Source organism: Nocardioides sp. SRI_004 (assembly GCF_057586415.1).
On the sequence record NZ_JBYCZV010000007.1, the window covers coordinates 1 to 113,086 of the forward strand.

The following is a 113,086-nucleotide window of genomic DNA, read 5'->3' on the forward strand; positions in this document are numbered from 1 at the left end:
GCCCTGGCCGCCCTGGCCGCCGGACTTCTTCGCGGCCGGCTTCTTCGCGCCGCCACCGCTGCGACGACGACCGCCGCCGCCACCGTTGCCGCCGCCCTGGGCGGGGGCCGGGGACAGGTCGATACCGCCGGGGCGGCTGCGCTCGCCAGGGGCGAGCTCGAGCAGCACCGGGTGGTGCGAGCCGGAGATCCGCGTGGTGGTCGGCTTGATGCCCGCCGCACGGGTCAGGTCGCTGACGTCGCGACGCTGGTCGCTGGTCATCAGGGTGACGACCGTGCCGGCGGCACCGGCGCGGGCCGTGCGACCGGAGCGGTGCAGGTACGCCTTGTGCTCGGCCGGCGGGTCGGCGTGGACGACGAGCGAGACGTCGTCGACGTGGATGCCGCGGGCGGCGATGTCGGTCGCGACGAGGGTGGTCGCCGTACCGCTGTGGAAGGCCTCCATGTTGCGGGTCCGGGCGCCCTGGCTGAGGTTGCCGTGCAGGTCGACCGCGGGCACGCCGTTCTTGTTGAGCTGGCGGGCCAGCGCCTTCGCGCCGTGCTTGGTGCGGGTGAAGACGACGGTGCGACCGGGCGCGCTGACCAGGTCGAGCAGCACGGGCAGGCGCTGCTCGCGCTCGACGTGCAGGACGTGGTGGTCCATCTTGGCGACCGGCGACTGCGCCGAGTCGGCCTCGTGGACCGCGGGCTTGTCGAGGAAGCGCTTGACCAGCACGTTGATCGCGCCGTCGAGCGTCGCGGAGAAGAGCATCCGCTGGCCGTCCTTCGGCGTCTGGTCAAGCAGGCGTCGTACGGCGGGCAGGAAGCCGAGGTCGGCCATGTGGTCGGCCTCGTCGAGGACCGTGACGCGGACGTCGGCGAGGCTGCAGTGACCCTGGCCGATGAGGTCCTCGAGCCGGCCGGGGCAGGCGATGAGGATGTCGACGCCGTTGCGCAGCGCGGTGACCTGCGGGCCCTGGCCGACGCCGCCGAAGACGGTGGTGGTGCTCAGGCCGACGGCCTTGGCCAGCGGGGTGATGGTCGCGGCGATCTGCGAGGCGAGCTCACGGGTCGGGGCGAGCACCAGCGCACGCGGCCGCTTGGGGGCCGGGCGACGGCGGTCGGCGTCGAGACGCGCGACCAACGGCAGGCCGAAGGCGTAGGTCTTGCCGGAGCCCGTGCGGCCGCGGCCGAGGACGTCGCGGCCCTTCAGCGAGTCCGGCAGGGTCGCGGCCTGGATCGGCGTCGGCACGGTGATGCCGTCCGCGGTCAGGACGTCGAGCAGGGCAGTGGGAACGCCGAGGGCGGCGAACGTGGTGGTACCAGTCGTGGGCACGGATGTTCTCTCCGGGGAGCACGACGCAAGGCGCGGCGATCCCCTGTGCTGGGCGTCTCGCCGTGCTGCCTGTCCGGTGACAGGCGTTGAAGCGGTGCCTCCTGCGAGGGGCGCGGCCGACGGTGGTGCTCGTGCGGTGCGCCGGGATCCGGGGCAAGACTGGCCGGATCGGTGACCCCAGCCTAGGGCCGCGGACCCCCCGAAGGAGAATCCGCGGCGTGGCGTCACTGCGTGATCTGCACCGCGGCGCCGCGCTCGAGCAGCCCGTCGACGTCCTTGACGCCCCAGGCCTCGAGGGCCTCGCGGGTGTGCGCGCCGGCGCCGGGGGCGGGCGGGTGCGACAGCGTCGCCTGCGTGCGGGAGAAGCGCGGCGCGGGCTGCGGCTGCACGATGCCCTCGTGCTCGACGAAGACCTCGCGGGCCTTGATGTGCGGGTGGTCCTTGGCCTCGCTGATCCGGAGGATCGGCGCCACGCAGGCGTCGGTGCCGTCGAAGATCGCGCACCACTCGTCGCGGGTCTTCGTCTTGAAGGTGGTGGCGATCAGCTCGCGCAGCTCGTCGGTCTTGGCGAGGTCCCAGCGGTCGGGGGCGGTGCCCTCGATGCCGAGCAGCTTCACGAAGAGGTCGTAGAACTGGGGCTCCAGCGCGCCCACCGACATGTGCTCGCCGTCGGCGGTCTCGTAGATGTCGTAGTACGGCGCGCCGCCGTCGAGCAGGTTGGCCGCCCGCTCCTCCTTGAACCCGCCCCCGGCGAGGAAGGCGGAGGTCATCGCGTTGAGGTTGGCGGTGCCGTCGACGATCGCCGCGTCGACGACCTGGCCCTTGCCGGACGCCTGCGCCTCGAAGATCGCGGCGAGGATCCCGATGACGAGGTACGTCGACCCGCCACCGAAGTCGCCCACGAGGTTGGTCGGGAACTGCGGCTTCTCCTTGACCTGGCCCAGGCCGCGGAGTGTGCCGGTGATGGCGATGTAGTTCATGTCGTGCCCGGCCGCCTGCGACCACGGGCCGTCCTGGCCCCAGCCGGTCATCCGGCCGTAGACCAGGCGCGGGTTGCGCTCGAGGCAGGCCTCCGGGCCGAAGCCGAGCCGCTCGGCCACGCCGGGGCGCATGCCCTCGACCAGCACGTCGGCCTGCTCGACCAGGTCGAGGACGGTGGCGACCGCCTCGGGGTCCTTGAGGTTGAGCGCGACGCTCGGGCGACCGCGGTTGAGCAGGTCGTGCGAGCCACCGGTCAGCATCTGGCCGCCGGGACGCTCCACGCGGATCACGTCGGCGCCCAGGTCGGCGAGGATCATGCAGGCGTGCGGGCTCGGCCCGATGCCGGCGATCTCGACGACCTTGAGGCCCTTGAGCGGACCGGTTCCCTGTCCCAGCGCGAACGTCATGGGCCGATCATGGCACGGATCGTGACAGTAGTGCTGTCACAGTTGGCTACTGTCCAGTAGCGGGCGTCTGGTGACGGTCGCTGCGCGACCTCCACGACGACCGGAAGGTCGATCAGCCGGGGTTGACGATCTTCGCGAGCTCGAAGTGCATCGGGTCGGTCCAGGCCCAGTCACCGCCCCAGGCAAAACCCCAGTACTTGAAGATCGCGACGACCTCGCGGTTCATCTCACCGACGGTGCCGCGCTGGTTGCCGGGGACGTTGAAGTCGAGGGCCAGCCCGAAGGAGTGGTTGGAGAGCGTGGTCGACCCGGCGATGAAGCGGGGGTAGTAGCAGCCGGCGTACTCGTTGGCGTGGATCTCCTTGGCCAGGCCGCGGTTGACCACCTCGATCAGCGCGGCGCGCAGCTGGGGGATCATGAACTTGTTGCACGTGACGCTGCCGAGGATCGGGACCTGCTCGGTCACGATGTGCGAGCGGACCCAGGCCGGGTCGGGCGCGATCCGGCCGCCGCCGATCGGGGTGTAGCGGAACACGCCGACCGCGTCACGGAAGGCACCGACCGGGATGACGTTCTGGAAGGTGCCGAGGTCGAGGCCCTCGGAGGCGACGATGTCGAGCGCCGTGATCGAGAACCGCTTCTTGCCGAAGGTCTTCTCGATCGCCTCGCGCACGGCCTGGGGCGACGCGATCCCGGTGTTGATCAGGATCGCGTTGTCCTTCTGGAGGCCGAGCTCCTCGCCCCACTTCGCGTTGACCATCGCGTCGACGCTGTCGACCTCGGACGGCGACCAGGCGCCGACGTGGATCCGCTCCTTGCCGACCTTCAGGTAGCCCTCGCCGTCGACCTGGAGCTCCTGCTGGAGGCCGTCGTCGACGGCGACCTCGCCTCCGGCGATCCGGTCCCACTGCTCCTGGAACTCCGCGCTGCGGCTGCCGGTGAAGGCGCGGTAGGCGGCGCCGTCGACGGCGGCGATGTTGTAGAAGCGGCCGTCGGCGGAGAAGTTGCCGTAGGAGAGCGTCGTGTACGCCGCCACGCCCTTGTTCTTCTTGACCTTCACCGCGAGCAGCTTGTCGAGGTCGTCGTCGGGGATGGTCTCCTGGCTCACGAGGAGCAGGTCGTCGCCGTACTGCGTGCCGTCGAACTTCCCGGGCGCCGCGACGGCGTGCGCGGGGTCGAGCGCGTTGTCGGGGATGGGCGCCGTCGACGCGGCGGCCGCGCTGGTGTCGCCCTCGGCGGACTCCTTGCCGTCCTTGCCCGAGTCGCCGCAGCCGGACAGCAGCGTGGCGACCAGCACTGCCGACACCCCTGTCGTCAGTGCAGCCGTCATCCTCGCGCGTCGCGCCAGCCCCATGGCCCCTTCCCCGCCACCGGCCCTCCCGGCAGTCCTCCCGCGACCGAGTGTATGACGCCGGGCGTCAGGCGAGGACGCGTTCGGCAATCCACGCGATGTCGTCGGCCGTGCGGGCCGGCGTCGCGCTGGGCTGCATCACGTGGCTGAGCACCAGGCGGACCACCATGTCGATGCTCGCCTCGAGCCGGCCCTCCGGCAGCTGGACGTCGTACGACGCCACCCGCTCCGCGACGACGAACTTGGCGCCCTCGAGGAGGTACTCGGAGTGGGTGGTCAGCAGCGGCAGGAGCTCGGTGTCGGCGCCATGGGTGGCGGAGACGACGGCGTGGAGGAGCGCGTTGTCCTCGGCGTACTTCAGCACGCGGCGCGCGGAGTCGCGGATCGCGCCGATCAGGTCGTCGGGGTTCTCGTCGAACGAGCGGGTCACCCCGGCGAGGAAGCGGTCGAGCTCGCGCATGACCATCGCCTCGGCGAGGTCGTTCTTGGTGCCGATCTCGTTGTAGACCGTCTGCCGGCTGACGCCCACGTCGTCGGCGAGGCGGGCCATGGTGACCCGGCCCCAGCCGGACGTGGTCATGATCCTGACGGCCGCCTCGAGGAGGCGGTCCCGCAGCGACGGGGGCGCGGACGCCATCGCGTCCGCCACCCCGTCACCGGCTCGTCCCGCCACGATGGACATCGTGCTCCCTCAGCCCTCGAGCGTCAGGGCCAGCACGGGGCAGGCCTGGACGGCGGCGAAGACGTGGGCGCGGTCGGACTCCTCGGGGGAGTCGTCGAGGACGTTGACCTTGTCCTCGTCCTCGTCCACCTCGAAGTAGTCGTTGGCCATCGCCTCGCACATGCCGAGGCCCTCGCACTTGTCGAGGTCGGCGACGATCTTCATGGACATCAGGCCTTCACCTTCTCAGGGTCGAACGGGATGAAGTCGATCTTCTCGCGAACCCCGCAGTCAGGACAGCACCAGTCGTCCGGGATGTCGCTCCACGCCGTACCGGCGGCGAAGCCCTCGTGCTCGTCGCCGGCGGCGACCTCGTAGACGTAGGAGCAGCCGGGGCACTTCGCGGCGAGCACCTCGCCCTCGAACCTCTGCGCGAAGAGGTCGTCGGTCTTCAGGTTGTGCTCGGCCGGCGGCGGGAACTTCGCGAGGTACTTCGCCTCCTTGCCGGGCGCGATGTTGGCCAGGGTGACGTCGCCGTCGAGGTGCTCGACCACGCGGTGGTCCATCACCTTGCGCCACAGCGGCGGGATCAGCGCGAGGTTGATCATGCCGGCGTAGCCGGTCGGCAGGGCCGGGGACTCCTTGAAGTCGCGCAGGGCCTGGTAGCGCCGGGTCGGGTTCGCGTGGTGGTCGCTGTGGCGCTGCAGGTGGTAGAGGAAGATGTTGGTGACGATGTTGTTGCTGTTCCAGCTGTGCATCGGCAGCACCCGCTCGTAGCGCTGCTTCTCGCCGACCCGCTGGCGCTTGAGGCCGTAGTGCTCCAGGTAGTTGACGACCTCGAGGAGCGAGAAGCCGAACACGACGGTGATCGGGATGTAGACCGCGACCTGCCAGCCGTTGAGCGCGATGACCGCGGCCCAGAGGGCGACCGACATGGCCCAGGCGTTGAGGACGTCGTTGCCGATGTGGAACGGGTGGGTGCCCTTGCGGCGGTAGCGCTTGGCCTCGACCTCCCACGAGCTCTTCAGCGAGCCCCAGACCGTGCGCGGCCAGAAGCGGTAGAGGCTCTCGCCGAGGCGGGAGGACGCGGGGTCCTCAGGGGTCGCGACGCGGACGTGGTGGCCCCGGTTGTGCTCGATGTAGAAGTGGCCGTAGAAGGTCGGCGCGAGGGTGATCTTCGCCAGCCAGCGCTCGACGGACTCCTTCTTGTGGCCGAGCTCGTGCGCGGTGTTGATGCCGATGCCGACGACGCCGGCGATGGAGAGCGCCCACAGCGCCTTCTCCCACCACGGCAGCTCGAGATGGTCGGCCATCAGGTTGGCGCTCAGGTGGGCGTCGCCCCAGTCGCCGAGGCCGACGTGGTTGAGCACCCAGGCGACCGGGTTGCCCTCACCGATGATGTAGTAGCCGGCGAAGACGAGGGCGAACATCATCGGGACGTAGGCGAAGACGACCCAGCGGTAGTACTTGTCGTTCTCGAGCTCCTCGATGACCTCGTCCGGCGGGTTGCTCTGGTCGGTGCCCATGGCCAGGTCGAGCAGCGGGATCAGGAAGTTCACCAGGAACGGCGCGACCAGGGTGAAGCCCCACCAGCCGCCGGTGGCGATGTAGGCCAGGGCGAACAGCACCCCGAAGCCGGGCACCATCAGGCCCCAGAGCCACAGGTACCGCTTCTTGTCCTTCCACTGCTCGGTGGAACCGTCCGGGACGGTCTGTCCGATCTCCATCGATCCGGTCATGCGCCTGCCTTCCGTTGCCGCGACGTTACGTATCGCTTGACAGAAAGGTACGACTTGTAAAGTCCGTTTGACAAGAGGGTCGTGCTTGTAAAGTGATGGGGACCACAGCCACCGTGGTCATCGGCGTTCACCCGGGCGCGCTCGGGGAAGAATGCGGCCATGGCCGGCTACCCGCGCGAGGGCGAGACCTTCGGCGACTACGAGATCGACGGCGTCCTCGGCCGCGGTGGCATGGGCGTCGTGTACGCCGCCACGCACACCCGGATCAGGCGGCGGGTGGCCCTCAAGGTCATCGCGCCCGAGCTGGCCGGCACCGACGAGTACCGCGTGCGCTTCCTCAACGAGGCCGCCACCCTCGTCCGCCTCGACAGCCCGCACATCATCCAGGTCCTCGACCACGGCGAGACCGACGGCTCGCTCTTCATCGCCACCCAGCTGGTCGCCGGGGGCGACCTCGCCGGGCGGCTCGAGTCCGGCCCGCTGCCCGTGGGGCCGGCGCTCGCCCTGGCCGTGCAGATCACCTCCGGCGTCGCCGACGCGCACCGGGCCGGGATCCTGCACCGCGACATCAAGCCCAGCAACGTGCTCGTGACCGGTCCGGCCGACGCCCCGTTCGCCTACCTCTGCGACTTCGGCATCGCCCGCGACACCGAGCCCGACCACGGCCTGACCGTCACCGGCGCGGTCATCGGCACCTTCCCCTATCTCGCCCCGGAGCGCTTCCAGGGAGCCCCCGCGACGACGGCCACCGACGTCTACGCGCTCGGCTGCCTGCTGTGGGCGATGCTCACCGGCGAGCCGCCCTACGGCGGCACCCAGTTCTCGATGGCCCGCGACCACATCGAGGCGCCGGTGCGCCAGCTCGCCGCCGGCGAGCCGTGGGTCGACGACCTCAACGCCGTGCTGGCCCAGTCGATGGCCAAGGAGCCCACCCGGCGGTTCTCGACGGTCGATGCGATGCGGGTCGCCCTCGACCACGTGCTCGCCGGGGTCCCGATGGGCCGGCGGGACTCGCTCGTGCGGGCCACCGCGGCCGACGCCACGGTGGCGGGCGTCGTACCCCCTGCGCCGGTGGTGCCGGCTCCACCCGCTCCGCGGCCGCCCACCCCCGTCGCCACCGGTCCCGTCCCGCCGACCGTCTCCGGGCCGCTGCCGCCGGCGCCCCCGGCCCCGCCCCGCCGGGCCGGGTGGATCGCCGCGGGCGCCGCGCTCGTCGCGCTCGCGATCGTGCTCGGCGTCGCCTTCGCCCTGCAGCCGTGGGCCGAGGACGACAACGGTGGACGAGCCACCGACGACCGTGTCGCCGCCGACTCGGCGGGCTCGGCGGGCTCGGCCGGCTCCCCGACGACCTCGGAGGAGGGGGAGGTCGGCGGCATCGAGACGTCCGCGAACCCGACGCCCCAGAGCCCCACCGGCGGCGCGGCGAGCGGCGGCGCGCGCGAGCCGATCCCCGTGACCGTGGTCGGCACGTGCGGCGACGGCAGCTGCTACCTCCAGGTCCGGGAGGGCCGGTCGACCAGCGCCGGCGAGCTCGTCCGCAACGGCAGGAGCGTGCGCTGGGACGACGGCAGCACGCACCAGGTCGTGTGCGAGGCGTACGGGGACGAGGTGTCCTCGCAGAGCGTCGGCGGGAGCTCGCGGGTGTGGGCCCGGACGACCAGCGGCGGGTGGGTGTCCGCGCTGCACCTGGACGGCATCGACTCCTACGAGGTCGAGGTGGCGTGCTGAGGCCCAGGCGGACGCTCGCCTGCCTCACGCTGCTCGCTGCCTCGGGCTGCTCCGGTGGTGACCCGGCGCCGCAGCCTGCACCGACGACCGCCGCCGCGCCCACGACGCCCGCGCCGACGCACGCGCCGACGCACGCAGACCCCAGCGCCGAGCCGACCGGGTACGCCGCCACCAGCCGACCGCTCACCCCTGCCGAGCAACGCCGGATGCGCGGCGTGACGTGGCACCCCGGCTGCCCGGTGCCCCTCGCCGACCTCCGCGTCGTGCGGCTGACCTACCGCGACTTCGGTGGCGGGCGTCGTACCGGACGGCTGGTGGTGCACCGCGACGTCGTCGCCGACGTGACCCGGATCTTCCGCCGACTGTGGGAGCTGGACTTCCCCATCCGCCGGATGGTCCCGATCGAGGCGTACGACGGCGACGACTTCGCCTCCATCGAGGCCGACAACACCTCGGCGTTCAACTGCCGCGCGAAGACCGGGTCGAGCAGCTGGTCGCACCACGCCTACGGCCGCGCGATCGACCTCAACCCGCTCGAGAACCCCTACGTGTACGACGGCCGCCGCACCAGCCACGAGCGGTCGATCCCCTACCTCGACCGCGCCCGCGACCGCCCCGGCGTGCTGCTGGCCGACGGCCCGGTGGTCGCCGTGTTCGAGCGGGCGGGGTGGTACTGGGCCGGCCGGTGGGAGGAGCCGACCGACTACCAGCACTTCTCGGCGATGCCGGACCCCGCGCACGGCGAGGGCACTACGCGCTGACGCGCGCCCCCCGTCGCGACCGGGAGCCGCTCGAACCCGCGCAGCACCCGGGTGGGCCGGCGCTCGGGCGTCCCGCTGACGTGGAGGTCGGGGAAGCGCTCGTAGAGGGCACGCAGGGCGGCGGCCGCCTCGAGCCGGGCGAGGCTCGCGCCGAGGCAGTAGTGGACGCCGGCGGAGAACGCGACGTGCTGGTCCGCGTTGGGGCGGGTGACGTCGAAGGTCGCAGGGTCCTCGAAGACCGCGGGGTCGCGGTTGGCGCCGCCGAGGTAGAGCAGGATCCCGTGCCCGGGCTCGAACCTCCTGCCGGCGACCTCGGTCTCGCGCAGCGCGATCCGCAGCGTGAGCTGGACCGGCGACTGGTGGCGCAGCACCTCGTCGACCGCGTTGCCCCAGCCGTCCGGGTTGTCCTGCAGCCAGCGCAGCTGGTCGGGGTGCGCGTCGAGCATCGCGACGGCGTTGCCGATCAGGTTGACCGTGGTCTCGAAGCCGGCCGCGAGGACCAGCAGGCCGACCTGGTGCAGCTCGACCCGGTCGAGCCGGTCGGGCCCGTCCAGCAGGGCGAGCTGGCTGATCAGGTCGTCGCCCGGCTGCTCGTCGGACTGGGCGACGAGCCGGTCGACGTGGCCGGCGAACCAGGCGTGCATCTCGCGCAGCGCCTGCTCGGCCCGCCGGAACTGGCCCCACGTCAGGCCCGGGTCGAGGGTCACGGCGGCCTCGTTGCCCAGCTCGAGCAACCGGCCGCGGTCCTGCTCACGCACGCCGAGGAGGTCGGCGATGACGGTCACCGGCAGCTGGGAGGCGTAGCGGTCGACGAGGTCGAAGGACTCCGCCCCGGCGAGGTCGTCGAGCAGGTCGGCGGCGACCTGCTCGACGCGGTCGCTCATCCGGCCGACCTTGCGCGCGGTGAACGCCCGCGCCACCTGCTTGCGGTAGCGGGTGTGGAGCGGCGGGTCGACCGCCAGCATCGACGGCGGGTCGACCGGGCCGAGGGTCTCGGGGTCGATCACCTTGTGGTGCAGCCACTGCAGCGGCTTCGGCAGCTCGCCCTGCCCACCGGCGGTCCCGAACGCGTCGCTGCGCAGGACCTCGTTGACGACGGCATGGTCGACGCTCGCCGAGATCAGGCCGTTGGCGCTGACCGCCCCGCGCCCGCGCAGCTCCTCGTACGCCGGGAACGGGTCGCGCCGCAGCGACGGGTCCATGACCATCCGGCTGATCAGGTCGCCGCGGCGGGCGCCCCGCTGGATCATGGCGCGCTGGAGGCCGTGCGCCAGGCCCCAGGCCGCGAACGAGCGCGGGGTGTCGAGCGCGGTCCGGAGCCGGCTGCGTCGCACGAGCGCGAGGTCAGGCGACGACACGGGTGGCGCCCTCGGCCTCCAGCACCCGGAGCACACCCCGCGCGCGGCGGGCCAGGCTGCGGCGCTGCTCCTCGAGCTCGCGCTCCGGGAGGTGCGTGTCGAGCTGCGCGTTGACCGTGAGCTGCCAGCGGTAGCGCAGCGCGGCCAGCAGGCCGGCCCGGTCGCCGAACAGCTCGGCGTACTCGGTGCGCCAGGGCAGGACGGGGGACTCGGTGCGTGCGAGCTCCTCCTCCACGGCCCGCAGCACCTGCCAGCGACGGTGTGTCTCGCTCCAGGTCATCGTCATCACGACCTCTCTGTCGTGGGACCCGGTGGTCCGGGTCGACCCGGGATCTCCGGGTGATGGGTCGACGGTACGCAGTCGCACGTGGCCCGGGCATCGGCCGACGGCAGTCATTCCGGCTCCTACCAGGGGAGGACGCGGCGCACCTCCCGCGGCGGGATGACCGCGGTCGCGGTGCTCCCTACGCTGTTGTCATGCTGCGCTGGTTGCGGGCCGGGATCGAGGCGAACCTCGACCGGCACCAGGTCCTCTACCCGTGGTGGGTCCCCCTGACCTCCCACCTCGGGCAGGTGGCGTGCGTGCTGGTGAGCCTCGCGCTGCGCGACGCGCTCTGGCCGCTCGACCCGCTGCTGGTCTGCCTGCCGCTGGTGATGGCCTCCGCGCTGATCCAGTTCACGACGACCCGCTGGCTCCCCTGGTACGTCGACATCCTCGGCACCGTCGTCGCCGCAGGCCTGCTGCTGGCCCGGCCCGCCGACGGCGTGGTCGACCTCGCCCCCGCGATGCTCGCCCTCGCGACCGCCGAGATCACCGCCCGCGACGGCATCGGCGAGGGCCTCGCCGTGGCCGGGATCGGCCAGCTGGTGCTGATCGGCGCCGCCCTCGGTCCCGGCCTCGACGGTGCACCGCTCTACACCTTCGTGCTCCTCCTCGGCTTCGTCATCGGCGCGATGCTGCTGTGGCAGATGCGCGCCCTCATCGCCGAGCGCAAGGCCCGCGAGCAGGCGTGGGACCAGGCGACCACCGCCGAGCGCGAGCGGATCGCGCGCGAGATCCACGACCTCGTGGCGCACTCGCTGAGCATCTCCCTGCTGCAGGTCACCGGCGCCCGCCGCGCGCTGCGGGACGTGACCGGCACCAGCGACCCCGCCGAGACCGCCGAGGCGGTGGCCGAGGTCGACGCGGCCCTGGCCGACGCCGAGCAGGTCGGCCGGCGCGCGATGGCCGACATCCGTCGTACCGTCAGCGCGATGGCCGACGGAGCCGCGGACCGCCACGCACTCCCCGGCGCGGGCGACATCGCCGCCCTCGTGCGGGAGATGAGCGGCGCCGGCCTCGAGGTCGAGTACGACGAGCAGGGCGACCCCGCCTCGCTGCCCGCCGCCACCGGGCTCGGCCTCTACCGGATCACGCAGGAGTCGCTCGCCAACGTGGCCCGCCACGGCGGCTCCGAGCCCCGCGCGCGGGTGCGCCTCCGGGTCAACGGCGCCGGCGTCCACCTGCGGATCAGCAACCCTCTCCCCTCCGGCCGTCCGCGCGACGACGGGCTCGGCTCCGGACTGGCCGGCATGCAGGCGCGGGCCCACCAGCTGGGTGCGACGCTCGAGGCCGGACCGACCTCCGAGGGGTGGGCGGTCGACGTCCTGCTGGGCACGGGCGCGCGGGGAGCGGGCGCGATGGACCTGCCGTGCGGGCGCACGCTGCGGAAGCCGGGGCTGGCATGAGCGGCGCCGTCGACCAGCTGGTGCGGGTCGTGCTCGTCGACGACCAGGAGCTGGTCCGCTCGGGGCTGCGCCGCATCCTGCGGCGCCGCGACGGCTTCGAGATCGTCGCCGAGTGCGGCGACGGCAGCGAGGTGCCCGGCACGCTCGACGAGCTCGCGGCCCCCGACGGCGAGGGGGGCGACCGGGGCGTCGACGTCGTCGTGATGGACCTGCGGATGCGCACCGTCGACGGCATCACCGCCACGGCCGGTGTCGTCGCCCGCCCCGGCGGGCCGCCGGTGCTGGTGCTGACGACCTTCGACGACGACGAGATGCTGTCCGGCGCGCTGCGCGCGGGCGCGGCCGGCTTCCTGCTCAAGGACTCCTCCGCCGACGACCTGATCCGGGCGGTGCGCACGGTCGCCGACGGCGGCCACTGGCTCGACCCGTCGGTGACCGGGCGCGTCCTGCAGCAGTTCCGCACGGGCTCGCCGGTCGCCGCGGCCCGGACCAGCGCCGCGACCGACCCGCTCACCGCCCGCGAGCTCGAGGTCCTGCAGGCCATCGCGCTGGGCCGCAGCAACGGCGAGATCGCCGACGAGCTGGTCATCTCCGAGCTGACCGTGAAGAGCCACGTGGGGCGGATCTTCACCAAGCTCGGCCTGCGCGACCGCCCGGCGGCGATCGTCTACGCCTACGACAACGGCCTGGTCTCGCCCGGCCGCTCCTGAGTCGCCACGCACCTACCGAATTCGTCCTCCCGGCGGTCGTTCCGCGACGAATCCGGTAGGTGCGTGACCCCCTCCGGCCGACCCGAAGGTGGTGACGGTCGTCACAGATTTGCACTCACGACCACTTTGGTGCAAAGATGCACTTATGTCCGAGCTGTGCACGAATCGTCGCGAGACCAAGCGGTACCAGACCGCGCTGCGCCTGCAGCAGTGCGCGGTGCAGCTGACGGTCGAGCGGGGCTTCGACGGCTGGACCATCGACGACCTCGCCGCCGCCGCCGACGTCTCGCGCCGGACCGTGTTCAACTACTTCGACGGCAAGGCCGAGGTCGTGCTCGGTCCCGAACCGGAGGTCGACGACGAGCTCATCCAGGAGTTCGTCGACGGTGGCCCCACGGGCCGGCTCTTCGACGACCTGATCGTGCTCGCCCATGAGGCGACCCGCGAGAAGGCCCACACCGACCACCACATGGCAGCCGTGCGCGAGGCCGTGATGAACGACCCGCGCCTGATCCAGCTCGTCCACGAGCGCTTCGAGGTGGCCGCCGCGCTGCTCGGCGACTGCATGCGCCAGCGCGAGGGCGACGACTTCCCGGTCACGCGCTCGCGCACCATCCTGCGCCTGCTCATCACCTGCTTCGACGACGCCCTGGAGCGCACCGGCACCGACGCCACGCGCACCTTCCACGAGCACTTCGACGCCTGCGTCGCGGACATCCGCGGCGCGCTCGCCTGACCCGTTCCGCCTGCGTCCCCCACCCACCCGGCACCCGGAGACCCCGGAGCCGTTCGAACCCAGGAGACCTCACCATGGCCCGCCTGCTCTACAAGCTCGGCTCCACCGCCCATCGGCGCTGGCCGTTCTTCATCGCCGGATGGTTGCTGCTCGTCGTGGTCGTCGGCGCCATCGCCGGCGTCGCGTCGAAGCCGTTCAACGACGAGTTCACGATCCCCGGCATCCCGTCCGAGAAGGCCGCGGACATCCAGAAGGAGCTGTTCCCGGACTCCGGTGACGCCTTCGACGACGCGACCGTCAACGTCGTCGTCGCGGCGCCGAAGGGCCACACGCTCGCCGAGAAGCCCTACGCCGACGCCATCGCCGACCTGGTCACGGAGATCCCCGGTCTCCCGCAGATGGACGCCGACGCCCCGCAGCCCGGCCTCGTCGACCCGACCACCGCGGCCGACGCGCTCGAGCAGCAGTACCTCGACGGCGCGAAGGCCGCCGGTGGCGACGTGGCCCAGGCGAAGGAGGACGCCGCGGCGATCTCACCGCTCTCGGCCGACGGCCGGATCGGCACGCTCTCCTTCGAGTGGGACGTCGACACGGTCGCCGACCTGAAGGCCACCTCCGTCGAGGCCCTCGAGGACCTCCTCCACGAGACCACCGCCGACACCGGCCTCGTCGCCGAGGCCAACGGTCAGGGCATGACCGTCCAGGAGGCGCCCGGCGGCACCGCCGAGCTGATCGGCCTCGGCATCGCGCTCGTCGTGCTGCTGCTGAGCTTCGGCTCCCTGGTCGCCGCCGGCATGCCGCTGGTCAACGCGGTCTTCGGGGTCGGCCTGAGCATGGCCGGCGTCAGCGCCATGACCGCCTTCATGGACCTCAGCTCCTCCACCACGGCCCTGTCCTCGATGATCGGCCTCGCGGTCGGCATCGACTACACGCTCTTCATCCTCGCCCGCTACCGCACCGAGCTGCACCACACCGACGACCGCAGGCACGCGGCCGGCATCGCCGTCGGCACCGCCGGCTCGGCCGTCGTCTTCGCCGGCCTCACCGTGCTCATCGCGCTGTCGGCGCTCTCCGTCGTGGGCATCCCGTTCCTCACCTCGATGGGCCTCGCCGCCGCCGCGACCGTCCTCATCGCGGTGCTGGTGGCGCTCACCCTGCTGCCCGCCCTGCTCGGCATGACGAAGTCGTGGACCTTCCGCGGCCGGCACGTCCCTGTGCCCGGCCTGCGCTGGATGCGGATCCGCCAGTACAGCCCGAAGCGGGACCAGGACGGCCTCGTCGTCAACAACGGCGTGCGCTGGGCGCGGGTCCTCGCCAAGGCGCCCGTCGCGTGGGTGCTCGGTGTCGTCGTCCTGCTGGGGGCGCTGGCCGTCCCGATCTCGCAGATGTACCTCGCGTTCCCGAGCGACAGCACCGCCGCGAGCGACACCACGCAGCGCAAGGCGGCGGACCTCGCCGAGGAGGCCTTCGGCCCGGGCCGCCAGGGTCCGTTCGTCGTGGTCGTCGACGGCCGCGGGATCACCGGTGACGAGCAGCGCACCGAGGCGTTCGACCGGGTCGTCGACTGGGCCGCCGGCCAGGACGACGTCGCCAACGCCCAGCTGGTCGCGACCAACGCGCCCCGCGACGACAAGGGCGTGCCGAACGGCCCGGCCACCGGCGCGATCATCCAGATCGTGCCCGCCTCCGGCCCGGACGACCCGAAGACCCTCGACCTGCTCGAGGCGCTGCGCGAGGGCCAGTCGGCGATCGAGGACGAGACGGGTACGACGGTCGGCGTCACCGGCCTGACCGCGATCACCACCGACGTGTCGGACCAGCTCAACGGCGCGCTGCCGGTCTACCTCGCCGTGGTCATCGGGCTCGCGTTCATCCTGCTGATGCTGGTGTTCCGCTCGATCCTGATCCCGCTCACCGCCACCCTGGGCTTCCTGCTCTCGGTGCTGGCGACGCTGGGCGCGACCGTGGCGATCTTCCAGGAGGGTGCCTTCGGGATCTTCGAGGGCCAGCCGATCGTGAGCTTCATCCCGATCTTCGTGATCGGCGTGGTGTTCGGCCTCGCGATGGACTACCAGGTCTTCCTGGTCACCCGGATGCGGGAGGCGCACGTCCACGGGCTCTCGACCCACGAGGCCGTCGTCGACGGCTTCCGCAACAGCGCCCGGGTGGTCACCGCCGCCGCGGCGATCATGATCGCGGTCTTCTCCGGCTTCATCCTCGAGGACGACGCGATCATCAAGTCGATGGGCTTCGCGCTGGCGCTGGCGATCGTGTTCGACGCGTTCATCGTGCGGATGGTCCTCATCCCGTCGCTGCTCTACATCCTCGGCGAGAAGGCCTGGTGGCTCCCGGGGTGGCTCGACCGGATCCTCCCGAACGTCGACGTCGAGGGTGCCTCGCTCGAGCGTGACTCGATCCCGGGTGCGGTCGCCCGCGCCGACGATGTCGACGACCTGGACGACGACCTCGACCAGGACCGCGAGCTCGCCGGCGTCTGACGCCGCCCGGGCAGCACGCACGAGGGGGCCGTCCCGATCGGGACGGCCCCCTCGTCGTACCTGTGCGTCAGCCGAGCGCCTTCTCGATGTCGCCGGTCAGCTTCTCCGGCTTGGTCGTCGGCGCGAAGCGGTCGATGACCCGGCCGTCGCGACCGATGAGGAACTTCGTGAAGTTCCACTTGATGCCGCCGCCGAGCAGGCCGCCCTCCTCCTTCTTCAGCCACTGGAAGAGCGGGTGCGCGTCGTCGCCGTTGACGTCGATCTTGGCGAACATCGGGAAGGTCACGCCGTAGTTGCGCTCGCAGAAGGTCGCGATCTCCTCCTCGTCGCCCGGCTCCTGGTGCCCGAACTGGTCACACGGGAAGCCGAGCACCTCGAAACCGCGGTCACCGTAGGTGTCCTGCAGCTCCTGCAGGCCCTTGTACTGCGGGGTGAAGCCACACTTCGAGGCCGTGTTGACGACGAGGACCACCTTGCCGTCGTACGACGACAGGTCGACCGGCTTGCCGTCGATCGAGGTCGCGGAGAAGTCGCTGAGGGAGGTCATGCGGGCAAGTGTGGCAGGGGCGTCATCGGCGACGCAGCGACCGCGCCTGCAGCAGCGCGAGATCGGCCACCACGACCGCCTGGGCGACGACCCACGCGCGACCGGGGCCGTCGAGGTCGAAGGCACCGGTGAGGGCGACCTCGAGGGAGGCGACGACCCAGACCAGGTTGCCGACGACGACGCCCCAGCCGACCCGGACGGACAGGGAGCTGCGGGCGTAGAGGCCGACGGCCACGGCGTAGGCGACCATGAACAGGCCGATGCCGCGGTAGGTGGCCGGGTCGCCACCGAGCAGGTCGGCGAGCGGGCCGGCAGCCGCGAGGTAGGCGAGCGCGTTGATGCCGGTGATCACGGCGTCGGCGGCGAACCAGAGGCGCGGGCGGCTCGTCGTGGCGGAGCTGGCGTGCGGTGCGGTGAGAGTGGTCATCGGTTCCTCCTCGGGGAGTCGGGTCGAGCGGATGACCCGACTCTCACCCCTCGGAGGTGTCCCCGGCGATGACGTCGGAGGTCATGCCGCCCCGGCGGACCCGCCACAGCAGCAGGCCGAGCAGCAGCACGACGACGTCCACGACGCCGATGACGATGTAGCCGAGCGGGCTGGCCCGCTCGCCGTCGACGTGCTGCGCGCCGGGGTTGTCGCGGAGCACCCGGACGCCGATCTCGCCGGACTCCTCGGCCCGCTGCCAGGTCGCCCGGTCGACCTCGGCCGGCCACGTCTGCCGGTCCGGGTCGATGTCCTCCGGCAGCCGCAGGCGGATGACGTAGTGCGGGTCCGTCTGCTCGCGCAGCACGTCGGTGTCGGTGACCTCGGCGGTCACCTCGACGCCGTCGCGACTGATGCGCCACTGCTGCCAGGAGTGGTGCAGGAACGGCAGGTTCACCAGCACGGCGACGAAGAGGAGGGCGGCGACGGCGCCGCGGCCGGGGCGCATCGGGCGGGTGGCCTAGCTGCGCTCGGTCGGGGCGGTGGCCGGCCCGGACGGCGCGAGCCCGGGCCAGGCGTGGCCCCACCGGTCGTCGTACACGGTGTCGGCGAGGGGGCGGCGGTCGCGGACCCGGTGGTCGCGCTCGGCGTCGCGCTCGGGGACGTCGGCGGGGTTGCCGCGGACGCCGACGGCGATGCCGGCGATGAGCCGGGCGTCGTCGGGCAGGCCGAGGCCGGCCGCGACCGCGGCGTGGTCGAATCCCCCGAACTGGTGGGCCTTGAGGCCCATCGCCTCCGCCTGGAGGGTCAGGTGCGCGGAGGCCTGGCCGACGTCGTGGGCCGGGATCAGCAGGTCCTTGAGCTCGTCGCCGTCGGTGCCCAGCACGGCGGCCGAGAGGAACACGACCGACGCGCGCGGCACCCAGCCGGAGTTGCCCCGGCTGAGGTGGGGCACCAGCACCGCGTGGGCGGCGCTGCCGCGGGGCGCCACGACATAGCGCCACGGCTGGCGGTTGCCCGAGCTCGGGGCCCACTGGGCCGCCTCGAGCAGGCGGGTGATCTCGGCGTCGGTCAGCTGGTGGGCGTCGTCGAACACACTCGGGCTCCAGCGGGAGTGCATCGGCTCGGCGATGTCGACCGGGTTCATGGGACGAGTATCGCGGGACCCCGAGCGCCCCGGGGGGACCAGGGCGCCCGGGGAGACGGCGGTCAGGCCGCGGCGGCCTGGTCCTTGCGGAGCCTGCGGCCGGCGTACACCGAACCGCCGAGGACCGCGACGGTGGCCGCAGCAGTCGCGATGCCGCCCGGGGTCAGCGGCAGGCCCGGCACGTCGGCCGTCAGCGCGTTGTCGCCGCACACGCTCCTGCCGATGTCGATCGACGCGATCGAGCTGTTCGGGCCGAGGCCGATGTGCAGGGCCGTGGCCGACGTCTGCGGGCCGGTGGTGTCGACCTTGTTGACGTCGAGGCTGATCACCGACGAGAACGGCGCCGGGATCGAGAACGAGCCGTTGGCGTTGACCGGGATCCTCACCTCGGGGCCGGGGATGCCCAGGATGACGGTCTGCGCGATCAACGTGACGTTCGCCAGGGTCGAGCCCGCGGAGAACCCGCTCGTCCCGTCGGCCGGGCCGGCCGTGCAGTACGAGTAGAGCGAGCTCGCCTCGAGGCGGAACCGGAACCCGGTGCCCGCGACGGCGAAGCTCGGCAGGTTGACCAGGGCCGGGCCCGAGGTGGTCGCGGAGCAGGTGCCGTCGTCGCCGACCGAGAGCGCGCCGCCGTTGCCGACGATGCCGGCGCAGGCGGCCGACGTGCCGTCGTCCCCGGCGACCGCCGTCTGGCTGTAGACGCCCGTGTTGGTCAGCGTGACGCCCGGGAAGAGCGGGATCGCGCCGTCGAGGGAGTCGGTCACCGTCGGGACGGAGCCGTCGTTGGTGGCGTCGGAGGACGGGATGAGCGGGGTCGACAGGGCGGCGATCTGGATCGCCGACGCCTCGGCCTGGCTGACGGTCGCGGCCTGGGCCGACCCGGCGGTCAGCAGGGTCAGGGCAGCCGCGGCCGCGACGACCCGCAGCCCATGGGAGAGGCTGCGGAGTCCGGTGGGACGGGACATGTTTCGTTCCTTCTTCTACGGGGTGGCCGGCGCCCTGGTGGCGTCGGACAGGCGGGGGTGGCGGCGGGCGCGACGTCGGCCGCGACGGGCTCCGCCAGGACGCGGCTGGTCTTCGCCCAGCTGTCGTGCGAGCGCAGGACGCGGTGGAAGCCGGTCCACACGGACGCGAGCATCAGGTAGGTGTAGCCCCAGTAGGCGAGGCCGAGGCCGACCGCCGCCCGGCGCGAGAGCTGCGGCTCGCAGCGCAGCCGGTAGACCAGGCCCCAGACGACGAGCGGCCCCACACCGAAGACGGCGACCAGCGGGACCAGGCCCCAGGCGCCCTCGAGGAACCAGCCGGTCACGCCGGTCGGGTGGACCGTCGCCCAGTAGCCGAGGATCACGGTCGCCGCGGTGTAGACGACCGTGCCGAGGAGCTGGGTCCACGGGATCATCAGGAAGTACGAGATCTCCAGGGCCGACGGCGTCGAGATCTCGCGGCTCAGCAGCACCCGCTTGAAGTACTTCGCGCACTGCATGCCGCCCTGCGCCCAGCGCGCCCGCTGCCGGATCAGCGGCCGGACCCGCGGCAGGCCCTCCTGGGCGACCCACGTGTCGTCGCAGTACCGGTTGCCCCAGCCGGCGAGCAGCACGTGCAGGCCGAGCTCGAAGTCCTCGAGCAGGGCGCCGTGCCAGGGCGTCTGGTTCTCGTCCGCGATGGCGTCGAGCACCACGAGCCGGGTGAACTGGCCGTTGCCCCCCATGCCGGCCGAGCCGATCCGGTGGCGCAGGTGCTGCATCGCCGCGATGACGGTGCGGAACTCGAGGTCCTGCAGCAGCACGAGCAGCCGTCCGAGGCGGGTGTCCGCCGCGGGGTCGTCGGCGTCCGGGCGCCCCGCGATGCCGCGGTTCATCATCCGCACCTGCACCTGGACGGCCCCGATCGACGGGTCGCCGAAGCCGGCCGGGCCGGCGATGACATCGAGCGCATCGGGCGCCAACCGGCCGTCGGCGTCGACCACGCCGACGACCACCCGCGAGGCGTCGTACGACGGCTGCTCGGTCGCGAGCCACGCCTTGATCCGCCGCCAGGCGGCGTTGAGCGCGGCACCCTTGCCCTGCCGCGCCTCGGGTGCGCGGCGGCTCACGAGGTGCACGTGGTCGTCGGTCGCGGCGAGGCGCGCGAGGATCTCGCCGGTCCCGTCGGACGAGTCGTCGTCGACGCACCACAGGTGGGCGGTCGGGTGGTCGGAGCGCAGCCGGGCGACGGTCCGCGCGATCACCACCTCCTCGTCCAGGCAGGGGAGGATCAGGTGGACGTCGAGGTCGCGGGCGTCGCCGGCCGGGTCGGGCCTCCGGCGCAGGAAGGGCACCAGGATCGCGGCGACATAGGCCAGGAAGAGGATGCAGAGCAGGAGCGCGGCCAGGTCGACCGCGGCGGATCCGAGGATCATCGCAGCGTCGCCTCGGGCCGCGAGACGAAGAGCCGGACGAAGAGCACGGCGCCCAGCACGAAGCCGACGGTGGTGATCGCACTGCCCAGGAACACGTGCGAGAAGTCGTAGCCGCGCTCGAAGCCCCACTCACGCATCGACAGGATGATCGCCGCGATCCGGACCTCGTTGGCCAGCACGAGGACGGCGGCGAGCTGGGCGACCGACAGCGCGACCCGGGCCACCGACAGGGTGCGGAACCAGACGAACGGGGCGCAGCACACGAGCATCACCGCGAGCAGCGGCCCGATGCTGCAGCCGGCGGCCAGGCTGATCCCGGCGAGCCGGCCCTGGACGTCGACGAGCACGGCGGTGCCGATCTGCTGGGCATGGATGCCGCCGAGCTCGAGGAGCCGGGTCTGCGTCCACGCCTCCGCCAGCCGCACCGGCCGGGCGAACACGAGGAGCGCGACCGCGGCGGCCACCAGCGCCAGCGCCACCAGGCGGCGGCGCGGACCCGCCGCCCGCGACGGTACGACGTCGGCGCGACGCCGGCCGCGGGTCCGGCCCGGCAGGGGGTTCAGCACGGCCCAGCGGGACCGCTCGGCCGCGCGTTTCCCGGGGGCCACGTCAGCGGGTCCGGCGGGCGAGGTCGACCGCGGCGTAGCGCAGGAGCACCGCTCCGGCCATCGCTGCCGCGAGGCCGAGGAGCAGGAACCCGACACCCTCGAAACCGGTCGCCGCCAGAACTCCACCCGTGGCCCCGGTGACCGTGGTGCCGCCGTTGTACATCGCTGCCTCGCTTCGCGCTCTTCCTCGACGTCGTGTCATCGACCCGACAATCGAGCGCGGCTCCGCTTACGCGGATCGGCCGAGCTTTCTCGCGGCGGGCGCGGTCAGCCGGGCAGGAGCGGGGCGAGCGTGCAGACCACGGTGCGGACGCCGGGCCGCGGCTGCTGGCCGGCCTCGTGGTCCTCGAGGTGCGCCAGGGCGTCGTACCCCGTGCCGTAGGGGCCGGTGTACGTCGTCGTGCCGGTCTCGGAGTCGGTGCACACCAGGATGTGCGGACCGTCCATGAGCGCGACGTCGGCACGGGCCGACCCGTCGAGGACACCGAGGGCGGCCGCGAGCACGGCGTCGGCGGCCGTCTCCTCCGCACGCGGCTCCACGACGGGAACCAGCCGACCGCTGAACCCCACCACGTCGCTCACGACAGGATCGGGACCGTCACGGAGTCGTTGCCGGCGACCGGGTCCACGACGCCCGGCACCTGGCTGACCGTGGCGGTGACCTCCGAGGCGCCCGACGTGAGCAGCGCGAACGTCAGCAGCCCGGAGGCCTGCTCCTCGCCCGTGCGGGTGCAGGTGATGGTCGTCTCGGTGCGGATCACGTCGCCGGGGAGGCCGCCCACGGCGCCCGGGCAGCGCCACCCGGTGTTGCCCCAGGCGAGCGGGAAGCCCACGAGGTTGGTGACCACGACGGTCACGGTGGTGCCGGTGCGCACGTTGGTCAGCGGGAAGGTGACGGAGCTGAGGGCCTGCCCGAGCAGGGAGACCTGGCCGAGTGTCGGGTCGCCGATGCCGACGTCCGGGGACAGCGCGGAACCGGGCGTCGACGGCTCGCTCGGACTCTCCGTCGGCGGTGGCTCCACCGGGAGCGCGGGCGTCTCCACCTGCCGGTCCGGCCCGGGGGAGGGCGCGGCGCCGTCCCCGGACGGGGCGTCGACGACTCCTGGCGACGGCGTCTCCGCGGTGTCCTCGTCGGCAGGGCCGGCACCGCGACCCGGACCCGGCGCCGGAGGCCGGCCGCTCGGTCCCGCCTCCGGCCCGACGAAGGGCGTGGCGCTGTCGACCGCGCGACTGCTGAGGTCCTCCGCACGCGGGCGGCCGGCATCGGGACGGAGGCTGTCGAGGAGGACGGGGACCGCCACCGCCGCCCCGACGATGCTCGCGGCGACCGTGACCGCCAGCCCGGTCTTCCCGGCGAGGAGGGCCCCGCCGGCCTTGCCGGTGGTGACGGTGCCCGCCGCCGTGCCCGTGGCCGTGCCCGTGGCCGACGTACCGCCGGCGATGCCCGCCCACAGCTGGTCGAGACCGACCAGGCCGGGCCCGAGCACGATCGGCAGCAGCAGCGCCCCCAGCCGGTTGTTGACCTCCTCGAGGTCGGCCAGCGCGAGGGTGCAGGTGACGCAGGAGTCGAGGTGCGCCCGCATCCCCGGCTGCTTGCGCTTGTCGAGGTTGCCGCGCGCGTACGCCGCCAGCAGGGGCGCCCACGTCGCACAGGCCGTGTCGGCGGTGGCGCGCAGGTGCGCGGACAGATAGGCCTGGCGCAGACCCTCCCGCGCCCGGAAGCTGAGCGCGGCGACCGCGTTGGGCTTGATGCCGAGGTGCAGCGCGACCTCGCCGTGCGGGAGCCCCTCCACGGCGGTGTACCAGAGGACGGCCTGCCAGCGCTCCGGCAGGCTGCGGTAGGCCTCCGCGATCGCGTCGTTGTCGAAGCGCTGGTCGTGGTCGTCGGTCGTCATCAGCGCCTCCGACGGCGGCAACGTCTCGTAGTCGTCGACCAGGTCGTAGCGGCGCTCGCGCCGGACGGTGTTGTTGAAGATGCTGCGGATGGAGGTGAGCAGGTAGGAGCGGAACGACACGGTGGGACCGAGGTCGCGCTGGAGCGCGTCGAGGACCTTGGTGAACGCCTCGGCGACGAGGTCCTCGGCCTGGCCGTGGCCGGCCAGGCCGCCGGCGAACGCCGTCGCGGCCGCACGGTGGCGCTCGAAGAGGAGCGCGTAGGCCTCGGCGTCCCCCGCCCGGACCCTGCTGAGCAGGACGGGGTCGCCGTCGTGCAGCGGATCGACCAGCTGTGCCGTCATGCGTCAGCCCTCGTCACGGCCACCGGTGGTTCCCTTCGGTCGATCAGGTGCGGCGCGGACCCCACGGTCGCGCCGTTGCGCTCCAGCAGCGTGCTCACGGCGGGGAAGACCCACACGAAGCACACGAGCACGACGAGCAGGAGCGCGAGGCAGGCCTGGGCCGTGCGGGCGCGCCGGCCACCGGGCAGGTGGCGCCAGAGCCAGGCGTACATCTCACGCCACCTCCGCGCGCAGCTCGTCGGGCACACCGTCGGAGGCGGGCGCGGACGCGAGCAGGGACGCGTGGACGACATACCGCTCGCTGCTGCCGTAGAGCGGGTGGCACGACGTCAGGGTCATGACCGGCTCCGTCGGGGCGGCTCCCGGTGCGTCCGGGACGGGGGCGATGACCTGGACGTCGCCCGGCGCGACGATCTCGCTGCTCGTCACCCGGTAGACGAACCAGGTCGTGGCGGTCCGCACCCCGACGACGTCGCCCACCTCCAGCTCGGCGATGCGGGTGAAGGCGCTGCCGTGGGTGAGCCGGTGACCGGCCACCGAGAAGTTGCCGACCTGGCCGGGCAACGCCGTACCGGCGTAGTGGCCGACCCCCTCGTCGAGCTGGGCGGTCGAGGTCCCCTCGATGACGGGCCGCAGCCAGTCGTCGCCGAAGCGGGGGACCCGGATCACGGCGAACCGGTCGCCGACCTCGACGTCCGACGGCGCGCTCGGGCTCTCCGGCGCGCGGGGACCGGACGCCGGGAGGGCGTCCCACTCCCGCAGCATCCGGGTCGCCGCCGCGTGCTGGTCGGCGGCGACGGCGTGGTCGTCCACGACGAGGTACCAGCCGAGGTAGAGCAGCAGCAGCGCGCTGGCGGTGAGCACCAGCTCCGCGACCACCATCAGGCCCAGGCGGTGGCGCTCGGCGCGGGACCGGCCGGCCGGGGCGCGGTGCCGCCCACCGTCCAAAGGCGCGCCGGGCAGGGACGCGGGCTCCCGCGGCGACGGGATCGTCGCTGGGTGGTGCTGGCTCACGTGGTCCCCGGGTGGTGCTGGTCCTGATCCTCCCCGCGGGCGCGCGAGAAGGGCCGGCGGCGCCGACGCAGTACCAGACACCCGTGCAGCCGTTTCCTTACGCGATTCCGGATTTCTTTACCTTCCGGCCGCCGGCGGCGGCACGGGCCGAGTCGCGTAAGGGAGTGGCGGGGGCGGTGTCAGGAGGGGTGTGGGCGGCTGGAGGGAGGCCGCCCGCACCCAGCTTCCGGAGGAAAAGTGCAGCACCCAGAGACCCATCGCAAGACCGTTGCCATCGTCTACGGCACCCGTCCCGAGGCGGTGAAGGTCGCGCCCCTGTGGCGGGCGCTGCGTGACCACCCGCGACTGCGGCCCGTGCTCGTCTCGACCGGCCAGCACCGGGACCTGCTCACCGGCCTCCACGCCTGGTTCGGCATGGAGCCCGACGTCGACCTCGCCGTGATGACCGAGGGCCAGGGGCTGGCGGGGCTGACCAGCCGGGTCGTCGTCGCCCTGACGGCCGAGCTCGAGAGGCTCCAGCCGTCCGCGGTGGTGGTGCACGGGGACACGACCACCTCGATGGCCGGGGCGCTGTCGGCGCGGTACGCCGGCGTACCGGTCGTCCACCTCGAGGCGGGCCTGCGCACCCACGACCTGCTCTCGCCCTTCCCCGAGGAGCTGAACCGCCGGCTCACGGGGGTGATGGCCGACCTGCACCTCGCGCCGACCGCGCTGTCCCGCGCCAACCTGCTCGCCGAGGGCGTGCGCGAGGAGGCGATCGTCGTCACCGGCAACACGGTGATCGACGCCCTGCTCGAGACGAGCGCACGGGCGCACCCGATCGAGGACCCGCTGGTCCGCGCCACGATCGATGCGGCCGAGCGCCTGGTGGTCGCCACCCTGCACCGGCGCGAGTCGCACGGTGCTCCCCTGCGCCGGGTCGCCGAGGCGCTCGAGGAGCTGACCCGCCGCAGCCCGGGGCTCAAGGTCGTCGTCCCCCTGCACCCGAACCCGCTCGTGCGCGCCAGCGTCGGCGAGGTCGTCGACCGCTGCCCGGACATCACCGTGTGCTCGCCGATGCCCTACCCCGAGTTCGTCACCCTGCTCACCGCCGCCGACCTGCTGGTCACCGACTCAGGTGGGATCCAGGAGGAGGCGCCGAGCCTCGACAAGCCGGTGCTCGTCGTCCGCGAGAGCACCGAGCGCCCCGAGGCCGTCGAGGCGGGTACGGCGAGGCTCGTCGGGACCGACCCCGCGCTGCTCGTCGCCGAGGCCGAGCGCCTGCTCCACGACCCGGTCGCCTACCGCGCCATGGCACAGCTCCGGAACCCCTTCGGGGACGGGCGCGCCGGAGCGCGCTGCGCGGACGCGATCGCGGAGCTGCTCGGCGCGGGCGCACGCACCGCGCCGGGCAGTGCGGTCGCGTGATGGCTCGCTGGCGCCGGCTGCGCGGCCGGGCCGCGCAGCGGGGGGTGTGGCCGACCGCCGTGGTCCCCCGCGGCGGACGCGACCTGGCCGACGCCCTGGTCCACGACCTCGACCTGGAGGACGCGGCGCGCGCCTTCGGGTCGTCGTACGCGCTGAACGGCGAGGGGCTCGACGTGTGCCTGGGTGACCTCGACGACACCGTGGCCGCCGTACGCGGCGAGGCGCCCGGCGCGCGGCTCACCCGGCTGGTGGCCCTGGCCTGGGGTGACGCGACCCAGGAGCGCTACAACGGGCTGAGCTGCGCCGACCCGCTCACCGGGCTGGCCAGCATCCAGCACGTCCAGTCGCAGGTCGCAGCGTTGTACCGGATCGCGGGCGACGGCTGGCTGGCCGACGACGACATCGCCAGCACCCACGCGATGATGGTCGTCGAGCTGCCCGTCGTGCGCGACGACGTCCAGGCCGGCTTCGCCCGGCTCGAGGCGTCTCTGCGCCGGGCCAGCGCCGCCGACCTGATCACCGGCGTCGTGCCGGAGTGCGCGATGGTCGCCGAGCTGAACCCGCGCCGGCTCGGCGGCGTGGTCCGTCGCGCCCCCGACCTGGACCGGCGCCTCACCGGGGTCGTCACCGACCTCGACTGCCGGATGGCGCTCTCCCCCAGCCAGGGCCGGTGCCGCGCCTGGTGGGAGCGCCTCCCGGGCAGTGCCGTCGCGGCCCGTGCGCTGATCGACGAGCTGGCGCGCTGAGCCGCGCGCCTCAGACCCCCAGATAGGCCAGCACCGCCCGCACCCGACGGTGGTCGTCGGTGTCGGCGGGCAGGTCGAGCTTCGCGAAGATGCTGTTGATGTGCTTGGCGACGGCCTTCTCGGTGACGACCAGCGACTGCGCGATGCCCGCGTTGGCGCGGCCCTCGGCCATCAGCGCCAGCACCTCGCGCTCGCGCTCGGTGAGCCGCTCGAGGGGCGAGTCGCGGCGCCGCTCGAGCACCGCCGCGACGACCGACGGGTCGAGCACCGTGGCGCCGGCGGCGACCCGGCGCAGCGCGTCGACGAACTCGGCGACGTCGGCGACCCGGTCCTTGAGGAGGTAGCCGACGGCGCCCTCGCCGCTGGCCAGCAGCTCGCGGGCGTAGAGCTGCTCGACGTACTGCGACAGCACGAGGACCGGGAAGCCCGGCCGGCTGGCGCGGGCGGCGATGGCCGCCCGCAGACCCTCGTCGGTGAACGTCGGCGGCATCCGTACGTCGACGACGGCCGCGTCCGCGTCGGGATCCTCGAGCGCCCGCTCCAGCTCGGGCAGGTTGTCGACGGCGTGCAGCACGTCGAAGCCCTTCGCCTCCAGCAGCTGCGTCAGGCCGGCCCTCAGGAGGGCGTGGTCTTCGGCGAGGACGATGCGCACGGGACCTCCCAGCTCACGACGGTCGGCCCGCCCACCGGGCTCGACACGGACATCGTGCCGTCGAAGGCCGCCAGCCGCGCGGCAATTCCCTGCAGGCCGGTGCCCGAGCGGGGGTTCGCGCCGCCCCGGCCGTCGTCGCGGACCTCGCCGCGCAGCAGGCCGTCCGCGTGGTGCAGCCGGATCGCCACCTGTCCGGCGCCGGCGTGCTTCGCGGTGTTCGCGAGCGACTCGGCGACGGTGAAGTAGACCGCGGACTCGACGGGCGCCGGCAGCCGCTCGGGCAGCTCGAGGTCGAGGTCGACGGGGACGGGCATGTCGATGGCGAGGGCCGCGACCGCACCCCCGAGACCCCGGTCGGCGAGCACCGGCGGATGGATGCCGCGGACGACGTCGCGCAGCTCCCCCAGCGCGCTGGACGACGTCGTCCTGGCTTCGTTGATGAGCCTGCGCGCGGCGTCGGGATCGGTCTCGAACAGGTCGTCGGCGAGGCCGAGGCTCAGCGACACGGCCGCCAGTCGCGCCTGCGGCCCGTCGTGCAGGTCGCGCTCGATCCGGCGCAGCTCGGCGGCGGAGTGGTCGACGACGACGGCCCGCGACTCCGTCAACGCCTGCACGCGCTGCTCCAGGCGCTCGGTGCGGCCGATGGTCAGGATCGCCCGGTCGACGACTGCGCGGGCGCGCATCAGCGGGCCGACGCCGTACCACCAGATCGGCCAGGTGACGACGCCGAGGAAGAGCGCCAGCGCCAGGAGCGAGATGGCGAAGCCGAAGGTCATCGCCCACAGCATCCAGAGGATCTCGCGCCAGGTCAGGGGGTCGGTCGCGCGCGTGTTCAGGTCGCGCAGGAGCCCTCCGGGCAGCGGTCGGTACGGCGCCGGGAGCGGCGCCCCGAGGAGGCGCGACGCGATCCAGCGGTGGATGCCGACCAGCCCACGCATCGCCGGGAGCACGCCGGCCAGCAGGACGACGCCCAGCCACACGACCACCAGCACCGCGCTGACCGTGACGAGCACGAAGGTGAGCACGACCGGCACGAAGAGCAGGACGTGCAGGACCGCGAAGCCCGTGGCCGCCCAGCGTCCGGCACGCGCGTCGACGGCGCTGTCGACGACGGCTTCCGGGCGGGTGCTCACCGCCCCATCCTCCCGCGCGATCGCGGAAACGGCAGTGGTGCAGGCACCACCACGGGTCGGGTCGCACCACCCCTGACCCCGGGCGCCGCCGACGGTTCGCTGGGAGCACCGCCTCCGGGCACCCCCTCCCAGCCCCCAAGGAGCACCTCATGTCCAACCCCCTCACCGCGTTGCCCACCCGGGCCGCGCGCTGGAGCGCGACCCACCCGTGGCGCGCGATCGGCGCGTGGCTGCTCCTCGTCGTCGTGGCCGTCGGCCTCGCCGGGGCCGTCCCCACCAACGAGGTCGAGGACGCCGACTACCGCGTGGGCGAGTCCGGTCGCGCCGAGGCCCTGATGGAGTCCGCCGGCCTGGACAGCCCGCCGACCGAGAACGTCCTCATCACCTCCCGCTCCGGCCGCCTGGACGGCGCCGAGGCGCGGGACGCGGCTACCGAGGTGGCCGACCGGATGCGCGGCGTCGAGGGCGTCTCCGGCGTCGGCGACGTCGTACCGAGCGAGGACGGCAGCGCCCTCCTCGTGCCGGTCGAGCTCACCTCCGACGACATCGACGCCGATCCCCTGCTCGACGCCACCGCAGCCGTCCAGGCGGACCACCCGCAGCTCGTCGTCGAGCAGGCCGGCGACGTCACCATCGACGAGGCGATCGACGAGCGGGTCGGCGAGGACCTCCACTCCGCGGAGCTGTTCAGCCTGCCGATCACGCTGGCGCTGATGCTGCTCGCCTTCGGCGCCCTCATCGCGGCCGGACTGCCGGTGCTGCTCGCGGCGACCAGCGTCGCGGCCACGATCGGGATCTGCGCGCCGGTCTCCCACCTCGTCCCGGCGGAGCCGACGATCTACAGCATGGTGGTGCTGATCGGCATGGCCGTCGGCGTCGACTACTCGCTCTTCTACCTCAAGCGCGAGCGCCAGGAGCGGGCCGCCGGCCGGACGACGCTCGACGCCGTCGCCATCGCCGCCGAGACCTCCGGGCACGCCATCCTCGTCTCCGGAGGAGCGGTGATCGCCTCGCTGGCCGGGCTGTTCGTCCTCACCGACGTCACCTTCAACTCGCTGGCCACCGGCTCGATCATCGTCGTCGCCGTGGCCGTGCTCGGCTCGATCACCGTCCTCCCGGCGCTGTTGGCCAAGCTGGGTCGCTGGGTCGACCGCCCCCGGGTCCCGCTGCTGTGGCGCCTGACCCGTCGTACGACGACCGGCGCGATCAGCGGTCGCCTGCTCGGCCCGGTGGTGCGCCGGCCAGTGGCCGCCCTGGCCGTCGCCGGCATCGGGGTGGTCGCGCTCGCCGTACCGGCGCTGTCGATGAAGACCCACCAGGCCAGCGCCGAGACCCTGCCCGCCGACATCCCGGTCGTACAGACCTTCCGGGCGATCACGAAGGCCTTCCCGAGCGAGGGCACCTCGGCGCAGGTCGTCGTCACGGGCGCCGACGCGGGGGCGGCCGAGAGTGCGCTCGAGGAGCTGGCCGCGGCAGCCGGACGGACGGGCGACTTCGTCGCGGCGGGTGCCACCGTCCAGACGTCGGAGGACGGCGGCACGTCCGTCCTGCACCTGCCGATCCCCTACGACGAGTCCGACGACCGCGCCACCGCCGCGGTGGAGCGACTCCGGTCGGAACTCGTCCCGGACGCCCTCGGCGACGACCTGGCCGGGGCGGAGCACGCCGTCGGCGGCGGTGCGGCCGAATCGCTGGACTACGCCGACAAGCAGGGCGAGCGGATGCCCCTCCTGCTCGGGCTCGTGCTCCTGCTGACGATGGTGATGATGATCGTGGCGTTCCGCAGCGTGGTGCTCGGCGTGCTCTCGACGGTGCTCAACCTGGCGTCCGTCGGCGTCGCCTTCGGCATCCTGTCGATCGTCTTCCAGCACGGCGTCGGCGAGTCCCTGCTCGACTTCACCAGCCCCGGCTTCGTGATCGACTGGATCCCGGTCTTCGTGCTGGTGGTGCTGGTCGGGCTCTCCATGGACTACCACGTGTTCGTGCTCAGCCGGATCCGCGAGCTGGTCGACGGCGGGATGCCGGTGCGCGACGCCGTGCACCGCGGGATCGCCGACACGGCCGGCGTGATCACCAGTGCGGCCGCGGTGATGGTGTCGGTGTTCGCCATCTTCGCGACGCTGTCGATGATGGAGATGAAGATGATGGGCGTCGGGCTCTCGGCCGCGATCCTCGTCGACGCGACCGTCATCCGGCTGGTCGTGCTGCCGGCCGCGCTGGTCCTCCTCGGCGACCGGGCCTGGCCGCGGCGCCGCCCGCCCGTCCCGCCGGCGCCGGCTGGTCCGCCGGCCCCGCCCGCACCGCCGACCGAGTGGGTCTCGAAGGACGGGGAGCTGGTGCCGGTGCGCTGAGCGGAGCCGTCAGACCCTGACGACGACGGGGCCGAGCGCGTGATAGCGCTCGGCCTCGTCCTTGTCCAGCTCGGTGCCGGTGACGATCGTCTCGAAGTCGGCGACGTCCGCGAACCGGCAGAAGCTGCTGATCCCGAACTTGCTGTGGGCCGCGATCAGCACGCGACGCCGCGATCGTCGTACGGCCTCGCCCTTGATCGCCGCGACGGCCGGGTCGGGGGTGGTGAGGCCGTCCTCGACCGACACCGCGTTGGTCCCGAGGAAGGCCAGGTCGATGGTCAGGCCACGCAGCACGCTGGCGTTCCACTCCCCGACCGTCGCCAGGGTGCGTCCGCGCATCCGGCCGCCCAGCAGCATCACCGTCACGGAGTCGCTGTCGGCCAGCGCCTCGGCCGCCAGGAGCGAGGAGGTGACCACGGTCAGCTCCTTGTCCGCCAGCTTCTCCGCGACCAGCCGCGGGCTGTAGCCCTCGTCGATGTAGACCGTCTCGGCACCGTGGAGGAGCTCGGCGGCCGCGGCGGCGATCCGGCGCTTCTGGGCGAGGTCCACGCGGCTGCGGTACTCGATCCCGGACTCGAACGTCGCGCTCTCGAGCGGGATGGCACCGCCGTGGGTCCGCTTCACCAGCCGCCGGTCGGCGAGCACCCGGAGGTCGCGGCGGATCGTCTCCGTCGCGACCCCGAGCTCGTCCGCCATGGCGATCACCTCGACCCGGCCGCGCGTGCGCGCGTGCTCGAGGATCTGCGCCTGCCTGGTCTCGGAGTCCACGGCGCCATTGTGCTGCACCCTCAGACGTGCACCCCGTCGAGGACCGCGCGGACGTCGTCCTCGGTCCTGGCGGCCCGGAGCCGGGCGACCTGGTCCTTGTCGAGGAAGACGTGCGCGATCTGGCCGAGCAGCCCGAGGTGCTCGTTGCCGGTGCCCGCGATGCCGATGACGAACTCCGCCGGCTTGCCGTTCCAGTCGACCGGCTCGGCGTAGCGGACGAACGAGATGCCGGTGCGCCGCACCGCCGCCTTGGCCTCGTTGGTGCCGTGCGGGATCGCCAGGCCGTTGCCCATGTGGGTCGAGACCGACTTCTCACGCTCGTGCATGGCCGTGACGTACGACGGGTCGACCACCCCGGCCGCGACGAGCAGCTCGCCCGCCTCGGTGATCGCCTCGTCGCGGGTGCGGGCGGTTCCGGACAGCACGATCGAGGAAGTTGACAGGACCCCGCCGCTGCCCGGGACCTCGGCGTCCGCCGGCGCGGGGGCCTCAGGAGCGGTGGCGGTGGACCCGCTCTCCGCAAGCAGCTCGACGATCTCGTCGTACCGCGGCGTGCTCATGAAGTCCTCGACCGAGACGTGCAGGGCCGACGGCGTCTTCTGCCGGGCGCGGTCGGTGAGGTCGCGGTGGGTGACGACGAGGTCGAAGGTGTCGGTCAGGTTGGCGATCGCCTGGTTGACGACGCTGACCTGGCCGAAGCCGGCGGCCTGGATCTTGCGCCGCAGGACCGAGGCGCCCATCGCGGACGAGCCCATGCCGGCGTCGCAGGCGAAGACGATCCGCTCGATGGTGCCGCGCCGGCTCCCGGCCAGGGCGCTGGACGCGATCGACCGCTTGCCCTTCATCGCCTCCATGCTGGCGGTCGCGCCGGCGAGGTCCTCGCCCCCGTCGGTGTCGCCGCGGAGCAGCAGGGCGGCGACGAGGAAGGTGACGCCGGCGGCGGCCAGCATCGACAGGGTGACGCCGACATAGCTGTCGCTGGCCGTCTGGGCGTAGACGGCGAACACCGAGCCGGGTGCGGCCGGGGCGCGCAGGCCCACGTCGAAGACGACGTTGACGAAGACGCCGGTCATGCCGCCCGCGATCATCGCGACGATCAGCTTCGGCTTCATCAGCACGTAGGGGAAGTAGATCTCGTGGATGCCGCCGAGGAAGTGGATGATCGCGGCGCCCGGGGCCGAGGCCTTGGCGATGCCCCGGCCGAAGACCATGTAGGCGAGCAGCAGGCCCAGGCCGGGGCCCGGGTTGGCCTCCAGGAGGAAGAGGACCGACTTGCCCTCCTCGAGCGCCTCCGTGGTGCCGAGCGGCGTGAGCACGCCGTGGTTGATCGCGTTGTTGAGGAAGAGGACCTTCGCGGGCTCGATGATCAGCGAGGTCAGCGGCAGCAGGCTGTTGTCGACGAGGAAGTCCACGCCGTCGCCGAGCCGGTCGCTGAGGAAGGTCACCACCGGGCTCATCACGAAGAAGCCGAAGGTCGCGACGATCGCACCCCAGATGCCGGCCGAGAAGTTGTTGACGAGCATCTCGAAGCCGGGGCGGATCCTGCCGTCCCACAGGGCGTCGAGGCGCTTCATCGTCCAGCCGCCGAGCGGGCCCATGATCATGGCGCCGAGGAACATCGGGATCTCGGTGCCGGCGACCACGCCCATGGTGGCGATCGCGCCGACGACGCCGCCCCGGGTGTCGTGGACCATCCGGCCGCCGGTGTAGCCGATCAGGATCGGCAGCAGGTAGGTGATCATCGGGCCGACGATCCCGCCGCCGGCGTACTCGCCCCAGCCGCCGATCTCGGCGACCCAGCTGCCGGGGCTGTCGCCGATCCCGAGCTTGGCCAGCCAGCCGACCTCGATGAACAGGGCCGTGATCAGGCCCCAGGCGATGAAGGCGCCGATGTTCGGCATGACCATGTTCGACAGCGCCGTGCCGAACTTCTGGACGTGGAGGCGGACACCGGTCCGCTGGGCCGGGAGGGTGGTCGACATCGCGGGGTTCTCCGTTCCTTCGTGCCCTGCTCGGGTGGGCCGGCGACGTGACGCCGATCACAGGGACAGCAGCAGTCAACCTCACAATCGGGCACAGCGCAACATATTCGGGCAGATTCGGGCACCATTTGATGTGGTTTCTTGCCCACTTTGGGGATACGGTGTCCATCGGAAGCCCCGAAACCGGAAGGAACGACCATGCTCGCCCTGCGCTACTACGCCCCCGAGGACGTCCGTCTCGAGGAGGTCCCGGAGCCTGACTGCGGGGCCGACGAGGTCAAGATCCGGGTCCGCAACTGCTCGACCTGCGGCACGGACGTCAAGATCCTCCACAACGGCCACCAGAACCTGACGCCGCCGCGGATCACCGGCCACGAGGTCGCCGGCGAGGTCGTCGAGGTGGGGGCCGACGTCAACGCGACCTACGGCAGCGACTGGCAGGTCGGCGACCGGGTCCAGGTCATCGCCGCCGTGCCGTGCGGCGAGTGCCACGAGTGCCGCAAGGGCTGGATGGCCGTGTGCCAGAACCAGACCTCGGTCGGCTACCAGTACGACGGCGGGTTCGCCGAGTTCATGGTCGTGCCGCGCCAGGTGCTGAAGGTCGACGGGCTCAACCGCATCCCGGACAACGTCGGGTACGACGAGGCCTCGGCGGCCGAGCCGTTCGCGTGCGCGATCAACGCCCAGGAGCTGCTGGGCATCGAGGAGGGCGACACCGTCGTCGTCTTCGGCGCCGGCCCGATCGGCTGCATGCACATCCGGATCGCCCGCGGCGTGCACAACGCGGGTCCGGTCTACCTCGTCGACGTCAACGCCGAGCGGCTGAAGATGTCGGCGGACGCGGTCGACCCCGACGAGATCATCGACGGCAGCGAGGTCGACGTCGTCGCGCGGGTCATGGAGCTCACCGGGGGACGCGGCGCGGACGTCATCATCACCGCCACCGCCGCCAACGTCACCCAGGAGCAGGCCATCGCGATGGCCGCGCGCAACGGCCGGATCTCCTTCTTCGGCGGCCTCCCGAAGACCGACCCGACGATCACCTGCGACTCCAACGTCGTGCACTACCGCCAGCTGCACATCCACGGCGCCAACGGCTCCGCCCCCGAGCACAACAAGCGCGCGCTGGAGTACATCTCCACCGGCCAGGTGCCCGTGAAGGACCTGATCACCCGGCACATCCCGCTCACCGAGGTGATGGACGCGTTCGGCATCGTCCAGCGCGGCGAGGCGATCAAGGTCACGGTCGAGCCGTAGCCGCGACGAAGTCGCGGCTACCAGCGACCGGGAGGTCGAGGTGCGGTCCCGACGAAGGAGGGACCGGAGCGCGAGCCTCGAGACCTGCACAAGGAGCCCGGGGCGAACCCGACCCATCCGCACCAGGAGGGCGGGCGGCGCCCCCCGGGCGGGACGACGCCCTCAGGCCACGGCGCCCGGCACCCTCGACGGCTCCGCAGGTGCGGCCTCGTCGTCGTCCGCACCGCCGACGACCACGGACAGCACGGCCGCGACCGCGCACAGCGCCGCGCCTCCCCACCACGCCCAGGTGTAGGCGCCGAGCTGGTCGCGGATGACCCCGGCCCCGAGGGCGGCGACGGCCGCTCCGACCTGGTGCGAGGCGAAGACCCAGCCGAAGACGATCGTGCCCCGCTCACCGAAGGCCTCCCGGCACAGGGCCGCCGTCGGCGGGACGGTCGCGACCCAGTCCAGGCCGTAGATCACGATGAACAGCACCATGCTCGGGTGCACGCTGTCGGCGAGCAGCTGCGGCAGCAGGAGCAGGCCGAGCCCCCGGAAGGCGTAGTAGGCGACGAGCAGGACCCGCGGGTCGAACTTGTCGGTCAGCCACCCCGAGGCGATGGTGCCGACGATGTCGAAGACACCCACGACGGCGAGCAGCTCGGCGGCCGTCGTGCTCGACATGCCGTGGTCGTGCGCCGACGGGATGAAGTGGATGCCGATCAGGCCGTTGGTCGTCGCGCCGCAGATCGCGAAGGCGCCGGCGAGCGCCCAGAACGCCCGCTGCCGCGAGGCGAAGGCCAGGCCCTCGAGCGCCCGCCGCGTCGCTCCCCCGTGCTGGCGCGGCGGCGGCGCCCAGTCGTCGCCGGCCCCGAACGGCCGCACCCCGCGGTCCTCCGGGAAGTCGCGGACCACCACCCACACCACCGGTACGACGACCAGCGCGGCCGCCGCGACCACGAGCGAGGCCGGGCGCCAGCCGGCGTGGTCGGCCAGGCTCGCCACGATGGGCAGGAACACGAGCTGGCCGGTGGCGGAGCCCGCGGTGAGCACACCCATGACCAGGCCGCGCCGCTGCTCGAACCAGCGGTTGGCGATCGTCGCGGCGAAGACCAGCGCCATCGACCCGGTGCCCAGGCCGATCAGCACGCCCCAGCACACGAGCAGCTGCCACGACGCGGTCATGAACACGCTGCTGCCCGCCCCGAGCGCGACCAGCGTCAGGGCGCAGGCCACCACCCGTCGTACACCGAAGCGGTCCATGAGCGCCGCGGCGAAGGGGGCGGTCAGGCCGAAGAGGACCAGGTTGATGCTGACCGCCAGCGACATGACGCTCGTGGACCAGCCGAACTCGTCGTGCAGCGGCACCATCAGCGCGCCGGGCGCGGCCCGGAAGCCGGCGGCGCCGACGAGGGCGAGGAAGGCCACCGCCGCGACCACCCAGGCGGGGTGGAGGCGGCTGGCTTTCTTCAACGAAGTCACCCGGGTACGCTAGCACGCATGCCGCTGCGCTCGGACTGGTCGACGGAGTACTGCCCGATCCGCCGCTCCCTCGACGTCCTCGGCGACCCGTGGGTGCTGCTGATCGTGCGCGACGTGCTGCACGGCAACGGGCGCTTCGACCAGCTGCACCGCAACCTCGGCATCTCCGAGGCGGTCCTCTCCCGGCGGCTGCGCACCATGCGCGAGGCCGGGCTCCTCGCCACCGTCGACTACGAGCGCGACGGCCGGGTGCGCCAGCGGTACGTCGCCACCGAGGCCGCCGCCGACCTGCTCCCGCTGCTGCACCACCTCGCCATCTGGGGCGAGAGACACACGGTCGAGCCCGAGGGCGGCGCCCACATGGCGCTGGTGCACCAGGCGTGCGGCGAGGAGACCACCGACGGCGAGCGGTGCTCCGCGTGCGGCGAGCAGCTGCGGCCCGAGGACATGACCTGGGTCAAGCCGTGGCTGGGGTCCGAGCACCAGCTGCGGGCCGCGGGCGCCTGAGCCTCACCCGCAGGCTCAGACGCGTCCGACCCGGGCCGCCACCACGCACGCATCGCCGCCGGCCGTCCGGTGGTCCTGCATCAGTCGAGCGCAGAGGAACGCGGGGTGCTCGGGCGAGCCTTCCGGCGCCCGGGCCGGCCCGGCCGGGCCGATGCCCGCGGTGTGGACCACCACGGAGAGCTCTCGGCTCCACCGGACGGTGACCTCGTCCGCGCGGCGGCCCGGAGACCTGCTGCCCACACCGACGACGCCGGCGCGGGTCGGCGGTGCCGTCCGGACGCCATCGGCGACCACGCTGACGTCGATGTCCCCGATCGACGCCGCGCGCGCCGTCCCCCCGACCACGTCGAGCTCGACCGCGGCGGCTGCCGCCCCCGGGGTCCCGGACAGCACGCCGTGCAGCACTCGCAGGGTCGTGTTCGGCCCGGCGACGACGGGAACGCTCAGTGCACGCTCGAGGAGCTGCGGCGCCTGTGCCGCCGAGCCGCCGACGGCGCAGACCAGGATGCCGACGCCGGTGGGCCCGCGCCACGCCCTCCAGCCGTGCGCGCCCCCGCCGTCCCCGGTCGCCACCAGGCCGGTGACGTAGGCAGTCGCGTCGTCCGGCGACGCCGGGAAGCGGTCCCAGGACGGCGAATCACCACCGACCACACCGTCCCGGCGGGCGAAGGACACCGCCTCCACCCCGGGGCCGCCGACCGTCCCGAGGTCGCGCACACTCACGTAGCCACCGGCGCCGGAGGCCAGCAGGCGGGTCGCCATCCCGGTCACCGCCTCCGCGAGGTCGCTGAGGTCGGGAGCGTCGAGACGAGCGCCGTCGCCCACCTGACGGGCGGAGCGTCGTACCTGCTCCAGGTCCTTGTGCTCCGAGACCGGTATCAGACGACCTGGGACGACGAAGTTCAGTGCCATGTGGAATCCACCCCGAGAGGAGGTCGCGACCGAGGATCCCGGTGCGTTCCACCTGGGAACGCAGCCGCGGTTCATCGACCTGGGGTGACCCGCACTGTTTGAGCCGCTCCCGACTATGTCACTGATCCGGAGCGAGGGCCACCCCGAGGCTGCCGGATCGCATGCGATGATTCACGCGACTCGAGAAGCGGGTCGTCACGGCGGGCGCAGAAGGGTGCACCGCAGCGAGGTGGAGGTTCGGTTCCGATGACCAGCTCGGTTTCCCTGGACCAGGCCGCGGCCGCCCTCCGGCAGCTCGCCGAGCTCGTGTACCAGGGCGAGTCGTACTCCGGCATCTACGAGGAGATCTGCAGGATCGCGCTCCAGGTCGTCCCCGGTTGCGACCATGCGTGCATCACCACGATCAGCGCCGGTCGGTCCCCGCGGCTCGAGGCGACCACGGACGAGGTCGCGGCGCTGATCGACCGCACGGAGTGGGAGGTCCGCGAGGGTCCGTGCGTCGACGCGATCCTGACCGACCGCTTCGACTGCGACTCGGACATCACCAAGGACCCCACCTGGCCGCGCCTCGCCGAACGCGTCCTGGCCCTCACCCCCGTCCGCGGGATGGTCGGCTACCGCATCACGGCAGGGCCGCAGAAGGTGGGCGCGCTCAACCTCTTCTCCGATTCCCCGGACGCCCTGAGCATGGAGGGCGCGGAGGTCGGCGCGATCCTCGCCTCGTTCGCCTCGGTCGCCATCACCGCCGCTCGCGAGAAGTCCGGAGCCGAGAACCTCCTCGCAGGCCTGATCAACAACCGGGAGATCGGCAAGGCCATCGGCGTCCTGATGGTGACGGAGGGCATCACCGACGACGAGGCGTTCGAGAGGCTGCGGACCGCCTCGAACCACCTCAACGTGCGACTCGCCGAGATCGCGCGGCGCGTCGTCGCCGACACCGACCCGGGTGCGCCTGACCTCGCCTGACGCCGGGTACGCCCTCGCGAAGCGGGTACGGCGCGAGCAGTCACACCGAGACCCGCATGCGGACTGACGGTGGCGAGGCCCCTTCCGGTCCAGCAAACGGCCGGTGGGGGCCGTCCGTCATCAGGTGGCTCGGCCCGGACCACCGCCCGCGCGTCACGGCTGGAAGACCACCTTCACCACGCCCTCCTCCTTCTTCTGGAAGCGGCGGTAGGCGTCCGGCGCCTCCGCGAGCGGGAGGTGGTGCGTCGCGAACGCGTCGATGGCGGTGGACAGCGCGGCGAGCCGGTCGACGCCGGCCTTCTTGATCAGCGGCTCGGCGAGCGCGTCCGGCATCATCCCGGTGAACTTCTGCAGGAAGGCCGCGCCCGGCGAACCGTGCGCCTCATCCCGACGGCGTCGATGACGGCGTGCGGGCCGTCAGATGCCGAAGGCGGCGCGCAGGTCCGGCGCGCCGTCGGCCTCCCCCAGCGGTCGGACTCCGAGGACCTCGGCCATGAAGCGGGTCAGCGAGTAGTGGTTGAGCGGGGTGTCGACGACCTCGTGGGACAGGCCCACGTGGAGCACCGCGGTGAGGACGCGGTTGTCCCGGCTGCGGTCGTCCTCGTCGGCGGTGATGACGACGGCGAGCCGCCCCGTCCTGAAGTCAGCGCTGTCCAGCACCGGTCCGAGCTGCTGCCGGAGCCAGCGGTCCGCGGCGGCGAGCGAGCCGTCGTGCGCGTCGTGGGTCAGGTCCGGGATGAGGAGCCCGACGTTCGGGAGCCTGTCGTGGGCGGCGTCGTCGGCGAAGGTGCTCAGGTCGACGTCGTGCTCGGCGCACTGGTCGCGCTCGTCGGCGAAGTAGACCCACGGGTTGTGCCGGACGGCGTACGTCGGGGTCGAGACGGCCTTGTCGGGGTGGTCCCAGACGTGGCAGGTCCCGGGCATCGACTCCGCGTAGGTGCGGGCCGTCCTGCCGGCCGCGAGGGCCTGGCCGAAGATCGACTGCGCGTGGCCCACCTTGGCCGCGTTGGCTTCGGGCGCCCGGTCGTCGACGACGCCGTACATCGATCCCCCGACGATGGCGAGATAGTTCGGTTCGCTGGGGTGGGTCAGCGCGGACCAGTGGGTCGCGTAGCCGTACTGGTCGGCCAACGAGGCGGCGTACGGCATGCCGGCCCGCATCTGGTCGAGAGTGTGGTTCTCCTCGATCACGACGAGCACCTTCGACAGCGGCTCGAGCCCCGCCGACGAGGCCCCGGGCGACGAGGCCCCGGTCGACGAGGCCGGCGCGGACCCGGCGCCGGGGCCGGGTCCGGCCGGGCTGCAGCCCGCGAGGAGGAGCGCGCCGACGAGCACCAGCGCAGGCGCTGGGTGTCGGGGGAACCTCACCATGGTCGTCGCCCTCACCGGTCGAGTGTCGGGCTCCCGAACCTACTCCGGTCCCGCCCCCGGGGCGCGCGATCCGTCGCGGAGCGGTCTCACGGCGTCGGCGACACGAACCGCTCCCACGCCCGGTGGCTGCCGAGCAGTCCCTCGACCTCGGCGAGGACCCCGGTCGGCGAGCTGCCCGGGACGATCCCGGGCGCGTCGACGGGGAGGCCGGCCGCGGCGAGCGCCTCGGCGCCGGCACCCCAGACGCCGATCGTCTTGGCGTGGCGGTAGCACTCCTCGAGCATCAGCCGGACCCTCGGGTCAAGCGGCTCGCCGGGGTCGTCGGCCTTGGCGTCGCGCACCGGGATCGCGTCGGGCGCGGGAGCGGGGCAGCCGGCCACGAGCAGGGCGTCGAACTCGACGGAGCGAGCGCCGCCGAAGGTGCGCTGGACGACGGTGCCGTCGGACAGCTTGCCGCCGTGCGGTCCGATGACGAGCGCGACCATGCCGTGGTCGGCGATGGTCTCGACCAGTGCGTCGACCCCGTCGAGGTCACCCTCGTCGCCGACGACGACGCCGAGCACCCGGCCGTCCGTGGGCCACTCCCGGCCCAACTGCGAGAGGGCCGGGCTCGGCTGGGGCTCCGCCAGCGGGCCGGGCGCCTCCGGAGCCGGCAGGCCCAGTCCGGCGGCCACCTCGGCGCACAGCTCGGGGTCGACCTGCGCGAGCGCCAGCAGCTGCCGCTCGCGGATGGCGTGCTCGTAGCAGCGCGAGAGCTCGAAGGTGTAGGCGAGGATGATGTGCTGCTTCTCGACCGGCGTCATGCTCAGCCAGAACAGGCGGGCCTGGCTGAAGTGGTCGGCGAACGAGACCGGGACGTCGCGCTCCTTGACCGACTCGGCGACACGCACCGGTACGTCGACGAACGCCCCGTCCCGCGCGCCGGAGGCGTGGAAGGGACAGCCGCCGTCGAGCGAGTTGGGCCGGTACGGCGCCACGCCCGCGTGCACCGCGTGCTGGTGGAAGCCGTCGCGGAGCATGTCGTTGACCGGCGCGTGCGGGCGGTTGACCGGGATCTGGTTGAAGTTGGGTCCGCCCAGGCGGGTGAGCTGCGTGTCGACGTACGAGAACAGGCGGGTCTGCAGCAGCGGGTCGTTGGTGACGTCGATCCCCGGCACCAGGTTGCCGACGTGGAAGGCGACCTGCTCGGTCTCGGCGAAGAAGTTGGTCGGGTTGCCGGTCAGGGTCAGCAGGCCGACCGGCTGCACCGGCGCGAGCTCCTCCGGGACCAGCTTCGTCGGGTCGAGCAGGTCGATGCCCTGGAAGGTCTCGTCGTCGGTGTCCTCGAAGACTTGGAGGCCGAGCTCCCACTGCGGGTAGGCGCCGGACTCGATGGCGTCGGCGAGGTCGCGTCGGTGGAAGTCGGGGTCGATGCCTCCGGTCAGCTGCGCCTCCTCCCAGGTCAGGGAGTGCACGCCGAGGCGGGGCTTCCAGTGGAACTTCACGAGCGCGGTCTCGCCCTGCGCGTTGACCGTGCGGAAGGTGTGGACGCCGAAGCCCTCCATCGTCCGGTAGGAGCGCGGGATCCCGCGGTCGGACATGTTCCAGATCGTGTGGTGCTGGGCCTCGGTGTGGAGCGACACGAAGTCCCAGAAGGTGTCGTGGGCGCTCTGCGCCTGCGGGATCTCGCGGTCGGGGTGCGGCTTCCCGGCGTGGATGACGTCGGGGAACTTGATCCCGTCCTGGATGAAGAAGACCGGGATGTTGTTGCCGACCAGGTCGAAGGTGCCCTCGTCGGTGTAGAACTTCGTCGCGAAGCCGCGGGTGTCGCGCACGGTGTCCGCGGACCCGCGCGAGCCGAGCACGGTCGAGAAGCGCACGAAGACCGGCGTCTCCTTCCCCCGCGCGAGGAAGCCCGCCCGGCAGATTGGCTTGGCGTTGCCGTAGCCGACGAAGACGCCGTGGGCGCCCGCACCGCGTGCGTGCACGACGCGCTCCGGGATCCGCTCGTGGTCGAAGTGGGTGATCTTCTCCCGCAGGTGGTGGTCCTGCAGCAGCGTCGGTCCGCGGTCACCTGCCTTGAGCGAGTGGTCGGTGTCGCGCAGCCGGGCGCCGGTGGAGGTGGTGAGGAAGCGCCCCTGCTGGGCGACGTCGTCGCGCGTCGCGAGGGTCTCCGCCCCCGTCGCCGTACGACGGTCCGGCCCGCTCTGGTCCGGCTTGGGCGGCAGCGGCTCGACCGGCTTCGTCGGCTCGGCCACCTTCGGCGGCTTCGGCGCTGGGGACCCCGGTGCCCGGGACGCCTCCCGGTCCGCGACCCTCGCCAGCGCGGCCTCCGCCGCCTCCGTGACGGCGCTGCGGACCGCCTTCCTGATCACGCGCACTGCCTTGCCGCTGTCCACCATGGGGGCTCCCTCGTCCGACCGTGAAGGCCGGGCCGTACCCGGGGGACGCGGGTTGATCCGGGGCGCAGCTGATCAGCTCACCTCGCGGCGGCGTACCGCTCCCACTGGGCGTCCACGACCGCGCCGAGCAACGCGAGCGCCTCCTCGTCCTCACCGATGCTCCCGGCCCGGAACGCGAGCACCTGCTGACCGTCGCGGACCAGGACCGTGTGCTCGTCCAGCGGGAAGGGCTCGGTGTCCATCGAGTCGGTCGCCGTCGTCGAGAAGGCGACCACCTGGTCACCGATGGCGGGGCCCTCCTCCCGCGCGACCTCGTGCACCGGGTACTCGCGGACCCGGGTCTCGACGTACCCGTCCGCGCAGGCCTCGACTGCGGCGGCGACCTGGTCGAGCACCTCCTCCGCATCGCCTGCCGGGTAGGTCAGCAGCTGCACGTGCACCCACGCGCCCAGCGGCTTGACGTCGACCTGCACCCGTGCGGAGCGGGTCGGCTCGGGGTCGAGGTCGACGATCGCCGACAGCGGCTGGCACTCCTCGCGGTCCGCCTCGCGGTCGTCGGCGAACCCCGGCAGGTCCTCCGGCCCGACCTCGGCCTGCTCGACCGTCGACCCGACGGGCAGGAGCGCCTCGCTGATCTCGTCCCGCGTCAGGACCCCGGCCGGATCGGCACTGGGGCCGTCGCCGTCGTCGCCGCAGGCGCTCACGCCCAGCGTGGCGACCGCGACGAGCGCGAGGAGGGTACGACGCAGCAGGGGTCCCGGACTCGAAGGCACGGTGGGTCATCGTGCCGCATGCGGACCCTCAGGCCAGCACGGCGTCGAGGTCGCGCACCAGACCGAAGCCGGCGAGGACGGGGACCAGCAGGAAGACGAGCCGAAGCACCCAGCGGAGCACGGGACTGGCCAGGATCGGCTCCAGCAGCGTCCGGCGCGCCGGCAGCAACGCCGCGACGACGGCCGCGAGAGCGGCGATCGCCACGATCAGCGCCGGGTGCAGCAGGATCAATGCAGGCAACCAACGCGGCCAGCCGTCGACCCTGTGGTCGACGAGCTCGACGGCGGCCGCGACGACCAGCCCGGACACGAAGGGCACCGCGAGGAAGAGCGCGACTGCCAGCTCGGGGTCGAGGGCGTTGAAGTCGATGCCCTCGTCATCGACCACCGCCGTACCGCCGAGCAGCATCGCCGTCAGCGCCACGCCGAAGCGCTGCAGCCAGGTGGGTCCGACCAGGAACGGCGCCACGGCGACGTACGCCGCCGCGCCCACACACCCCAGGAGGACGCCGAACCCGATCAGGTTGTAGACGCCGAACAGGGTCACCCGCCCGATCTCGAACCCGTCGTCGGAGGTCAGCCCGACGGCGTCCGGCGACGCGAGGCGCAGCAGCAGCATCGCGATCCTGAGCAACAGCCCGATCACCACGCCGCCCAGCAGCCCGCCGACCAGGACGACGCGCAGTGTGCGCACCAGCTCGGCACGGTACGACGGCGCTCCGGCCGGCCGGCCGGGGACGGGACGCCCGGCGACGCGGCTCCCGGAACCCGCGTGCCCGGTGGTAGCAGCGCGCATGACTCGAGCGTAGGAACCCACGATGTCGCCCGTCCACCGGCGCATGCGCTGGCCCCGGGTGGACCCGCCATCCGACCGCTCAGCCCCAGCCCCGGCCACCGGGTCCTGAGTTGTCGGGACGACGGCATCCCGATCAGCTCACACGGTCGGGACCGTCCCGCCGTCGGTCACGTACTCGGCACCGACGATGGCCGAGGCGCGGTCCGAGACCAGGAAGCCGACCAGGTCGGCGATCTCCTCGGTGCTGGCGAACCTGCCCAGCGGGATCCCGCCGAGGGAGTCGAAGATGCTCTGCTTGGCCTCGTCGGGCGTCATCCCGGTGCCACGGGCGATGCCGTCCACGAAGGTCTCGTAGGCCTCCGTCTGGATCCCACCCGGGCTGATCGTGTTGACCCGCACGCCGCGCGGCGCCAGCTCGTTCGCGAGGCCCTTGCTGTAGGTCCGCAGCGCCCCCTTGGCCGACGCGTAGGGCAGCGTCGCCTCGTGGAGCGGCATGTCGCGCTGGATGGACCCGAAGTGCAGGACGACCCCTCCGCCGGACTCGAGCATGGCGGGGAGGAGCGCCCGGTCGAGCCGCACCGCCCCGAGGAGGTTGAGGTTCAGCTCGGTGAGCCACTGCTCCTCCGTGGCGGCCGCGAAGCCGCCCGGTGGTGTCGTCGAGCCGCCGACCACGTGGACCAGGATGTCCAGCGCGCCGTGCTCGGCGATGCGGGCGGCCACCGTGTCCACGCCCTGGGGCGTCGAGGTGTCCGCCTCGATGAAGCGGTCGGCGCGGTCGTAGCCCTCGGGCATGGTCCGCGCCGTCGTCCAGACGTCGGCGCCCATCGCCCGCAGTCGGTCGACGACGGCCCGTCCGGAACCCTTCGAGCCGCCGGTGACCAGCGCCCTGCGACCGTCGAGGCGGTCGCGATCCTCATGTGCCATGTCTTCTCCTCGTCGTGGTGGGGTGTCGGTTCGGGGGGACGGCTCAGCCGACGACGATGTCGAGTCGCTCGATGCGCTCACCGAGCACGAACCGGTAGTCCAGGTCCGCCGTCCCGCCGGGGAAGTCGCCCTCGAGGTGGTGGCCGACCACCCAGGTCTCGCCGTCGCGCCGTACGCCGGTGATCTCGGTGGTGAAGGTGAACTCGGCCCCCGCCTCGGTGACGAAGCGCCGCAGGGCGTCCTCGCCGCTGAAGGACTCGCCGACGTCGGAGATCACGGCGGCGGGCGTCAGCAGGGCCAGGGCGGCGTCGGCGTCGCGCGCCTCCTGGGCGGCCAGGTAGGCACGGATCGTGGTGGGTAGCTGCTCGGTGTTGGTGGTGGTGTCCATGCACTCGAGCCTGGGCACTCGGGTCCCGCGAGAGTCAAGGGTTGGAGTCTCCCCCGGGGGGGGAGGGTCCAGACTTCAACCATGTTGGCCATCGGTGAGTTCTCGCGGGTCACGCACCTCAGCATCCGCACGCTGCGGCGCTACCACGAGGCAGGGCTGCTGGAGCCAGAGCTGGTGGACGCGTCCAGCGGCTACCGCTACTACACGGCCGACCAGATCCCGACGGCGCAGGTCATCCACCGGCTGCGGGAGCTCGACGTGCCCCTCGCCGACGTCCGGCGCATCCTGCGCTCCCCCGACCCCGGTCAGCGAGCGGCGCTGGTCGCCGAACACCTCGCGCGCCTGGAGTCCGAGCTGGCGCGCACCCGCGTGGCGGTCAGCTCGTTGCGGAGGCTGCTCGCGCCCGAGCCCGCGCCGTTGCAGGTCGAGCTGCGCGCGGAGCCCGCCGTGACGGTCGCCGCGGTCGAGGACGAGGTGGGCGCGGGCGACGTCGCCGCCTGGTTCGCCGGGGCGATGGCCGAGCTGGACGCGGTGCTCGGTCCGCCTGCCGGCGGCGAGCCGGCCGGCGGTCTCTACGACAACGAGCTCTTCGAGCAGGGGCGCGGGCACCTGCTGCTCTACCGGCCCACTCCGGAGCCGCACAGCCGCGGGCGCGTCCGCCCGGTCCGGCTGCCCGCCGTCGAGCTCGCGGTCACCGTCCACGAGGGCGAGCACGACGGCGTCGACGTGACCTACGGGCAGCTCGGCTCCTGGGTGGTCGGCAACGCGCTGACCGTGGCCGGCCCGGTGCGCGAGCGCTATCTCGTCGGTCCGCGGGACACCGAGGACAGCGCCGCATGGCGGACCGAGATCGGGTGGCCGGTCTTCCGCGTGACCGAGGACCTGCACTGACCGCTCGCGCCGAGGCACCCGGCTCCCGGCGCCACGCCGCAGGGCCTGGAAACGACGAAGCCCCGGGTCCGAGGACCCGGGGCTTCGTCACACGTGCGCGAGGGGGGAGTTGAACCCCCACGTCCTTTCGGACACACGGACCTGAACCGTGCGCGTCTGCCTATTCCGCCACTCGCGCGTCACTGTCTTTCGACAGCCGGGCAAGGCTATCCCAGCCTCGCCCCATCGCCCAAAACCGGGGGGTGGCGGACGAGGTCCCGGGGCTTCGAGGCCGCCACCGATACGATCGAGTGACCCGTGTCCGGACAGGCCCGACGGGCAATGACGCAGACGACGGACGACCGACCGGCGAGAGGAGGGCAGGCACGTGGGGGGACTGCAGCGATTCGAGCAGCGGCTGGAGCAGGCGATCTCCGGCGTGTTCGCCCGGACCTTCCGCAGCGCCGTGCAGCCCGTCGAGATCGCGGCCGCGCTCCAGCGCGAGCTGGACAACAAGGCGCAGGTGCTGTCGCGGCAGCGGCGGCTGGTGCCCAACAGCTTCGTGGTCGAGCTGTCCCCCGGCGACCTGGAGCGGCTGGCGCCGTACGACTCGACGCTGGCGACCGAGCTCACCGAGCAGCTGACCGAGCACGCCGAGCTGCAGTCCTACGTCTTCCCCGGGCCGATCCGGATCACCTTCGAGGCGGCCGACGACCTCACCACCGGCCGGTTCCGGGTGCGCAGCCAGGCCGAGGCGGCGGTGACCGGGCACTCGCGGCGCAGCAGCAGCCAGCGCACCCGCGCGGTCCTCGAGGTCAACGGCACGCAGCACCCGCTGCAGGCGCCGGGCCTCGTGGTCGGGCGCGGCAGCGAGGCCGACATCCGGATCAACGACCCCGGCGTCAGCCGGCGGCACGCCGAGTTCCTCATCACCACCCAGACCGGCACCGGCGCCGCTCCCGGCGACGGACCGGTCCATGTCGAGGTGCACGACATGGGCTCGACCAACGGCATCCGCGTCGACGGGCAGAAGGTCGCGCGGTCGACCCTGCGCGACGGCTCCCGGGTCCAGGTCGGCCACACGTCCCTCGTCCTCCGGCTCCTCGAGGAGGCCTCCGATGTCTGAGCTGACCCTGTTCCTGGTGCGGATCGCGTACCTCGCGATCCTCTGGATCTTCGTGCTGTCGGCCATCTCGGTCATCCGCTCGGACATGTTCGGCGCCCGCGTGCCCACGCCGGCCGCGCCCGGCAAGCAGCCGCGCGCCCCCAAGCCGCCGCCGGCGCCGCGTCGCGGCCAGCCCACCCACGTCGCGGTGGTGCAGGGCGTCAACACCGGCATCACGGCCGACCTCGCCAACGCGCCGGTCCTGATCGGACGCGGCAACGACGCGGCCATCCGGCTCGACGACGACTACGTGTCGACCCGGCACGCGCGGATCGTGTCGTCCGGCGGCCAGTGGTACGTCGAGGACCTCGGCTCCACCAACGGCACCTACCTCGGCAGCCAGCGGATCACGCAGCCCGTCCCGATCGGGCTCGGCTCGCAGGTCCGGATCGGAAAGACCATCGTGGAGCTGAGGAAGTGATGGCCCCTACCCCCGACGAGGACGTCCCGCTCGAGGACTCCCCCCTCGACAGCACCGCGCCCGACACCGTCGAGAACCCCGAGGCGCCCGAGCGGCCCACGCCCGACCCGACCGCCGAGGTCCCGGAGGTCTTCCAGCAGGACACCGTCGACGCACCGGCCAAGGCGCCCAAGGCGCCGCTCAGCCTCGACTTCTACGCCGTCTCCGACGTGGGCCGGGTCCGCAAGGACAACCAGGACTCGGGGTACGCCGGCCCGTGGCTGCTCTCCGTCTGCGACGGCGTCGGCGGCGCGGCCCGCGGTGACATCGCCTCCGGCACGGCCGTCAACGAGCTGCGCCAGCTCGACGAGCCGCCGGGCAGCGCCGACGTCCTCGACCGGGTCAGCGACGGCATCCACGAGGCCCACGTCGCGATCGGCAACCAGGTCGACCAGGACCCCTCCCTCAACGGCACGAGCACGACGGCCACGGTCGCCCTCTTCGACGGCACCCGGCTGGCGCTCGGCCACGTGGGTGACTCCCGTGCCTACCTGCTCCGCGACGGCGAGCTCTCCCAGCTGACCAACGACCACACCTTCGTCCAGAGCCTCATCGACGAGGGCCGGATCACGGCCGAGGAGGCGCGGGTCCACCCCCACCGCAACCTCATCCTCAAGGCGCTGGACGGCCTGCACGACGTCGAGCCCGACCTGTTCGCGCTCGAGCTCGTCGCGGGCGACCGCCTCTTCCTGTGCAGCGACGGCGCGTGCGGCGTGCTCGACGACCCGCGGATCACCGAGATCCTCGCCGACGGCTCGCCGGAGTTCAGCGCGATCGAGATGGTCCGCGCCAGCCTCGACGCCGGCAGCTCCGACAACGTCACCTGCGTCGTGGCCGACGTCGCCGAGGCCGTCCCGGACGCCGTCCCCCACGAGCCGATGATCGTCGGCGCCGCGGCCGACCTGCGCCAGCGTCGCCCCCGCGCGCTCTTCCGCGGCCACCGCTCCGGTGACACGGGCGAGCTCGAGCCGGTCGCGGCGGAGATCCCGGAGGGCATCGACTACGCCATCCGGGCCGACCCGCCGGCCGACCCCGAGGCGATGCGCTACGCCCCCCAGGCGCCGCCGCGCTTCATCTGGCCGCGCCGCCTGCTGGGGCTCGCCGTGCTGATGGGCCTGGTGTGGGTGGTGCTCGGCACGGCGTACTGGTGGAGCCAGCGGCAGTACTACGTCGGCGAGGACGACGGCAAGGTCGTCATCTACCGCGGCGTCGAGGTCCCGGGGCTGTCCTCGGTCCACGAGGTCTCCGACATCTCCGTCGACGACCTGCCCGACGGCCTGGCCTCGAGCGTCGAGGACGGCATCCCCGCCGACGACTACGACGCCGCCCGCGACAAGGTCCAGCAGATCGCCGGCGAGGTCGACCGGGCCGAGGAACCGGCCGACGAGTCGCCCGAGCCGTCCACGACCCCCGACCCGACGTCGCCCGCCACGCCGGACCCCACCGGCGACGCCAGCGACTTCGCCCCGGTGGAGTGATGGCCACCAACTCCGCCCTGATGGGCTTCGTCCACCGCCGCCGGCGGGGCGCGGAGCTCTTCCTCCTCGTCCTCGCGCTCGTCGTCGGCATCGGTGCCTACGCCGCCGTCGGGCTCGGCGTCGACGGCGAGGTCCCCACCAACCTGATCGGGTACGGCGGCTGGCTGACCGTGCTCACGGTCGCCGCCCACGTCGCGGTGCGGATCGTCGCGCCCTACGCCGACCCGGTGCTGCTCCCCGTCGTCGCCGCCCTCAACGGGCTGGGCCTGGCGATCATCCACCGCCTCGACCTCGCCAAGGACACGGGCCTGGCCAGCCAGCAGCTGACCTGGATGACGCTGGGCGTCGTCCTCTTCGTCGGCACCCTCGTGGTGCTGCCCGACCACCGGCTGCTCGCCCGCTTCACCTACACCTCGGGCCTCGCGGCCATCGTGCTGCTGATCCTGCCGATGCTTCCCGGCATCGGGCGCACCATCAACGGCGCGAAGATCTGGATCGCGCTCGGCCCGTTCAGCTTCCAGCCGGGCGAGATCGCGAAGGTGCTGCTGGTCGTCACCTTCGCCGGCTACCTCGTCGTCCACCGCGACGCGCTGGCCCTCGCCGGGCGCCGGGTGGTCTTCATCGACCTGCCACGCGGTCGCGACCTCGGCCCGATCCTGATGATGTGGGTCGTCAGCCTCGGCATCCTCGTGCTGCAGCGCGACCTCGGGTCCAGCCTGCTGTTCTTCGGGCTCTTCCTCGTCATGCTCTACGTCGCGACGGAGCGACCGGGCTGGCTGGTCGTCGGCGGCCTGCTCTTCTTCGGCGGCGCCACGGTCGCGTTCCGGATCTTCTCCCACGTCCAGGCCCGGGTGGACATCTGGCTCGACCCGTTCGCCGACCCCGACGGCAGCGGCTACCAGCTCGTCCAGGCGCTCTACGGCTTCGCGTGGGGCGGCATGGTCGGGCGCGGGCTCGGCGAGGGCATGCCCGAGCGGGTCCCGTACGCCGAGTCCGACTTCATCCTCGCCGCCATCGGCGAGGAGCTCGGCCTGACCGCGGTGATGGCGGTCCTGCTGCTCTACGGCCTCGTCGTCGAGCGGGCCCTCCGCGCCGCGCTGATCTCGCGCGACGGCTTCGGCAAGCTCGTCGCCACCGGCCTCGGCGCGGTCTTCGCGCTGCAGATCTTCGTGGTCATCGGCGGCGTGACGCGGCTGATCCCGCTGACCGGCCTGACCACGCCCTTCCTGTCGTACGGCGGCTCGTCGCTGGTCGCCAACTGGGTGATCATCGCGATCCTGCTGCGCATCTCCGACCAGGCCCGGCGCCCGCTGCCCGACCTCACGGAGACCGAGGACGAGGACGAGCAGGCCACGCAGATCGTGAAGGTGGTGCCGTCGTGAGTGAGCACGTGCACCGGGCACAGGGGTCTCGTGACGGTCGCTGCGCGACCTCCTCGACCACCGGGACGACCGGTCGCTGCGCGACCTCCTCGACCACCGGGACGACCGGTCGCTGCGCGACCTCCTCGACCACCGGGGAGGGCCTGCGATGAACAAGCCGATCCGCGCCGTCTCGATCTTCTGCATGTTCCTCTTCCTCGCCCTGATGGCGAATGTGACCTATCTGCAGTTCTGGCGGTCCGAGGAGCTCAACAAGGACCCCCGCAACGCCCGGGTCGCGGCGGCGGCGTTCAGCCGCGAGCGTGGCCTGATCCAGGTCGGCGAGGACCCGATCGCCCGCAGCGTGCCGGTCGACGACCAGTACAAGTACCTCCGGGTCTACCCGGGCAAGGAGCTCTACGCGCCGGTCACCGGCTACCTCCAGCTCGGCAGCCAGACCGGCCTCGAGCGCAGCCAGAACGAGGTGCTCTCCGGTGAGGACCCACGACTGTTCGTCAACCGCCTCGTCGACCTCCTCAAGGGCGACACCAACCAGGGCGGCAACGTCTCGCTGACCCTCGACCCGAAGGCGCAGCGGGCCGCCTACCGCGCGCTGCGCGACACCGTCGGCCCCGACGGCGAGGGCTCCGTGGTCGCGATCCAGCCGAAGACGGGCCGGATCCTCGCGATGGTGTCCTTCCCGTCGTACGACCCGAACGAGCTGGCCTCCCACAGCCGCGACGTGCGGGAGAAGGCCTACGACCGGCTCGACGCCAACGAGCACCAGCCGCTGCTCAACCGGGCCATCCAGACCCGGCTCTTCCCGGGCTCGACCTTCAAGGTGGTCACCGCCGCGGCGGCGATCGAGGAGGGCCTCTACAACCAGGACGACCAGGTGCCCTCCGGCGCGACCTGGCAGGCGCCGGGAACCAGCGGCTCGCAGAACGTCATCGACAACGAGGGCCGCACCGGCTGCAGCCCGGCGGAGATCTCGTTCGCGGCCGCGATGGAGAACTCCTGCAACACCGCCTTCGCGAAGATGGCGGTCAAGGTCGGCCCGAAGAAGCTGCGCGAGACGGCCGAGGCGTTCGGGTTCAACAGCGACTACCTCGAGGACCTCGGGCCCCAGGCCCGGTCGGTCTTCCCGAAGGAGGTCGTCGACACCATCGACGGCGAGCCGCAGGACCCGCGCGAGCTCAACGACGCCGAGACCGCACGCTCCGGCTTCGGGCAGTTCTCCGTGCAGGCGACGCCGCTGCAGATGGCGATGGTCGTCTCCGCGATCGCCAACCGCGGCGGCCTGATGCGCCCCTACCTGGTCGACCAGATCCAGACCGCGAGCTTCGACGTGCTGGAGACGACCGAGCCGGAGAAGCTCCGCGACGCGATCTCGCCGCAGACCGCCGCCCAGCTCACCGACCTGCTCGTCTCGACCGTGGACGACGGCACCGCGTCCCCGGCCGCGATCGACGGCGTGAAGGTGGCCGGCAAGACCGGCACCGCCCAGCGCGGCGTCGAGGGCAAGGCGCCGTACGGCTGGTTCGTGTCCTTCGCGCCGGCCGAGAACGCCGAGGTCGCCGTGGCGGTCATGATCCAGGAGGCACCGGGGAAGGAGATCGCGGGCGGGCAGCTCGGCGGTCCGATCGCGAAGGCAGTCATGGAAGCGGTGTTGAACAAGTGAGCGAGCAGAGCCAGTACGCCGACCGGGCCGGTCGCTACCACCTGGACTCCGTGATCGCCACGGGCGGGATGGGCGTCGTCTGGCGCGGCACCGACACCCGCCTCAACCGGCCGGTCGCGGTCAAGGTCCTCAAGGCCGAGTACGCCGACGACCCGATGTTCCAGACCCGCTTCGAGGGCGAGGCCCGCAGCGCCGCGGCGCTGCACCACCCGGGGATCGCCGGCGTCTACGACTACGGCGCCGACGACACCGGCACCCTGCCGCCGTACCTCGTCATGGAGCTGGTCGACGGCCAGCCGCTCTCGGCGCTCCTCGCGAGCGCGCGCTCCAACGGTCGCGTGATCGACACCGCCGTCGTGCAGGACCTGATCGCCCAGGCCGCCGAAGCGCTCGGCGTGGCGCACCGCGCCGGCATCGTGCACCGCGACGTGAAGCCCGCCAACCTGCTCGTGACCCCCGACCGCAAGGTGAAGATCACCGACTTCGGCATCGCCCGCGCCGCCGACTCGGCGGCGCTGACCCGCACCGGCTCGGTGATGGGCACCCCGCAGTACCTCAGCCCGGAGCAGGCGCGCGGCAACCCGTCGACGCCCGCCTCCGACGTCTACTCGCTCGGCGTGGTCGCCTACGAGTGCCTGACCGGACGCCGGCCGTTCGAGGCCGAGACCCCGGTCGCGACGGCGCTCGCGCACCTCCAGCAGCCCGTCCCGACCCTGCCCGCCAGCGTGCCCGCCGACCTGGCCGCCGTCGTCACGCGCGCCCTCGCCAAGGACCCGGCCGAGCGCTTCGCCGACGGCTCGGCCTTCGCCGCAGCGGTCCGCAACCCGTCCAGCGCCAGCGCCGTGCCGCCGCCGACCCCCGCCGAGGGGGCGACGCGGGTCCTGCCGCCCGTCACCGGGGTGGTCCCGGCGCCGGTCCCCGACCCGTCGGCGCCGATGCGCCGGCTCGACTCGCCGGCGGCGTACGCGGGCGACGACGAGAAGCAGAAGACCGGTACGTCGCCGTGGCCGGCCGCGATCGCGGTGATCCTGCTCGTCATCGCGGCGGTCGTGGTCGCGATCCTGCTGCTGGGCGGCGGTGACGACGAGCCGACCGCCGACGACACGACGTCCGAGGCGTCCACGGAGACGACGCCGACTGAGGAGACCTCGAGCGAGAGCACCGTCGTCGAGTTCGACGCCGACGACTATGTCTGCTCGGCCGACTACCGCACGGCGCAGCAGGACCTGAGCGACCTCGAGCTGCAGGTCTCCGTCGAGCGCTTCGCGACGCCCAACGACGGCTCGTGCCCCGAGGACACGGTCGCCGAGTTCTCCCGCTCGGGCACCCTCAACAAGGGCGACTCCGTCGTCATCTACTACTGGGGTCCGGTGGAGCAGACCGAGCCGACCGAGCCGACCGAGCCCACCACGCCGACCGAGCCGACGACGCCGACCGAGCCCACGGACTCGCCGACGACCGCACCGACCGACCCGCTCAGCGACCTGGGAGCCGACGGATGAGCACCCCACCCAACGACGGCAACAACGGCTCGGGGCCGGTGGTCGGCGGCCGCTACCAGCTCGGCGAGCTGCTGGGCCGCGGCGGCATGGCCGAGGTCCGCAAGGGCACCGACACCCGCCTGGGCCGGGTCGTCGCGGTCAAGCGGCTGCGCACCGACCTGGCCAGCGACCCGACCTTCCAGGCCCGGTTCCGCCGCGAGGCCCAGTCCTCGGCCTCGCTCAACCACCCCGCCATCGTGTCGGTCTACGACACCGGTGAGGAGCGGGCGGTCCAGCCCGACGGCAGCGACGAGGTCGTCCCCTACATCGTGATGGAGTACGTCGCCGGGCGCACCCTGCGCGACATCCTGCGCGAGGGCCGCAAGATCCTCCCCGAGCGGGCGCTGGAGATCACCAGCGGCGTCCTGTCGGCCCTCGACTACAGCCACCGCGCCGGGATCATCCACCGCGACATCAAGCCCGGCAACGTGATGCTCACGCCGTCGGGCGACGTGAAGGTGATGGACTTCGGCATCGCCCGGGCGATGAGCGATGCCCAGTCGTCGATGACCCAGACCGCGGCCGTCGTGGGCACCGCGCAGTACCTCTCCCCGGAGCAGGCGCGCGGCGAGACGGTCGACTCTCGCTCCGACGTCTACTCGGCGGGCTGCCTGCTCTACGAGCTGCTGACCGGGCGCCCGCCGTTCGTCGGCGACTCCCCGGTGGCGGTCGCCTACCAGCACGTGCGGGAGCCCGCCGTACCGCCGTCGCGGCACGAGGACGACCTCACCCCCGAGATCGACGCGATCGTGATGAAGTCGCTGGCGAAGCGGGTCGAGGACCGCTACCAGTCGGCCGCCCAGATGCGCGCCGACATCGAGCGCTATCTCGCCGGCCGCCCGGTCCAGGCCGTCGTCAGCGAGCCGGCCACCGGGCCCACGGCCGTGGCCGCGCCGGTGCCGGTGCCGCACGACCCCGGTCCCGAGACCGCGGTCCGGCAGCCGCTCCCCCCGGCCCGCGACGACCGTCGCAGCAAGGTCGGCCTGTGGGTGCTGCTCGGCGTCCTCCTGCTCGCCCTCTTCGGCACGGCGTACGCCGTGTGGCCCAAGCTCTTCGACGACACCCCCACCGAGATCCGCGTCCCCGACGTCGTCACCAAGCAGGTCGACAAGGCGCGCAGCGAGATCGGCGAGGCCGGCCTCGAGAGCGACCACAGCGCGGTGGCGTGCAGCGACGACTTCGACGCCGGGGTGGTCCTGAAGCAGGAGCCGGAGGGCGGCGACTACATCGCGCCCACCGGGACCGTCTACCTCACCATCTCCAGCGGGCCGTGCGACTTCGCGATGCCGACGGTCACCGGCTCGAAGCGCGCCGTCGCGCTCAAGACGCTGACCGACGCGGGCATCCCGCGGGAGAACATCCGCTTCGAGGACTGCGACGCCGACGACCCCAAGGGCACCGTCGTCGAGCAGACCCCGATCCCCAGCACGATGGTCGGCAGCGACACCGACGTCACGCTCTGCGTGTCCGACGGCCCGAGCAAGGTCCCGAACGTCGTCGGCAAGACGCAGGCCCAGGCCGAGAAACTGATTCGCGACGCCGGCTTCAACCCGGTCGTCCGCGACGCCGACGCGTCCGACGACAGCCAGAAGAAGGGCCGGATCACCGAGCAGATCCCGGCGGCCGGCGAGACCCGCAACCAGGGCGACGACGTGGTGATCTTCGTGTCGGTCTACGTGAAGCCGACCGAGCCGGTCGACACCGACGGCGACGGGCTCTCCGACACCGACGAGGCGGCGGCGGGCACCGACCCGAGCAACCCGGACAGCGACGCCGACGGGATCAGCGACGGTCAGGAGGTCGCCGACGGCACCGACCCGCTCAACCCGCTCGACCCGGGCCCGGGCGGCGGACCCGGGGGCGGCACGGAGCGGCCGCTCGGGGGACTGCCCAGTCCCTTGCGGGCCGGTCGCTGAGGGGCCGGTCGCTGAGGGCCCCTTCTGGGCGTCAGTTCCTGAGCGGGCGGGCGTACTGCAGGTCGAGCAGGCCGTCGTACGCCGGCGCCTTGACCCGCTCCTCGGCCTCCATCGACCAGCCGATGCCGATCTGGGAGTTGGCCGCGTCGGTGCGGTAGCCGCTCACCAGGCCGTCGGCGTCGATGGCCTCGAGCAGCCCGGACTGGTCGCCGACGGCCTCGATCACGAACGGCTGGGAGTAGGGGACGCCCTGCAGCTGGACGACCGGGCCACGGCACTTGATGCCGGTGGTGGAGATGACCCGCTGGCCGGCGATGGTCACCGCGCTGGCGCCGCCGGCCCACAGCGCGTTGACCACTGCCTGGATGTCCTGCTGGTGGACGACGAACCGGTTGAGCTTGAGCCGGTCCTCGGGGTCGGCCTGCTTGTTGAACTCGATGGCCTCGTCAACGAGCTCGTCGGGGGCGTCCTGCATGGTGATCCGCAGACCCTGGCCCTCCCGCGGGGTGAGCCCCGCCGGGTCGCGCAGCTCGGCGGCCTCGGCCCGCGCCAGGTTGACGCCGCGGTCGCTGACCCGGGCACCGAGCTGGTCGACCTCGTCGGTGAGCTCGTTGAGCCGGTCCTCGACGCCCTGGTAGTCGTTGGCCTCGGCCTCCACCAGACCGGCCATGTCGGTGTACCGTCCGGGGCGGAGATCGGTGCCGTCGCTGTTCGCCGCCGACACGGCGAGCAGGCTGCCGCTCAGCAGCGCGACAACCGGTGTCCCGACCCGCCAGGCCAGCGACCGGCTGGTCCGGTGGCCCGGCGGAGCGCCCGCGTGCGTACCCGTCATACTGACAGTGTCCACCCGGACCCCTGACCGCATCGCCCCGCCCCGGCAGCACAGCCGGGCAGACTGACCGAAAATGATCGAGGAGCCCTGACGTGGCCAAGCTGCCCCGCCTGTCGAAGAACAACGACGGCGACATCTTCGCTGACCCCGACCGCGGTCCGGTGATGAGCATCCGCTTCGCGATCGCGCTGGTGCTGATCCTCGGGGGCATCGGCTGGATCCTCTACTACTACTTCGGCATCCGGCCCACCGACGGCTTCGGCAGCCTCAACTCCGAGGGCAAGCCCAACCAGCCCGGCGGCCCGTCGTTCTTCGCCGACCTCGAGGGCAAGAACTACCTGATCGGCTTCATCGCGCTCTTCCTCGGCCTGGCGATCTCCGCGCACCCGAAGACCCCGCTCGGCCGCGGCCGCGGCGTCGTGGTCGGGATGCTCGGCTGCTTCCTGATCGGCCTGGTCTGGATCTGCATCTTCTACATCTTCCTCACGGGCAACGACCCGAAGGACATCCCGATCTTCAACGACCTGGGCCAGAAGAACCTCTTCGTCGGCATCGCGTTCATGGCGGTCGGCTTCACCTTCGCCACCCGCTGGGAGTGAGCGGCGCGCGCATATCGCGCGCGTATCGGAAAACGCATACGGGCCGGCAACGTCGTCCTGCCTTGACTGGGGCCCATGCGTTCCAGCCCCGCAGCAGACCAGCGCGCCGTCTCCCCGGCGCTCCCGACGACGATCACGGTCTACGGCTGTGACCCCGACGAGGCCGCCCTGTTCCGGGCGGCCTCGTCGCGTCTCGGCGTCCGCACCGCGATCAGCGCGCTGCCGGTCATGGAGGACACCGCCGAGCTCGCGCGCGGCAGCAGGTGCGTCAGCGTCGGGCACCGGTACGACGTCTCCCGCACCACGCTGCGGGCGCTGCGCCGCGCGGGCGTCGAGCACCTCTCGACCCGCAGCATCGGCGACGACCACATCGACCGTGCGTACGCCGCCCGCCTCGGCATCGAGGTCGCGACCGTCCGCTACTCCCCCGACAGCGTCGCGGACTTCACCCTGATGCTGGTGCTGATGGCCCTGCGGCACGCGAAGTCGATGGTGCGGCGGGCCGACCTGCACGACTACCGCCTCGCCGACGAGCGCGGCCGGGAGCTGCGCGACCTCACGGTCGGCGTGGTCGGCACGGGCCGGATCGGCTCGGCCGTCGTCACGCGGTTGCGAGCCTTCGGTGCCCAGGTCCTCACCCACGACAAGCGCTCGGGCGCCGGCCACGTGCCGCTCGACGAGCTGCTCCGCCGCAGCGACGTCGTCACCCTCCACACGCCGCTGGACCGCGACTCCCGCCACCTGCTGGACGCGGGCCGGATCGCCCGGATGAGGCCGGGCGCGGTCCTCGTCAACACCGGGCGCGGTGCGCTGGTCGACACGGCCGCCCTGGTCGCGGCGCTCGAGGACGGCCGCTTGGCCGCGGCAGCGCTCGACGTCGTCGAGGGCGAGCGCGGGATCTTCTACGCCGACCACGGCAGCGGCCCGCTCGACCACCCAGCCCTCGCGCGCCTGCAGGAGATGCCGAACGTGGTGATCAGCCCGCACACCGCCTTCCACACCGACCACGCGCTCGCCGACACGGTCGAGCAGACCCTCGCGACCTGCCTCGACTTCGAGCGGAGGAGCAGCCGTGGCCGGGCGTGAGGACCGGCTCGCGGTCGGGGTCCTGTTCGGTGGCATCGGCGAGGAGCACGACGTCTCCGTGAAGTCGGCCCGGGAGGTCGCCCGCAGCCTCGACCCGGACCGCTACCGGGTGCACTGGGTCGGGATCACCCGCGCCGGGCGGTGGCGCCTGTGCGACGGGCCCGACGCCGATTGGACCGGCTCCGGCGGCCGGCCGGCGTTCGTGGCGCCCGACCGCGGGGTGCACGGGCTCGTCGTACCGTCCGGGGACGGGGTGCGGACCGTCCACCTCGACGTCGTGCTGCCGGTGCTGCACGGCCGGCTCGGTGAGGACGGGGCGGTGCAGGGCCTGCTCGAGCTCGCCGGCATCCCGTACGCCGGTTGCGACGTGCCCAGCTCGGCGGCCTGCATGGACAAGGCGCTCGCATACACGCTCGTGCGCACCGCGGGGATCGCCACCCCGGACTTCCGGGTCGTCCTCAGCGACGAGGAGCTCGACCCGGCCGAGCTCGGCTATCCCGTCTTCGTGAAGCCGGCGCGCTCCGGCTCCTCCTTCGGGGTCAGCAAGGTGACCGGCCCCGAGGAGCTCGCCGCGGCCCTCGCCACCGCCCGCGTGTACGACGCCAAGGAGCTCGTCGAGGGCGCCGTCGCCGGCAGCGAGATCGGCTGTGCGGTGCTGGGCGACGGCGCCGACCTGCTGGTGGGCGAGGTGGACCGGGTCGCCCTGTCCCACGGCTTCTTCCGGATCCACCAGGAGGCGACCCCCGAGACCGGCTCGGAGAACGCAACCTTCGTCGTCCCCGCGGACATCCCGGCCTCCGACCGGCGCCGCGTGCAGGAGGTCGCGGTCGCGGTCTACCGCGCGCTGGGGTGCTCCGGGCTGGCCCGGGTCGACCTGTTCCTCACGCCGGGTGGCGAGGTGCTGCTCAACGAGGTGAACACGATGCCCGGCCTGACGTCGTACAGCCGGTACCCGCGGATGATGGCGGCGGCGGGCCTGCCGCTGCCGGCGGTGCTCGACCGGCTGGTCGAGCTGACCCTGGCCCGGGCGGGGCGATGAGCGCCGACTTCGTGTACGTCGACGACCTCGTGCCCGGCGTCCGCTGGGACGCGAAGTACGCGACCTGGGACAACTTCACCGGCACGCCGGTCGACGGCTACCTCGCCAACCGGCCCATCGGCACCCGGGCGCTGTGTGCGGTGATGGAGGCGAGCGGCTTCGAGCGCTACGACTGCGAGTGGTGGCACTACACGCTGCGCGACGAGCCGTACCCGGACACGTACTTCGACTTCACGGTCGCCTGAGGCCTTCTCCACAGCTTTCTCCCCAGTTGGGGAGAACTACATCGGTGTCATTCATCCACACCGGTGGATAAAGCTGGGGATATCAGGCGAGCACCACCGTGCGGGCGAGGACCGCCAGCACGATCAGGAGGGCGAAGAGACCGAGCCCCACGGCCTGCAGCGTCGCGCGCCGACTGCGCGGGGCGAACACGATGAGCGCCGTGACGGCGGCGCCGCCGGCGAGCCCGCCGAAGTGGCCCTGCCAGGAGATGTTGGAGAGCGTGAAGGTCAGCGCGACGTTGATGCCGACCCAGATCAGCAGGTCCTGCAGGTTCGAGCCGATCTTCAGGCCGATCACGACCAGGGCGCCCATCAGGCCGAAGATCGCACCCGAGGCGCCGATCGTCGTCCCCTGCTCCGCCGCGAGCCAGTAGACGGCCGCGGATCCGGCGAGGCCGCCGAGGAAGTAGATCGCGAGGAAGCGCGCGCGCCCGACGACGCGCTCGAGCTGCGGTCCCAGCACCCACAGGGCGAGCATGTTGAAGCCGATGTGCCACGGCTCGACGTGGGTGAACATGCTGGTGACCAGCTGCCAGTAGGCGCCGTCGCTGACGCCGTCGACCCACCGCGCCGACGCGCCTGCGTTGCAGGTCGCCGCGTCCGTGATGAACGGGTAGTAGCTGTCGCCCTCGCGGCACGCGCCCCGCGGGCTCAGCGCGAACCAGTCGAAGAGGGCGCCGGAGTAGCGCCCGGTCGCGGTCACCAGGATCCACACCAGGACGTTGGTCGCGATGAGGACGATCGAGGTGAGCGCCGGGTTGCCGGAGGGCGTGCCGCCGTACGCCGCGGTCGGCTGGCGCACCGACTTCTGACCCTCGGCGACGCAGGAGGGGCACTGGAAGCCCACCGCCGCCTCGCGCATGCAGTCGGGGCAGATCGGCTTCTCGCAGCGCTGGCAGCGGATCCAGGTCTCGCGGTCGGGGTGCCGGTAGCAGGTCGGCACCCCGACCGGAGGGTTGGTCATGCGCGTTGTCTTCGATCCGGTGCGGTCAGCTGATGGTGACGGACTCGATGACGACCGGCTCGACCGGCTTGTCGTTGCGGCCGGTCGGGACGGCGGCGATCGCGTCGACGACGTCGCGGCCGGCCTGGTCGGCGACCTCGCCGAAGATCGTGTGCTTGAAGTTCAGCCACGTGGTCGGGCCGACGGTGATGAAGAACTGCGAGCCGTTGGTGCCCGGGCCGGCGTTGGCCATCGCGAGCAGGTAGGGCTTGTCGAAGGTGAGCTCCGGGTGCGGCTCGTCCTTGAACTGGTAGCCCGGGCCGCCCGTGCCGATGCCGTCGGGGCAGCCGCCCTGGATCATGAAGCCGGGGATGATCCGGTGGAAGGTGAGGCCGTCGTAGAACGGGCCCTCGCCGGTGGAGCCACCACGGCGGTCGGGGGTGTAGGGACCGTCGGCCGAGACCTCGACCGGGTTGCCGGTGGCGAGGCCGGCGAAGCTGGCGACCGTCAGCGGCGCGTGGTTCGGGAACAGGTTGATCGTGATGTCGCCCTTGTTCGTCTTCAGGACGGCCTGGTCTGCCATGGGGTGCCTCGTCTCTGGCTGGTTCGTGTCTCGCCGGTCATCGGTGGCCGGCAACGCTGACGATCCTACGAGGCGGCCATTGGGGGCGTGGACCATGCTGGGGGTCGACACCGATCGAGGAGGAGACTGGGATGAGGACGTTGAAGAAGCTGCTGGTGCTGGCCGGGCTCGGCGTGGCCGTCGCCGCGATCGCGAAGAAGCTGCAGGGCGGCGGGAGCGAGCCGGTCTGGCAGTCGGCCGACGAGGCCTGAGAAGGGCGGACCAGCTCACGCGGCGGGTCGCGAGGCCACCGACTTCGCGGCCGCCGCGTGCTGCTCCAGCAGCGACCGGGCGTCGAGCACCGACAACGGCGGGTCCGGACGCAGCAGCTGCGCACGCAGGCCGTCGGCGAGGGCGACCATGGCAACGGCCGAGCGGTGGGCGACCCGATCGCCGCCCAGGGAGAGGCGGTCCTGGCACTGCTTGATCTCCAGCACTCGGGCGTCGTCGAGGATCTCTGCCGGCACGAGGTCGCCCGCCCGGCCCCGCCCCCGCACCAGCTCCTGGAACGCCAACCAGGCCTCGACGCCGTCGCGCTCCTCCTCGGTCTCGGGCAGCCGGAGCTCACCGGCATCCCACTCGAGCCACCGATGGGTGATGACCTGCGCCGCGATCCGGTGCAGCGTCGCGAGCACGGACGACTCGGTCGCCGAGCGGAACCCCTTGACGTACTGCTGGAAGGCCTGGGTGCTCGTGCGTTGCGCACGGCCGATCGCAGCCATGCTGACCCCCTCGACGCCGTGCTCGAGGAGGACCTGGACGACGCCGTCGGCGATGCGGTCGAACGGGCTCATCGACGAGGGCCGGAGGAGCGGCGCGCTGAAGAGGTCCATCCAGCAACGGTGCCACGGCGCAGCCGGCCACCGCGGCCCGCTTCCACAGGCCTCGGTCAGCGCGGCAGGGGCCGCCGGCGAAATTGATTGACGTCAATCAATTTCGTCGGCGGGCATCAGGCGCGGGCGAGCTCGGGGTGGTCGGCGCGCAGGCGCTCGACCACCCGGTGCTCGACCCAGAAGATCAGGCCGGGGATGAGCCCGGCGATGAGCATCAGCCCCAGCTGGGGGAGGCTCCAGCGGGCCTTCTGGCTCAGCAGGAACGCCACGACGACGTACACGATGTAGACCCAGCCGTGGACGATCCAGATCAGCGTGAGGTCGTCGCCCAGCTGCTGGAGGGTGCTGCCGTCCTCGAGGAGGTACTTGCACAGGGAGCTGAGCGCGCCGACCACGAGGAGGACACCCACCACGAGCGCGAGCACGCGATAGGTGTGGAAGAGCTTGGTCACGGCTCCGAGCCTATGCCGTCGATGGGGAGACGCCCTCCGGGTCGTCCACGTCGGCGGGCTCCCCGGGCAGGGGGGCCGCCGTGGTGTCGCGCACATGGCGCCACCACAGGAAGACCGCGAACGCGGCGAACACCCACCACTCGATCGCGTAGAGGATGTTGCGCAGGCCGGTGAACCGGCTGGCCGGCGGCAGCTGGTCGAGGGTGGCGGCGTCCACGCCGGCCGCGGCGTCGGCGGCGAGCGGCTCGCGGGCGACGACATAGGCGCCGTACAGGTCCTGGCCGTCGAGGAGCTGGACCAGGTCGGCCACCCGCAGGTGGGGGATGACGCCCTGCTCGGGGTCCGTGTCGCCGTCCTCGGCCGCCTCGGTGGGCTGCAGCCAGCCGACGAGCTCGATCTCGCCCGACGGAGGCGGGGGGACGTCGTCGATCGTGGTGTCCGCGGGCACCCAGCCGCGGACCACGGGCACGGCGGGCTGGTCGGTGGCGCCGACGCTGAGCGGGGTCACCAGCCAGCGGCCGTCCTCGCCGTCGGCGCCGTCACGGCCGGAGACCAGCACCGTGCCGGCGTCGAGGAAGGTGCCGCGGACCTCGACCGGCCGGCCCAGGCCGGCGGTGGGGAACGGGTCGTCGGGGCCGAGCACGTCGGTGATCGGCACCGGGGAGGCCTCGGTCAGGTCCATCTGCTCGGCGGCGCGGCGCTCCTGCCAGGCGTCGTACTGCCACAGGCCCATGCCGGCCGCGAAGGCCACGCAGACGAGCGCGAGGAGATGGGCGCCCCACAGTCGAACGCTCCACCATCGCACCACGGATTCAGGGTACGAGCGGCGTGCTGCACAGGCGTCATCGGGCCGATCAAACTGGTATGACCACTTGACCACCAAGCCGATTCGACCTACCGTCGTCGGCATGGCACTGCGACCCGTGACCCGCCGCTCCGTCGCCGACGAGGTCTTCGACCAGGTCCTCGACGACGTCCTCGACGGCGAGCTCGCCGTCGGCGAGCCCCTGCCCAGCGAGCGCCGGCTGGCCGAGGTGCTCGGCATCTCCCGGCCGGCCGTGCGCGAGGCGCTCCAGCGCGTCGCCCAGACCGGGCTCGTGGAGGTGCGCCACGGCGGCGCGACCACCGTCCGCGACTTCCGCCGCGCCGCCGGCCTCGACCTCCTGCCCCGACTGCTGGTCAGGGGCGGGCGCCTCGACGCCGCCATCGCGCGCAGCGTGATCGAGGCCCGCGCCGAGGTCGGCCCCGGCATCGCCGCGCTGGCCGCAGATCGGGGCGGCCCGGCGCTCGCCACCCAGCTCGACCGGGTGATCGACGACCTGGCCGCCGCTGACGACGCCGTGCGGTGGCAGGAGCTGGCGCTCGACTACTGGGACCTGCTCGTGGACGGCGCCGACTCCCTCGTCTTCCGGCTGATGTTCAACAGCCTGCGCACCGCCTACGAGCCGGCGCTGCCCGCGTTGGCCGCCGTGCTGGCCGCCGAGGTCGGCCAGGTCGAGCCCTACCGGATGCTCGCCGCCGCGGTCCGCACCGGCGACGCCGCCACGGCCCGCGCTGCCGCGGCACGCGTGCTGACGCCGACGGCCGAGGCGCTCCTCGCCGCCTTCGACGCGATGGGCGAGGACCAGTGAGCCCCCGCGAGGTCGAGGCCTTCGCGGCCCGCAAGGTGGCCGCCGACGAGCAGCGGCTGGACGGCAAGCTCGACGGGAAGTACGTCGGCGACCGGGCTGCCGGGCGCCGTACCAACCTCACGATGGGCGAGGTCTTCGCCGAGTTCTGGCGACACCCGAGCCCCTACCTGCTGGGCACCTGCCTGGTCGCCGCACTGGTCGGCCGCGTGCTCGCCGGCGCCGGGTCGTGGTGGGAGCTGCTCGTGCCGGTCGGGCTGGTGGCGATCCTGCCGGTCGTGGAGTGGCTGGTCCACGTCTTCATCCTGCACTGGAAGCCGCGCCACGTCGGGCCGGTCACACTCGACCCGCTGCTCGCGCGCAAACACCGCGCCCACCACGCCAATCCGCGCGAGATCCCGCTCGTCTTCATCCCCTGGCAGGCCCAGCTGTGGCTCGCGCCGGCGTGGACCGGGCTCGCGTGGCTGGTCACGCCGACGACGACGTCGATGTTCACGCTGCTGGTCGCCGTCTACACGATCAAGTCCGGCTACGAGTGGACGCACTACCTGCTGCACAGCGACTACCGCCCGAAGTCCGCCTGGTACCGCAAGGTCTGGCGCAACCACCGGCTGCACCACTACAAGAGCGAGCACTACTGGTTCACGGTCACCACCGCCGGTACGGCGGACCGGCTGTTCGGCACCGCCCCCGACCCGAGCACGGTGCCGACCTCGCCGACCGTGCAGCGGCTGCACGACCTGGACGCCGCCGGCGGTTGAGGTGCGAGCGCCAGCGAGCCTCGAAACCCCCGGCGTTGTGTGAGTATCACCCCGTGCGCATCCACCACCTGAACTGCGCGACGATGCGGCCGCCGCTGGCCCCGCCGATGGTCGCCCACGTCCTGCTCCTCGAGCGCCCCGACGGGCTCGTCCTCGTCGACACCGGCTTCGGCACGGCCGACCTCGCCGACCGCAAGCGGCTGGGCCGGCCGTTCCTCACGATGGTCCGCCCCGCGCTCGACGCCGCGGAGACCGCCGTCGCGCAGGTCCGCGCACTGGGGCACGACCCCGCCGAGGTCACCGACATCGTGCTCACCCACCTCGACCTCGACCACGCGGGCGGCATCGGCGACTTCCCGAACGCGCGCATCCACGTGCACGCCACCGAGCTCGGCGCAGCGAAGCGCCCGACGCTGCGGGAGAAGGCGCGCTACGTCCAGGGCCAGTGGGCGCACCACCCGCTCTGGGCCGAGCACCGCGAGGGTGGTGACGACTGGTTCGGCTTCGCCTCGGTGAAGGCGCTGGCCGACGACGTGGTCATCGTGCCGCTGCACGGCCACACCCGCGGCCACTCCGGCGTCGCGGTCAGGCGACCGGAGGGCGGCTGGCTCCTGCACGCCGGCGACGCGTTCTTCCACGGCGACCAGGTGGCGGAGCCACCCGGCTGCCCCGCCTCGCTCGCGGCCTTCCAGCGGATGATGGCCGTCGACAACAAGGCGCGGGTCGCCAACCTGGAACGGCTCCAGGAGCTGGCCCGCAGCCGCGGCGACGAGGTCACGGTCATCTGCGCCCACGACAAGGGCCAGTACGACGCCCTGCGGGGCTGATCAGCCGAGGGAACGGCAGACGGCGAAGGGCAGCGTGCGGGCCTTCGTCAGGGCGGCGGCCGCGGGGGCGTCCGCCAGGGTGTAGCCCAGCCGGCCGCTCGACGGGTCGGCGACCCCGCGGCTCATGACCAGCCCGAAGTCCGGGTCGGTCGGCGGCATCACGTCGGCCAGCCGGACCCGGTCGAAGACGTCGCCCCGGTCCGGGCCGAGCTGCACGGTCACCAGCTCCGCGCCGAGCGCGACGGAGTAGGCGTCGAGCTCGTCGAGGGCACGCAGGGCCGCCTTCGGCGCCGCGGCCAGCTGGGCTTCCATGCCGCTGCCGAAGACGCTGTCGAAGTCGAGGCAGGAGCGGTCGACGTACGTGGAGATGGCCTCCCGGCCGACGAGGCTCAGCAGCACCTCGGTGGCGCCCCACGAGTCGGCACCGTCGGGCGGCGCGGCCGAGGTGACCAGGTGGCGGTCGGCGTCGACGACCGCACCCTCGAGCGGGCCGACGCCCGCACGGACCGCGCGCTGCACGGCCGCCATCGGCACGGAGTCGTGGAAGGCGAGCACCCAGCCGGAGGCGTCACCGGCGTAGGTCGCCTCCCACGCGACGTCGTCGCGACCGATGCCGAAGTCGGCGCGCAGCCGGGCGTCGGCGGAGGCGAGGAGACCCAGGGAGAGGGCGGCCGTGGTGGGGGCCTTGCGCCAGAAGGCGTCGCGCTCGCGCTGCGAGCTGTCGCCGTCGAGCGCGCCGTAGCCGAGCACCAGCCGCAGCTGGTCGAAGTCGGTGACCGTCAGCGAGGTGGCGTCGTCCGGCACCAGCGAGAGTACGGCGGCCGAGGGCTCCAGCGAGGCGTCGTACTCGGTCACGACGGACTGGGGAGCGGTCTCCTCCTGGTAGACCGGCTTCGGGTCGCTGCTGCACGCCGTCACCAACGCCGCGCACGCCAGCAGCGCACCCAGCCTCGATCGACTGGTCGGAGCTCCCCTCACGGCGCTGAGTCTGCCATGAGGGGAGCCCCGGAGACGTGCTCCGACTCAGCGACCGATGGTCTGCGCCTGCTGCAGCGCGTCGCGCAGCACCGCCGGCATCCGGTCCTTGACGACGTCGCCGCCGGCACTGCGCAGCCGCAGCGACGACGCGGCCTCGGGCTCCGGCGCGGGCACGGGGTCGCACTGCTGGTCGCTGGTGTTGCCCGGCTTGCGCGCCGGCAGCTCACCGGTGTCGAGGTAGCTCGCGATCGTGTCGTCGGTGCACGCGATGCCCGACAGCGAGCCGGAGTGGGTCGTGCCGCCCACGCCCTCGATGAGGTACGACGACGGGAACGCCTGCCGGGTGGCCAGCGCGCCGGAGTAGACCGTCGCGGCGTCGTGGGTCTCGGCGATCATCAGGATCGGCGTGCTGATCCGGCGTCCGGTCACCCGGAGGGCGTCGCGCGACGGGGCCGGCCAGTTGAGGCAGGGCACGTTGTACCAGGTGTTGCCCCACGTCAGGAACGGGTGCCGCTCGTGGATCCGCCAGGCGTCGGCCTGGGTGCGCTTCCAGTTCGGCCACACCGCGTCGGTGCACTGGACGCCGTTGTAGACGGCGAAGCCGTTGTCGTCGCCGGGACCGGCGTAGTTGGCGAGGATGTCGTCGCCGTCCCCGGTGGTGACCAGCTTCGCGTAGGCCTCGCCGAGGCCGACCCAGTCGTAGACGTAGTAGCCGGCGCTGAGCATCACGTCGTCGAGCTCGTCCGGGCCGAGCTTGCCGTCGGCGGCGGGGGTCCGGTCGAGCTTCGCGCGCAGGCGGTAGTAGCCGCGCTTGATCGCGCGCCAGTCCGTGCCGAGGCCGAACGCGGTGTCGTGGTCGGCGAGGTACTTGAAGTAGGTGTCGAGGTTGCGGTCGAACTGGATGTCCTGGTCGAGGTTCGCCTGGTAGAAGGCGTTCTTCGCGTTGAGCACCCCGTCCCACACGAACCGACCCACCTGCTGCGGGAACAGCGTCGCGTAGACCTGGCCGAGGTAGGTGCCGTAGGAGAAGCCGTAGTAGTTGAGCTTCTCCTGGCCGACGGCCTTGCGGAGGCTGTCGAGGTCGCGGGCGACCTCGGTGGTGTGCAGGTAGGGCAGCAGGGCGCGCGCCTCGGACCGCGAGCAGGCGCGGGCGTAGTCGCGGGTGTTCTGGCGCCACCAGCGCTTGTCCGCGGTGCGCTCGGGCACGTAGTTCGGCCGGTCGTAGCCGGCACCGGCGTAATCGGGGTCGCAGCTCAGCGACGGCTCGCTGCTGCCGACACCGCGCGGGTCGAAGCCGTACCAGTCGTACTTGGCGCCGACGCCGTTCGGGATCGCGCCGCCGAGGATCGAGTAGATCAGGCCGGAGCCGCCGGGGCCGCCGGGGTTGACCGCGATCATGCCCTTGTAGTCGGGGTCGGTGTGCAGCTTGCGGCTGACCGCGATGTGGATCTTGGTGCTGTTCGGCCGCGCGTAGTCGAGGGGCACCTCGAGCATCGCGCACTCCGCACCCGCGGCCTTGAGTCGTGCGCTGGCGCACTCGCCCCAGGCCGGCGCCGGTGGCGTGTACGACGGCACGCCGGCCTGCTTGCCGCCCGCTGCGCTGCCGTCGCGGTCACGCGCGGCTGCCGGGCTCCCGCCGGCGGGCAGCACCAGGGCTGCGGCCGCCAGTCCTGACGCCACGATCGTCAGTGCTCTCTTCACGTGTGGTCCCTCCGAGTAGTGGAACGAAGCTCGGCCCGGGTCCACCGGGCCGGATCCGACCCTGCCCTCCGGGACCTGCGCGCGTCCACCCCTTCGCGAGAGATTTTGCGGTCGGATCAGCCCTTCACCGCAAGGGTGAGCGCAAAGTCGCCCGGATCGTCGGTCCACACCCGCGCCACGGCGAGCCCGGCAGCCTCCAGCTCGGCGGCGATCCGGCTGACCCGGAACTTCGTGGAGATCTCCATCCGCAGCTCCTCGCCCACGGCGAGGTCGAGCACGACATCGGCCCCCGGGATGGTCACCCGCTGCGGCACCTCCGAGCGCAGCCGCATGTCGATCCGCTCCATGTGCGGGTCCCAGAAGGGCACGTAGGAGAAGGACGCCTGGTCGAAGTCGGCGCCCAGCTCGCGGTTGACGACGGTGAGGGAGTTGCGGATGAACGCCTCGGTGACCCCGGCGCTGTCGTCGTACGCCGCGACGAGGCGGTCGGCGCTCTTGACCAGGTCGGTGCCGAGCAGCAGCGAGTCGCCCGGCTCGAGCAGGTCGGCGAGCGCGCCGAGGAAGGCCTTGCGCTCCTCGAGGTAGAGGTTGCCGATGGTGCCGCCGAGGAAGGCGACCATCCGCCGCCCGCCCTTGGGCAGGTGGGCGAGGTGGAGCGTGAAGTCGCCGACGACGCCGACCACCTCCAGGCCGGGGTAGGCGGCGGCGATCTGGTCGGCCGCCTCGCGCAGGGTGCCCTCGGAGACGTCGACCGGCGCGAACCGGGTGAGCTGCCCGTCGGCCGTGAACGCGTCGAGCAGCAGGCGCGTCTTCTCGCTGGTGCCGCTGCCGAGCTCGACCAGGGTGGTCGCGCCGCTCGCGGTGACGATCTCGGCGGCGTGCTGCTCGAGGATCGAGCGCTCGGCGAGGAAGGGGTAGTACTCCGGCAGGCGGGTGATCTCGTCGAAGAGCGCGGAGCCGTGGTCGTCGTAGAGCCAGCGGGGCGGGAGCGTGCGCGGGTGCTGCGAGAGGCCGCGGCGCACGTCGTCGACGAGGCTGCCCGCGGCCCAGTCGGACTCCAGCAGGACCTTCATCTGCGGCTGGGTCATCGCGGCTCCCCTCCGTCGGCGAGGCGCAGGCCGGACAGCGCCCACCGCGCTCCCGGCGGGAAGAAGTTGCGATAGCTGGCGCGCGCATGGCCCGGCGGCGTCAGCGCACACCCGCCGCGCAGCACCATCTGGTTGGACATGAACTTGCCGTTGTACTCGCCGATCGCGCCGGCGGGCGGGTGGAAGCCGGGATAGGGCAGGTACGCCGAGGAGGTCCACTCCCAGCAGTCGCCGTAGACCTGGCGCAGCCGGCCCGTGGCCTCGCCCGCCGCGCGGGGGTGGAAGGTCTCGGTGTCGGCGAGGTTGCCGACCGGCTCGGCGGGGTCGCCGTCGTCGGCGGCGGTGTCGGTGCGCACCGCGTGCTCCCACTCCGCCTCGGTCGGCAGCCGCTTGCCCGCCCAGGTCGCGTAGGCGTCGGCCTCGTAGTGGCTGACGTGGCTCACGGGCAGGCCCGGGTTGACCGGGAAGGTGCCGTGCAGCGTGTGCTCGAACCACACGCCGTCGACCTCGGTCCAGTAGAACGGCGCGGCCCAGCCGTTCGTCCGGACCTGCGCCCAGCCGTCGGAGAGCCACAGCTCCGGTCGCCGGTAGCCGCCGTCGGCCATGAACTCGAGCCACTCGCCGTTGGTGACCAGCCGGTCGGCCAGCCGGTAGGGCTCCAGCCACTGCTGGTGGAGCGGCAGCTCGTTGTCGAAGGAGAAGCCCGCGTCGCGGTGGCCGATCTCGACCAGCCCACCCGCCACGTCGACCCAGCCGAGCGCGTCCGGCTCGGCGTGGGCGGCCGGGCTGCCGGCGTACACGGGCTGGAGGGGGTTGAGGGAGAGGACGTGCTTGATGTCCATCAGGAGCAGCTCCTGGTGCTGCTGCTCGTGGTGGAAGCCGAGCTCGATCGTGCCGGCCAGCTTGTCGATCGTGCCCTGGTCGAGGCTGCCGACGAGGTCGCGGACGCGGTCGTCGACGTTGCCGCGGTAGACGCCGACGTCGTGCGCGCCCGGGCGGCTGACCACGCCGCGCTCGGCGCGGTTGTAGCGCGGCCCGACGGCCTCGTAGTAGCTGTTGAAGAGGAACCAGTACTTGTCCTGGAAGGGCTTGAACCCGGACTCGTTCTCGGCGAGCAGGAAGGTCTCGAAGAACCAGGTCACGTGCGCCCGGTGCCACTTGGTCGGCGACACGTCCGGCATCGACTGGACCGTCTGGTCCTCCGGCGAGAGCGGCTCCGCGAGCCGCTCCGTGTGCGACCTGACCTCGTCGTAACGGGTCAGGATGGTGTCTGCGGTCCACTGCCTGGCTGTCATCCGAGCCTCCTCGTCGTCCGCGGCCGCCCCGTGCGCCCGCCGGAGACGCCTGCGTTCGACCCTAGGGCGCAGCGCCGACAACGCAAGGGGCGTGCCCTTCTGGCCATTCGGAGTTCACGTCGCAACGGATGGGTATCACCTTCTCCATGACGTCTGGTCGCGCAGTCGCGCCGGGGTCCCTGGGGGCCTGGCTCCTGAAGGTCGACCCCGCCGGTGCGGGTGCGCGCGAGCTGCTGGCCGGCGGTCCTCGCGAGGTCACCCGCTGTGTACGCCGCAGCTACCGCACCTCCCTGATGGAGCCCGGCCAGCCCGTGCTGCTCTGGGTGAGCGGGCGCGACGCCAGGATCCCTGCGGGCGTCCACGCCCAGGGACGGATCACCGGAGTCCCCCAACCCGCGGACGGCGCGAACGGCGCGGACGCGCGGCAGCTCGAGATCAGCGTCCACCTCGTGCCGGTCGACCCTCCGGTGCTGCGCGCGCAGCTGCTGGCGGATCCGCTCCTGTCGCGGATCGAGGTCGTGCGCACGCCGGCCGGGAGCAACCCGTCGTACCTCGGTCGGGAGGAGCTCGCGCGCCTGCGCGAGCTCCTCCCGACTCCCGGCGCGGACTAGTCGTCGTTCGTGATCGTCGCCGTCCCGGTGCCGTCGCCGATCGTGCCGCCGGTGACGGCCGACAGCACGACGGAGAACAGCTCGTCCGGCTCCACGACCGTGTCGCCCTTGACGGTGACCGTGAGCGTCTTGCTGGTCTGGCCGGCCGTGAAGCTGAGGCTGGTCAGCGCCTTCGCGGTGTAGTCCCCCGGCGCGATCGCGGTGCCGTCCTGGGTGGCGTACTTGAACGCCGTCGTCCCCGCCAGGTTGCCGGAGCGGGTGACGGTGAAGGTGACGTTCTTCGTGAGGCTGTCGCCCTCGGTGATGCTGACGTCGTTGATCGAGACGCTCGGCGTCGCACTCGAGTCGTCGTTGACGATCTGCCCGTAGTCGAACGGGATCGTCGCCAGGCTGCCGTTGACCGGGTTCTTGAGCACGACCTGGAAGTACTCGTCGCTCTCCGCCACGTAGTCGCCCTTGATCGCCACCGTGAACGTCTTGGTGACAGCGCCGACGGGGAAGCTCATCGTCGTCACGGCCTTGGTCGTGTAGTCGGTGGTCGGCGTGGCCTGACCGGCGAGCGCCTGGGTGTAGTACTGCACCGACCCGGCCACCGCGGTGCTGCCGCTGCGGGTGATGGTGAAGGTGAGGTTCTTCGTACCCGCGTTGCCCTCGACGGTGCTCGCGCCGCTGATGCTGTAGACCGGCTTGCCGCCCGGGTCGTCGTTCACCAGCGTCCCGACCGCGGTGGTGTCGTAGACCTGCGCGCCGACCGGGGAGGAGAGCACGACGTTGAAGGACTCGTCGTCCTCGGCCAGGAGGTCGCCCTTCGTGCTCACCACGAAGGTCTTGCTCACCTGGCCGGCCGCGAAGCTGATCGTCGTGGCCGCCTTCGCGGTGTAGTCGCCCGACGCCACGGCCGTGCCGTTCTGGGTGGCGGCCTTGACCGACGACGTGGCGCCGACGGGGCCGGACCGGGTCAGGGTGAAGGTCATGTTCTTCGTGCCCGAGTTGCCCTCGGCGTACGACACGTCGTCGACGAGGATCACCGGCTGCGTCGGCGTGGTGATCGCGGAGAGCTGGGCGGGCTGCCCCTCACCGAGCTCGTTGACCGCCACGATCCGCAGGTTGTAGGTCTGCCCCGAGGGCAGGGCGCTGAGGGTCTCGGACGTCTGGCCGGCCGGGACGAGACGGCTGAGGGTGCCCTCCGTGTCGTAGATCCGGTAGTGGTCGAGCGGGATGTTGCCCGTGCTCGCCGGCGCGCTCCAGCTGACCTTGATGGTGCCGTAGGCGACGACGCTGGCGGACGCGCCGCCCGGGGTGCCCGGGACGCCGAGCGCGCGCACCGGAGTAGAGCTGTGGGTCGTCGTACCGTTGCCGAGCTGGCCCTGCTGGTTGAACCCGAAGCAGTCGACGCGGCCGTTCGCGAACCGCACGCAGGTGTGCGCCGTCCCGGTGCTCACCACCGGGATCTCGCCCGCGTAGGTGGGGATCGCGGTCGCGATGCTGGTGTCGCTCAGGTTCGGGACCCCACGCTGGCCCTCCTGGTTGCGACCCCAGCAGCGCACCTGGTTGGACACGCGGGAGCAGGTGTGCGCGCCGCCGGCGCTGATCGTCTGGTCGAGGGAGGGGCTGTTGGCCGTGGTGGTCGGGAAGGGCACCGAGTTGAAGCTCCCGGTCCCGAGCTGGCCGTCGCTGTTGGACCCCCAGCACTTCGAGACGCCCTCGGCGAGGGCACAGGTGTGGAGGGCGCCGGCGCTGATCGCCTCGACGTTCTGGATGCCGAGCTGCTGCGGCAGCCGCGGGCCGCTCGCGAAGCCGAGGCCCAGCTGGCCCTGGGTGTTGTTGCCCCAGCACCAGGCCAGACCGGACTGGAGGGCGGCGCAGGCGTGCTGGTTGCCGGCCGAGAGGGCACGGGCCGGTCCCGGCATGGCGACCGGCGCGGGTGACGCGACGTTGCTCAGGCCCCCGTTGCCGATCTCGCCCTCGGTCCCGCGACCCCAGCAGAACACCTGGCTCACCGTCGTCGCGCAGGTGAAGCCGGTGCCGACCGAGATGGCCGTGAACGTGAACCCGCCGTTGGGCGCGACCGGCACCGCGGAGAAGCCGTTGGGGGCGAGCCCCACGCCGAGCTGGCCGTAGTTGTCGCGACCCCAGCACCGGGCACTCCCGTCGCCGAGCAGCGCGCAGGTGTGCTGGGAGCCCGCGGAGACCGCCGTCACCCCCGAGAGGCCGACCACCTTCACCGGCGTCGTCGACGACGTGACGGTGCCATTGCCGAGCTGGCCGAAGGTGTTGTCACCCCAGCACCAGAGCGTGGCCGCCGTACCGACGACCGAGCAGGTGTGCCCGTCGCCCGCCGAGATCAGGGACTGCTGGGCACGGATCGAGGGACCCGCGGCCAGGCCGGCCTCGTTGGCGTCCGCGAGGGCGGGCGAGGTGGTGGCGGTGAGCGAGGCGAGCGCGAGGAGCAGCGCTCCGACGACGGTGGCAAGGGCGCGACAGGCGCGCGTGGACAGGGAGCGGTTCACTTCGACCCCATTTCGAAGCAGTTCCAGGCGGCCCGGTCCGCTCTATCGCGGGCAAACTACTCGTGGCCGCCCGCGGCGACAATCGTCACAACGGGGGATTGACGAACCGGTCGTCGTACGACGCGGTAGCGTCCGAACCCCGGGCCAGACCGGGCTCTCACCGACGAGGAGTCCCCATGAAGATCGCCGTCCTCGGCACCGGCATGGTCGGGCGGACCATCGCCGGCCGCCTCGACGAGCTCGGCCACAAGGTGGTCATCGGTACCCGCGACCCGGAGGCGACCCGGGCCCGCGACGACGCGCCCACTCTCCCGCTGGCGGCGGTGCCCGACGCCGTCGCCGACGCCGAGGTCGTGGTCAACGCGACCAATGGCACCGCCTCGATCGCGATGCTGTCCCTGGCGGGTGCCGAGCTGCTGGCCGGCAAGGTCCTGCTCGACATCGCGAACCCGCTCGACTTCTCGAACGGCTTCCCCCCGACCCTGCTGGTCAAGGACACCGACTCCCTCGGCGAGCAGGTCCAGCGCGCCTTCCCGGACGCGCGGGTGGTCAAGTCGCTCAACACCCTGACCGCCGACCTGATGGTGCGCCCGGACCTGCTGCCCGAGGGCACCAGCGTCTTCGTGTCCGGCGACGACGCGTCGGCGAAGGCGACGGTCACCGCGCTGCTCGAGGAGTTCGGCCACACCGACGTGATCGACCTCGGCGACATCACCACCGCCCGCGGCACCGAGATGATGCTGCCGGTCTGGCTGCGGCTGATGGGTGCGCTGGGGACGGCGAACTTCAACTTCAAGATCGTCCGCTGACGCAGGAGAGCCCCGGTCGGGTCGACCGGGGCTCTCATGTGCGGGGTTGATCAGCCGGCGAAGGCACCCCGGAGCGCGCCCACCGCCTGCGCGATCGCGGCCTTCGCAGCCGCGGTCTCGTGGAGGCTGTTGACCATCACGAAGTCGTGGACGATCCCGAGGTAGCGGGTCGCGGTCACGTCGACGCCGGCGCGGCGGAGGTTGGCGGCGTACGCCTCGCCCTCGTCGCGGAGCACGTCGGCCTCGGCCGTGATCACCAGCGCCGGCGGGAGCCCGGCGAGGTCCTCGGTGGTGGCCCGCAGCGGTGAGGCGGTGATCTCGGCGCGCTGCGCCGGGTCGGTCGTGTACTGGTCCCAGAACCACTTCATGCCGTCCCGGGCGAGGAAGTAGCCCTCGGCGAAGTCGTGGTAGCTGGTGGTGTCGAAGTCGGCGTTCGTGACCGGGTAGAAGAGCACCTGGAAGACGAAGCTCACGTCGCCGCGCTCCTTGGCGAGCAGCGTCAGCGCGGCGCTCATGTTGCCGCCGACGGAGTCACCGGCGACCGCGATCCGGCTGCCGTCCAGCCCCTTGTCGGCGCCCTGCTTCGTGACCCACTGCGCGACGGCGTACGCCTGCTCGATCTGGTGGGGGTACTGGAACTCGGGCGCGCGGTCGTACTCCGGGAAGACCACGGCGGCCTCGGCGCCGATCGCGAGGTCCCGCACCAGGCGGTCGTGGGTGTGGGCGTCACCGAACACCCAGCCCGCGCCGTGGACGTAGAGGATCACCGGCAGCGGGCCGGTTGCGCCCTGCGGCTTGACGATGCGGACCTTGACGTCGCCGGTCGGACCGCCGGGCACGTCGATCCACTCGTCGTCGACCTCCGGCTTGAAGATCGGGTCGTCCTGCACGCCGTCGACGGCGGCGCGGCCCTCGGTGACGGGGAGCTGGTAGAGGAAGGGCGGCTCGCCGGTGGCCTCGACGAAGGCCTGGGCGGCGGGCTCCAGCGCGATGTTCTTGGGGTTGGCAGACATGTCAGCTGCTCCTGGGGGTTGTCGGGGGAACGACCAAGGCGGATTACCTTGTGCACAAGACATTACGTACCAACTACCTTGCGCGCAAGGGTTTTGCCCAAGAACCTTTCGCGCAAGGTAGTTGCGCCCTACGCTGGAGCCATGGCCAAGCCGAAGCACAGCCTCGACCTGGGCGAGCAGCTCTGCTTCTCGCTCTACACGGCGCAGCGCCTGGTCACCGCCGCCTACCGCCCAATCCTCGACACACTGGGGCTCACCTATTCGCAGTACGTCGCGATGCTGGCCCTCTGGGAGTCAGCACCGATGACCATGGGCGAGCTCGGCACCCGCCTCGGCCTCGACTACGGCACGGTGACGCCCCTGGTGAAGCGGCTGGAGTCCGCCGGCCTCGTCGCCCGCACCCGTAGCACCGAGGACGAGCGGACCGTCCACGTCGCCCTGACCGACGCCGGCGTTGACCTGCGCGCTAAGGCCGTCGGCATCCCGGACTCGATCGCTGATGTGATGGCGCTGGAGCCGGGGGAATTCGCCACGTTGAAGGACAGCCTCGAGCACCTGAGTGCCAACGTGGCCGGCTCGGCCTGATCAGGGAGAGCCGAGTTCCCTCCGGTCGCGACGAGATGGGTCGGAGGGACCTCGTACCTTCACGCGATGAGGTTCTACGAAACGACCGCATGGAGTGTCACCTTGTGGTCGTTGACGGGGTGCTTGGTCGTGACCGTTGCTGCCGACACCCTGCGCGTCCGCTCCGCGCGCGGAACGCACCAGCGGTACGTGTGGGCGACCGTGGAGCATGCCACGATCTACCCGACGGTGGTCTGCGTGTTCCTGCAGGTCGCCTCGAACATCGCTCAGCGAGACTGGCCCTGGACCGGCATCAGCCTCGCCACCGCGCTCTTCTACGCCCACCTTCTGTGGCGCTTCGGTCGCGACAACGACGACGACTGGTTCAACAACGGTGGACCCCGACAACTACTTGCTCGGCTCACGCCCGGGAGTGGTCCGTCGACCCATCATCCACGATCGATGCTCTGAGGTGGCAACTGCTGCGAAAGCGTGGCGGCTTCAACCCCTAACCCATGCTTGCAAACCACCTCGAAGCACTGGAGAACTACCGCTCTGAGCGTGAATTCGCAGGTCAGAAAGGAACAGTCGAGGACCAGACCGGACACCGCTTCCCCCTAATCACCCCATGTGCTGCCGCCAAGGCAGGGGGTTAATTGGCCCGGTCGTTCCCTCGGCGCTCTCGGGAGGCACTTGCAATGACGCGCGGCGAGGCTTCGGCGAGCTCGAACGACGCAATGGCGCGACCGGTCCGTCCTACCGGGCCGGGTACGGGATGCCGGGCGGTTCGAGGCACTCGCGGAACTTCCGGACCAAGATGGATGCGGAGATGTGGCTGGCCAGCGGGCGGTCCCTGATCGACCGCGACGAGTGGAGCCCGCCCAAGTACCGCAAGGCGGCCGAGGCTCGCCGGGAGCGGGCCAGGAGCACGGTCGGTGCCTTCGCCGAGCAGTACGTCGTCGAGCGTGGCCTGCGGCCCGCCACGATGCGTGGCTACCCGCGCACTGCTGGAGAGCCGAATCCTCCCCTACTTCGGCGCGATGCCGCTGCGCGATGTCACGCTGTCGGAGATCAAGGCCTGGCGTCGCACGCTCGAACCCGAAGACGGAGTCGTCGAACGCGGCGGCCTACCGCCTGCTGCGCTCGATCCTCCAGGCGGCCCAGGAGGAGGAGCTCATCGACCGCGTGCCTCCGAAGATCCGCGGCGCCGGCAACGCACGGGTGGGGCAGGTGGTCATCCCCGCGACCTTCGAGGAGATCACGACGTTCGTCAACGAGATGCCCGAGCGGCTCAAGCTGTTCATCGTGCTCGCCGCCTTTGTCGGCCGTCGCGACGGCGATCTGATGGAGTTACGCCGCTCCGACGTCGGCGGGCTCACCGGCCGGATCAGCGTGACCCGCAAGGTCGACAGGGACGCCGACCCTTCAATACGCGGAGCATGCCCCAACTGCGGCCGCTTCATCAGTACGCCGAAGACCCGGAGCGGCATCCGGGTCGTGCACGTCCCGCCGCCCTTCATGCCCATGCTGCAGCGGCACCTCCTCGAGCACGCCGCGGCGGGCTCGAAGGGTCTCCTGTTCCCGGGCGACCGCACCGACCACATGGCCGCCCGCTACCTGATGGACCGCTACCCGGCTCGGGAGAAGGCGGGACTCCCGGACCTGACGATGCACCACCTGCGCCACACCGCGCTGACCATGGCCGGTCAGCACGGCGCCACCGCTGCCGAGCTCCAGGCTCGCGCCGGCCACGCCTCCCAAGCGGCGATGGCGATCCACCAGCACGCCACGCTCGACCGCGATCGGCTGCTGGCCGAGAAGATCGGCCAGTCGTACGACGCTTGGCGCGCGCGGAGATCGGAGTGAGCAGTCCGTGCAGCTGTGCGGCAGATGCCGCCTCAGCGCGACAACAATCTGAACCGCCGCAGCAGGTTCCCGAGACTCTGACGTCCCGGACACGCCGGGCCAGTTCAGTCATCCAGGCCCCACCCGCCTTCGAGGGGAACGCGGAACGGCAGTTTTACGCGGAACGACGGCGCCCCGCGCAGTAATCCGTTAACTTTCGGGAATGACCTCGGCGGCGTATCGCGCGGACTTACCAGGCGCCGTCGTGGTCGACATGGACGCGCCTTTGTGCGATGTGCGTGAAATCCGTCACTTCGTGAAGAAGCCACCGAACGGCGGTTCGCTCCATCCGCACTTTGCGACATTCCATTCAGGATCGTTGGAGTGCCCACCTTTCCCCGAAGTCGTGCAGCTACTTCGACAGTGGCGCGACCACGGACACCTTATTCTGGTTGTCTCCGCTCGCGAAGCGCGTTGGACATTCCTTACCGCACTTTGGATTTATCAGCACGCCATCGCTTACGACGAGACTTTCCAGAGGGCCAACGGCGGCTACCGTCCGGACGCGGTCATCAAGCGGGATATCGCCGAACGAAGCATTCGCCGCTTCCGTCTGCCGCCTAGGACTGACGACCGCGAAGACACCATCGATGTGTGGCTTTACTGCAACATACCCACCGCGACGTTTTCGGAGAACGGGTCGGGCATCAAGCACGGGAAGGAACTAGTGTTCCTACTGCGAAATGAACCGGGCGAAGGTCCAGGAGGCGTCTGACATTGACTCAAGTAGATATTCCCGCAACCTACAGGGCCATCTCCCAAATCGGTCAGGCACTGCATCACTTTCGCAATCCACAATCGCTGGGGCCTCTGTTCGACCGTCTGACCGACGAACAGTTGGACAGCCGTCGCTTCGACTACATAAGGCACAAGAAATACGAACCAGCGGCGAAAGCCTCGCTGGAACTATTGCATCGCGCGATCCAGATCGCCTTGAAACAGTCGACGCCTAAGCACCACCAACGAGTCATCGTCGCGCTGGCGTGGCTGATCAGGGGAGCTTCGATACCGCAGCGCCTGGCCACCGGTAGACAGATGGTGCACGAGGTGAACGGCGGAGTCGATGGCCTCCCAGCGTCGCTCCGTCAGTGGGTGAGCAAAGGTGGTCGCATCAACGCTCGTCACCTGACAGAGCTCACGGGGTGTACACCGGAGGAATGGCGGACGTTCGTCCATCAAGTGACTGTCACAACGAAGTTCGTTGTCGCGCCCGCAGCTGATCGCATACAGATTGCAGACCCGCCGCCGCTGAACCTAGACGTGGCCGCACGGCTGGCCCGCATAGCTTCTTCGGCCACAAGTAGTGCGCCGGTCGATCGGTTGCCGGAGTACGACCGGTGCGACGCCAAGGTTCGGATAGCAGAGGTGTCCGTCGTTGGCTTCAGAGGATCGCCAGCGCGGGTGGCTTTGGACCTGACAAAGAACGGCAAGCCCGTTGACGTCCTCCTCTGGGGCGACAACGGAGTCGGCAAGTCAACTCTTGTCGACGGCCTTGAATTCGCCCTCCAGGGGCGTGTGGACCGGTCATCAGATTTCACTAGCGGGTTGCGACCAAAAGTACGCAACCTATTGTCGCCGAAGGCGGCAGCAGATGTCACCCTGAGCGACGGTAGCCGAGTCGAACGCTCGCTCGTGACGAACGGGAGCGGTCGAGACGCCCCTTCACATCTTGATGTCCGAGCCGGCTTCAGAATAGCCCCCATTGTGATCCGCCGCGCCGACATTCTCCGCTTCCTTGATGCCGATGCTCTATCTCGGGGCGCCGTCTTCTTTGACTATTTTCCCGAGGCGTCGGGCGCGCTCGGGGTTCGCCCGGACGAGGAAATGAAGCTCTTGGAGGAGGAGCGTTCCTCCCTCCTAGTCGTGCGCGCAGACCTAGCCGATCAACTCCAGACGCTCTATCCCGACCAGCGAAGGGACTTGGGCATTGCAGCTGAACTCGACGCGTTCGTTCAAGATCTCCTCCTTGAGGTCAGTGTTGCGCCCGGCGAGGCGACCGTCGAGGCCCTCCCGCAGAAGGTCAGGGAATTAGTTCATGAGCTGAGAGAGGCGCAGAATCGCTTGCGCTCTATCAAGAAGAGGCTCGAGCGAGGCGTCGAGTTGCTCAATCCTCGCGCGTACAAATCCCAGTTCGATCGGGTGGTTCCTGCATTGCAGTCGGTGGGCGGTGAGCTCACGGACAGCTTCATAACGATCACCCGGGCGAAGCACGTGGTCGCTCTAGACGTCCTGGTAGCCAAGTCCGGCCCGATGAGCCTCGACGTCGTCGTCCGCTTCGACAATGGCACCGCAGCCCTCCCCCAGCAGGCGTTCAGTGAGGGATACAAGGACTTGGTGGCGCTGCTCTTCTTTCTTGCCGTAACAAAGAAGGCGGGTGATCTGGGGCAGGCGAAAGTACTCGTTCTGGACGATGCACTGCAGAGCGTCGACGCAAGCGTGCGCGTCGGCGTCATGGATTACGTGCTGCAAAACTTCAAGGATTGGCAGCTGGTCATCACCGGTCATGACAGAGGATGGCTAGCGCAAGTCCGAGGGCTGTTCAGTCGACGAGGACGGTCCGTGGTCGAGCGCACAATCGCGCGTTGGACGTTCTCGGAAGGAATTCACGTCAGCGGCGCCACACGGTTGCGCATAGAAACGCTCAGGGCGGGCCTCGAACAGCACGACGAACGCATGACAGCAGCTGCGGTCGGTATTCTGCTAGAAGAGATATGCCACGAGTTGAGCTGGCGCGTCGAAACGAGTGTGAAAAGGAGAGAAGGGGATCGCTACACGATTGGTGACATGTGGCCCGGATTGTGCAAGCTGCTTCGGACGGTGGGCCTTAGTGAAACCGTGGATAGCCTAAACCAGCGCCTGGACCTCCGGAACCTCCTCGGCGGTCACTTCAATGACTTCGCGGACAGCATCCCTTGGAGTGACGTACAGGCGCTGGCGGAGGATGTGCTCGATCTCTATGGGGCGGTCCACTGTGATCAATGTGTCGCATGGGTTCGAAAGGTCACTGACAACACCTACCTCTGTTCATGTGGCTCTATTTCCCTGACGAGGTAGGGCAACCACAGATAGGGCTCCCACCTTCGACACGAGAGGGTTTGCTGCATGAGCTGGCATCGTGACCTCAACCCATTGCCTGCCTGCGACGTACTGACTGACGAGCATTTGACGCCTGATTGCTTAGTTTCCGGGCCTCGATGGGGGCAAGACTCCACCATGCCGACCGCCGGGCCGACGATGCGCACTCTCTCCATTTGCTGAGATCTGCACAATAGCTCGGGGGAAGCTCGCCACTCAGTGTGCCTCGCTAACCACCGGACTCCGCCGTGCTCAGCGCTCGACGTCGGAACTCGCAGTTCGAGGAGCCCGCCCAGGCGCACACCGAAGCGACCGTCGCCGCCGCGCCATGTGCGGCATGATCTTCCAATGGCGTTACATCCGAGTGAGACCACTCGTGGGAGAGCGTGGCTCAAGAACTTCACGCCAGCGGATCAGCCCGCAGCGCGGGTTCTCATCAACAGCCTGCAGATCGCGACGCTGGGCGACGTACTGATGGGCATCAAGACGGAGATCGCAGCCCTCGGCGACCGGTTGTTGGACAGCGCCCCCGGAAGTACCGCGTTGCTTCTCCCGGTGGTCTCCTCTGAAGACATCGACCGCTCTATTGCCGCCGTGGAGCGACACCGAAACTCCGCAGCAGCCGAGGTGAACGAGACCGAAGACACGCATTCCCGGGACGACGAAGGGCGACACCAACGCCACGTCGCTTGGGAAACCTACGCACCGGGCGTTCCGATCTCCGCTACACCCGGCAGCGAGGGCCCGGTCGGCAACGCCATCCGCGATCTGACCGGCGAGACTCCCGGTCGAGAGTCGTCTTGTTGGCTTCACCCGGAAAACCAGCTCGACGCGTTGGCCGACAAGCGCTGCCGGATGATCGTGCTCGTCACCGACTACTCAGGTTCAGGCAAGCAAGTAGTCGAGATGGCACGCACCCTGACGAGAAATCCGCGGGTACGCAGTTGGCGCTCCTTCGGCTGGACGAAGGTCGTCGTGGTCGCTTACGCGATGTCGCTTGAGGCCCGGAAGGCGATCGACGCCTCCGGTTCGGTCGACACTCTGCACATCGCGGTCCCAGGCGCATCGTTCGCCGACGCGCCCTGGACGCCAGAAGAACGAGAGAGCATCGAGAGGATCTGCGTCTCGTACGCCACCAGAAAGAAGCGTGCTTTCGGGTTCAGCGACAGCGCAGGCCTTTTCCTCAGCCACACATCGATCCCCAACAACCTGCCCAACATCCTTCTCCGGACCGGCGGGAACTGGAACGCACTCTTCGACGGCAAGAACGGCCGCATCTTTCCAGCAGACATGGCCACTGAACTCGGAACCTACGGTCCACTCGAACGCGACCTGGCAAAGGTGGCCGAGGAAACCGGACAAGAAAGGCTCGCGCGCGCGATCGCTTCAGGCCGGCTCCGAACACCCTCCGACCGTCTCGTGGCCACCCTTGCCCTGCTCGCACGCGGCCCCGTCGACGCTACGGCGCTGTCGCACCGCTTCGCCGTCCCGGAACGGACAGTCTCCGACATGTTGAGCTTTCTCCGCGAGGTTGGCTTCCTCGACGAAGACCTGACACTCACGGCCGCCGGACGTGCAGAGCTGCGTTATTCGCGCCGCCTCGACCGCATCGTCACGGCTCACCTCACGGGTTCGAACGACAACTACTATCCTCAATCCCTGAGGTGAGGTGTCGGGTGGCGAAGCTAGCGATGCCAGCGAAGGCTGGTCGGCCGAACCGACGCGGTTCGGAGGTCACAGCTAACTGTGACTGGCGGTCAAACGGGCGCTACGCGTGGCCGGGCAAGCGTGCTCGTCCGACGGCGACTGGCGGCCCGCTCGCCCGCCCTGTCGGGATAACACCAAAGTAGATGAGCGACCCGGCACCTCACCACTACGTCCGCGAAGGACTCGAACAAGGCCACGACGAGGTCGTCGTTCGACGAGCAGCAACGCAGATCGCCCGGACCCGCGGGCGTGACGCGCAGCCGATCCTGAGCCTGCGGCACCTGGCGCATCTGGCCGGCGCGCCCTACCTTCACCTGCGCCAGATCGTCCAACGTTCCGTCGACCCGTACACCGACATCGTTCGCCCGAAACGCAATGGCGGCCTGCGCTTGATCTCGGCGCCCGAACCGGTACTGATGGACGTTCAACGGGTCATCCTGCGACGCGCGCTGCACCGAATGCCACTCCACCCAGCGAGCTTCGCCTACCAACAAGGTCGCTCCATCGTCGACTGCGCCCGGCAGCATCAGGGTGCTCGATGGATGATCAAGTTCGATCTGCACAACTTCTTCGACTCCATCAGCGAGCGAAGGGCCTACACCGTGTTCGAGTCCCGTGGATATTCTCCGCTGGTTGCCTTCGAACTTACTCGGTTGTGCACCCGAGCACCGATCGCCCACGGTTGGGCTCGCCGCGTCCGGCATTACCCGGTCATTCCGGCATACGAGGTGCAGGTGCGTGGCCGTTTGCCTCAAGGCGCGCCAACGAGCGGCGCGCTGGCGAACGCCGTCGCGACGCCGCTGGACGAGGCGATGGCACAAATCGTCGCAGCCGAAGGGTTCGAGTACACCCGCTACTCCGACGACATCGTCATGTCGACGAGCAGGACGTTCGACCGGGCGCTCGCCAAGACTCTGATCGACGCAGTTGGGGAGACAGTGACAAGTCACGGATTCTCCCTGCACCGAAAGAAGACCCGGGTCATTCCACCTGGAGCACGACATGTCGTCCTCGGACTCCTGCTTCACGACGACGGCGTACGCCTCACCCCCGAGTTTCGCCGGAAGATCGAAGTACACGTCAGAGGCGTGGAGAAGTTCGGGCTGATCGAGCATTCAAACCACCGCGGCTTCCGATCGCTCCTGTCATTCGTCAGCTATGTCGACGGCTGCCTAGCGTTCGCTGCGTCGGTCGAACCCATTTGGGCCGAACGCTCCCGCCAGGAATGGACCACCGCTTTGCGGTCCAGTGGGTTCCCGATCTGAAGTCGAGCGTCAGACCAGCGACACACGATCGGGGACTGAGCCGCGGGCACCGAAGGCGCCCGGCACCAAGAACGGTTTCAGAGCACTCGCTAGCGTCCGTCGCGCATCGCATCCAGAAGATGCATCACTCGCTGCTGATCAGGCATGGGCCAATAGAGCAAGCGGGGCTCGAACAGGCAGTGCAGGGCGGCGGCGGCCGCCAGTTCCTCGACTAGGTCGAGCGGGCTCGCGACCACGATGCCAAGCAGGCGTAGCGCGGGACGTGCGGCGAGGATGTCAGCGTCGCGCGTCATGAAAACGTTCATGCCCGTTCGAACTGAGTCTTCGACCAAGAGTCGATCGTTGCCGGCTGGAACCCGGTCCAGCACATGCCTGTCAGCCCGGTGGATTGCTCTCTGCCTCGGCCCGTCGCCGCCTTCACCATCGGCCACGAGAGCAACGGCTCGGAGGAACTCAGTGAACGCTCGCTGTCGTTCCCATCGCTAGGCCCCCGTCAGCGCCTTCCGCTTCGAGTCTCGCAAGAAGAATCGCGGGACGTGGAATCGAATGTCTCGGAGCACCCAGAGCGTGGCGACCAGTTGAAGCCCTTCCAGCTCCTCGCCGTAGCTGTCAGCCACCTCATCAGGGAGGGAACGGCCCTCCCAAAGCTGCATGCCGTAGTTGAAGTAGTCGATCAGAAGGTTGGTGTCCCATGCGACATGGAGCGGCCCCCGACCAGAACGCCCCAGGAACAGGTTCGGGACCGCGTCGTAGACGAAATGAGGGCCCTCAGAAGGTGCGGGCAGCCACGGCACGGTTTGGCAACTCGCTCGTATCCGTCGAATCATCGTGTTGACGAGTGCGACGCCGTATCGCTCTTCGGATCGTACGAACCGACGAAGATCATCGACGGACCATTAGTCGGGTCCCTTCCAGTGTGGTGGTGATCCACGTGCTCGGGCGGAGTCGCGCGATCGTTGGGTCGGGGATAGGAGATCCCCAGCTCCGGCTTGCAGCGTGGGTCCGAGTATCCATCCACCTCCTGGCCGGATGGAGCGTTTACGAATCCGCACGCGTCGCGCCGTCGCCGTCTTGGTCCGGTTTGGCAGGCGCGAGACCATGGACCCGTGGGGACGCGCGAGAGTTGGGCGAGCAGTCCGTCTTCCCGAAAGGTGATGCAGGCCAACCGATCAAGGGACACGTCTCCCGAGTTGGCTGTCAGGCGGCGGCTACACGCCGCCGGACTCCGATTCAGGGTCGCTTACCGACCGTTGCCCTCCCTTCGCCGCACGGCCGACATCGTCTTCACCAGGCAGCGCATTGCGGTGTTCATCGACGGCTGCTACTGGCACGCGTGCCCCGAACACCGCACGACGGCTCGAGCCAATGCGTCCTACTGGTCAGAGAAGCTGGAGCGCAACGTCGCTCGAGATGCCGACACCACCCGGCAGTTGCGTGCTGCCGGATGGACGGTGCTCCGGTACTGGGAGCACGAGGATCCCGACGCGGTTGCCGTCGCGATTGCGGCCGCGGTGCGCGGGGCGAGTCCCGAACACGCCTGATCTCCACGGGCAGGTCGGAAGGGGAGGGCTGCCCGCTCACCCCGACGGTGGGCGTTAACTCCGGCTTCACACGTCTCCGGCGTCATCAATCTCCTCGTGCGGCCGCTGCCGATGCTGCAAGCTAATTGGATGCCCGTGGAGATCCCCCCGTATCAGGACATGCTCTGGCCAACCGTCGTCGCGCTGCGCGAGCTCGGCGACTCTGCGTCGATCGAGGAACTCGACGAGCAGGTGGTGAAGGACGCTGGCTACTCAGAGGAGCAACAGGCCGTACTCCACCTTGATGGCCCCAAAACCGAGATCGAGTATCGGATCGCCTGGGCGCGCACTTACCTCAAGGGCATGGGTCTCGCGGAGAACAGCACCCGAGGCGTTTGGAGCCTCACGGAGCACGGCCGGCACGTTACCGAGGATGAGATCTTGCCCCTACGCGCGCAATACATCGCCGCGTTGCGAGAGCGGCGGAAGGAGCGCCACCTCCGCGACTCGACGGTCGTCGACTCACCCGACGACGACGTCAACAACTGGCGAGAAGAGTTAATCGCACGAATCATGCAGATGGACCCTCGGGCGTTCGAGCGTCTTGCGGTTCGACTCCTTCGCGAGGCGGGATTCATCAATGTAAACACCACCCCCGCTTCGAGCGACGAGGGCATCGACGCGGTAGGCGTCTATCGGATGTCCCTCCTCTCGTTTCCCGTCTATGTCCAATGCAAGCGCTACAAGAGCAGCGTCGGCCCGGACAAGGTCCGCGACTTCCGGGGAGCGATGGCCGGCCGCGGCGACAAGGGGTTGCTCGTGACGACCGCCAACTTCACGAAGGCGGCCAAGGACGAAGCCACGCGAGATGGTGCTACACCCATTGATCTCGTCGACGGCGAGCGGCTCTGCGACCTTCTCAAGCAGTACGGGCTTGGCGTTTCCGTCCAGGAGCGCATCGAGGAAGACGTCACCGTCCATCCGGAGTTCTTCGACGACATCTAACCAATGGAGATGCGGTGCTGCCGCTGACCTCTCATGAGGCGTCGTATGCCACTTGGATCCGAACCGTACCTGCGGTTGTGTGTAAGAGTGCGTCGCCCTGACCGGCAAGCGACTCAGCTCCAGTCTCGTCAAGGACGATCCGGCTGTCGGTTGCTGTCTTCACCCTTAGAGCGAGCTGCGCGGGGAAGTTCGACCGGATGGTGGTGGAGATGACGTCCGCACTTGGCCTCTGGGTCGCGGCAATCACGTGTATGCCCGCGGCACGCGCCTTCTGTGTGAGCCGCCGAAGCAGGTCCTCGATGGACCGCTTATCCTCTGGATCACTGGTCAAGTCAGCGTACTCGTCGAGCACGATGACGATCCACGGCTTCTTGTCGGCCGCCTCCACCTTCTTGTTGTAGTCAACGAGCTTCCGCGCCCGCACAGCCTTCATGGCGCGATACCGATCTTCCATCTCGGCGACTGCCGTCTCAAGGATTTGAATCGCGTCGTCTGCGTCCATCCCGATCGGACCGTCTACGTGGGGATCGTCCTCGAACTCAACGAGCTCCGTGCCCTTGGGATCAACGAGGCGCAGGCGCACGGACTTTGCGTCGTACCGAACCAGTCCCTTCAGGATCGTGTCGAGCGCGACCGACTTGCCCGATCCCGTCGTGCCCGCCACCAGGAGATGCGGTGAATCCGGAGATGAGAATCTGACCTCGACTGGTAGCCCGGAGATGTCTGCACCGACCGGTGCGGTCAGTTCACTCGTGTCGACGGCGCACTTCTCCCATAGGGCCGCCGCCGGGACACCGAACTTCTCGTCTCCGACCTTCGGCACCTCGAACACCACAGCCCCGCGGTCGCTCCTTGTTCGGATGCTGTACCCAGCCGGGAGACCGAGCGCCAGGAAGATCTCCTCCCGGCGGTTGACGACCTTGTCGACGGTGACGCCGGGGCGAGGCACAAAGCGCAGCACATAGAATCCGGGGCCCTCTTGCCAAGCGTCGCCGGATTCTGGGGGGCTGACCTGAACGTTGTGCAAACCGAAAACGTCGAGAACCATGTTGTAGCGACGGCGCAACTCGTCGTCACCAAGACGTGCGGCCCGCAGGAGGGTTGACTCGGGCTCCGTTTCCGGACCTGTGCCAGTTCCAGTGGCGTCCGGCCGACCGGAACCAGACGAGACCTCGATAGGCTGCGGCGCGGGCGCTTCGCCCTTCAACCCTGGCTCGCCGTGAGCTTCGGCTACTGACCTGCCGCCCAGGTTGCCGCCCCCAGGTTGTGACGAACTTTCAATGACGGCAGGGTCGATCTCTGCACGCAGCAAGCCGATCACCGCTTGGAGCTCCGGGCGATTCAGCCGAATGAGCGTGTGACGCCCGAGTGGGCGCGGATCGGGTGCGGCATCGCGCTGCGCTGCTGCGGTCGCGACTGCCACTCCCTCGACGCTGTTGAGCACAACGTTGCCGGCCCGCACTTCCTCGATCACCCGCGCCTCAAGACCGACCGTGCTGGAGCCAACCCGCCTTCGCGATGGAAGCTCTGAGCCCCGCAGTTCCGCACTACTGGTTTGCTCGATCGCTGACGCCAGCTCCTCAAGCCAGAACCTGTGGTCATCTGTCTCGTCGTCCCCAGAGACGAAGGCTGAATAGCAGAGGTCCGTTGTGCGATTCAGTTGCTCCTCGGCAGACCCGTGGTCATACTCCTGCCGAAACTTGGACTCAACGACAAGGACATCGAGCAATACGCCTCCATCCTCCTTGAGTCTGAGGACGAACCGGCCGAGATCCGCTCTGGTCTTCGCCCCTCGTCCGAACCACCTTTGCTGCTCGTCGAAGCTGAGCCATACGATGAGGCCACTCTGGTCATCCAGCACGGGGAAGCGCTGGGCGATCACAAAGCGTGCCGCGACGAGTCCAACGATCTCGTTGATCGTCGTGCCGATGCCGAGCGACCTCAGCACCGCGCCGGGCACCACGTTACGGCCAACCGAGTAGATCCTCGACGCCGTTGCCTCCGCCTCTGTGTCTGCGACAACGCCAATCTCGGTGAGCCGACGCCGGAGTCGTTTCACTACGAGCTGTCGGCCGGTCTGCGAACTGACGATGAGCGTGTATGCCTCGTTCTTACCTACGCCAGGCTTGACGAGGATCACGTCTGGGCGATCGTTGAGGTTGTCGATCTGATCCCGACCGATGAAGGAGTCGAGGGTGACTACCCAATGCGCGACCTTGTGCAGGGCCAAGAAGAGATCCTGGTGCTGGTCGAACTGCACCTGCATCTCGAAGTAGTCGGTGTTTCCCTCCTTCTCTCTCGCGACAGCAGAGCGTCGGTCGAACCGGACGCACAACGTTGACCAGGTCTCAAGGAGCGCATCAGGCGCGCTCGGCAGCAGTTCGCGAACGACGTTCTCGCTTGACTCCGCGAGGTTGTGCGCCGCAGCGTGCGTCCAGGGGTCGTAGCGGCCAGCCATGGTCGCCGCGGGGTCCCTCGTGCTCGCGTTCAGGCTGGTCTGGGTGCCGAAGAGCGCTGGAGCAAGCGCGATGTCGATCGAGTCCTCAAGCGCGGCCAGGTCAGCATCACGATCTACGTTCCAAGTGTTCAGAACAAGCTGGACGTCCGGAAGGAGCTGCTCCTCGTTCGCCTCAGACTCGGCGAACTCGATGTCGAATGCCTGGATGATCCCGTGGTGCGACTCGCGTGGCGCGACCACCACTAGCTCCAGCCTCAGCTTGGGGTTCTTGGCGCGGACGCGCTTCGCTACCCGGACGGGGAGTAGGGAATCGCCATTCCTGTCGAGGAGGAGGACAGAGAGTCCATCGAGCTTGTGCGGGTATGTCGCCAAGTAATCAGTGATGACCCGCACCATCTCGTCAATCGCTGTTTCATCAACGGCGGCGAGCCAGTCACGCGACTCGCTTCCGCCGTGACGGACCGGTGCGTACTCCTCGTGGCCAGCGGACTCACGAACGGGAATTGCCGCCGTTTGGTTGGGTGCGACCACCACGGCCGGCGTGCCGTGTGGCGAGACACGTTCGATCGTGTCGAAGAAGAGGTCGCTGTTCTCTGAGTTGAGCTTCAAGCGATCTGTCAGGGCCGTCGAGATCAACCTCGTCAGCTGGGCGCAGTGGTGGGCCAGCCAGCGGAGACGTAGCGGGTGGCTTGCGAGCATGGCTAGGCGGTGGTCCGCCAGACGGACGACGTCGCTGAGCACCACGTCCGTTAGATCAGCATCCGGCGCGTTCGCGGGTACGAGTTGAGCTCGAGCTCGGCTCATCACTTCAGCCCATTCGTCGACGTACGCCTCAAGAACGTCGGCGTCGAGTCCGTCGAGAAGGTTGGCGAAGTGCTTCCGGCGCAGGTTGAACAACTCAACTGCATGCGACTCGGTGGGCGCTTCTACAGGTCGCGGCCAATCACGGGGATCCGCGAACTGATCCAGGAAGCCGTCGAACGTTCCCTCGTAGAGTTCACCAGGCGTCGTCTCGAATCCATTGAGCAGCGCCGCGACCGCGATCTGGCCGGGCGTAGCGAAGGGGTCCCACCGGAATCGGCGTTGTGCTCCGCCCTGCATCTCCACGACGATTCGAATAGGCGCCCAGGCTTCGGCCGGGTCGAAAGGATCGTCTTCTGGCGGCAGCCCCGGCGTCACAGTATCGAGAAGGCACGGATCTACATCCAGGGAGAGCCGGAGCCCAACCGAGGACTGCACGAGTCTGAGGCTCTTCCCGTAGAGAAACGCGAAGAGCCAGCGGGTCCATGCGCCCGTTTCTACGGTTCCCTCCGGTCTGACATGCACCGTCCCCTCTTCTTCGTCATCGAAGTACGTGAGCTCCCGCAGGAGCGCACGCAACGCATCGGGCACGACAAGCGAGTCAGGGAACGCCACCTTCTCGACTCGCCGGCGAAGCGGCTTCGGTAGCAGGTCAGCCAGCGGGTCGGCGTCGGCTGGTGGCTCGGCGGACAGAAACCGCTCCGCCGCCTCTTGGTCACTGCGGTCCAGGTTCTCCTCGACGAGGAGGGCATCGAACTCCGTTAGCCTCGACCTATCCTCACGCTCGATTGCTTCCCGGATCAGCTGTCCAAGCCCCACCTTCTCCGAGCGTTTCTCGAAGAGCTCAAGCCACAGGGGGAGGTCGAGCGTCCGACGGCAATCCTCGGTCGACATGACGAGGCTCCGCATGTTGGCCTTTGCGTCATCCTGCGACAGGCCTACCCGCTCCAACCGCAGCTGCGTGAGTTCGGCGGCGTCGATTCGGCCGAGTAGGTCCTCTTCGGTCATCGGAGCACCGCTGGGCTGCCTCAGAGTGCTCACGCGGACGTTCTTCCGGATCCGTGCCTCAAGTGCGCTGTCAGAGGCGAAGAGGTCGCTGTCCGGGAACAAGCCGAGGCTGGGAAGCGCGCTCGTCACGGCGGCTTGGATCTCTTCGCTTGTGCGCACGGCTGAACGTGCAACCGCCGCAGCCGACTCGACGAGATAGCGGGCGAGCTGGCGCAGTGAGCGTGCTTCTTCCTCCGACTCGGAGATTGTCCGCCAGATCCTCGCTTGGTACTTGGCCAGCAAGACCGGGACATTGCCGTCACCATCAACCTCGACCCACGCCTCTTGCGAGAAGGTTTCAAATCGTCGGTCGGCCTGGGAACCGCTGAGAAGCACGGAGCCATCGAGGCGATTGACGGCTGTCAGCCCTTGGCCGTCCGGCGGCACGCCCCAGTCGAACAGCAGGACGGACGCCCCTTCGCCACTCACGTTTCTCCACGCCGTCAACTGCTCCCCCGCCTCAAGCAGGTACTCGGCAGGAACGCCCTCGACTTCCCGGTGTGTGCCGACCTTAACGATCAAAGGCGCTGTCGATCCCGAGGTAAGCCGCGCCGCTACCTCCTGCAGCGCGGATTGAACTATCGGCTTCTCAAAGCCAGCTACGCGCAGGGCGGCGCGAGTACCGTCGGATCCCTTCGCTACCGAGTCCAAGGCGACGAGAGCGACGAACCGGCCGAGCGTCTTGTCCGCGGTGTCGATCATCGCGGCTCCCCGTGGACGATGCTGGTGGCATCCGAGTAGTGCGTCAGCAATCCAGTCGCGGCCAGGCGTGAACGGAATGCGTCAGAGTTCCGCGCCAGAACGGATGCGTCGACGTCGACGGTGAGATCGTGCTCACCGGCGGTTCGGTCGTCGACGACGATTTGATACTCGTTGTAGAGCCGCGTGCAGAAGCTGTAAAACTCCTCTTCCTTGCCAGGTGCCAAGGTCGCGGAAACGACTGCCTCCAGCATCGGTGGCTTCATCGTGAAGTGCCGTCGACCGGTTGTCGCGTTCAGCCCGCCAACCGCCGCCAGCGTCTCGGAGAAGAACGACCTTGGTGATCCCGTACCGGTGGCACTCGGTGACATGTGTCGGGCGTAGCGCTTCGCCGACGACTCATTGCCATCGCTCAAGGCTCGATCATGAAGGGCTGTAGCGCGTGCAATGATCGCGTTCACGATGTCCTTTCGGAACTCGTCCAGTGCGTTCTGAGACAATCTCCGAAGAGGGCTCGCATCCTTCAGAAAGTCGGCAAAGACGGTCTCGGGTGGCTTCGCAAGCGCTGTCCTCGCGAGGTGCAGCTGATGGCGCGCGAGGCAATAGGGCGCCCAGTGCATCAAACTCTCTGTTCGCTTAGACCGCGGCAAATTCGCCCGGGACACGATGAAGTGGGCGCCGCGGCGCAAGTGCTCCGGCCATGGGCTGCTGTCTTCGAGGGTCCGGATGCCCGACTCGGGCTTGTCCTCGTAAGGCTCGACATCCCTGTCATAGTCGTGCGCGCGCAGCGATCGAGCGATCTCACCAAGCGGTGACTTGCTATCCCGCACCAATTCCAGCAGGCCCTCCCGCGTACCCATGCGCCGAGAGTCCTCGGGGTCGGTCCGAAGGACTCGGTATGCCCAAGTTCCGCCATCGCGAAATACGTACCGCTCGATGTGCGGCGCCTTGGTTCCCCGAGGTATCCCGGCGTGCCACCTCTCAGCGGCGTCGTAGTGGATCAGTTCGCCCACAAAGGGATACAGATGCGCGTTGTACCAACTCGGCAGCTTTCGGCGCCCAGGGATCTGAACGAGTAGTGATGAGGTCAAAGCCTGAAGGGTCGCCTTGGTGTCGTCCTCGTCAATCGCCACCTTGAGCTGGTTTTCGTCGATGTGCGCATTGACCGCGATGCGCCGAGCAAAATCGTGCGAGGCCCGGAGGTAAGACAGCACACCGGGGCCGTTGGCGAGTAGGAGCGCGGGATCAACCTCGTAGACACCCCGAGCGATTGCCAACAACTCAAGGGAGACGTAGAAGCCGCGCCCTTGCTGCTCGAGGTTCACCCCGAAGAGGTCCAGGACAACTTCGGCTTTCGATCGGTCGGCCATCAGGCGCGCACCGACCTGACCTGATCACCGACGTCGATCATGAGCCTGCGAGGAATGGCACCCACCAGCACCTGGATCACCTCCTGCTCGCTTCCTACATCGGTGAGGGCCGCCAGGGTGCTCGTGAGGCCCCTGATCTCGGCTTCGTGCTGGGTTCCGCTGCGCAGCCCCGCGGCCCAGCGATTAAGTAGCTCGAACCGCAACAGATCGACTTCCACGGCAACTGGCGAGCCGTCGCCGAGGCCAGGGATCCGAACGAAGATCGCGCGGTTAAGCCACTCTACGGCCCGATGTAGCTCGGGCTCCGCCGCGTTCGGCCCGAGTTCACTCTTCCAGTGGCTGACCTGATCGACCACCTGTACGTGGCGATTCGTCACGCTACGAGACACAACCGCGGCCTTAGTTCGATGCGAGAAGAAGGCCGGGTCAAGCACGAGAAAGTCTGGGTTGCTCCCGATCCGGTGGATTCCTTGCACAGCCTCAAGGCCCTTCAGGACGACATCACGGATGTCGATCTTCCGCTCAGCCGGCGTCTCTGCTCGGACCTTCACGAAGGCGTCACCAGCGCTCAGACCGAGGCGGGCGAATCGAGTCGACGCATCGCTGTCGAAGAAGTCCGACCTTCTAAGGAACACGTATAGCTGCCGAAGGGACGCCGCATCCCGCTGTGCATCCTGGGTCGTCCGCGCTCGTCGGCCGTCATTGCCCGGAATGGGCGGGAGGAAGGCGACCGCGGCACTCTCTGGCTCGAGCAGATCGTCAACTTGTCGGCGGGAAACCTTACCTGGATCGAGTCGTCGCAGCGCCGCAATGGCGGGGACCTGCTGGCGCTGCTGGGGCGAGAGTCGGTCTCCAAAGACGGCCTGGTGATACTGGAATGGGTACTGCCACGAGACGTCCGCGTGGCCTGCTCGAAAGCGGCGGTGTACATCGTCGCATCTGAGTCCGCCAGTGATCGCGTGGGCAAGTGTGGATAGTGCTTGACGCGCGGTAATGACCGCGCCTGTGCGCTCCGCTGCACTGAATAGGTCACGGAGGCCTCGGCGGCGAAGCGGGCCATTGGACGGATCGGACAAGGCTTCATGGTTCGCGAAGATCGGGCAGACCGCTCGGGCATCGCATCGCTTGCAGACTTGCCACGACCGCTTATCCGCAGCCCAGGTGCGCGTGGCCCAGTCCACGAGCCCATCGTTCTCTCGATCGGGCGCCACGGACTGATAGTTGAGGTTGATCACGACGACGGCGCCATCGCTACTTGCCACGGTGCCGTGAGCGATTCCGGAGGCGAGCGTGTCAACCACGACTTGGGCGCGCATTGAGGCGTCTTCGGAGACGCAGTTGCGAAGCTGACCTTCGTTCGCACAGATGACGGCGACGCCACCATCCGGTGGCTCAAGGAGTTCGACCAAGCGCTGGGCCCCCACGCTGGGCGAGAAGTCGCTCAAGTCCTTGAGCATGTACAACGGGCGGCCGGCAGTCGTGCGGCCAACTGGCTCGCTTCCGTCCTTGCCGGCGCGCTCCACCGCGGCGGCCGCCTCGACCTTAGTCGCGCCGAGGTCCTCCAACAGGCTTGCACACAAGCTGGTCTTCCCGTGCCCCGCGTCGCCCGTCAGGACGACGGTGTGGGTCGCCGGCAACTCGACGGCTGCGAGCAAGTAGTCACGCGTCACGACGCGAAACGTTGGCTGGTTGTGGTCTGTTTGCCGCTCGAAGACGAGGTCCGCGCTGTCGGCATCGAAGGGCTGATACCGGTGCAGCCGCACGACGTGCCCACTCACCTCGAGCGCCATGAGCCTCGTCTTCCGTCTCACTCACCAGGAACTCAGGGATCGTAACGTCGCCCTGGGCGGCGCACTTGAGAACTGCTGCAAACACCCAGGATTCGCCGTAGAGTCCGCGCGCTGGAGCTCTCACCCGGTCTCCCCGGGTCGGCGGCGGCGGCCGCTGGGCTAGCGTCTGGGCCAGGTCGCTGTGCCATCGGCCCCAAGCCTCGAGTAGGCTGACGTGTGTTGGGACGAACTCGCTTGTCGGAGGGGCATGCTGGATGGCAGGCACGCACCCCCTTCGCGAGACGAAGCGTCCTGCATTCGAGCTGGGAGACGGTCCGGTCGTCGTCGTCGACCTTTTCGCAGGTTGCGGTGGTCTCACCTTGGGTGCCGCACAAGCGGCTCATGAGGCTGGGCTCGCTATTGCCGTCCCGCTCGCAGTGGACTTTGAGCGTGCACCTCTTGAGGTCTTCAGGTCGAACTTTCCGAATGCATGCGTGCACGAAGCGGCCGTCGAAGACTTTTTTGATGGTCCGCTAGGCGCGAAACCTACGGCGACCGAGACCGACGTCGTGCAGCAGGTCGGAGCCGTAGATCTCCTCATCGGTGGCCCGCCGTGCCAGGGCCACTCGAATCTCAACAACCACACTCGCAGAGATGACCCTAAGAACCGCTTGTACTTGCGGATGGCGCGCGCAGCTGAGGTCCTTCGCCCCCGTGTCGTCGTGATCGAGAACGTACCGGCAGTTGTCCACGACTCCCAACAGGTCGTCACCCGCACACAAAGGCAACTCGAAGGAGCCGGATATAAGGTCGCTGCCTCTCGACTTGAGCTCGTCGAACTCGGTATTCCGCAGACGAGACGCCGCCACATCCTCCTCGCCGTGCGCTCTGACGCTCTGCCGGATGCGGCCAGCGTTGAAGAGCTCCTCACCTTCACCCCGCGGACCGCGCATGACCTTAGATGGGCAATCGGGGATCTGGAGAGTACGAGCACAGGCCACTGGATTGACGCGCCATCGAGGATGAGTCGGGAGAACCAACGGCGTATGCAGTGGCTCATCGAGAACAACGAGGTCAACCTCCCCAACGAGCATCGGCCTAAGTGTCACCAAGGCGACCATTCATATGTCTCGATGTACGGTCGGCTGACCTGGGGCCAACCCGCTCAGACGATCACGAGTGGGTTCGGCAGCATGGGCCAAGGGCGATACGGGCATCCCTCCCAGCCGCGAACTCTCACACCACACGAGGCAGCCCGAATTCAGGGCTTCCCGGACTACTTCAAGTTCGATGCCGCGCCGACCCGCACGCAGCTCTCCGTCATCGTCGGAAATGCGGTTCCGCCCCCGCTCACCCGCATCCTGACAACCGGCTTAATCCAAGCCGGGATCCTAGGATCGGGCGCGCCGGCCAGCATTGTGGACTCTGCCTAGTCGCGTAGCTCTCGCGTAGTCGAGAGCTCCGTCGGGGCCGCGCGGGCTCGGGCCACCCGACTTGCGAGGACTGCCGCTACTACGGCCGCGGCGGAACCGGCCCTAGGTCGGATCTGCTTGCCAACCTTCACACCCCGTCCGCACACAGGAGCTCGACCTCGTCGGGGTCGCTGACACCTCCGCATCCGAGCTCGTTGATGAGCAGATACACCTGACCGTCGCGGGCGAGGCCTCCCCGCCAAGCGGCCTGAGGGGACGAAGCGACAGGCCTCCATGATCTACGCGTGGTGGGTCATATCCGTCAGCGACCCACCGCAGGCTTCCCCCGCCAAACGCCCACACACGGCGAGGTGGCCGGACGCCGGCGGACCAAAAAAGACAGAAACCCCAGGCTGAGCTGCGGTTTCATGCGGTGGAGCCTAGGGGACTCGAACCCCTAACCCCCTGCTTGCAAAGCAGGTGCGCTACCAATTGCGCCAAGGCCCCTTGCCGCCGGCGTCTCGTGACGGTCGCTGCGCGACCTCCTCGACGACCGAGTCGGAGGGAGATTCAGTTCTTGGGGAGCTTGTCGGTGGCCTCGGCCCAGAGGGCCTGCTCCGCCTTGCTCTCCTGGAGCTTCCTGCCGGCGACGACGACGCCCGCCGCGGCGAGGACCGCGAGGAGGATCTTCTTCACTGCACACTCCCGTTCTTCCAAAGAAGCCCCGGTCCGCGTGACGCGGCCGGGGCTTTCCGGTGGGCCTAAGAGGACTTGAACCTCTGACCCCCACATTATCAGTGTGGTGCTCTAACCGTCTGAGCTATAGGCCCGGGTGGCGAGCCGCTCTGGGTGGAAGCCCCGCGGCAGCAAGCCGAGAGGGAACACTACCGGAGCGCCTACGCGAGGGACAAAACGGGGCGGGTGCGTGGGGCCGGGGGTCTCGTGACGGTTGCTGCGCAACCTCCTCGACCACCTGGGTTGCTGCGCAACCTCCTCGACCACCGGGGTCGTGCGCAACCTCCTCGACCACCGGGGTCGTGCGCAACCTCCTCGACCACCGGGGTCGTGCGCAACCTCCTCGACCACCGGGGTGGCGGAGGAGGGATCAGTTGTCCTCGGCGAGGGTGATCTCGACGCCGCCGAGGAGGGCGGCCGACATGTTGTAGAGGAAGGCGACGAGGGTCGCCGCCGCCGTGATGAGTACGACGTCGATGGCGGCCACGAGCATCGTGAAGCCGAGCACGCGGCTGGTGCCGAGGTAGTCCTCGATCTTGAAGCCGGCCACGTCCTCGCCGCCGATGCTCTCCTGGACGGTGGAGTTGATCGACTCCCAGACGCCCGCGGCGCCGAGGACCTGCCAGACCATCGCGACCGAGACCACGGTGACGACCGCGAACGCGATGGACAGCAGGAACGACGTCTTCATGACCGACCAGGGGTCGATCCGGGTGAGCCGCAGCCGGGCCCGGCGGGGGGCGCGCGGGCGGACCGCGGTCGCCGCCGGGTCGGCGGACGGGCCGGCCTGGATCGGGCGCGCCGGGGTCACGGGGGCCCCGATGGGCCCCTCCGTCGGCGGTCGGACCGCCGTCTCCTCGACGCGCTCAGTCATCAGCTCTCACTCTCCCCGGGCGGTGCCTCCACGGCGGCCGTCCCGTCGTCCGTTCCTCCGATTGTGGCATCCGGGGCCTCATCGGGCGATTCCGTCGCCTCCTCGTCGGCGTCCCGGGCCTCCACGGAGCGGGCCACCACGGCGACCGTGTCGTTGCCGCGCAGGCTCACGAAGCGCACGCCCTGGGTGATCCGGCCCTTGGGGGTGAAGTTGTCGTCGATGGGCGAGCGGACGACCTGGCCGCTGGCCGTGATCGAGAGGATCTCGTCGCCGTCGACGACGATGAAGGCACCGACGAGGCGGCCCTTCTTCTCGTCGACCAGCTGCATCGCCTTGATGCCGGTGCCGGTGCGGCCCTGGACGCGGTACTCCTTGATCGGGGTCCGCTTCGCCCAGCCGGTGTCGGTGATGCTGAAGACGTACTGGACGTTCTCGGTGCTGTCCTCGCGGGCGGCGTCGGCGGCGCGGATCACGGCCATCGACAGGACCGCGTCGTCGTCGTACTTGAACTTCATGCCGGTCACACCGGCGGTGGCCCGGCCCATCGGGCGCAGCTGCTCGTCGCTGGCGCGGAAGCGGATCGACTGCGCCTTCTCCGACACCAGCAGGATGTCGTCCTCGCTGTTGACCAGCTCGGCGCCGATCAGCTCGTCGTCGTCGTGCTTGAAGTTGATCGCGATGACGCCGGCCTGGCGGGGGCTGTTGTAGTCGCCGAGGCGGGTCTTCTTGACCAGGCCCTTCTTCGTCGCGAGGACGAGGTACGGCGCCTGGTCGTAGTCGCGGATCGCCAGCACCTGGGCGATCGACTCGTCCGGCTGGAACGACAGCAGGCCGGCGACGTGGCCGCCCTTCGCGTCGCGCGAGGCCTCGGGCAGGTTGTAGACCTTGGTGCGGTAGACCCGCCCGGCCGTGGTGAAGAACAGCAGCCAGTGGTGCGAGGTGGTCGAGATGAAGTGGTCGACCACGTCGTCGCCGCGCAGCGTCGCGCCGCGCACGCCCTTCCCGCCGCGCTTCTGCGTGCGGTACTGGTCGGCGCGGGTCCGCTTGGCGTAGCCGCCGCGGGTGATGGACACGACCTGGTCCTCGTCGGGGATCAGGTCCTCCATCGACATGTCGCCGGAGGCCGCGATGATCTGGGTACGACGGTCGTCGCCGTACTTCTCGACGATCTCCCCCAGCTCGTCGATCACGATCTGCCGCTGGCGGCCGACGTTGGCGAGGATGTCCTTGAGGTCGGCGATCACGAGCTCGAGCTCGGCCAGGTCGTCGATGATCTTCTGGCGCTGCAGGGCTGCGAGCTGGCGCAGCTGCATGTCGAGGATCGCGGTGGCCTGGAGCTCGTCGATGTCGAGCAGCTCCATCAGGCCCACCCGCGCCTCGGCGACGTCGGGCGAGCGCCGGATCAGGGCGATGACCTCGTCGAGCATGTCGAGCGCCTTGACGAGGCCACGCAGGATGTGGGCCCGCTCCTCGGCCTTGCGCAGGCGGAACTCGGTCCGGCGCCGGATGACCTCGATCTGGTGCTCGACCCAGTTGCTGATGAACTGGTCGATGCTGAGCGTGCGCGGCACGCCGTCGACCAGGGCCAGCATGTTGGCCGAGAAGTTGGTCTGCAGCTCGGTGTGCTTGAGCAGGTTGTTGAGCACCACCCGGGCCACGGCGTCGCGCTTGAGCACGATGATGATCCGCTGGCCCACCCGCGAGGACGTCTCGTTGCGGACGTCGCTGATGCCCTGCACCTTGCCGGCGTCGGCCAGCTCGGCGATCTTCACCAGCAGGTTGTCGGGGTTGACCATGTAGGGCAGGTCGGTGATGGCCAGGACGGTCCGGCCGTTCTTGTCCTCGTCGACCTCGATGATCGCGCGCTGGGTGATCGAGCCGCGGCCGGTGCGGTAGGCCTGCTCGATGCCCTCACGGCCGACGATCAGCGCGCCGTTGGGGAAGTCGGGGCCCTTGATCCGCTCGATGAGCGCGTCCTGCAGCTCCTCGCGGGTGGCGTCGGGGTGCTCCAGCGCCCAGACGGCGCCCTCGGCGACCTCGCGCAGGTTGTGCGGCGGGATGTTGGTGGCCATGCCGACCGCGATGCCGGCCGAGCCGTTGACCAGCAGGTTGGGGAACCGGGCCGGCAGGATCGTCGGCTCCTCGGTCTTGCCGTCGTAGTTCGGGACCATGTCCACGGTCTCTTCGTGGATGTCCCGGACCATCTCCATGGCCAGCGGCGCCATCCGGCACTCGGTGTACCGCATGGCCGCGGCGGGGTCGTTGCCCGGCGAGCCGAAGTTGCCCTGGCCCGCGACCAGCGGGTTGCGCATCACCCACGGCTGGGCGAGCCGCACGAGGGTGTCGTAGATCGCGGAGTCGCCGTGGGGGTGGTAGTTACCCATGACGTCGCCGACGACGCGCGCGCACTTGTTGAAGCCGCGGTCGGGGCGGTAGCCGCCGTCGTACATGGCGTAGAGGACGCGGCGGTGGACCGGCTTGAGCCCGTCGCGTACGTCGGGCAGCGCGCGGCCGACGATGACCGCCATCGCGTAGTCGATGTAGGAGCGCTTCATCGACTCCTGCAGGTCGACGGGCTGGACCCGGCCGCCGCCCGTTCCGTCGCCGAGGTTGCTCTGCGTCTCAGTCACGATTGCTCTTTCTGAGTTGTTCTACGTGTGTCTAGGAAGATCAGTAGAGATGGGGATACAAGGCCAGAGGTCTCGAGACGGTCGCTGCGCGACCTCCTCGACCCCCGGTCAGATGTCGAGGAATCGGACGTCCTTGGCGTTGCGCTGGATGAAGGAGCGTCGCTGCTCGACGTCCTCCCCCATCAGGATCGAGAAGATCTCGTCGGCCTGGGCGGCGTCCTCCAGGGTGACCTGGAGCAGCACGCGCTGGTCGGGGTCGAGGGTGGTCTCCCACAGCTCGTCGGCATTCATCTCGCCGAGACCCTTGTAGCGCTGGATCGGGGCCTCCTTGGGCAGCTTCTTGCCCTGCTCGAGCCCGTCGCGCATGACCGCGTCGCGCTCGGCGTCGGAGTAGACGTACTCGTGCTCGGCCGGCTTGTTCCACTTGATCCGGTAGAGCGGCGGCTGCGCGAGGTAGACGTGGCCGGCCTCGATCAGCGGGCGCATGAAGCGGAAGAGCAGCGTCAGCAGCAGCGTGTTGATGTGGTGGCCGTCGACGTCGGCGTCGGCCATCAGCACGATCTTGTGGTAGCGCAGCTTGGCCAGGTCGAACTCCTCGTGCACGCCCGTGCCGAGCGCCGAGATGATCGCCTGGACCTCCTGGTTGGCCAGCACCTTGTCGATGCGCGCCTTCTCGACGTTGAGGATCTTGCCGCGGATCGGGAGGATCGCCTGGATGTTGTTGTCGCGGCCCATGACCGCGGAGCCACCGGCCGAGTCACCCTCGACGATGAAGACCTCGCACTCCTCCGGGTTGCGCGAGCTGCAGTCGCGCAGCTTGCCCGGCAGGCCTCCCCCGCCGAGCAGGCCCTTGCGGTTGCGGGCCAGGTCGCGCGCCTTGCGCGCGGCGATCCGCGCGGTCGCGGCGGCCTGCGCCTTGCGGATGATCTCCTTGCCCTCGCCGGGGTTCTGCTCCAGCCAGGCGCCGAGCTGGTCGTTGACGACCGACTGCACGAAGCCCTTGGCCTCGGTGTTGCCGAGCTTGGCCTTGGTCTGGCCCTCGAACTGCGGGTTGGAGATCTTCAGGCTGATGATCGCGGTGAGACCCTCGCGGATGTCGTCACCGGTCAGCCGGTCCTCCTTCTTCTTGATCAGGCCCCACTCCTCGCCCCACCGGTTGACCAGCGAGGTCAGCGCCGCACGGAAGCCCTCCTCGTGCGTGCCGCCCTCCGGCGTGTTGATGGTGTTGGCGAAGGTGTGCACCGACTCGTTGTACGACGACGCCTGCCACTGCATCGCGAGCTCGAGGCTCATCGGGTTGGGCGCGTCGTCGCCGGTCTCGGCCTCGTAGGAGATGACCGGGCTGATCGGCGTCTTGCGCTTGTTGAGGAAGTCGACGTAGTCGGCGAGGCCGCGCTCGTACTGGAAGACCTGCTCGAGCGCCTTGTGGCCGTCGACGTCGGCGGCGTGGATCTCGGTCGCGGAGTCGGCGACGCCGTCGACCTCGCCCGTGCCGCCCTCGACCGCCTCGGCGATCTCCTCGGCCTTGGGCCGGGCGTCGACCAGCTCGATCCGCAGGCCCTTGTTGAGGAAGGCCATCTCGCGGAAGCGGGTGGAGATCGTCTCGAGGGTGTAGTCGGTCGTCTCGAAGATGTCCGGCGAGGCCCACCAGGTGACGGTCGTGCCGGAGCGCTCGCCGTCCTCCAGCGGGCGGACCTGGCGCAGCGGGTAGTCCGGGACGCCCAGGGAGAACTCCTGCTCCCACAGGAAGCCGCGGTTCTTCACCTGCAGGTGGAGCCGGTCGGAGAGCGCGTTGACGACGGACGAGCCGACGCCGTGCAGACCGCCGGAGACCTTGTAGCCGCCGCCGCCGAACTTGCCGCCGGCGTGCAGCACGGTGAGCGCCAGCGTCGCGGCCGGCAGCTCCTGGCCGGGCGCGGTGTCGGTGGGGATGCCGCGGCCGTTGTCGACGACGGTGACCGACCCGTCGGCGTTGAGCGAGACCTTGATGGTGTCGCAGTAGCCGGCGAGCGCCTCGTCGACCGCGTTGTCCACGATCTCCCAGATCAGGTGGTGCAGACCGCGCTCACCGGTGGAGCCGATGTACATGCCGGGGCGCTTGCGGACGGCCTCGAGACCCTCGAGGACCTGGATCGCGGAGGCGTCGTACTCCCCCTCGTGGGGGGTCGCCTGCGGGGTCTCCTGCTGGGGGGCCTGGTCGTCAGTCGACACGCGGTGACCTCTGTTCTGCTCGGGGTGTGTCCGCCATCACCGATGGCATGGCGAAGGCCGAGCATGGCGTCCCGGAGACGCATTCCCGGCCGATAACCCATTCTAGCCCGCTACGGGCCTCAGGACACGTGCGCGCCCCGCCGCGGGGGAGGACCGGTGTGGAAAACAGGCCCTCAGCGCCACGGAAACGGCAATGGGAGCGCCGAACAGGGGTTCGGGTGGGCCCCGGTACGCGGGAGGCGCCCTTCGGACGCCCTCCCGAGCCCGTGGGTCAGGCGCGCAGCGCCAGGTTGTTGCAGGCCTCGCAGGTCTCCTCCGGGATCAGCCCGGCGCGCATCAGCCAGCCGAAGATCGTGCAGCCCAGGCAGAAGGCGAGGAAGGCCTCGAGCCCCGCGGCCACGATGATCAGCGCCAGCAGGACCTCCGCGAGGCCGGTCTGGCCCAGGGCGACGGCGACGGTGGCCGCCCCGGTGACCACGACGCCGATCGCCTGGGCGAAGCGCTTGGGCGGTCCGGGGACGAGCTTCGGCTCCCCCAGCCGCGGCGCGACCACCCCGGTGGCGAGGCGACCGAGGGGGCTGAGCGTGGGTCCGGTGAGCACCCGGGCCACGAAGCCCAGCGCCAGCGGCAGGCTCAGCCACAGCCAGTCCGTGCTGACCAGGCGGCCGAGCAGCAGGGCGGACGTGGCGATGGCGACCACGCCGCCCGCGACCACGCGGGCCGCCTTCTCGTTGACGGGGTTCGGGAAGCTGAAGGTACGACGGAGCAGCGACTCCGGTGCGGTGGCGGTCATGTCTCGACCTCTCCTTTCGGGGCCGGGCGGGGCGAGCGAGGGCTCGCCCCACCCGGCTGGTGGTGGTGGGCTACCCGGTGGGGGGTGCGCCCTGGCCGATGCCCGGGACGAGCCCGAGCGGTGCGGTGGAGGTGACGGTCCAGTTCCCCTCGGGGAAGTAGGAGTCGTCCTGTCGCTCACCGCCGGTGGAGCCCGGGACGAGCGTCGGTGCCAGGAACTGCGGCTGCAGCGGTACGACGGCCGCCGAGCCGACCCCCGGCAGTCGCCGGCTCCACGGCGCGAGCAGCGCCGAGCTGAACACGCCGGGCGCGTCCAGGTAGGCGCGGATGTCCTCCGCCGACGTGCCGCCCCCGAGGGCCTCGGCCAAGGCGCGGCCGGCGGCGTACCCGCGCAGCCCGTCGAGCGAGGCGAGCTCGCCGCGGAACAGCTGCGGGACGGCCATCCGGTAGAGCACGGCGTCGGTCGACGAGGTCGAGACCTCGCTGACGCCCTGCACCGCGCCGAGGTGGCCCAGGGCGCCCGAGGCGCGGACCACCGTCTCGGACAGGACCCGCTCCGACAGCAGGATCGGCGAGGTCAGCACCTTGTCGCCCTTCGCCCGTCCCAGCCGCTCGATGGCGGCGACGTCGTCGCCACCGGCGTGCGGCAGGTCCACGACCAGCGCCGTGGTCCGGCGGGCGTCGATGACGCCCGTCAGCTCGTCGTCGTCGAGCCCGGCGAGCGAGCCCGGCTCGAGGAGCCGGACCTCCGGGGTCGGCAGCGACGACGAGGCGGCGAAGTCCTTCGGCGTCGCCTCCGGGGAGAGCCCGACCTGCAGGCCGGCGAGGAGCCGCTTGCCCTGCAGGTCGTCCTCGACGAGCGCGCGGACGACGGGCTTGGGCGCGACGCCCGCGGGTTGCACCCGGCCACGGATCAGCTGGCCGAGGGCGATGCCCTGGGCGTACGGGTCGGCCGCCAGGCGGTAGACGCCCTTCGTCTCGGTGGGGTCGACGGCGGGATCGCCGACGACCACGGGGAGACCGGCCTCGGCCAGCGCCTCGACCGCGGCCGAGCCACCGCCCCCGCAGGTGCCCGCGGAGGCGACGCCGCCGGCCCGCAGGGCCCGGGCGACCGCCTTCTTCGCGCCCTCCTCGGTGCCACCGCTGTCGAGCGTCAGCAGGGCCACCTTGCGCCCGCCGTCGATGCCGCCGTCGGCGTTGACCCTGGCCAGCGCCATCTGGACGCCGATGACGTGCGCCCGGCAGCGCTCGGCCGCCGGTCCGCTGAGGTCGGCCACGGCGACCACCTCGACCGGGGTCGAGCCGGGTGCCTTCGGTACGCCGACCTCGAGGGCGACCGCCTGCGCGGATGCCCCGTCGACCGTCACCTCGGCGCGCCACTGGCCGTCCGCCGAGACGTCGACCGGGGCCGACCAGGTGCGTCCCCCGTGCTGCGCCAGCTCGAGGGTGCGGGCGCGATCGCCGCCACCGGGGCTGGTCAGCTCGACGGACACCTTCTTCGCCGCCGCGTTCTCCGGCGGCAGGGAGACGGTGAGGACGTTGTCGCCGACCCGCGCGGGCGCGAGCCCGATGGCCGCGGTACCGCTCTCGAGGACGGCGGTGGCGGCTGCAGGTCCGGCGAAGAGCCGCCCGGCCTGGGCCGGCAGCGGTCGGTCGCGGCCCTGGACCAGGGCGCCCAGCGTGACGGCGAGGGCGAGTACGACGACGCCCACGACGAGCTCGAACCCGACCGCACGGCCGGGACCCGGCTCACGATCGCCGCGCGATCGGCGCCACGCGACCAGGCCGATCCCCGCGATCACCGCGACCAGGGCGGCCTTCGCGATCACGACGCGCCCGTAGCCCGACCAGGTCAGGAAGTACCAGTGCGCGACCTCGCGGACCGCGGCCACGACGCCGGTGAGGACGACCACCACGAGCGCGCCGATCGCGATCGCGGCGTACCGCCGCAGCGCCGTACGAACAGGTACGCCGCCGACGCGCGCGGCGAGCGCCACCGCGCCCAACCCGCCGAGCCACAGGCCGGCGGCGAGCACGTGGACGACGACGGCCAGCAGGTAGGGCACCGACGGCTCGGTGAGCACGTGGCCGGAGAACGCATAGCTGGCGAGGACTCCGCCCGCGGCGACCAGGCCGACCCACGGACGCACCCGGCGCCGGCGTCGTACGACGAGCAGCGCGACCGAGGCCACGCCGACGAACGCGAGCCGCGCGAGATCCGCCCGGCCGGTGGCCGAGTCGGTCAGCAGGCCGAGGTCGAACGAGCCCGCGGCGCCGGCCGTGGCCGAGGTGAGCGCTCCGGCGACGGCGGCGAGCCCGGTGACCAGCCAGGCCGTCGGCGCGAAGCGCAGGATCCTCGACTCCGCGGCGGGCGTGATCTCGTCCGCGCGGCGCAGGCGGTGCAGGAGCAGGAGGCCCGCGAACAGGACGGAGGCGACCAGGATCCCGGCCCAGCGGCCGGTCCAGCGGATGACGCTGTCGCCGGCCGCGCTGCTGTCGGGTCGTTGGCCGCCGCCGGTCAGGTCGGCGGCCCCGGGCGGGTCGTCGCCCTTCTCGTCGGCGACGCCGAAGCGGAAGGACCCGGAGACGACGTGCCCGTCGTCGCCGAGGGCCGACCAGCGCACGGTGTAGACCGCGCTGGGCAGCGGCTTGCGGGGGACGACGGACAGGATCTGCCCGTTCGCCTTCTCGGTGACGGGGCCGGTGGCCACCGCCTTGCCGCCGGGGCCGGTGACCTCGAAGGTCGAGCCGCGGGCGACCGCCGGCTCGCTGAGCGCGATGGAGATCGCCTTCGGCGACTCCGGGGCGACGGAACCGGCCTCGGGGGTGGACTGGATTGCGTTGGGGTGCGCCGCCGCGGGCGCCGCGCCGCTGCCCAGCAGGGCAGACAGCGCGACGACCGCGACGACGACGAACAGCCGTTGGATCAACGGTAGTCCCGGTAGGCCAGATCCTTGCCGGACGCGTTGGGGCTGGAGATCCCCGGCGGCGTCACCCACAGCTCCGAGTGCGGCTTGTAGAAGCCCGCATCCGGGTTGCCCGGCCAGTTGCGCCGGTTGAAGTTGACGCCGAGACCGCCGGTCTTCTCGTCACGGAACGAGTCGTCGTAGCTGAGCTTGCCCGACGGCGAGATGTTCACGTTGTAGAGCCGGTGGTCACCGTCGACGCCCGTGCGGGAGACGAAGTAGTCGGAGAACTGCAGGCGCCACGGCGTGCCCCACTGGTCGACGGTGTGGTTGTCGAGGGCGCCCCAGTGCGGGCCACCCGTCGTCACGTCGGCCACGGGCAGGGCGGAGACGAAGCGCGGGCAGTCCGCGACCGTCTCGCCCTGGGCCAACTTGTTCCACAGCCGGATCCCGGAGATGTCCAGGGTCCCGTTGTGGATGCCTCGCGACAGGTCGCAGTCGACCTTGCCGTCCGCGGCGCTCTCGATGACCGGCGAGATGTCGATGTCGTAGACGATCTTCGCCGCGCCCTCGTCGAAGTAGTTGTCCGAGCCGGGGTTGCGGCCCTGGACGGCGCGGAAGAGCAGCCGGTTGTTCGGCGAGACCTGGTGCCAGGCACCACCGGCGCAGCCGCCGGGCTCGTCGTACTTGCGTCCGTCGGCGGTCCGCACGATCGAGAGACCGTCGTTCCAGACCTGGACGATCTGGTCGGAGAAGTCGCCCTTGGCCTTGGTCAGGTCGGGGACGAAGAAAACACCGCCACCGCACATCGAGCCGAAGAAGGCACCCTTCGAGCTCAGGCCCTTCTTGTACCGGTCGGCGTTGGGCCAGGTCTTGGCGGCCTCCATGATCCCGTACTGCTCGTGGGCCCGCTGAGCGGGCTCGGTCGGACCGTTCGGGACGTGGGCGACACCGACCAGCTTCGGCTTGCCGGCGTTGGCACCCGTGTTGTCCCAGGTGCGGACGGTCGGCCGGAAGGCGTACTTGTCGATCGTCTTGACCGGGTCGAGCACGATCTCGCGCGGCTCGGCGTAGTCCGAGGTGATGCCGACGCCGAGGTCGTTGCGGAACTGGATGCCGTGCGGGTTGGCGCAGGTGCCGAGCGGGCGGGCCTCGCGCAGGTTGCAGGGCTCCTTGATGCCGTTCGGGTTGGCCCCGAGCGGACCACCGGCCGGCGACTCGGACTCGACCACGACACCCCGGACCGGGTCCGGCTTGAAGGTCACGATCTCACCCGGGGAGCCGCCGAAGTTGGCCAGCGGGCCACCCATCAGGGTCAGGTAGAAGCGGCCACCCGGACCGTTCTCGTACGCGTCGGCGATCGAGCCGCCCGGCGTCGAGGTCACCGGGATCTCGTTGAGCAGCTTCAGGTTCGGGATGTCCTTCGCGTCGAGGACGTGCGTCGTACCCGTGAACAGGCCGCCGGCGAGGATCGGGTCGCCGTCGTTCCACTCGTACTGCATGTGGTGCGACTCGTTCTCCAGGCCCCACGGCAGCGGCAGCTGCACGAAGTTGACCACCCGGGCGTAGTCCGGGTTGTCCGTGCCGTCGAGGTTCTTGGCACGGCTGTCGATGACCTGGAAGCCGTCGAGGCCGGGGAGGAACTGCGGGTTCAGCAGGTCGAGCAGACCCTGCGGGTTGATGGTCGCGTTCTGGACGAACTTGCTGATGACGTCCGCGTTGATGTCGGCGGCGTTCTGCTTGGCCGACCACACCACGGTGTACTCAGGCTTCGCCAGCGGGTCGGGCTGCGGACCCTTGCCCGACTTGTACTTCGCGACAGCGGCCTTCCACGCGGCCGTCGCCTTGTCGCGGCGCTCGATCGCGCCGGGCACCGTGTTGTTCTTGACCTTCCCGATGCTGGTCGCGTTGCTCAGGGTGTTGACGAGCCACTCGGCACTGATCGGCAGGTCGCCGAGCTGGCCCAGGGCACCACCGTCGCCGTCACCCCCACCGAGGCCCCCGCCGAGACCGCCGTCCAGCAGGTCGAGGCTCGGCAGCGAGAGACCCTCGCCGGCGAGCTCGTCGAGGCCCGGGAGCTGCAGGCCGCCACCACCCAGTGGGAGGTCCGGTAGCGGCAGGCCACCCGTTCCGTTCGTGTCGTCGGCGGCGACGGGGCCGGTGGTCGCGGTCAGCAGACCGAGACTCAGCAGGCCGGCGGCGACCCCGCGGACGACGCGGTTCTTCCTGTGCATGGCTGTGTGTGCCTTCCTCTGTAGGTGCGTTGACGTGACCCGTACGGCTCACGTCGAGGGGTGGACACGTACGGCGTCGTGGGGCACCGACCCCTGCTTTGCACCCGAGCAGGGCCGGACCGCTCTCCCAAGGTCGGTCCGACGTCGATTCACGCCACACATGTCCAGCAGTTCTCGACTGCCTCCCCATCGACGGCCACGTGGACCGCGATGCCCTTACAGACGATGGCTAGATCTAACCATATTAATTTAGGCGACTTTAAGGTGATTGGGCTTTCGTGGCACTGACGCGTGATCCCGCCACGCACCCGCGCCTAGGTCGCCGGGACGAAGGTGCCCTCGAGGTGCCAGTAGCCGCTGAAGCGGTCGAACGGGCCGCCGGCGATGGTGCTCGACCAGGTCAGCTCGAAGTGGCCCGACTCCTCGTCGTAGGTGCCCGAGACCGGCGTCGTCAGGCCCTTCGTCGAGCCGTCGGGCTTCGGCGAGCCCTGGTTGAAGTAGAGGTTGTTCCACCCGGCCGTCCACGCCGTCAGCTGGCCGGACAGCTCACCGTCGTCGTTGCGGATCTCGGGCTTCGGGAGCTTCTCTCCCGTGCCCGGGTCGACCGACGGGGTCGAGATCGCGAACTTGATCGCGGTGAAGGTGCCGGGCTTGGTGATCTGCGCCGCCAGCGCGTCGCCGCGCTTGTTGAACGCCGGGTCGGGGCCCGGCTGGAACTCGCCCGTCCTCAGGCCGCCGTCCGAGCCCGCCACCGCGACGGAGAAGGACTGGTCGGGGCACTTCGAGTCGGGGTTGAGGAAGTAGCCGCCCTTCTCGACGGTCCCTCCCGGCTGGATCATCCGGAAGTACGAACCGGTCGCGCCCTTCGCGTCGCAGTGCCCGGGATCGAGCTTGAAGGTGCCGACCAGCGGCTCGCCCGCGGCCTCCTTCTCGTCGTCGGACGAGCCGCACCCGGTGAGGGCGGCGGCGAGGAGCGGCGTGACGGCGAGGAGCCGGGTCGATCGGAGGGAGAGCTTCATGGCTGTGCCTTTCGGGGATTCCTTCGGGGAGCAAGGGCGATCAGGACGAGGAGGGCACCCGGGGCGAGGAAGAACCACGGGAAGAGCCGGAAACTGGGCAGCGCGGCGACGGCCTGGTAGTTGTCCACGCTGTCGCTCATCGCGCCGATCATCGGCGTCATGTCGTTGAGGATGCGGATCCACTCGGCGTCGAGCTCCTCGGTCGCCGGATGGGGTACGCCGGCGCGGGCCAGCTCGGGAGCGATGTCCAGCCGGATCGCGCCCTGGCCCGCCGCCATCGTGGCGAAGTAGCCCTGGATGCGGGCCACGTTCTGGGTGGTCTCGATCGTCTCGAAGGCGCCCATCATCGCCGCACCGCGCGGGGCCTTGTCGAACATCCCGACCGCGAACGGCAGCACGACGAGGGCGATGCCGAGCGCGGCGATCGGCCACCGGATCCAGCGCGCGTCCAGGCCGCGCACGGCGCCGTACCCGGCGAGCAGGAGGATGACCACGCCCGGCACCACGAAGAACCAGGGGAACAGGCGGAAGTCCGGCAAGGACGCGACCGCCTCGTAGCCCTCACGGTTCGCGGCGACGTCGTCCATGAGCGAGGTCATGGTGGTGTGGATCTCGGGCCAGTCGCTGCTGAACGTCGCGTAGGCCGGGCTGTCGATCCCGGGGCGGGCCTCGACGAGGGGGTCGATCTCCTGCACCGCCGCGTCGATCCCGGCCAGGTGGCCCTGGAAGCCGGCGAGCCGCTCCTCGGTCATGAAGGGCTTGAAGTCCCGGATCATCTCGGCGCCGAGGGGCGCTCGCTGGAACATGCCGAAGACGGCGGGGGCCAGGACCAGCCCCAGCCCGAGCACTGCGAGCGCGACCATCCGCGCCGACGACCTGCGCGTCCCCATGACATCGCCGCCCTTCTGTTCCTTATTATCGACTAGTTCACTACACTTTATAGTGTTCCCTCCTCGGGCTGCTCCCGCCCCGACAGAAACGACGCCATGACGATGTACACACTGCGCAGCGCGCGCTCCCGCCGCTGGTCGCCGGCCCTGCTGGCGGCACTCCTCCTCGGCAGCCTCGTGCCGCTCTCGACCGCGGTCGCGCCGACCTCGCAGGCCGACAGCGCGACCCGCCTCTCCGGTGTCTTCCGGCTCGCGCCGGGCACCTGCACCGGCGGCCGGATCTCGGGCACCTACCTGCGGATGATCCTGCCGAGCGGCACGACCAACGGTCCCTACATGTCCAACGCGGACTCGCCCTGCAGCGACCAGTCCTTCACGCCGCTCGGCGCGGGCACGGACGGCGGCCTCAGCACCGTCGGCTACCAGCCCGCCCCGAAGCCGGCCTTCGACTCGTCCGGCAACGCGCGCGCGGGCCGGATCACCGCACGGGCGCAGTACTACGGCACCGCGTTCGCCACCGCGACCGCCGGCAAGGAGCCGCAGACCGGCCGGTCCGTGCCGGTCCCCAGCGTCACGCTGCGCGGCAACCGCCTCACCGCCGACCTGCGGGCGTTCACGGTGAGCTGGAACAAGCAGTACTTCAACCAGGGCGCGCCCAAGCCCGACGGCTCGACCCCCGGCAACACCACGCTCGCGACCGGCACCTACGACCGCGCCACCGGTCGCTTCACCCTCGACTGGGCGAGCCAGGTGCAGGGCGGCCCGTTCGACAAGTTCACCGGCAAGTGGCACCTCGAGGGCGTCTTCGTCCCGGCCGGCTCGAGCGGCTCGGGCGGCTCGGGCGGCTCCGGCACCGGCTCCACCGGCCAGCCCGGTACGACGTCGCAGGGCTCCGGCAGCGGCGCCCAGCCCGGTGCGGTCGAGCCCGGTGAGGCTCCGGCTCCCGGCCAGGCACCGGCGGCCGGCGACCCGCTCGCGGGCACGCCCGGTGCGCCGATCACCCCGGGCGCACCCCTGGCCGCGACCGACGCCGGCTCGGTGTCGGCCGGCGCCCCGGGCACTCGCACGGTCACCCAACGCCACAAGGAGTGGCAGGTCTCCGGCCCGCTGACGGCGACCGCCATCGGCCTCGCCGTCCTGGCGGTCGGCCTGATCGTCGGCACCCGGATCCTGGAGCGTCGCGCACGGAAGGCGGCCGCGGCATGAACCTCCCGCTCATCCGCAAGCTCGCGATCGGCTTCCTGTTCGTCGACGTCGTCGTGATCGGCGCCGCCGCGGTCCAGGTCGACGACGTGGTCGCCAGCACCACCACCGCCGACGCGACGGGCGCACCCGCTCCCGCCGGGGTCCCCGCCGGCGCCCTCGACCCCAACGTGATCCCGGCCGTGCCCGTGGACGCCACCGGCTCCATCCCGCTCGGCGACGGCGGGATCCCCCTGCCCGGCGCAGCGCCCGGTCCCGGCGTACCCACCGGCACGGGCGGGACCGGCGGCACGGGCGGACCCGCGTCGCCCGGTGGCAAGGGACCGACCCCGGCACCGCCCACCGGGTCGCCCGGCGGCGAGGACCCCGCGGGACGGGCCCTCCCGCCCTGCCCGGTCAAGCTCAGCGAGGACCCCCCGAGGGGAGGCCTGCAGTCGCTGGTGCCCTTCGCACCGCTCTTCGGCCCGTTCTCCGCGGAGGCCTTCGCCCTGGCCTCGGCGTACCAGCCCGAGCTGCAGCTGCTCGGGCCGATCCTCGCCGAGTACCCGACCATCGAGCCGGTCGTCGCGCCGATCCTGAACCCGCTGATCACCAGCCTGGGCACGCTCTTCGCCAAGGGGCTGGACGTCGTCGGGCCGCTCTACGGCCCCTACCGGACCCAGTTCCTCGAGGCCGAGACCAAGCTCGCGGCCGCGCTGGCGCCGTACTCGAAGGCGCTCGCCCACAACGAGCTCGGCGGATGCATCGTCGAGCTGCAGAGCGCGCTCCTCGCGGCCAGCAGGAGCGGGGCACCGGGCGTCCCGAGCCCGACCGCCCTCGACCTGAAGGCCCTCGGACTCGGAGGTCTCCTGTGACGCCCCGCCGATCCCTGGCGTGGATCGCCCCGGCCCTCGCCGGCGCGCTCCTCTCCGGGTGCACCTTCTCCTCCGGCAGCACGACCGAGGTCACCGAGTCGGGCGGCTCCGGTTCCAGCTCGGCCTCGGGTGGCGGGGCGGTCGACCAGAAGCCCGCCCAGCCCACGCCGTCGACCCCGCACGTCTCGAAGCTGTGCGACAGCCTCACGGCCGTCTACCTCACCGACATCTCCGACCAGAAGGACGCAGCGAGCCTGGTGAAGGACTGGGTGCGGGTCACCGCCGCCGCACCCCCGAAGCTCAAGGACGACCTGGAGGTCGTCGGCGCCTACCTGGTGGCGGCGGCGAAGAGCGACTACGCCGCCCTGAAGGGTGCCGCCGACCAGGTCGGCGACGCCCTCGACCACGTCGACCGGTACGTCACCAAGACCTGCCGCGCGTAGGCATCCGGAAAAGCACGACGCCCCTGACCCCGGGTGGGGTCAGGGGCGTCGTTGCTGCCGTCGGTGGCTGCGGTCAGGGGGCGACCGGCTGGCCCGACAGCTTCTTGTAGGTGAAGGCCGAGCCGACCAGGACGACCGGGATGGCCGCCAGCAGGCCGACGAAGCAGGCGAGCTCGCCGACGAAGATGAT

General features: G+C 70.6%; 102 protein-coding genes and 3 tRNA genes (1 of these 105 cut by a window edge). 42 read left to right on the forward strand and 63 right to left on the reverse strand.

Annotation, left to right across the window (positions count from 1 at the left end; translation table 11 throughout):
- The 6 genes from AC2YHB_RS10995 to AC2YHB_RS11020 form a co-directional block, all read right to left on the reverse strand.
- The coding region (locus AC2YHB_RS10995) for a DEAD/DEAH box helicase (RefSeq protein WP_487353892.1) at window positions 1–1,314 on the reverse strand (1,314 nt) is incomplete at its 3' end.
- A 224-nt stretch (window positions 1,315–1,538) separates the two neighbouring features.
- Window positions 1,539–2,702: a CaiB/BaiF CoA transferase family protein gene (locus AC2YHB_RS11000; RefSeq protein ID WP_487353893.1), complete on the reverse strand. Its 1,164-nt coding sequence runs from the start codon at window positions 2,700–2,702 to the stop codon at window positions 1,539–1,541.
- A 112-nt stretch (window positions 2,703–2,814) separates the two neighbouring features.
- A complete protein-coding gene (locus AC2YHB_RS11005) occupies window positions 2,815–4,032 on the reverse strand; it encodes a M15 family metallopeptidase (RefSeq protein WP_179648803.1) in 1,218 nt (405 codons plus the stop codon).
- An 88-nt stretch (window positions 4,033–4,120) separates the two neighbouring features.
- The gene (locus AC2YHB_RS11010) at window positions 4,121–4,726 is read right to left on the reverse strand and encodes a TetR/AcrR family transcriptional regulator (RefSeq protein WP_242530435.1); all 606 of its coding nucleotides are present in this window, start codon (window positions 4,724–4,726) and stop codon (window positions 4,121–4,123) included.
- Between the two features lie 18 nt (window positions 4,727–4,744).
- Complete coding sequence (locus tag AC2YHB_RS11015; protein ID WP_242530434.1) at window positions 4,745–4,945, reverse strand: ferredoxin; 201 nt, start codon at window positions 4,943–4,945, stop codon at window positions 4,745–4,747.
- Entirely contained in the window at window positions 4,945–6,453 is a 1,509-nt protein-coding gene (locus AC2YHB_RS11020; RefSeq protein WP_036543729.1) for a fatty acid desaturase, read from the reverse strand. Before AC2YHB_RS11020 ends, AC2YHB_RS11015 begins: the two co-directional genes overlap by 1 nt.
- 159 nt (window positions 6,454–6,612) lie before the next feature.
- Between AC2YHB_RS11020 and AC2YHB_RS11025 the strand changes: the two genes are divergently transcribed.
- Both AC2YHB_RS11025 and AC2YHB_RS11030 read left to right on the forward strand, forming a co-directional pair.
- Window positions 6,613–8,181: a serine/threonine-protein kinase gene (locus AC2YHB_RS11025; RefSeq protein WP_487353894.1), complete on the forward strand. Its 1,569-nt coding sequence runs from the start codon at window positions 6,613–6,615 to the stop codon at window positions 8,179–8,181.
- Complete coding sequence (locus AC2YHB_RS11030; RefSeq protein WP_487353895.1) at window positions 8,175–8,942, forward strand: M15 family metallopeptidase; 768 nt, start codon at window positions 8,175–8,177, stop codon at window positions 8,940–8,942. The genes AC2YHB_RS11025 and AC2YHB_RS11030 overlap by 7 nt, the downstream gene beginning before the upstream one ends.
- Here the strand turns inward: AC2YHB_RS11030 and AC2YHB_RS11035 are convergent.
- Together AC2YHB_RS11035 and AC2YHB_RS11040 are read right to left on the reverse strand one after the other, a co-directional pair.
- Entirely contained in the window at window positions 8,885–10,300 is a 1,416-nt protein-coding gene (locus AC2YHB_RS11035; protein WP_487353896.1) for a cytochrome P450, read from the reverse strand. The two genes, AC2YHB_RS11030 and AC2YHB_RS11035, sit on opposite strands and share 58 nt — an antisense overlap.
- Entirely contained in the window at window positions 10,287–10,586 is a 300-nt protein-coding gene (locus tag AC2YHB_RS11040; protein ID WP_179648801.1) for a hypothetical protein, read from the reverse strand. Before AC2YHB_RS11040 ends, AC2YHB_RS11035 begins: the two co-directional genes overlap by 14 nt.
- Window positions 10,587–10,777: 191 nt before the next feature.
- On the opposite strand from AC2YHB_RS11040, the gene AC2YHB_RS11045 reads away from it, so the two are divergent.
- The 4 genes from AC2YHB_RS11045 to AC2YHB_RS11060 all read left to right on the forward strand — a co-directional run bounded on the left by AC2YHB_RS11045 (window position 10,778) and on the right by AC2YHB_RS11060 (window position 15,972).
- On the forward strand, window positions 10,778–12,028 hold the full coding sequence (locus AC2YHB_RS11045) for a sensor histidine kinase (protein ID WP_207008064.1): 1,251 nt from the start codon (window positions 10,778–10,780) through the stop codon (window positions 12,026–12,028).
- Window positions 12,025–12,738 carry a response regulator transcription factor gene (locus tag AC2YHB_RS11050; protein ID WP_487353897.1) on the forward strand — a complete coding sequence of 238 codons (714 nt, stop codon included), beginning with the start codon at window positions 12,025–12,027 and terminating at the stop codon, window positions 12,736–12,738. Before AC2YHB_RS11045 ends, AC2YHB_RS11050 begins: the two co-directional genes overlap by 4 nt.
- 145 nt (window positions 12,739–12,883) lie before the next feature.
- Window positions 12,884–13,474: a TetR/AcrR family transcriptional regulator gene (locus AC2YHB_RS11055; protein WP_179648797.1), complete on the forward strand. Its 591-nt coding sequence runs from the start codon at window positions 12,884–12,886 to the stop codon at window positions 13,472–13,474.
- Window positions 13,475–13,548: 74 nt separating this feature from the next.
- A complete protein-coding gene (locus AC2YHB_RS11060; RefSeq protein WP_487353898.1) occupies window positions 13,549–15,972 on the forward strand; it encodes an MMPL family transporter in 2,424 nt (807 codons plus the stop codon).
- Between the two features lie 67 nt (window positions 15,973–16,039).
- Here AC2YHB_RS11060 and AC2YHB_RS11065 read toward each other — a convergent pair whose 3' ends face one another.
- The 12 genes from AC2YHB_RS11065 to AC2YHB_RS11120 form a co-directional block, all read right to left on the reverse strand.
- On the reverse strand, window positions 16,040–16,519 hold the full coding sequence (locus tag AC2YHB_RS11065) for a glutathione peroxidase (RefSeq protein ID WP_036543733.1): 480 nt from the start codon (window positions 16,517–16,519) through the stop codon (window positions 16,040–16,042).
- Between the two features lie 22 nt (window positions 16,520–16,541).
- Window positions 16,542–16,946, reverse strand: coding sequence for a hypothetical protein (locus AC2YHB_RS11070; protein WP_487353899.1), 405 nt, complete (start codon window positions 16,944–16,946; stop codon window positions 16,542–16,544).
- Window positions 16,947–16,989: 43 nt separating this feature from the next.
- Window positions 16,990–17,451 carry a hypothetical protein gene (locus AC2YHB_RS11075; protein WP_487353900.1) on the reverse strand — a complete coding sequence of 154 codons (462 nt, stop codon included), beginning with the start codon at window positions 17,449–17,451 and terminating at the stop codon, window positions 16,990–16,992.
- 12 nt (window positions 17,452–17,463) lie between these two features.
- On the reverse strand, window positions 17,464–18,090 hold the full coding sequence (locus tag AC2YHB_RS11080; RefSeq protein ID WP_487353901.1) for a nitroreductase family protein: 627 nt from the start codon (window positions 18,088–18,090) through the stop codon (window positions 17,464–17,466).
- A 62-nt stretch (window positions 18,091–18,152) separates the two neighbouring features.
- A complete protein-coding gene (locus AC2YHB_RS11085; RefSeq protein WP_487353902.1) occupies window positions 18,153–19,055 on the reverse strand; it encodes a hypothetical protein in 903 nt (300 codons plus the stop codon).
- Entirely contained in the window at window positions 18,986–20,488 is a 1,503-nt protein-coding gene (locus AC2YHB_RS11090) for an XrtP-associated glycosyltransferase (RefSeq protein WP_487353903.1), read from the reverse strand. The genes AC2YHB_RS11085 and AC2YHB_RS11090 overlap by 70 nt, the downstream gene beginning before the upstream one ends.
- Window positions 20,485–21,054, reverse strand: coding sequence for a hypothetical protein (locus AC2YHB_RS11095; RefSeq protein ID WP_487353904.1), 570 nt, complete (start codon window positions 21,052–21,054; stop codon window positions 20,485–20,487). Before AC2YHB_RS11095 ends, AC2YHB_RS11090 begins: the two co-directional genes overlap by 4 nt.
- 43 nt (window positions 21,055–21,097) lie before the next feature.
- Window positions 21,098–21,259, reverse strand: coding sequence for a hypothetical protein (locus tag AC2YHB_RS11100; RefSeq protein WP_179648788.1), 162 nt, complete (start codon window positions 21,257–21,259; stop codon window positions 21,098–21,100).
- Window positions 21,260–21,363: 104 nt separating this feature from the next.
- Window positions 21,364–21,678 carry a hypothetical protein gene (locus AC2YHB_RS11105; protein WP_487353905.1) on the reverse strand — a complete coding sequence of 105 codons (315 nt, stop codon included), beginning with the start codon at window positions 21,676–21,678 and terminating at the stop codon, window positions 21,364–21,366.
- Window positions 21,675–23,333, reverse strand: coding sequence for a sigma-70 family RNA polymerase sigma factor (locus AC2YHB_RS11110; RefSeq protein ID WP_487353906.1), 1,659 nt, complete (start codon window positions 23,331–23,333; stop codon window positions 21,675–21,677). The genes AC2YHB_RS11105 and AC2YHB_RS11110 overlap by 4 nt, the downstream gene beginning before the upstream one ends.
- Complete coding sequence (locus AC2YHB_RS11115; protein WP_051932058.1) at window positions 23,330–23,545, reverse strand: hypothetical protein; 216 nt, start codon at window positions 23,543–23,545, stop codon at window positions 23,330–23,332. Before AC2YHB_RS11115 ends, AC2YHB_RS11110 begins: the two co-directional genes overlap by 4 nt.
- A 1-nt stretch (window position 23,546) precedes the next feature.
- Window positions 23,547–24,347, reverse strand: a complete 801-nt coding sequence (locus AC2YHB_RS11120; RefSeq protein ID WP_218864673.1) for a class E sortase — start codon at window positions 24,345–24,347, stop codon at window positions 23,547–23,549.
- 237 nt (window positions 24,348–24,584) lie between these two features.
- Between AC2YHB_RS11120 and wecB the strand changes: the two genes are divergently transcribed.
- On the forward strand, window positions 24,585–25,754 hold the full coding sequence (gene wecB / locus AC2YHB_RS11125) for a non-hydrolyzing UDP-N-acetylglucosamine 2-epimerase (protein WP_179648784.1): 1,170 nt from the start codon (window positions 24,585–24,587) through the stop codon (window positions 25,752–25,754).
- Complete coding sequence (locus AC2YHB_RS11130; protein ID WP_487353907.1) at window positions 25,754–26,500, forward strand: hypothetical protein; 747 nt, start codon at window positions 25,754–25,756, stop codon at window positions 26,498–26,500. The genes wecB and AC2YHB_RS11130 overlap by 1 nt, the downstream gene beginning before the upstream one ends.
- 10 nt (window positions 26,501–26,510) lie before the next feature.
- Here AC2YHB_RS11130 and AC2YHB_RS11135 read toward each other — a convergent pair whose 3' ends face one another.
- Both AC2YHB_RS11135 and AC2YHB_RS11140 read right to left on the reverse strand, forming a co-directional pair.
- Window positions 26,511–27,152: a response regulator gene (locus tag AC2YHB_RS11135; RefSeq protein WP_179648782.1), complete on the reverse strand. Its 642-nt coding sequence runs from the start codon at window positions 27,150–27,152 to the stop codon at window positions 26,511–26,513.
- The gene (locus AC2YHB_RS11140) at window positions 27,116–28,285 is read right to left on the reverse strand and encodes a sensor histidine kinase (RefSeq protein ID WP_179648780.1); all 1,170 of its coding nucleotides are present in this window, start codon (window positions 28,283–28,285) and stop codon (window positions 27,116–27,118) included. Before AC2YHB_RS11140 ends, AC2YHB_RS11135 begins: the two co-directional genes overlap by 37 nt.
- Before the next feature lie 149 nt (window positions 28,286–28,434).
- Here AC2YHB_RS11140 and AC2YHB_RS11145 point away from each other — a divergent pair, with 149 nt between their 5' ends.
- Window positions 28,435–30,636 (forward strand): MMPL family transporter, encoded by a 2,202-nt coding sequence (locus tag AC2YHB_RS11145; protein WP_487353908.1) that lies wholly within the window; start codon window positions 28,435–28,437, stop codon window positions 30,634–30,636.
- Between the two features lie 9 nt (window positions 30,637–30,645).
- On the opposite strand, the gene AC2YHB_RS11150 is transcribed toward AC2YHB_RS11145, so the two are convergent.
- On the reverse strand, window positions 30,646–31,404 hold the full coding sequence (locus AC2YHB_RS11150; RefSeq protein WP_207008041.1) for a DeoR/GlpR family DNA-binding transcription regulator: 759 nt from the start codon (window positions 31,402–31,404) through the stop codon (window positions 30,646–30,648).
- A gap of 20 nt (window positions 31,405–31,424) precedes the next feature.
- Window positions 31,425–33,386: a PTS mannitol transporter subunit IICBA gene (locus tag AC2YHB_RS11155; protein ID WP_487353909.1), complete on the reverse strand. Its 1,962-nt coding sequence runs from the start codon at window positions 33,384–33,386 to the stop codon at window positions 31,425–31,427.
- A gap of 198 nt (window positions 33,387–33,584) precedes the next feature.
- Between AC2YHB_RS11155 and AC2YHB_RS11160 the strand changes: the two genes are divergently transcribed.
- Entirely contained in the window at window positions 33,585–34,643 is a 1,059-nt protein-coding gene (locus tag AC2YHB_RS11160) for a zinc-dependent dehydrogenase (RefSeq protein ID WP_487353910.1), read from the forward strand.
- 162 nt (window positions 34,644–34,805) lie between these two features.
- Here the strand turns inward: AC2YHB_RS11160 and AC2YHB_RS11165 are convergent, their stop codons facing one another.
- Entirely contained in the window at window positions 34,806–36,107 is a 1,302-nt protein-coding gene (locus tag AC2YHB_RS11165; RefSeq protein ID WP_487353911.1) for an MFS transporter, read from the reverse strand.
- An 18-nt stretch (window positions 36,108–36,125) separates the two neighbouring features.
- Here AC2YHB_RS11165 and AC2YHB_RS11170 point away from each other — a divergent pair, with 18 nt between their 5' ends.
- Entirely contained in the window at window positions 36,126–36,614 is a 489-nt protein-coding gene (locus AC2YHB_RS11170; RefSeq protein ID WP_179648777.1) for a winged helix-turn-helix transcriptional regulator, read from the forward strand.
- 15 nt (window positions 36,615–36,629) lie between these two features.
- Here AC2YHB_RS11170 and AC2YHB_RS11175 read toward each other — a convergent pair whose 3' ends face one another.
- The gene (locus AC2YHB_RS11175; RefSeq protein ID WP_487353912.1) at window positions 36,630–37,526 is read right to left on the reverse strand and encodes a hypothetical protein; all 897 of its coding nucleotides are present in this window, start codon (window positions 37,524–37,526) and stop codon (window positions 36,630–36,632) included.
- 246 nt (window positions 37,527–37,772) lie between these two features.
- Between AC2YHB_RS11175 and AC2YHB_RS11180 the strand changes: the two genes are divergently transcribed.
- Window positions 37,773–38,492 carry a GAF and ANTAR domain-containing protein gene (locus AC2YHB_RS11180; RefSeq protein ID WP_487353913.1) on the forward strand — a complete coding sequence of 240 codons (720 nt, stop codon included), beginning with the start codon at window positions 37,773–37,775 and terminating at the stop codon, window positions 38,490–38,492.
- 153 nt (window positions 38,493–38,645) lie between these two features.
- Here AC2YHB_RS11180 and AC2YHB_RS11185 read toward each other — a convergent pair whose 3' ends face one another.
- The 7 genes from AC2YHB_RS11185 to AC2YHB_RS11215 form a co-directional block, all read right to left on the reverse strand.
- Window positions 38,646–38,828 (reverse strand): hypothetical protein, encoded by a 183-nt coding sequence (locus AC2YHB_RS11185; RefSeq protein WP_487353914.1) that lies wholly within the window; start codon window positions 38,826–38,828, stop codon window positions 38,646–38,648.
- 81 nt (window positions 38,829–38,909) lie between these two features.
- Window positions 38,910–39,878, reverse strand: coding sequence for an alkaline phosphatase family protein (locus AC2YHB_RS11190; RefSeq protein WP_487353915.1), 969 nt, complete (start codon window positions 39,876–39,878; stop codon window positions 38,910–38,912).
- 71 nt (window positions 39,879–39,949) lie between these two features.
- Window positions 39,950–42,244, reverse strand: a complete 2,295-nt coding sequence (locus tag AC2YHB_RS11195; RefSeq protein ID WP_487353916.1) for a catalase — start codon at window positions 42,242–42,244, stop codon at window positions 39,950–39,952.
- A gap of 77 nt (window positions 42,245–42,321) precedes the next feature.
- Window positions 42,322–43,017 (reverse strand): hypothetical protein, encoded by a 696-nt coding sequence (locus AC2YHB_RS11200; protein ID WP_487353917.1) that lies wholly within the window; start codon window positions 43,015–43,017, stop codon window positions 42,322–42,324.
- 28 nt (window positions 43,018–43,045) lie between these two features.
- Complete coding sequence (locus AC2YHB_RS11205; protein ID WP_487353918.1) at window positions 43,046–43,813, reverse strand: hypothetical protein; 768 nt, start codon at window positions 43,811–43,813, stop codon at window positions 43,046–43,048.
- 138 nt (window positions 43,814–43,951) lie between these two features.
- A complete protein-coding gene (locus AC2YHB_RS11210; RefSeq protein WP_487353919.1) occupies window positions 43,952–44,737 on the reverse strand; it encodes an SDR family oxidoreductase in 786 nt (261 codons plus the stop codon).
- A gap of 43 nt (window positions 44,738–44,780) precedes the next feature.
- Entirely contained in the window at window positions 44,781–45,125 is a 345-nt protein-coding gene (locus AC2YHB_RS11215; RefSeq protein WP_487353920.1) for a nuclear transport factor 2 family protein, read from the reverse strand.
- Between the two features lie 81 nt (window positions 45,126–45,206).
- On the opposite strand from AC2YHB_RS11215, the gene AC2YHB_RS11220 reads away from it, so the two are divergent.
- Complete coding sequence (locus tag AC2YHB_RS11220; protein WP_487353921.1) at window positions 45,207–46,016, forward strand: MerR family transcriptional regulator; 810 nt, start codon at window positions 45,207–45,209, stop codon at window positions 46,014–46,016.
- A gap of 94 nt (window positions 46,017–46,110) precedes the next feature.
- Here the strand turns inward: AC2YHB_RS11220 and AC2YHB_RS11225 are convergent.
- Window positions 46,111–46,194, reverse strand: a tRNA-Leu gene (locus AC2YHB_RS11225).
- A gap of 189 nt (window positions 46,195–46,383) precedes the next feature.
- Here AC2YHB_RS11225 and AC2YHB_RS11230 point away from each other — a divergent pair.
- From AC2YHB_RS11230 to pknB, 7 genes are all read left to right on the forward strand, one after another.
- Window positions 46,384–47,121 (forward strand): FHA domain-containing protein, encoded by a 738-nt coding sequence (locus AC2YHB_RS11230; RefSeq protein ID WP_036543773.1) that lies wholly within the window; start codon window positions 46,384–46,386, stop codon window positions 47,119–47,121.
- Window positions 47,114–47,581 carry an FHA domain-containing protein FhaB/FipA gene (locus tag AC2YHB_RS11235; RefSeq protein ID WP_036543774.1) on the forward strand — a complete coding sequence of 156 codons (468 nt, stop codon included), beginning with the start codon at window positions 47,114–47,116 and terminating at the stop codon, window positions 47,579–47,581. The genes AC2YHB_RS11230 and AC2YHB_RS11235 overlap by 8 nt, the downstream gene beginning before the upstream one ends.
- Window positions 47,581–49,098 (forward strand): PP2C family protein-serine/threonine phosphatase, encoded by a 1,518-nt coding sequence (locus tag AC2YHB_RS11240; RefSeq protein WP_487353922.1) that lies wholly within the window; start codon window positions 47,581–47,583, stop codon window positions 49,096–49,098. The genes AC2YHB_RS11235 and AC2YHB_RS11240 overlap by 1 nt, the downstream gene beginning before the upstream one ends.
- Window positions 49,098–50,480 carry an FtsW/RodA/SpoVE family cell cycle protein gene (locus tag AC2YHB_RS11245; RefSeq protein WP_036543776.1) on the forward strand — a complete coding sequence of 461 codons (1,383 nt, stop codon included), beginning with the start codon at window positions 49,098–49,100 and terminating at the stop codon, window positions 50,478–50,480. Before AC2YHB_RS11240 ends, AC2YHB_RS11245 begins: the two co-directional genes overlap by 1 nt.
- A 148-nt stretch (window positions 50,481–50,628) precedes the next feature.
- Window positions 50,629–52,140, forward strand: a complete 1,512-nt coding sequence (locus tag AC2YHB_RS11250; RefSeq protein WP_487353923.1) for a peptidoglycan D,D-transpeptidase FtsI family protein — start codon at window positions 50,629–50,631, stop codon at window positions 52,138–52,140.
- Entirely contained in the window at window positions 52,137–53,642 is a 1,506-nt protein-coding gene (locus tag AC2YHB_RS11255) for a protein kinase domain-containing protein (protein WP_487353924.1), read from the forward strand. Before AC2YHB_RS11250 ends, AC2YHB_RS11255 begins: the two co-directional genes overlap by 4 nt.
- On the forward strand, window positions 53,639–55,597 hold the full coding sequence (gene pknB / locus AC2YHB_RS11260) for a Stk1 family PASTA domain-containing Ser/Thr kinase (protein WP_487353925.1): 1,959 nt from the start codon (window positions 53,639–53,641) through the stop codon (window positions 55,595–55,597). Before AC2YHB_RS11255 ends, pknB begins: the two co-directional genes overlap by 4 nt.
- Before the next feature lie 31 nt (window positions 55,598–55,628).
- Here the strand turns inward: pknB and AC2YHB_RS11265 are convergent, their stop codons facing one another.
- On the reverse strand, window positions 55,629–56,429 hold the full coding sequence (locus AC2YHB_RS11265) for a DUF881 domain-containing protein (protein ID WP_051932064.1): 801 nt from the start codon (window positions 56,427–56,429) through the stop codon (window positions 55,629–55,631).
- Between the two features lie 92 nt (window positions 56,430–56,521).
- Between AC2YHB_RS11265 and AC2YHB_RS11270 the strand changes: the two genes are divergently transcribed.
- The 4 genes from AC2YHB_RS11270 to AC2YHB_RS11285 all read left to right on the forward strand — a co-directional run bounded on the left by AC2YHB_RS11270 (window position 56,522) and on the right by AC2YHB_RS11285 (window position 59,398).
- A complete protein-coding gene (locus AC2YHB_RS11270; protein ID WP_036543780.1) occupies window positions 56,522–57,028 on the forward strand; it encodes a cell division protein CrgA in 507 nt (168 codons plus the stop codon).
- Window positions 57,029–57,103: 75 nt separating this feature from the next.
- Complete coding sequence (locus tag AC2YHB_RS11275) at window positions 57,104–58,114, forward strand: NAD(P)-dependent oxidoreductase (protein ID WP_487353926.1); 1,011 nt, start codon at window positions 57,104–57,106, stop codon at window positions 58,112–58,114.
- A complete protein-coding gene (locus AC2YHB_RS11280; protein ID WP_487353927.1) occupies window positions 58,101–59,153 on the forward strand; it encodes a D-alanine--D-alanine ligase family protein in 1,053 nt (350 codons plus the stop codon). The genes AC2YHB_RS11275 and AC2YHB_RS11280 overlap by 14 nt, the downstream gene beginning before the upstream one ends.
- A complete protein-coding gene (locus AC2YHB_RS11285; protein ID WP_487353928.1) occupies window positions 59,150–59,398 on the forward strand; it encodes a M15 family metallopeptidase in 249 nt (82 codons plus the stop codon). The genes AC2YHB_RS11280 and AC2YHB_RS11285 overlap by 4 nt, the downstream gene beginning before the upstream one ends.
- A gap of 82 nt (window positions 59,399–59,480) precedes the next feature.
- Here the strand turns inward: AC2YHB_RS11285 and AC2YHB_RS11290 are convergent, their stop codons facing one another.
- The 5 genes from AC2YHB_RS11290 to AC2YHB_RS11310 form a co-directional block, all read right to left on the reverse strand.
- Window positions 59,481–60,401: a rhomboid family intramembrane serine protease gene (locus AC2YHB_RS11290; RefSeq protein WP_487353929.1), complete on the reverse strand. Its 921-nt coding sequence runs from the start codon at window positions 60,399–60,401 to the stop codon at window positions 59,481–59,483.
- Between the two features lie 25 nt (window positions 60,402–60,426).
- Complete coding sequence (locus AC2YHB_RS11295) at window positions 60,427–60,963, reverse strand: peptidylprolyl isomerase (protein WP_036543786.1); 537 nt, start codon at window positions 60,961–60,963, stop codon at window positions 60,427–60,429.
- Window positions 60,964–61,229: 266 nt separating this feature from the next.
- Window positions 61,230–61,835 (reverse strand): hypothetical protein, encoded by a 606-nt coding sequence (locus tag AC2YHB_RS11300; RefSeq protein ID WP_487353930.1) that lies wholly within the window; start codon window positions 61,833–61,835, stop codon window positions 61,230–61,232.
- Between the two features lie 116 nt (window positions 61,836–61,951).
- The gene (locus AC2YHB_RS11305) at window positions 61,952–62,287 is read right to left on the reverse strand and encodes a DUF3817 domain-containing protein (RefSeq protein ID WP_036543790.1); all 336 of its coding nucleotides are present in this window, start codon (window positions 62,285–62,287) and stop codon (window positions 61,952–61,954) included.
- A 10-nt stretch (window positions 62,288–62,297) separates the two neighbouring features.
- Window positions 62,298–63,095, reverse strand: coding sequence for an SURF1 family protein (locus AC2YHB_RS11310; RefSeq protein WP_487353931.1), 798 nt, complete (start codon window positions 63,093–63,095; stop codon window positions 62,298–62,300).
- A 100-nt stretch (window positions 63,096–63,195) separates the two neighbouring features.
- Between AC2YHB_RS11310 and AC2YHB_RS11315 the strand changes: the two genes are divergently transcribed.
- From AC2YHB_RS11315 to AC2YHB_RS11325, 3 genes are read left to right on the forward strand one after another with little or no spacing between them, the layout of a single operon-like run.
- Entirely contained in the window at window positions 63,196–63,918 is a 723-nt protein-coding gene (locus tag AC2YHB_RS11315) for a FadR/GntR family transcriptional regulator (protein WP_487353932.1), read from the forward strand.
- On the forward strand, window positions 63,915–64,676 hold the full coding sequence (locus AC2YHB_RS11320; protein ID WP_487353933.1) for a sterol desaturase family protein: 762 nt from the start codon (window positions 63,915–63,917) through the stop codon (window positions 64,674–64,676). Before AC2YHB_RS11315 ends, AC2YHB_RS11320 begins: the two co-directional genes overlap by 4 nt.
- A gap of 53 nt (window positions 64,677–64,729) precedes the next feature.
- Window positions 64,730–65,503 carry an MBL fold metallo-hydrolase gene (locus AC2YHB_RS11325; protein WP_487353934.1) on the forward strand — a complete coding sequence of 258 codons (774 nt, stop codon included), beginning with the start codon at window positions 64,730–64,732 and terminating at the stop codon, window positions 65,501–65,503.
- Here AC2YHB_RS11325 and AC2YHB_RS11330 read toward each other — a convergent pair whose 3' ends face one another.
- The 4 genes from AC2YHB_RS11330 to egtB form a co-directional block, all read right to left on the reverse strand.
- Window positions 65,504–66,481, reverse strand: coding sequence for a hypothetical protein (locus AC2YHB_RS11330; RefSeq protein WP_487353935.1), 978 nt, complete (start codon window positions 66,479–66,481; stop codon window positions 65,504–65,506).
- A 45-nt stretch (window positions 66,482–66,526) separates the two neighbouring features.
- Entirely contained in the window at window positions 66,527–68,182 is a 1,656-nt protein-coding gene (locus AC2YHB_RS11335) for an alpha/beta hydrolase (protein WP_487353936.1), read from the reverse strand.
- Between the two features lie 116 nt (window positions 68,183–68,298).
- The gene (gene egtD / locus AC2YHB_RS11340) at window positions 68,299–69,270 is read right to left on the reverse strand and encodes an L-histidine N(alpha)-methyltransferase (protein WP_036543805.1); all 972 of its coding nucleotides are present in this window, start codon (window positions 69,268–69,270) and stop codon (window positions 68,299–68,301) included.
- A complete protein-coding gene (egtB, locus tag AC2YHB_RS11345; protein WP_487353937.1) occupies window positions 69,267–70,565 on the reverse strand; it encodes an ergothioneine biosynthesis protein EgtB in 1,299 nt (432 codons plus the stop codon). Before egtB ends, egtD begins: the two co-directional genes overlap by 4 nt.
- Window positions 70,566–70,711: 146 nt before the next feature.
- Between egtB and AC2YHB_RS11350 the strand changes: the two genes are divergently transcribed.
- Window positions 70,712–71,176 carry a hypothetical protein gene (locus tag AC2YHB_RS11350; RefSeq protein WP_487353938.1) on the forward strand — a complete coding sequence of 155 codons (465 nt, stop codon included), beginning with the start codon at window positions 70,712–70,714 and terminating at the stop codon, window positions 71,174–71,176.
- Here AC2YHB_RS11350 and AC2YHB_RS11355 read toward each other — a convergent pair.
- Entirely contained in the window at window positions 71,173–73,686 is a 2,514-nt protein-coding gene (locus tag AC2YHB_RS11355; RefSeq protein WP_487353939.1) for a Calx-beta domain-containing protein, read from the reverse strand. The two genes, AC2YHB_RS11350 and AC2YHB_RS11355, sit on opposite strands and share 4 nt — an antisense overlap.
- 176 nt (window positions 73,687–73,862) lie before the next feature.
- Between AC2YHB_RS11355 and AC2YHB_RS11360 the strand changes: the two genes are divergently transcribed.
- Complete coding sequence (locus AC2YHB_RS11360) at window positions 73,863–74,495, forward strand: NADPH-dependent F420 reductase (protein WP_487353940.1); 633 nt, start codon at window positions 73,863–73,865, stop codon at window positions 74,493–74,495.
- Between the two features lie 50 nt (window positions 74,496–74,545).
- On the opposite strand, the gene AC2YHB_RS11365 is transcribed toward AC2YHB_RS11360, so the two are convergent.
- Window positions 74,546–75,508 carry an alpha/beta hydrolase gene (locus AC2YHB_RS11365; RefSeq protein ID WP_487353941.1) on the reverse strand — a complete coding sequence of 321 codons (963 nt, stop codon included), beginning with the start codon at window positions 75,506–75,508 and terminating at the stop codon, window positions 74,546–74,548.
- Between the two features lie 141 nt (window positions 75,509–75,649).
- On the opposite strand from AC2YHB_RS11365, the gene AC2YHB_RS11370 reads away from it, so the two are divergent.
- From AC2YHB_RS11370 to AC2YHB_RS11400, 7 genes are all read left to right on the forward strand, one after another.
- Window positions 75,650–76,093, forward strand: a complete 444-nt coding sequence (locus AC2YHB_RS11370) for a MarR family winged helix-turn-helix transcriptional regulator (RefSeq protein WP_487353942.1) — start codon at window positions 75,650–75,652, stop codon at window positions 76,091–76,093.
- 129 nt (window positions 76,094–76,222) lie between these two features.
- On the forward strand, window positions 76,223–76,543 hold the full coding sequence (locus AC2YHB_RS11375) for a hypothetical protein (RefSeq protein ID WP_487353943.1): 321 nt from the start codon (window positions 76,223–76,225) through the stop codon (window positions 76,541–76,543).
- Window positions 76,544–77,257: 714 nt separating this feature from the next.
- A complete protein-coding gene (locus AC2YHB_RS11380; protein ID WP_487353944.1) occupies window positions 77,258–77,938 on the forward strand; it encodes a tyrosine-type recombinase/integrase in 681 nt (226 codons plus the stop codon).
- Window positions 77,939–78,140: 202 nt separating this feature from the next.
- Complete coding sequence (locus tag AC2YHB_RS11385) at window positions 78,141–78,692, forward strand: phosphatase domain-containing protein (protein WP_487353945.1); 552 nt, start codon at window positions 78,141–78,143, stop codon at window positions 78,690–78,692.
- A gap of 122 nt (window positions 78,693–78,814) precedes the next feature.
- The gene (locus tag AC2YHB_RS11390) at window positions 78,815–81,031 is read left to right on the forward strand and encodes a hypothetical protein (RefSeq protein WP_487353946.1); all 2,217 of its coding nucleotides are present in this window, start codon (window positions 78,815–78,817) and stop codon (window positions 81,029–81,031) included.
- A 369-nt stretch (window positions 81,032–81,400) separates the two neighbouring features.
- Window positions 81,401–82,720 carry a phosphoribosyltransferase-like protein gene (locus AC2YHB_RS11395; RefSeq protein WP_487353947.1) on the forward strand — a complete coding sequence of 440 codons (1,320 nt, stop codon included), beginning with the start codon at window positions 81,401–81,403 and terminating at the stop codon, window positions 82,718–82,720.
- Between the two features lie 182 nt (window positions 82,721–82,902).
- The gene (locus tag AC2YHB_RS11400; RefSeq protein ID WP_487353948.1) at window positions 82,903–84,024 is read left to right on the forward strand and encodes a reverse transcriptase family protein; all 1,122 of its coding nucleotides are present in this window, start codon (window positions 82,903–82,905) and stop codon (window positions 84,022–84,024) included.
- An 89-nt stretch (window positions 84,025–84,113) separates the two neighbouring features.
- Here the strand turns inward: AC2YHB_RS11400 and AC2YHB_RS11405 are convergent, their stop codons facing one another.
- Both AC2YHB_RS11405 and AC2YHB_RS11410 read right to left on the reverse strand, forming a co-directional pair.
- Window positions 84,114–84,317 (reverse strand): hypothetical protein, encoded by a 204-nt coding sequence (locus AC2YHB_RS11405; protein WP_487353949.1) that lies wholly within the window; start codon window positions 84,315–84,317, stop codon window positions 84,114–84,116.
- 189 nt (window positions 84,318–84,506) lie between these two features.
- Window positions 84,507–84,818: a hypothetical protein gene (locus tag AC2YHB_RS11410; protein ID WP_487353950.1), complete on the reverse strand. Its 312-nt coding sequence runs from the start codon at window positions 84,816–84,818 to the stop codon at window positions 84,507–84,509.
- Between the two features lie 357 nt (window positions 84,819–85,175).
- Here AC2YHB_RS11410 and AC2YHB_RS11415 point away from each other — a divergent pair, with 357 nt between their 5' ends.
- Window positions 85,176–85,565: a very short patch repair endonuclease gene (locus AC2YHB_RS11415; protein WP_487354031.1), complete on the forward strand. Its 390-nt coding sequence runs from the start codon at window positions 85,176–85,178 to the stop codon at window positions 85,563–85,565.
- Between the two features lie 129 nt (window positions 85,566–85,694).
- Window positions 85,695–86,549 carry a restriction endonuclease gene (locus AC2YHB_RS11420; protein ID WP_487353951.1) on the forward strand — a complete coding sequence of 285 codons (855 nt, stop codon included), beginning with the start codon at window positions 85,695–85,697 and terminating at the stop codon, window positions 86,547–86,549.
- 31 nt (window positions 86,550–86,580) lie between these two features.
- Here AC2YHB_RS11420 and AC2YHB_RS11425 read toward each other — a convergent pair whose 3' ends face one another.
- Genes AC2YHB_RS11425 through AC2YHB_RS11435 form a run of 3 tightly spaced genes read right to left on the reverse strand, consistent with a single transcriptional unit; the run spans window position 86,581 to window position 94,714 of the window.
- On the reverse strand, window positions 86,581–91,557 hold the full coding sequence (locus AC2YHB_RS11425; RefSeq protein WP_487353952.1) for an FtsK/SpoIIIE domain-containing protein: 4,977 nt from the start codon (window positions 91,555–91,557) through the stop codon (window positions 86,581–86,583).
- Window positions 91,554–92,924 (reverse strand): hypothetical protein, encoded by a 1,371-nt coding sequence (locus tag AC2YHB_RS11430; protein ID WP_487353953.1) that lies wholly within the window; start codon window positions 92,922–92,924, stop codon window positions 91,554–91,556. The genes AC2YHB_RS11425 and AC2YHB_RS11430 overlap by 4 nt, the downstream gene beginning before the upstream one ends.
- Window positions 92,924–94,714, reverse strand: a complete 1,791-nt coding sequence (locus AC2YHB_RS11435) for a hypothetical protein (protein WP_487353954.1) — start codon at window positions 94,712–94,714, stop codon at window positions 92,924–92,926. The genes AC2YHB_RS11430 and AC2YHB_RS11435 overlap by 1 nt, the downstream gene beginning before the upstream one ends.
- Before the next feature lie 254 nt (window positions 94,715–94,968).
- Between AC2YHB_RS11435 and AC2YHB_RS11440 the strand changes: the two genes are divergently transcribed.
- Window positions 94,969–96,126 carry a DNA cytosine methyltransferase gene (locus AC2YHB_RS11440; protein WP_487353955.1) on the forward strand — a complete coding sequence of 386 codons (1,158 nt, stop codon included), beginning with the start codon at window positions 94,969–94,971 and terminating at the stop codon, window positions 96,124–96,126.
- Window positions 96,127–96,539: 413 nt separating this feature from the next.
- Here AC2YHB_RS11440 and AC2YHB_RS11445 read toward each other — a convergent pair.
- From AC2YHB_RS11445 to AC2YHB_RS11495, 11 genes are all read right to left on the reverse strand, one after another.
- A tRNA-Ala gene (locus AC2YHB_RS11445) sits at window positions 96,540–96,612 on the reverse strand.
- A 63-nt stretch (window positions 96,613–96,675) separates the two neighbouring features.
- On the reverse strand, window positions 96,676–96,801 hold the full coding sequence (locus AC2YHB_RS11450) for a DLW-39 family protein (RefSeq protein ID WP_487353956.1): 126 nt from the start codon (window positions 96,799–96,801) through the stop codon (window positions 96,676–96,678).
- Window positions 96,802–96,861: 60 nt separating this feature from the next.
- Window positions 96,862–96,935: transfer RNA gene (locus AC2YHB_RS11455), tRNA-Ile, on the reverse strand.
- Between the two features lie 275 nt (window positions 96,936–97,210).
- Window positions 97,211–97,714: a DUF3566 domain-containing protein gene (locus tag AC2YHB_RS11460; protein WP_487353957.1), complete on the reverse strand. Its 504-nt coding sequence runs from the start codon at window positions 97,712–97,714 to the stop codon at window positions 97,211–97,213.
- Window positions 97,714–100,269 (reverse strand): DNA gyrase subunit A, encoded by a 2,556-nt coding sequence (gene gyrA / locus AC2YHB_RS11465; protein ID WP_487354032.1) that lies wholly within the window; start codon window positions 100,267–100,269, stop codon window positions 97,714–97,716. The genes AC2YHB_RS11460 and gyrA overlap by 1 nt, the downstream gene beginning before the upstream one ends.
- A 183-nt stretch (window positions 100,270–100,452) precedes the next feature.
- A complete protein-coding gene (gene gyrB / locus AC2YHB_RS11470; protein ID WP_179648604.1) occupies window positions 100,453–102,555 on the reverse strand; it encodes a DNA topoisomerase (ATP-hydrolyzing) subunit B in 2,103 nt (700 codons plus the stop codon).
- A gap of 271 nt (window positions 102,556–102,826) precedes the next feature.
- The gene (locus AC2YHB_RS11475) at window positions 102,827–103,348 is read right to left on the reverse strand and encodes a DUF4395 domain-containing protein (RefSeq protein ID WP_036543842.1); all 522 of its coding nucleotides are present in this window, start codon (window positions 103,346–103,348) and stop codon (window positions 102,827–102,829) included.
- 70 nt (window positions 103,349–103,418) lie between these two features.
- Window positions 103,419–106,277 (reverse strand): copper resistance protein CopC, encoded by a 2,859-nt coding sequence (locus tag AC2YHB_RS11480; RefSeq protein WP_487353958.1) that lies wholly within the window; start codon window positions 106,275–106,277, stop codon window positions 103,419–103,421.
- Window positions 106,274–108,487 (reverse strand): hypothetical protein, encoded by a 2,214-nt coding sequence (locus AC2YHB_RS11485; protein ID WP_051932072.1) that lies wholly within the window; start codon window positions 108,485–108,487, stop codon window positions 106,274–106,276. The genes AC2YHB_RS11480 and AC2YHB_RS11485 overlap by 4 nt, the downstream gene beginning before the upstream one ends.
- Window positions 108,488–108,801: 314 nt before the next feature.
- Entirely contained in the window at window positions 108,802–109,506 is a 705-nt protein-coding gene (locus tag AC2YHB_RS11490; protein ID WP_487353959.1) for a hypothetical protein, read from the reverse strand.
- A complete protein-coding gene (locus tag AC2YHB_RS11495; protein ID WP_487353960.1) occupies window positions 109,503–110,396 on the reverse strand; it encodes a hypothetical protein in 894 nt (297 codons plus the stop codon). Before AC2YHB_RS11495 ends, AC2YHB_RS11490 begins: the two co-directional genes overlap by 4 nt.
- Before the next feature lie 96 nt (window positions 110,397–110,492).
- Between AC2YHB_RS11495 and AC2YHB_RS11500 the strand changes: the two genes are divergently transcribed.
- Genes AC2YHB_RS11500 through AC2YHB_RS11510 form a run of 3 tightly spaced genes read left to right on the forward strand, consistent with a single transcriptional unit; the run spans window position 110,493 to window position 112,896 of the window.
- Window positions 110,493–111,602 (forward strand): hypothetical protein, encoded by a 1,110-nt coding sequence (locus AC2YHB_RS11500; RefSeq protein ID WP_179648600.1) that lies wholly within the window; start codon window positions 110,493–110,495, stop codon window positions 111,600–111,602.
- The gene (locus AC2YHB_RS11505) at window positions 111,599–112,453 is read left to right on the forward strand and encodes a hypothetical protein (RefSeq protein ID WP_179648599.1); all 855 of its coding nucleotides are present in this window, start codon (window positions 111,599–111,601) and stop codon (window positions 112,451–112,453) included. Before AC2YHB_RS11500 ends, AC2YHB_RS11505 begins: the two co-directional genes overlap by 4 nt.
- The gene (locus AC2YHB_RS11510) at window positions 112,450–112,896 is read left to right on the forward strand and encodes a hypothetical protein (protein WP_487353961.1); all 447 of its coding nucleotides are present in this window, start codon (window positions 112,450–112,452) and stop codon (window positions 112,894–112,896) included. Before AC2YHB_RS11505 ends, AC2YHB_RS11510 begins: the two co-directional genes overlap by 4 nt.
- A gap of 73 nt (window positions 112,897–112,969) precedes the next feature.
- On the opposite strand, the gene AC2YHB_RS11515 is transcribed toward AC2YHB_RS11510, so the two are convergent.
- Window positions 112,970–113,086, reverse strand: the 3' portion of a protein-coding gene (locus AC2YHB_RS11515) for a DUF2189 domain-containing protein (RefSeq protein WP_036543849.1). The gene runs 717 nt beyond the window's last position; only the last 117 of its 834 coding nucleotides appear in the window; its start codon lies off the right edge, out of view; its stop codon occupies window positions 112,970–112,972.

Bases quoted from the DNA above. Each gene is read 5' to 3' on its own strand.
- AC2YHB_RS11000 (WP_487353893.1), bottom strand. From the start codon at position 2,702: ATGACGTTCGCGCTGGGACAGGGAACCGGTCCGCTCAAGGGCCTCAAG.
- AC2YHB_RS11005 (WP_179648803.1), bottom strand. From the start codon at position 4,032: ATGACGGCTGCACTGACGACAGGGGTGTCGGCAGTGCTGGTCGCCACG.
- AC2YHB_RS11015 (WP_242530434.1), bottom strand. From the start codon at position 4,945: ATGTCCATGAAGATCGTCGCCGACCTCGACAAGTGCGAGGGCCTCGGC.
- AC2YHB_RS11020 (WP_036543729.1), bottom strand. From the start codon at position 6,453: ATGACCGGATCGATGGAGATCGGACAGACCGTCCCGGACGGTTCCACC.
- AC2YHB_RS11025 (WP_487353894.1), top strand. From the start codon at position 6,613: ATGGCCGGCTACCCGCGCGAGGGCGAGACCTTCGGCGACTACGAGATC.
- AC2YHB_RS11040 (WP_179648801.1), bottom strand. From the start codon at position 10,586: ATGACGATGACCTGGAGCGAGACACACCGTCGCTGGCAGGTGCTGCGG.
- AC2YHB_RS11045 (WP_207008064.1), top strand. From the start codon at position 10,778: ATGCTGCGCTGGTTGCGGGCCGGGATCGAGGCGAACCTCGACCGGCAC.
- AC2YHB_RS11050 (WP_487353897.1), top strand. From the start codon at position 12,025: ATGAGCGGCGCCGTCGACCAGCTGGTGCGGGTCGTGCTCGTCGACGAC.
- AC2YHB_RS11055 (WP_179648797.1), top strand. From the start codon at position 12,884: ATGTCCGAGCTGTGCACGAATCGTCGCGAGACCAAGCGGTACCAGACC.
- AC2YHB_RS11060 (WP_487353898.1), top strand. From the start codon at position 13,549: ATGGCCCGCCTGCTCTACAAGCTCGGCTCCACCGCCCATCGGCGCTGG.
- AC2YHB_RS11065 (WP_036543733.1), bottom strand. From the start codon at position 16,519: ATGACCTCCCTCAGCGACTTCTCCGCGACCTCGATCGACGGCAAGCCG.
- AC2YHB_RS11070 (WP_487353899.1), bottom strand. From the start codon at position 16,946: ATGACCACTCTCACCGCACCGCACGCCAGCTCCGCCACGACGAGCCGC.
- AC2YHB_RS11075 (WP_487353900.1), bottom strand. From the start codon at position 17,451: ATGCGCCCCGGCCGCGGCGCCGTCGCCGCCCTCCTCTTCGTCGCCGTG.
- AC2YHB_RS11080 (WP_487353901.1), bottom strand. From the start codon at position 18,090: ATGAACCCGGTCGACATCGCCGAGCCGATGCACTCCCGCTGGAGCCCG.
- AC2YHB_RS11085 (WP_487353902.1), bottom strand. From the start codon at position 19,055: ATGTCCCGTCCCACCGGACTCCGCAGCCTCTCCCATGGGCTGCGGGTC.
- AC2YHB_RS11090 (WP_487353903.1), bottom strand. From the start codon at position 20,488: ATGATCCTCGGATCCGCCGCGGTCGACCTGGCCGCGCTCCTGCTCTGC.
- AC2YHB_RS11100 (WP_179648788.1), bottom strand. From the start codon at position 21,259: ATGTACAACGGCGGCACCACGGTCACCGGGGCCACGGGTGGAGTTCTG.
- AC2YHB_RS11110 (WP_487353906.1), bottom strand. From the start codon at position 23,333: ATGACGGCACAGCTGGTCGATCCGCTGCACGACGGCGACCCCGTCCTG.
- AC2YHB_RS11115 (WP_051932058.1), bottom strand. From the start codon at position 23,545: ATGTACGCCTGGCTCTGGCGCCACCTGCCCGGTGGCCGGCGCGCCCGC.
- AC2YHB_RS11130 (WP_487353907.1), top strand. From the start codon at position 25,754: ATGGCTCGCTGGCGCCGGCTGCGCGGCCGGGCCGCGCAGCGGGGGGTG.
- AC2YHB_RS11145 (WP_487353908.1), top strand. From the start codon at position 28,435: ATGTCCAACCCCCTCACCGCGTTGCCCACCCGGGCCGCGCGCTGGAGC.
- AC2YHB_RS11155 (WP_487353909.1), bottom strand. From the start codon at position 33,386: ATGTCGACCACCCTCCCGGCCCAGCGGACCGGTGTCCGCCTCCACGTC.
- AC2YHB_RS11160 (WP_487353910.1), top strand. From the start codon at position 33,585: ATGCTCGCCCTGCGCTACTACGCCCCCGAGGACGTCCGTCTCGAGGAG.
- AC2YHB_RS11170 (WP_179648777.1), top strand. From the start codon at position 36,126: ATGCCGCTGCGCTCGGACTGGTCGACGGAGTACTGCCCGATCCGCCGC.
- AC2YHB_RS11175 (WP_487353912.1), bottom strand. From the start codon at position 37,526: ATGGCACTGAACTTCGTCGTCCCAGGTCGTCTGATACCGGTCTCGGAG.
- AC2YHB_RS11180 (WP_487353913.1), top strand. From the start codon at position 37,773: ATGACCAGCTCGGTTTCCCTGGACCAGGCCGCGGCCGCCCTCCGGCAG.
- AC2YHB_RS11185 (WP_487353914.1), bottom strand. From the start codon at position 38,828: ATGATGCCGGACGCGCTCGCCGAGCCGCTGATCAAGAAGGCCGGCGTC.
- AC2YHB_RS11195 (WP_487353916.1), bottom strand. From the start codon at position 42,244: ATGGTGGACAGCGGCAAGGCAGTGCGCGTGATCAGGAAGGCGGTCCGC.
- AC2YHB_RS11205 (WP_487353918.1), bottom strand. From the start codon at position 43,813: ATGCGCGCTGCTACCACCGGGCACGCGGGTTCCGGGAGCCGCGTCGCC.
- AC2YHB_RS11210 (WP_487353919.1), bottom strand. From the start codon at position 44,737: ATGGCACATGAGGATCGCGACCGCCTCGACGGTCGCAGGGCGCTGGTC.
- AC2YHB_RS11215 (WP_487353920.1), bottom strand. From the start codon at position 45,125: ATGGACACCACCACCAACACCGAGCAGCTACCCACCACGATCCGTGCC.
- AC2YHB_RS11220 (WP_487353921.1), top strand. From the start codon at position 45,207: ATGTTGGCCATCGGTGAGTTCTCGCGGGTCACGCACCTCAGCATCCGC.
- AC2YHB_RS11235 (WP_036543774.1), top strand. From the start codon at position 47,114: ATGTCTGAGCTGACCCTGTTCCTGGTGCGGATCGCGTACCTCGCGATC.
- AC2YHB_RS11240 (WP_487353922.1), top strand. From the start codon at position 47,581: ATGGCCCCTACCCCCGACGAGGACGTCCCGCTCGAGGACTCCCCCCTC.
- AC2YHB_RS11245 (WP_036543776.1), top strand. From the start codon at position 49,098: ATGGCCACCAACTCCGCCCTGATGGGCTTCGTCCACCGCCGCCGGCGG.
- AC2YHB_RS11250 (WP_487353923.1), top strand. From the start codon at position 50,629: ATGAACAAGCCGATCCGCGCCGTCTCGATCTTCTGCATGTTCCTCTTC.
- pknB (WP_487353925.1), top strand. From the start codon at position 53,639: ATGAGCACCCCACCCAACGACGGCAACAACGGCTCGGGGCCGGTGGTC.
- AC2YHB_RS11265 (WP_051932064.1), bottom strand. From the start codon at position 56,429: ATGACGGGTACGCACGCGGGCGCTCCGCCGGGCCACCGGACCAGCCGG.
- AC2YHB_RS11275 (WP_487353926.1), top strand. From the start codon at position 57,104: ATGCGTTCCAGCCCCGCAGCAGACCAGCGCGCCGTCTCCCCGGCGCTC.
- AC2YHB_RS11285 (WP_487353928.1), top strand. From the start codon at position 59,150: ATGAGCGCCGACTTCGTGTACGTCGACGACCTCGTGCCCGGCGTCCGC.
- AC2YHB_RS11290 (WP_487353929.1), bottom strand. From the start codon at position 60,401: ATGACCAACCCTCCGGTCGGGGTGCCGACCTGCTACCGGCACCCCGAC.
- AC2YHB_RS11295 (WP_036543786.1), bottom strand. From the start codon at position 60,963: ATGGCAGACCAGGCCGTCCTGAAGACGAACAAGGGCGACATCACGATC.
- AC2YHB_RS11300 (WP_487353930.1), bottom strand. From the start codon at position 61,835: ATGGACCTCTTCAGCGCGCCGCTCCTCCGGCCCTCGTCGATGAGCCCG.
- AC2YHB_RS11315 (WP_487353932.1), top strand. From the start codon at position 63,196: ATGGCACTGCGACCCGTGACCCGCCGCTCCGTCGCCGACGAGGTCTTC.
- egtD (WP_036543805.1), bottom strand. From the start codon at position 69,270: ATGACCCAGCCGCAGATGAAGGTCCTGCTGGAGTCCGACTGGGCCGCG.
- egtB (WP_487353937.1), bottom strand. From the start codon at position 70,565: ATGACAGCCAGGCAGTGGACCGCAGACACCATCCTGACCCGTTACGAC.
- AC2YHB_RS11350 (WP_487353938.1), top strand. From the start codon at position 70,712: ATGACGTCTGGTCGCGCAGTCGCGCCGGGGTCCCTGGGGGCCTGGCTC.
- AC2YHB_RS11360 (WP_487353940.1), top strand. From the start codon at position 73,863: ATGAAGATCGCCGTCCTCGGCACCGGCATGGTCGGGCGGACCATCGCC.
- AC2YHB_RS11365 (WP_487353941.1), bottom strand. From the start codon at position 75,508: ATGTCTGCCAACCCCAAGAACATCGCGCTGGAGCCCGCCGCCCAGGCC.
- AC2YHB_RS11370 (WP_487353942.1), top strand. From the start codon at position 75,650: ATGGCCAAGCCGAAGCACAGCCTCGACCTGGGCGAGCAGCTCTGCTTC.
- AC2YHB_RS11385 (WP_487353945.1), top strand. From the start codon at position 78,141: ATGACCTCGGCGGCGTATCGCGCGGACTTACCAGGCGCCGTCGTGGTC.
- AC2YHB_RS11395 (WP_487353947.1), top strand. From the start codon at position 81,401: ATGGCGTTACATCCGAGTGAGACCACTCGTGGGAGAGCGTGGCTCAAG.
- AC2YHB_RS11400 (WP_487353948.1), top strand. From the start codon at position 82,903: ATGAGCGACCCGGCACCTCACCACTACGTCCGCGAAGGACTCGAACAA.
- AC2YHB_RS11405 (WP_487353949.1), bottom strand. From the start codon at position 84,317: ATGACGCGCGACGCTGACATCCTCGCCGCACGTCCCGCGCTACGCCTG.
- AC2YHB_RS11420 (WP_487353951.1), top strand. From the start codon at position 85,695: ATGCCCGTGGAGATCCCCCCGTATCAGGACATGCTCTGGCCAACCGTC.
- AC2YHB_RS11425 (WP_487353952.1), bottom strand. From the start codon at position 91,557: ATGATCGACACCGCGGACAAGACGCTCGGCCGGTTCGTCGCTCTCGTC.
- AC2YHB_RS11430 (WP_487353953.1), bottom strand. From the start codon at position 92,924: ATGGCCGACCGATCGAAAGCCGAAGTTGTCCTGGACCTCTTCGGGGTG.
- AC2YHB_RS11435 (WP_487353954.1), bottom strand. From the start codon at position 94,714: ATGGCGCTCGAGGTGAGTGGGCACGTCGTGCGGCTGCACCGGTATCAG.
- AC2YHB_RS11440 (WP_487353955.1), top strand. From the start codon at position 94,969: ATGGCAGGCACGCACCCCCTTCGCGAGACGAAGCGTCCTGCATTCGAG.
- AC2YHB_RS11460 (WP_487353957.1), bottom strand. From the start codon at position 97,714: ATGACTGAGCGCGTCGAGGAGACGGCGGTCCGACCGCCGACGGAGGGG.
- gyrA (WP_487354032.1), bottom strand. From the start codon at position 100,269: ATGAAGCGCTCCTACATCGACTACGCGATGGCGGTCATCGTCGGCCGC.
- AC2YHB_RS11475 (WP_036543842.1), bottom strand. From the start codon at position 103,348: ATGACCGCCACCGCACCGGAGTCGCTGCTCCGTCGTACCTTCAGCTTC.
- AC2YHB_RS11485 (WP_051932072.1), bottom strand. From the start codon at position 108,487: ATGCACAGGAAGAACCGCGTCGTCCGCGGGGTCGCCGCCGGCCTGCTG.
- AC2YHB_RS11490 (WP_487353959.1), bottom strand. From the start codon at position 109,506: ATGAAGCTCTCCCTCCGATCGACCCGGCTCCTCGCCGTCACGCCGCTC.
- AC2YHB_RS11495 (WP_487353960.1), bottom strand. From the start codon at position 110,396: ATGGGGACGCGCAGGTCGTCGGCGCGGATGGTCGCGCTCGCAGTGCTC.
- AC2YHB_RS11500 (WP_179648600.1), top strand. From the start codon at position 110,493: ATGACGATGTACACACTGCGCAGCGCGCGCTCCCGCCGCTGGTCGCCG.
- AC2YHB_RS11505 (WP_179648599.1), top strand. From the start codon at position 111,599: ATGAACCTCCCGCTCATCCGCAAGCTCGCGATCGGCTTCCTGTTCGTC.